Annotated in this window: 97 protein-coding genes, 1 tRNA gene, 10 pseudogenes and 3 CRISPR repeat arrays (2 of these 111 cut by a window edge); of the genes and pseudogenes, 60 read left to right on the top strand and 48 right to left on the bottom strand. The window is 70.2% G+C overall.

Annotated elements, in window-relative coordinates:
- The 4 genes in view from JOF41_RS04770 to JOF41_RS04755 are tightly spaced (at most 29 nt apart) and all read right to left on the bottom strand, a layout consistent with a single transcriptional unit that may run on beyond the window.
- Positions 1 to 5,639, bottom strand: the 5' end (the start) of a protein-coding gene (locus JOF41_RS04770; RefSeq protein WP_209616394.1) for a non-ribosomal peptide synthase/polyketide synthase. Its footprint begins 13,933 nt before the window's first position; 5,639 of the gene's 19,572 nt are visible here — the first part of the coding sequence; its start codon is at positions 5,637 to 5,639; its stop codon lies beyond the left edge, outside the window.
- A gap of 29 nt (positions 5,640 to 5,668) precedes the next feature.
- The gene (locus JOF41_RS04765) at positions 5,669 to 19,192 is read right to left on the bottom strand and encodes a non-ribosomal peptide synthetase (RefSeq protein WP_209616391.1); all 13,524 of its coding nucleotides are present in this window, start codon (positions 19,190 to 19,192) and stop codon (positions 5,669 to 5,671) included.
- A gap of 1 nt (position 19,193) precedes the next feature.
- Positions 19,194 to 19,445, bottom strand: coding sequence for an acyl carrier protein (locus JOF41_RS04760; RefSeq protein ID WP_189226197.1), 252 nt, complete (start codon positions 19,443 to 19,445; stop codon positions 19,194 to 19,196).
- Entirely contained in the window at positions 19,442 to 21,073 is a 1,632-nt protein-coding gene (locus JOF41_RS04755) for a fatty acyl-AMP ligase (RefSeq protein ID WP_209616388.1), read from the bottom strand. Before JOF41_RS04755 ends, JOF41_RS04760 begins: the two co-directional genes overlap by 4 nt.
- On the opposite strand from JOF41_RS04755, the gene JOF41_RS04750 reads away from it, so the two are divergent.
- The 7 genes and pseudogenes from JOF41_RS04750 to JOF41_RS38740 all read left to right on the top strand — a co-directional run bounded on the left by JOF41_RS04750 (position 21,062) and on the right by JOF41_RS38740 (position 27,717).
- A complete protein-coding gene (locus tag JOF41_RS04750) occupies positions 21,062 to 21,241 on the top strand; it encodes a hypothetical protein (protein ID WP_209616386.1) in 180 nt (59 codons plus the stop codon). The genes JOF41_RS04755 and JOF41_RS04750 overlap by 12 nt on opposite strands.
- Positions 21,242 to 21,359: 118 nt before the next feature.
- Entirely contained in the window at positions 21,360 to 22,925 is a 1,566-nt protein-coding gene (locus JOF41_RS04745; RefSeq protein WP_209616383.1) for a tryptophan halogenase family protein, read from the top strand.
- 6 nt (positions 22,926 to 22,931) lie between these two features.
- Positions 22,932 to 24,224 (top strand): cation:proton antiporter, encoded by a 1,293-nt coding sequence (locus tag JOF41_RS04740; protein ID WP_189226200.1) that lies wholly within the window; start codon positions 22,932 to 22,934, stop codon positions 24,222 to 24,224.
- Positions 24,221 to 24,706 (top strand): flavin reductase family protein, encoded by a 486-nt coding sequence (locus JOF41_RS04735; RefSeq protein WP_189226201.1) that lies wholly within the window; start codon positions 24,221 to 24,223, stop codon positions 24,704 to 24,706. Before JOF41_RS04740 ends, JOF41_RS04735 begins: the two co-directional genes overlap by 4 nt.
- A 179-nt stretch (positions 24,707 to 24,885) precedes the next feature.
- Positions 24,886 to 25,107 (top strand): annotated as a pseudogene (locus JOF41_RS36650) (transposase); the annotation flags it as partial.
- Between the two features lie 251 nt (positions 25,108 to 25,358).
- Entirely contained in the window at positions 25,359 to 26,666 is a 1,308-nt protein-coding gene (gene aspS / locus JOF41_RS04725) for an aspartate--tRNA(Asn) ligase (protein ID WP_209616378.1), read from the top strand.
- Positions 26,667 to 27,033: 367 nt separating this feature from the next.
- Positions 27,034 to 27,717 (top strand): DNA cytosine methyltransferase, encoded by a 684-nt coding sequence (locus JOF41_RS38740; protein WP_443705457.1) that lies wholly within the window; start codon positions 27,034 to 27,036, stop codon positions 27,715 to 27,717.
- 29 nt (positions 27,718 to 27,746) lie between these two features.
- Here JOF41_RS38740 and JOF41_RS04710 read toward each other — a convergent pair whose 3' ends face one another.
- The 3 genes and pseudogenes from JOF41_RS04710 to trpS form a co-directional block, all read right to left on the bottom strand.
- Complete coding sequence (locus JOF41_RS04710) at positions 27,747 to 28,277, bottom strand: integrase core domain-containing protein (RefSeq protein ID WP_307867231.1); 531 nt, start codon at positions 28,275 to 28,277, stop codon at positions 27,747 to 27,749.
- A gap of 44 nt (positions 28,278 to 28,321) precedes the next feature.
- Positions 28,322 to 28,504: pseudogene (locus tag JOF41_RS36640) on the bottom strand (chitinase); the annotation flags it as partial.
- Positions 28,505 to 28,532: 28 nt separating this feature from the next.
- The gene (gene trpS, locus JOF41_RS04705; protein WP_209616372.1) at positions 28,533 to 29,633 is read right to left on the bottom strand and encodes a tryptophan--tRNA ligase; all 1,101 of its coding nucleotides are present in this window, start codon (positions 29,631 to 29,633) and stop codon (positions 28,533 to 28,535) included.
- 646 nt (positions 29,634 to 30,279) lie between these two features.
- On the opposite strand from trpS, the gene JOF41_RS04700 reads away from it, so the two are divergent.
- From JOF41_RS04700 to JOF41_RS04675, 6 genes are read left to right on the top strand one after another with little or no spacing between them, the layout of a single operon-like run.
- Complete coding sequence (locus JOF41_RS04700; RefSeq protein ID WP_209616370.1) at positions 30,280 to 32,148, top strand: RiPP maturation radical SAM C-methyltransferase; 1,869 nt, start codon at positions 30,280 to 30,282, stop codon at positions 32,146 to 32,148.
- Complete coding sequence (locus JOF41_RS04695) at positions 32,145 to 32,873, top strand: DUF5825 family protein (protein ID WP_209616368.1); 729 nt, start codon at positions 32,145 to 32,147, stop codon at positions 32,871 to 32,873. Before JOF41_RS04700 ends, JOF41_RS04695 begins: the two co-directional genes overlap by 4 nt.
- Before the next feature lie 24 nt (positions 32,874 to 32,897).
- A complete protein-coding gene (locus JOF41_RS04690) occupies positions 32,898 to 33,587 on the top strand; it encodes an MPN domain-containing protein (RefSeq protein WP_209616366.1) in 690 nt (229 codons plus the stop codon).
- A 56-nt stretch (positions 33,588 to 33,643) separates the two neighbouring features.
- A complete protein-coding gene (locus JOF41_RS04685; protein WP_209616365.1) occupies positions 33,644 to 33,967 on the top strand; it encodes a MoaD/ThiS family protein in 324 nt (107 codons plus the stop codon).
- Positions 33,964 to 35,178, top strand: coding sequence for a cytochrome P450 family protein (locus JOF41_RS04680; protein WP_209616364.1), 1,215 nt, complete (start codon positions 33,964 to 33,966; stop codon positions 35,176 to 35,178). The genes JOF41_RS04685 and JOF41_RS04680 overlap by 4 nt, the downstream gene beginning before the upstream one ends.
- 55 nt (positions 35,179 to 35,233) lie before the next feature.
- Positions 35,234 to 36,187, top strand: coding sequence for a 2-dehydropantoate 2-reductase (locus JOF41_RS04675; protein WP_209616362.1), 954 nt, complete (start codon positions 35,234 to 35,236; stop codon positions 36,185 to 36,187).
- A gap of 21 nt (positions 36,188 to 36,208) precedes the next feature.
- On the opposite strand, the pseudogene JOF41_RS38525 reads toward JOF41_RS04675, so the two are convergent.
- The 3 genes and pseudogenes from JOF41_RS38525 to JOF41_RS04660 form a co-directional block, all read right to left on the bottom strand.
- Positions 36,209 to 36,448: pseudogene (locus JOF41_RS38525) on the bottom strand (DDE-type integrase/transposase/recombinase); the annotation flags it as partial.
- 885 nt (positions 36,449 to 37,333) lie between these two features.
- Complete coding sequence (locus JOF41_RS04665) at positions 37,334 to 38,755, bottom strand: MFS transporter (protein WP_209624023.1); 1,422 nt, start codon at positions 38,753 to 38,755, stop codon at positions 37,334 to 37,336.
- A 128-nt stretch (positions 38,756 to 38,883) separates the two neighbouring features.
- Positions 38,884 to 39,369, bottom strand: coding sequence for a DUF4396 domain-containing protein (locus JOF41_RS04660; RefSeq protein ID WP_189226208.1), 486 nt, complete (start codon positions 39,367 to 39,369; stop codon positions 38,884 to 38,886).
- A gap of 162 nt (positions 39,370 to 39,531) precedes the next feature.
- Between JOF41_RS04660 and JOF41_RS04655 the strand changes: the two genes are divergently transcribed.
- The 7 genes from JOF41_RS04655 (at position 39,532) to JOF41_RS04625 (ending at position 45,530) form a co-directional block, all read left to right on the top strand.
- Positions 39,532 to 39,909 (top strand): hypothetical protein, encoded by a 378-nt coding sequence (locus JOF41_RS04655; RefSeq protein ID WP_209616360.1) that lies wholly within the window; start codon positions 39,532 to 39,534, stop codon positions 39,907 to 39,909.
- 52 nt (positions 39,910 to 39,961) lie between these two features.
- Complete coding sequence (locus JOF41_RS04650) at positions 39,962 to 40,582, top strand: DUF305 domain-containing protein (protein ID WP_209616358.1); 621 nt, start codon at positions 39,962 to 39,964, stop codon at positions 40,580 to 40,582.
- 353 nt (positions 40,583 to 40,935) lie between these two features.
- Positions 40,936 to 41,217, top strand: a complete 282-nt coding sequence (locus JOF41_RS04645; RefSeq protein ID WP_189226211.1) for a metal-sensitive transcriptional regulator — start codon at positions 40,936 to 40,938, stop codon at positions 41,215 to 41,217.
- A 35-nt stretch (positions 41,218 to 41,252) separates the two neighbouring features.
- Positions 41,253 to 41,462 carry a heavy-metal-associated domain-containing protein gene (locus tag JOF41_RS04640; RefSeq protein WP_209616357.1) on the top strand — a complete coding sequence of 70 codons (210 nt, stop codon included), beginning with the start codon at positions 41,253 to 41,255 and terminating at the stop codon, positions 41,460 to 41,462.
- Positions 41,463 to 41,473: 11 nt separating this feature from the next.
- Positions 41,474 to 42,412, top strand: a complete 939-nt coding sequence (locus JOF41_RS04635) for a DUF8832 domain-containing protein (protein WP_209616355.1) — start codon at positions 41,474 to 41,476, stop codon at positions 42,410 to 42,412.
- Between the two features lie 31 nt (positions 42,413 to 42,443).
- Positions 42,444 to 44,684: a heavy metal translocating P-type ATPase gene (locus JOF41_RS04630; protein WP_209624022.1), complete on the top strand. Its 2,241-nt coding sequence runs from the start codon at positions 42,444 to 42,446 to the stop codon at positions 44,682 to 44,684.
- A gap of 57 nt (positions 44,685 to 44,741) precedes the next feature.
- Entirely contained in the window at positions 44,742 to 45,530 is a 789-nt protein-coding gene (locus JOF41_RS04625) for an alpha/beta fold hydrolase (protein ID WP_209616354.1), read from the top strand.
- Here the strand turns inward: JOF41_RS04625 and JOF41_RS04620 are convergent.
- From JOF41_RS04620 to JOF41_RS04600, 4 genes and pseudogenes are all read right to left on the bottom strand, one after another.
- Positions 45,527 to 45,733 (bottom strand): hypothetical protein, encoded by a 207-nt coding sequence (locus JOF41_RS04620; RefSeq protein ID WP_209616353.1) that lies wholly within the window; start codon positions 45,731 to 45,733, stop codon positions 45,527 to 45,529. The genes JOF41_RS04625 and JOF41_RS04620 overlap by 4 nt on opposite strands.
- A 260-nt stretch (positions 45,734 to 45,993) precedes the next feature.
- A pseudogene (locus tag JOF41_RS38520) lies at positions 45,994 to 46,831 on the bottom strand (IS5 family transposase).
- A 129-nt stretch (positions 46,832 to 46,960) separates the two neighbouring features.
- A complete protein-coding gene (locus JOF41_RS38120; protein WP_189226217.1) occupies positions 46,961 to 47,536 on the bottom strand; it encodes a TetR/AcrR family transcriptional regulator in 576 nt (191 codons plus the stop codon).
- Between the two features lie 19 nt (positions 47,537 to 47,555).
- Positions 47,556 to 48,962, bottom strand: a complete 1,407-nt coding sequence (locus tag JOF41_RS04600) for an MFS transporter (protein ID WP_209616351.1) — start codon at positions 48,960 to 48,962, stop codon at positions 47,556 to 47,558.
- Between the two features lie 137 nt (positions 48,963 to 49,099).
- On the opposite strand from JOF41_RS04600, the gene JOF41_RS04595 reads away from it, so the two are divergent.
- The 7 genes and pseudogenes from JOF41_RS04595 to JOF41_RS38510 all read left to right on the top strand — a co-directional run.
- Positions 49,100 to 49,462 carry a BlaI/MecI/CopY family transcriptional regulator gene (locus tag JOF41_RS04595; RefSeq protein WP_189226219.1) on the top strand — a complete coding sequence of 121 codons (363 nt, stop codon included), beginning with the start codon at positions 49,100 to 49,102 and terminating at the stop codon, positions 49,460 to 49,462.
- Positions 49,459 to 49,953 (top strand): hypothetical protein, encoded by a 495-nt coding sequence (locus tag JOF41_RS04590; protein WP_189226220.1) that lies wholly within the window; start codon positions 49,459 to 49,461, stop codon positions 49,951 to 49,953. Before JOF41_RS04595 ends, JOF41_RS04590 begins: the two co-directional genes overlap by 4 nt.
- A gap of 151 nt (positions 49,954 to 50,104) precedes the next feature.
- Complete coding sequence (locus tag JOF41_RS38775; protein ID WP_504739831.1) at positions 50,105 to 50,488, top strand: DUF8616 domain-containing protein; 384 nt, start codon at positions 50,105 to 50,107, stop codon at positions 50,486 to 50,488.
- 43 nt (positions 50,489 to 50,531) lie between these two features.
- Positions 50,532 to 50,894, top strand: a complete 363-nt coding sequence (locus JOF41_RS04585) for a hypothetical protein (protein ID WP_209616350.1) — start codon at positions 50,532 to 50,534, stop codon at positions 50,892 to 50,894.
- A 416-nt stretch (positions 50,895 to 51,310) separates the two neighbouring features.
- Positions 51,311 to 51,604 (top strand): transposase, encoded by a 294-nt coding sequence (locus JOF41_RS04580; RefSeq protein WP_209616349.1) that lies wholly within the window; start codon positions 51,311 to 51,313, stop codon positions 51,602 to 51,604.
- Positions 51,601 to 52,068 (top strand): IS3 family transposase, encoded by a 468-nt coding sequence (locus JOF41_RS38515; protein WP_209616348.1) that lies wholly within the window; start codon positions 51,601 to 51,603, stop codon positions 52,066 to 52,068. The genes JOF41_RS04580 and JOF41_RS38515 overlap by 4 nt, the downstream gene beginning before the upstream one ends.
- Positions 52,002 to 52,274: pseudogene (locus JOF41_RS38510) on the top strand (transposase); the annotation flags it as partial. The gene JOF41_RS38515 and the pseudogene JOF41_RS38510, both read left to right, overlap by 67 nt.
- A 511-nt stretch (positions 52,275 to 52,785) precedes the next feature.
- Here JOF41_RS38510 and JOF41_RS36625 read toward each other — a convergent pair.
- Both JOF41_RS36625 and JOF41_RS04565 read right to left on the bottom strand, forming a co-directional pair.
- On the bottom strand, positions 52,786 to 53,019 hold the full coding sequence (locus JOF41_RS36625; protein ID WP_244989507.1) for a hypothetical protein: 234 nt from the start codon (positions 53,017 to 53,019) through the stop codon (positions 52,786 to 52,788).
- A 211-nt stretch (positions 53,020 to 53,230) separates the two neighbouring features.
- Positions 53,231 to 54,325 (bottom strand): serine hydrolase domain-containing protein, encoded by a 1,095-nt coding sequence (locus JOF41_RS04565; protein ID WP_209616346.1) that lies wholly within the window; start codon positions 54,323 to 54,325, stop codon positions 53,231 to 53,233.
- Between the two features lie 516 nt (positions 54,326 to 54,841).
- Here JOF41_RS04565 and JOF41_RS38505 point away from each other — a divergent pair.
- The 3 genes and pseudogenes from JOF41_RS38505 to JOF41_RS04550 form a co-directional block, all read left to right on the top strand.
- Positions 54,842 to 54,997: pseudogene (locus tag JOF41_RS38505) on the top strand (transposase family protein); the annotation flags it as partial.
- 185 nt (positions 54,998 to 55,182) lie between these two features.
- Positions 55,183 to 55,467, top strand: coding sequence for a transposase family protein (locus JOF41_RS04555; RefSeq protein ID WP_209616345.1), 285 nt, complete (start codon positions 55,183 to 55,185; stop codon positions 55,465 to 55,467).
- A 43-nt stretch (positions 55,468 to 55,510) separates the two neighbouring features.
- Positions 55,511 to 57,044, top strand: a pseudogene (locus JOF41_RS04550) (ISL3 family transposase).
- A 699-nt stretch (positions 57,045 to 57,743) separates the two neighbouring features.
- Here JOF41_RS04550 and JOF41_RS04545 read toward each other — a convergent pair.
- Positions 57,744 to 59,618 (bottom strand): restriction endonuclease, encoded by a 1,875-nt coding sequence (locus JOF41_RS04545; RefSeq protein WP_209616342.1) that lies wholly within the window; start codon positions 59,616 to 59,618, stop codon positions 57,744 to 57,746.
- Between the two features lie 156 nt (positions 59,619 to 59,774).
- Between JOF41_RS04545 and JOF41_RS36620 the strand changes: the two genes are divergently transcribed.
- From JOF41_RS36620 to JOF41_RS04525, 3 genes are read left to right on the top strand one after another with little or no spacing between them, the layout of a single operon-like run.
- Entirely contained in the window at positions 59,775 to 60,851 is a 1,077-nt protein-coding gene (locus JOF41_RS36620; protein ID WP_189225976.1) for an integrase core domain-containing protein, read from the top strand.
- 54 nt (positions 60,852 to 60,905) lie between these two features.
- Positions 60,906 to 61,811, top strand: coding sequence for a hypothetical protein (locus JOF41_RS04530; protein WP_189225977.1), 906 nt, complete (start codon positions 60,906 to 60,908; stop codon positions 61,809 to 61,811).
- Complete coding sequence (locus JOF41_RS04525; RefSeq protein ID WP_189225978.1) at positions 61,808 to 62,779, top strand: phosphotransferase enzyme family protein; 972 nt, start codon at positions 61,808 to 61,810, stop codon at positions 62,777 to 62,779. Before JOF41_RS04530 ends, JOF41_RS04525 begins: the two co-directional genes overlap by 4 nt.
- Before the next feature lie 44 nt (positions 62,780 to 62,823).
- Here the strand turns inward: JOF41_RS04525 and JOF41_RS04520 are convergent, their stop codons facing one another.
- Entirely contained in the window at positions 62,824 to 63,564 is a 741-nt protein-coding gene (locus JOF41_RS04520) for a pentapeptide repeat-containing protein (RefSeq protein WP_209616339.1), read from the bottom strand.
- 598 nt (positions 63,565 to 64,162) lie between these two features.
- Between JOF41_RS04520 and JOF41_RS04515 the strand changes: the two genes are divergently transcribed.
- The 7 genes and pseudogenes from JOF41_RS04515 to JOF41_RS04485 all read left to right on the top strand — a co-directional run.
- Complete coding sequence (locus JOF41_RS04515) at positions 64,163 to 64,633, top strand: hypothetical protein (protein ID WP_209616337.1); 471 nt, start codon at positions 64,163 to 64,165, stop codon at positions 64,631 to 64,633.
- A gap of 435 nt (positions 64,634 to 65,068) precedes the next feature.
- A complete protein-coding gene (locus JOF41_RS04510; RefSeq protein WP_209616334.1) occupies positions 65,069 to 65,752 on the top strand; it encodes a trypsin-like serine protease in 684 nt (227 codons plus the stop codon).
- 150 nt (positions 65,753 to 65,902) lie between these two features.
- Positions 65,903 to 66,121: a hypothetical protein gene (locus JOF41_RS04505; RefSeq protein WP_209616331.1), complete on the top strand. Its 219-nt coding sequence runs from the start codon at positions 65,903 to 65,905 to the stop codon at positions 66,119 to 66,121.
- Positions 66,122 to 66,342: 221 nt separating this feature from the next.
- Positions 66,343 to 66,648 (top strand): hypothetical protein, encoded by a 306-nt coding sequence (locus JOF41_RS04500; RefSeq protein WP_209616329.1) that lies wholly within the window; start codon positions 66,343 to 66,345, stop codon positions 66,646 to 66,648.
- Positions 66,649 to 66,755: 107 nt separating this feature from the next.
- Positions 66,756 to 67,205 carry a helix-turn-helix domain-containing protein gene (locus tag JOF41_RS36615; RefSeq protein ID WP_307867229.1) on the top strand — a complete coding sequence of 150 codons (450 nt, stop codon included), beginning with the start codon at positions 66,756 to 66,758 and terminating at the stop codon, positions 67,203 to 67,205.
- 120 nt (positions 67,206 to 67,325) lie between these two features.
- Positions 67,326 to 67,853 (top strand): integrase core domain-containing protein, encoded by a 528-nt coding sequence (locus tag JOF41_RS04490; RefSeq protein ID WP_229796101.1) that lies wholly within the window; start codon positions 67,326 to 67,328, stop codon positions 67,851 to 67,853.
- Between the two features lie 29 nt (positions 67,854 to 67,882).
- Positions 67,883 to 68,117 (top strand): annotated as a pseudogene (locus JOF41_RS04485) (transposase); the annotation flags it as partial.
- A gap of 432 nt (positions 68,118 to 68,549) precedes the next feature.
- A CRISPR array of direct repeats spans positions 68,550 to 69,811; the repeat unit is 37 nt; unit sequence GTTGCGATCCCCACCAGCTCCGGAGGGCTGGTGCTGC.
- A gap of 148 nt (positions 69,812 to 69,959) precedes the next feature.
- Here JOF41_RS04485 and cas2 read toward each other — a convergent pair.
- On the bottom strand, positions 69,960 to 70,250 hold the full coding sequence (gene cas2 / locus JOF41_RS04480) for a CRISPR-associated endonuclease Cas2 (protein WP_189225982.1): 291 nt from the start codon (positions 70,248 to 70,250) through the stop codon (positions 69,960 to 69,962).
- Positions 70,250 to 71,266, bottom strand: a complete 1,017-nt coding sequence (gene cas1c / locus JOF41_RS04475) for a type I-C CRISPR-associated endonuclease Cas1c (protein ID WP_209616326.1) — start codon at positions 71,264 to 71,266, stop codon at positions 70,250 to 70,252. The genes cas2 and cas1c overlap by 1 nt, the downstream gene beginning before the upstream one ends.
- A gap of 268 nt (positions 71,267 to 71,534) precedes the next feature.
- Between cas1c and JOF41_RS04470 the strand changes: the two genes are divergently transcribed.
- A complete protein-coding gene (locus JOF41_RS04470) occupies positions 71,535 to 72,071 on the top strand; it encodes a winged helix-turn-helix domain-containing protein (RefSeq protein WP_189223275.1) in 537 nt (178 codons plus the stop codon).
- The gene (locus JOF41_RS36610; protein ID WP_209615493.1) at positions 72,068 to 72,589 is read left to right on the top strand and encodes a transposase; all 522 of its coding nucleotides are present in this window, start codon (positions 72,068 to 72,070) and stop codon (positions 72,587 to 72,589) included. The genes JOF41_RS04470 and JOF41_RS36610 overlap by 4 nt, the downstream gene beginning before the upstream one ends.
- A gap of 92 nt (positions 72,590 to 72,681) precedes the next feature.
- On the opposite strand, the pseudogene JOF41_RS36605 reads toward JOF41_RS36610, so the two are convergent.
- From JOF41_RS36605 to cas3, 5 genes and pseudogenes are all read right to left on the bottom strand, one after another.
- Positions 72,682 to 73,035: pseudogene (locus JOF41_RS36605) on the bottom strand (CRISPR-associated protein Cas4); the annotation flags it as partial.
- 11 nt (positions 73,036 to 73,046) lie between these two features.
- A complete protein-coding gene (cas7c, locus tag JOF41_RS04460; RefSeq protein WP_209616320.1) occupies positions 73,047 to 73,964 on the bottom strand; it encodes a type I-C CRISPR-associated protein Cas7/Csd2 in 918 nt (305 codons plus the stop codon).
- On the bottom strand, positions 73,961 to 75,751 hold the full coding sequence (gene cas8c, locus JOF41_RS04455) for a type I-C CRISPR-associated protein Cas8c/Csd1 (RefSeq protein ID WP_209616316.1): 1,791 nt from the start codon (positions 75,749 to 75,751) through the stop codon (positions 73,961 to 73,963). Before cas8c ends, cas7c begins: the two co-directional genes overlap by 4 nt.
- A complete protein-coding gene (cas5c, locus tag JOF41_RS04450; RefSeq protein WP_209616313.1) occupies positions 75,751 to 76,371 on the bottom strand; it encodes a type I-C CRISPR-associated protein Cas5c in 621 nt (206 codons plus the stop codon). Before cas5c ends, cas8c begins: the two co-directional genes overlap by 1 nt.
- Before the next feature lie 38 nt (positions 76,372 to 76,409).
- A complete protein-coding gene (cas3, locus tag JOF41_RS04445) occupies positions 76,410 to 78,605 on the bottom strand; it encodes a CRISPR-associated helicase Cas3' (protein WP_268248846.1) in 2,196 nt (731 codons plus the stop codon).
- Between the two features lie 322 nt (positions 78,606 to 78,927).
- Positions 78,928 to 80,121: a CRISPR direct-repeat array (repeat unit 38 nt; unit sequence GTTGCGATCCCCGCTGGGACGCGAGTCCCAGCGCTGCC).
- A gap of 409 nt (positions 80,122 to 80,530) precedes the next feature.
- Between cas3 and JOF41_RS04440 the strand changes: the two genes are divergently transcribed.
- Positions 80,531 to 80,881: a hypothetical protein gene (locus JOF41_RS04440; RefSeq protein WP_189225988.1), complete on the top strand. Its 351-nt coding sequence runs from the start codon at positions 80,531 to 80,533 to the stop codon at positions 80,879 to 80,881.
- On the opposite strand, the pseudogene JOF41_RS04435 reads toward JOF41_RS04440, so the two are convergent.
- The 8 genes and pseudogenes from JOF41_RS04435 to JOF41_RS04400 all read right to left on the bottom strand — a co-directional run.
- Positions 80,860 to 81,105, bottom strand: a pseudogene (locus JOF41_RS04435) (transposase family protein); the annotation flags it as partial. The gene JOF41_RS04440 and the pseudogene JOF41_RS04435 overlap by 22 nt on opposite strands.
- Positions 81,106 to 81,122: 17 nt before the next feature.
- The gene (locus JOF41_RS04430; RefSeq protein WP_189225989.1) at positions 81,123 to 82,031 is read right to left on the bottom strand and encodes an IS3 family transposase; all 909 of its coding nucleotides are present in this window, start codon (positions 82,029 to 82,031) and stop codon (positions 81,123 to 81,125) included.
- A 5-nt stretch (positions 82,032 to 82,036) separates the two neighbouring features.
- Positions 82,037 to 82,348, bottom strand: coding sequence for a transposase (locus tag JOF41_RS04425; protein ID WP_090053759.1), 312 nt, complete (start codon positions 82,346 to 82,348; stop codon positions 82,037 to 82,039).
- Between the two features lie 172 nt (positions 82,349 to 82,520).
- On the bottom strand, positions 82,521 to 82,871 hold the full coding sequence (locus JOF41_RS04420) for a hypothetical protein (RefSeq protein ID WP_306344696.1): 351 nt from the start codon (positions 82,869 to 82,871) through the stop codon (positions 82,521 to 82,523).
- Between the two features lie 136 nt (positions 82,872 to 83,007).
- Positions 83,008 to 83,613, bottom strand: a complete 606-nt coding sequence (locus JOF41_RS38770) for an HC3 family zinc finger protein (protein WP_209616308.1) — start codon at positions 83,611 to 83,613, stop codon at positions 83,008 to 83,010.
- An 83-nt stretch (positions 83,614 to 83,696) separates the two neighbouring features.
- The gene (locus JOF41_RS04410; protein WP_209616305.1) at positions 83,697 to 84,305 is read right to left on the bottom strand and encodes an AAA family ATPase; all 609 of its coding nucleotides are present in this window, start codon (positions 84,303 to 84,305) and stop codon (positions 83,697 to 83,699) included.
- An 11-nt stretch (positions 84,306 to 84,316) separates the two neighbouring features.
- The gene (locus JOF41_RS04405) at positions 84,317 to 85,009 is read right to left on the bottom strand and encodes a 3'-5' exonuclease (RefSeq protein ID WP_209616302.1); all 693 of its coding nucleotides are present in this window, start codon (positions 85,007 to 85,009) and stop codon (positions 84,317 to 84,319) included.
- Entirely contained in the window at positions 85,006 to 86,193 is a 1,188-nt protein-coding gene (locus tag JOF41_RS04400; protein WP_307867228.1) for a radical SAM protein, read from the bottom strand. Before JOF41_RS04400 ends, JOF41_RS04405 begins: the two co-directional genes overlap by 4 nt.
- A 130-nt stretch (positions 86,194 to 86,323) precedes the next feature.
- Between JOF41_RS04400 and JOF41_RS04395 the strand changes: the two genes are divergently transcribed.
- From JOF41_RS04395 to JOF41_RS04360, 9 genes are all read left to right on the top strand, one after another.
- A complete protein-coding gene (locus JOF41_RS04395; RefSeq protein ID WP_209616299.1) occupies positions 86,324 to 87,571 on the top strand; it encodes a helix-turn-helix domain-containing protein in 1,248 nt (415 codons plus the stop codon).
- Entirely contained in the window at positions 87,568 to 88,473 is a 906-nt protein-coding gene (gene ribD, locus JOF41_RS04390; RefSeq protein WP_209616296.1) for a bifunctional diaminohydroxyphosphoribosylaminopyrimidine deaminase/5-amino-6-(5-phosphoribosylamino)uracil reductase RibD, read from the top strand. Before JOF41_RS04395 ends, ribD begins: the two co-directional genes overlap by 4 nt.
- 10 nt (positions 88,474 to 88,483) lie before the next feature.
- Positions 88,484 to 89,173, top strand: a complete 690-nt coding sequence (locus JOF41_RS04385; protein WP_209616293.1) for an asparaginase domain-containing protein — start codon at positions 88,484 to 88,486, stop codon at positions 89,171 to 89,173.
- Entirely contained in the window at positions 89,127 to 89,645 is a 519-nt protein-coding gene (locus tag JOF41_RS38500; RefSeq protein WP_372448519.1) for a PPC domain-containing DNA-binding protein, read from the top strand. The genes JOF41_RS04385 and JOF41_RS38500 overlap by 47 nt, the downstream gene beginning before the upstream one ends.
- A gap of 142 nt (positions 89,646 to 89,787) precedes the next feature.
- Positions 89,788 to 90,510 carry a DddA-like double-stranded DNA deaminase toxin gene (locus tag JOF41_RS38115; RefSeq protein WP_209616290.1) on the top strand — a complete coding sequence of 241 codons (723 nt, stop codon included), beginning with the start codon at positions 89,788 to 89,790 and terminating at the stop codon, positions 90,508 to 90,510.
- A complete protein-coding gene (locus JOF41_RS04375) occupies positions 90,507 to 90,995 on the top strand; it encodes an Imm1 family immunity protein (protein WP_209616287.1) in 489 nt (162 codons plus the stop codon). The genes JOF41_RS38115 and JOF41_RS04375 overlap by 4 nt, the downstream gene beginning before the upstream one ends.
- A gap of 196 nt (positions 90,996 to 91,191) precedes the next feature.
- Entirely contained in the window at positions 91,192 to 91,605 is a 414-nt protein-coding gene (locus JOF41_RS04370) for a helix-turn-helix domain-containing protein (RefSeq protein WP_307867227.1), read from the top strand.
- A gap of 34 nt (positions 91,606 to 91,639) precedes the next feature.
- The gene (locus JOF41_RS04365; RefSeq protein WP_209616284.1) at positions 91,640 to 92,515 is read left to right on the top strand and encodes an NsdA family TPR-like regulatory protein; all 876 of its coding nucleotides are present in this window, start codon (positions 91,640 to 91,642) and stop codon (positions 92,513 to 92,515) included.
- Between the two features lie 10 nt (positions 92,516 to 92,525).
- Entirely contained in the window at positions 92,526 to 93,410 is an 885-nt protein-coding gene (locus JOF41_RS04360) for a phosphotransferase (protein WP_189225995.1), read from the top strand.
- A gap of 551 nt (positions 93,411 to 93,961) precedes the next feature.
- Positions 93,962 to 94,844: direct repeats of the CRISPR family, unit length 28 nt; unit sequence GGAACACCCCCGCGTGCGCGGGGTCGAG.
- A gap of 663 nt (positions 94,845 to 95,507) precedes the next feature.
- Here JOF41_RS04360 and JOF41_RS04355 read toward each other — a convergent pair.
- The 7 genes from JOF41_RS04355 to JOF41_RS04325 all read right to left on the bottom strand — a co-directional run bounded on the left by JOF41_RS04355 (position 95,508) and on the right by JOF41_RS04325 (position 101,498).
- Positions 95,508 to 95,581, bottom strand: a tRNA-Pro gene (locus JOF41_RS04355).
- Between the two features lie 140 nt (positions 95,582 to 95,721).
- Complete coding sequence (locus tag JOF41_RS04350) at positions 95,722 to 96,834, bottom strand: sensor histidine kinase (protein WP_307867226.1); 1,113 nt, start codon at positions 96,832 to 96,834, stop codon at positions 95,722 to 95,724.
- Positions 96,828 to 97,487 carry a response regulator gene (locus tag JOF41_RS04345; RefSeq protein ID WP_189225996.1) on the bottom strand — a complete coding sequence of 220 codons (660 nt, stop codon included), beginning with the start codon at positions 97,485 to 97,487 and terminating at the stop codon, positions 96,828 to 96,830. The genes JOF41_RS04350 and JOF41_RS04345 overlap by 7 nt, the downstream gene beginning before the upstream one ends.
- Positions 97,488 to 97,509: 22 nt before the next feature.
- On the bottom strand, positions 97,510 to 98,919 hold the full coding sequence (gene der, locus JOF41_RS04340) for a ribosome biogenesis GTPase Der (protein WP_209616281.1): 1,410 nt from the start codon (positions 98,917 to 98,919) through the stop codon (positions 97,510 to 97,512).
- Positions 98,916 to 99,569, bottom strand: a complete 654-nt coding sequence (locus JOF41_RS04335) for a lysophospholipid acyltransferase family protein (RefSeq protein WP_189225998.1) — start codon at positions 99,567 to 99,569, stop codon at positions 98,916 to 98,918. The genes der and JOF41_RS04335 overlap by 4 nt, the downstream gene beginning before the upstream one ends.
- Positions 99,566 to 100,300 (bottom strand): (d)CMP kinase, encoded by a 735-nt coding sequence (cmk, locus tag JOF41_RS04330; RefSeq protein WP_209616278.1) that lies wholly within the window; start codon positions 100,298 to 100,300, stop codon positions 99,566 to 99,568. Before cmk ends, JOF41_RS04335 begins: the two co-directional genes overlap by 4 nt.
- 85 nt (positions 100,301 to 100,385) lie before the next feature.
- The gene (locus JOF41_RS04325) at positions 100,386 to 101,498 is read right to left on the bottom strand and encodes a DUF1015 family protein (RefSeq protein ID WP_209616275.1); all 1,113 of its coding nucleotides are present in this window, start codon (positions 101,496 to 101,498) and stop codon (positions 100,386 to 100,388) included.
- A 19-nt stretch (positions 101,499 to 101,517) separates the two neighbouring features.
- Here JOF41_RS04325 and JOF41_RS04320 point away from each other — a divergent pair, with 19 nt between their 5' ends.
- From JOF41_RS04320 to JOF41_RS38110, 4 genes are all read left to right on the top strand, one after another.
- The gene (locus JOF41_RS04320; RefSeq protein WP_189226001.1) at positions 101,518 to 102,000 is read left to right on the top strand and encodes a cation:proton antiporter regulatory subunit; all 483 of its coding nucleotides are present in this window, start codon (positions 101,518 to 101,520) and stop codon (positions 101,998 to 102,000) included.
- Between the two features lie 5 nt (positions 102,001 to 102,005).
- A complete protein-coding gene (locus tag JOF41_RS04315) occupies positions 102,006 to 103,190 on the top strand; it encodes a cation:proton antiporter (RefSeq protein WP_189226002.1) in 1,185 nt (394 codons plus the stop codon).
- Positions 103,191 to 103,298: 108 nt separating this feature from the next.
- The gene (locus JOF41_RS04310) at positions 103,299 to 104,474 is read left to right on the top strand and encodes a S8 family serine peptidase (protein WP_189226003.1); all 1,176 of its coding nucleotides are present in this window, start codon (positions 103,299 to 103,301) and stop codon (positions 104,472 to 104,474) included.
- Positions 104,475 to 104,626: 152 nt separating this feature from the next.
- Positions 104,627 to 105,097 carry a DUF6319 family protein gene (locus JOF41_RS38110; protein ID WP_209616272.1) on the top strand — a complete coding sequence of 157 codons (471 nt, stop codon included), beginning with the start codon at positions 104,627 to 104,629 and terminating at the stop codon, positions 105,095 to 105,097.
- 157 nt (positions 105,098 to 105,254) lie between these two features.
- Here JOF41_RS38110 and JOF41_RS04300 read toward each other — a convergent pair whose 3' ends face one another.
- The gene (locus tag JOF41_RS04300; protein ID WP_209624016.1) at positions 105,255 to 106,211 is read right to left on the bottom strand and encodes a quinone oxidoreductase family protein; all 957 of its coding nucleotides are present in this window, start codon (positions 106,209 to 106,211) and stop codon (positions 105,255 to 105,257) included.
- A gap of 5 nt (positions 106,212 to 106,216) precedes the next feature.
- Entirely contained in the window at positions 106,217 to 107,014 is a 798-nt protein-coding gene (locus JOF41_RS04295) for an SDR family NAD(P)-dependent oxidoreductase (protein WP_209616270.1), read from the bottom strand.
- Positions 107,015 to 107,141: 127 nt separating this feature from the next.
- Here JOF41_RS04295 and fabG point away from each other — a divergent pair, with 127 nt between their 5' ends.
- The 4 genes from fabG to JOF41_RS04275 are packed head-to-tail and all read left to right on the top strand — an operon-like array spanning position 107,142 to position 109,656.
- A complete protein-coding gene (fabG, locus tag JOF41_RS04290; RefSeq protein WP_189226006.1) occupies positions 107,142 to 107,903 on the top strand; it encodes a 3-oxoacyl-ACP reductase FabG in 762 nt (253 codons plus the stop codon).
- Complete coding sequence (locus tag JOF41_RS04285; protein ID WP_372448469.1) at positions 107,903 to 108,379, top strand: MaoC family dehydratase; 477 nt, start codon at positions 107,903 to 107,905, stop codon at positions 108,377 to 108,379. The genes fabG and JOF41_RS04285 overlap by 1 nt, the downstream gene beginning before the upstream one ends.
- Positions 108,380 to 108,388: 9 nt before the next feature.
- Entirely contained in the window at positions 108,389 to 109,132 is a 744-nt protein-coding gene (locus JOF41_RS04280; protein WP_209616267.1) for a MerR family transcriptional regulator, read from the top strand.
- Between the two features lie 23 nt (positions 109,133 to 109,155).
- On the top strand, positions 109,156 to 109,656 hold the full coding sequence (locus JOF41_RS04275; protein ID WP_189226008.1) for a hypothetical protein: 501 nt from the start codon (positions 109,156 to 109,158) through the stop codon (positions 109,654 to 109,656).
- On the opposite strand, the gene JOF41_RS04270 is transcribed toward JOF41_RS04275, so the two are convergent.
- The 6 genes from JOF41_RS04270 to JOF41_RS04245 all read right to left on the bottom strand — a co-directional run.
- Positions 109,617 to 110,189, bottom strand: coding sequence for a TetR/AcrR family transcriptional regulator (locus JOF41_RS04270; protein WP_189226009.1), 573 nt, complete (start codon positions 110,187 to 110,189; stop codon positions 109,617 to 109,619). The genes JOF41_RS04275 and JOF41_RS04270 overlap by 40 nt on opposite strands.
- Positions 110,190 to 110,218: 29 nt before the next feature.
- The gene (locus JOF41_RS04265; RefSeq protein WP_189226010.1) at positions 110,219 to 110,980 is read right to left on the bottom strand and encodes a hypothetical protein; all 762 of its coding nucleotides are present in this window, start codon (positions 110,978 to 110,980) and stop codon (positions 110,219 to 110,221) included.
- Positions 110,967 to 112,433: a substrate-binding and vWA domain-containing protein gene (locus tag JOF41_RS04260; RefSeq protein ID WP_209616264.1), complete on the bottom strand. Its 1,467-nt coding sequence runs from the start codon at positions 112,431 to 112,433 to the stop codon at positions 110,967 to 110,969. Before JOF41_RS04260 ends, JOF41_RS04265 begins: the two co-directional genes overlap by 14 nt.
- Positions 112,430 to 113,611 carry a hypothetical protein gene (locus JOF41_RS04255; protein ID WP_307867225.1) on the bottom strand — a complete coding sequence of 394 codons (1,182 nt, stop codon included), beginning with the start codon at positions 113,609 to 113,611 and terminating at the stop codon, positions 112,430 to 112,432. Before JOF41_RS04255 ends, JOF41_RS04260 begins: the two co-directional genes overlap by 4 nt.
- Positions 113,612 to 113,686: 75 nt before the next feature.
- Positions 113,687 to 114,448 carry an SDR family NAD(P)-dependent oxidoreductase gene (locus tag JOF41_RS04250; RefSeq protein ID WP_189226012.1) on the bottom strand — a complete coding sequence of 254 codons (762 nt, stop codon included), beginning with the start codon at positions 114,446 to 114,448 and terminating at the stop codon, positions 113,687 to 113,689.
- Between the two features lie 28 nt (positions 114,449 to 114,476).
- Positions 114,477 to 115,343: the 3' portion of an acyl-CoA dehydrogenase family protein gene (locus JOF41_RS04245; RefSeq protein ID WP_189226013.1), read on the bottom strand. Its footprint extends 282 nt past the window's final position; only the last 867 of its 1,149 coding nucleotides appear in the window; its start codon lies beyond the right edge, outside the window; its stop codon occupies positions 114,477 to 114,479.

Genomic DNA, 115,343 nt, shown 5'->3' with positions numbered 1-115,343 from the left:
CCCAGCTCGATCCGGAAGCCGCGGATCTTGACCTGGTCGTCGGTGCGGCCGAGGAACTCCAGGTAGCCCTGAGGGCTCCAGCGCGCCAGGTCACCGGTGCGGTACAGGCGTCCCTCCGGCCCGGCCACGAAGCGCTGGGCGGTCAGGGAAGGACGGTTCAGGTAGGCGTCCGCGAGCTGGACTCCCGCGAGGTACAGCTCGCCGGGAACACCGGCGGGCACCGGGCGCAGGAAGCGGTCGAGCACGTGCACCCGCGTGTTCCAGACGGGCCGCCCGATCGGCACGACCGCGTCCTCACCATCGGGCCTGCACTCCCAGTACGTGACGTCGACCGAGGCCTCGGTCGGGCCGTACAGGTTGTGCAGACCGGCGGGCAGCAGCTCGGCGAACCGGCGGCGGGCCGAGTCGGGCAGCGCCTCACCACTGCAGATCACCCGACGCAGTCCGGTGCACCGAGCGGCCGACGGCTCCGCCAGGAACTCCTGCAGCATCGAAGGCACGAAGTGGACGGTGGTGATCCGTTCGCGCTGGATCAGCCCGGCCAGGTAGGCCGGGTCACGGTGCCCGTCCGGCTTGGCCACGACCAGCGTCGCGCCGGTGATGAGCGGCCAGAAGAACTCCCAGACGGACACGTCGAACCCGGCGGGCGTCTTCTGCAGCACCCGGTCGTCGGCGGTGAGCCCGTACTCGTGCTGCATCCACAGCAACCGGTTGACGATGCCCGCGTGCGGGATCACCGCACCCTTGGGTTTGCCGGTCGAACCGGACGTGTAGATCACGTACGCCGGATGCGCAGGCAGCAGTCCGGAGTCGAACGGGGCGGCGTCCTCGGCCGCGAGGTCGAGCTCACCGAGGAAGTCCTCGGTGAGCACCAGTGACGGCTGCGAGTCCGCCAGCACGTGGGCGATCCGCTCGGCCGGGTAGCCGGGATCGACCGGCACGTAGGCCGCGCCCGCCTTGTGCACGGCGAGCAGCGACACGACGAGGTCGAGCGAGCGCGGCAACGAGACGGCGACCAGCCCACCTGGCCCGGCACCGTGCCGGACGAGCACGCGGGCGAGCCGGGTGGCCCGTTCATCGAGTTCCGCGTAGGACAGCGACTCGTCCTCGAACACCAGCGCCTGAGCGTCCGGCGTCCGGCGCACCTGCTCGCTGAACAGTGCGGCCAGCGTGGTGGACGGCACGTCCACGCGGGTGTCGTTCCACTTGGCGAACCGGTCGGCGGGCAGCAGCACGTCGATCTCGCCGACCCGGCGGCCGGGTGCGGCGACGACGGTCTCCAGCACTCGCAGCAACCGGTCGGTGAGGTTGCGCGCAGTGGCAGGCTCGAACAGGTCGGTGCTGTACAGCAACGCGCCGCGCAGCCCCTCTTCCCGGTCGTTGAACGTGAAGAGCAGGTCGAACTTCGCCGCCGCCGCGCGCACCGGCTGCGGTACGACCTCCGCGCCGAACAACCCGCCGAGTTCGCCCGCGGTCAGCCCGAGGCCCGCGTTGTCGAACGTGAGCATCACCTGGAACAGCGGGTGCCTGCTGAGCGAGCGCTCCGGGTTCAGCACCTCGACGAGCCGTTCGAACGACACGTCCTGGTTCGCGTACGCCTCCAGGTCGGTGTCGCGCACCCGGCCCAGCAGCTCGGCGAACGCGGGATCACCGGAGAGGTCCGTGCGCAGCACCAGCGAGTTCACGAAGAACCCGACCAGGCCCTCGACGGCCTCGTCGACTCGACCCGCGACAGGCGTGCCGATCGGGATGTCCGTGCCACCGCCCATGCGGCACAACAGGACCGCCAGGGCGGCCTGCACGACCATGAACACGCTCGTCCCCGTGTCGCGGGCGAGCGCGGACAACGCGGCGTGCAGCTCGGCTGACACGTCGAACTCGACGCGGTCACCCCGGTAGGACGCCACCGCCCGTCGTGGCCGGTCGACAGGCAGGTCCAGCTGGGTGGGCAGTCCGGCCAGCTGATCGCGCCAGTAGCCGAGCTGGCGGGCCGCCGGGCTGTCCGCGTCGTCCTCGGCGCCGAGCACTTCCCGCTGCCACAGCGCGTAGTCCGCGTACTGCACGTCGAGCGACGGCAGCGTCCGGCCCGCGTAGAGCTCACCCAGTTCACGCAGCAGCAAGGAAACCGACCAGCCGTCGCCCGCGATGTGGTGCAGCAGCACCAGGACCACGGACTCGTCGCCGGTCTCGAACACGGTCACCCGCACCGGGCACTCCGCGGCCAGGTCGAACACGTACCCCGACGCTTCGGCGAGCCTGCTCGCGAGCTCGTCTTCCTCGCACTGCACCACTTCCAGCGCCGCGGTCGCGTCCGGGAGCACGACCTGCACGGGCTGGCCGGTGCCTTCCTCGTAGACGGTCCGCAGCACCTCGTGCCGCGCGACGACACCCGCGAGCGCCTGCCGCAGCCGTGCCACGTCGAGCCGCCCGGACACGCGCAGCGCCATCGGCAGGTTGTAGACGGCGTTCGGCTCCTCGAAGCGGTGCAGGAACCACAACCGCCGCTGCCCGGAGGACAACGGGACCTCGGCCGGCCTCCGCACGGGCACGACGCCCGCGCGGGCCTCGTCCGCACCGTCCAGGCAGGCCGCGAGTCCGGCAGGTGTGGGGTTGCCGAAGATCTGCTGGATGGACAGCTCGGCCTTGAGCGTCGACCGGATGCGCCCGGCGAGCCGCACGGCGAGCAGCGAATGCCCGCCCAGCAGGAAGAAGTCGTCGTCCACGCCGACCGCCGCGACCCCGAGCACCTCGGCGAAGAGGCCGCACAGGATCTCTTCGCGCGGGGTTCGCGCCGCACGGGAGCGGGCGGACGTCGCGCGTTCCGGTGCGGGCAGAGCCTTGCGGTCGAGCTTTCCGTTGACCGTCAACGGCAACGCGTCCAGCACGACGAACGCGGCCGGCACCATGTACGCGGGCAGCGCACCGGTGAGCCGGTCGCGCAACGCCGCCACGTCGACGTCCCCGACGACGTAGGCGACCAATCCCTCGTCGCCCGCGCTGATCTCCCGCAGCACCACGGCCGCGTCGGTGACCTCCGGCTGCGTGACGATCTTCGTCTCGATCTCGCCCAGCTCGATGCGGAACCCGCGGACCTTCACCTGGTGGTCGGACCGGCCGAGGTACTCGAGCCCGTCGGCCGTCCAGCGCGCCAGGTCGCCGGTGCGGTAGAGCCGGCCGGTGCCGAAGGGGTTCGCGACGAACCGGGCCGACGTGCGGCCCGGTTGGTTCAGATAGCCCTGGGCCAGACCGGAACCCGCGATGTACAGCTCACCCGTGACACCGGGTGCGACCAGCCGCAGGTTGTCGTCCAGGACGTATGCGGACAGGTCCGCGATCGGCCCGCCGATCATGCTGCGCGACACGGTGTCGTCCAGCGCCACGTAACTGACGTGCACGGTCGTCTCGGTGATGCCGTACATGTTGGACAGCAACGGGCCGTCCGGGTGCCGCGCGTACCAATCGGCCAGGCGGGCCGGATCGAGCGCCTCGCCGCCGAACACGACGTGCCGCAACGCGAGCTCGCGGCCGGGGTTCTCGGCATCGGCCTGCGCGAGCTGGTAGAACGCAGACGGCGTTTGGTTGAGGAACGTCACCCGCTGCTCGGCGAGCAGTGCGAGGAAGTCCTCCGGCGAACGGCTGACGTCGTGCGGCACCACGACGAGCTTGCCGCCGTGCAGCAGCGGTCCCCACAGCTCCCAGACCGAGAAGTCGAAGGCGTAGCTGTGGAACAACGTCCAGACGTCGGTCTCGGCGAACCCGAAGTGACGCTCGGTCGCCGTCATCAGCCGGACGACGTTCTCGTGCGTGACGACGACGCCCTTCGGCTCGCCGGTGGAACCCGAGGTGTAGATGACGTACGCGGGGTGCTGCGGCAGCAACGGGGCGGTCCGGTCCACGACATCGGTCGCGGGGTGGTGGATCAGCAGGTCCTCGTCGTCCAGGACGACCACGTCCGCAGGCAGGTCGGCGGGCAACCGCCCGGCCTGCGAGCGCACCGTCAGCAGCACGGTCGCGGATGCGTCGCCGAGCAGGAAGCGGATGCGGTCGACCGGCTGCACCGGGTCGATCGGCAGGTACGCGGCCCCGGACTTGAGCACGCCGAGCACTGCGGGGACGAGCTCGGGCCCACGCGGGAGCAGCAGTGCCACCACGGCTCCCGCCCGCAGACCGCGATCGATCAGGTGATGTGCCAACCGGTTCGACGTCTCGTTCAGCGCGGCGTACGACAGTTCCGCCCCACCGCAGACCACCGCGGTGGCGTCCGGTGTGCGGCTCGCCTGAGCCTGGAAGAGCTCGGGAATCGTGGCACCGAGGTCGGCGACATCACCGGTGCCCTCGCCACGCCGCTGGAGGCTCGCCAGCTCGGCGTCGCCGAGCAGCCGCACGGCACCGACAGGGACGTCGGCGGACTCCGGGACCAGCGCGAAGAGCCGCAGCACCTGGTCCGCCAGCGACTCGACGGTCGCGAGGTCCAGCGCGTCCGGCCGGTAGTCGAGGTGAAACCGCAGCGTGCGGCCCGGTCCGACGATGAACGTCAGCGGGTAGTGCGTCGCGTCGCCGCCGCGCGCCACGATGCCGGTGACGGCGAGCCCGCCCTCCACGACGGATCCACTCGACGGGTAGTTCTGGAACGCGCACAACGTGTCGAACAGCTCGCGGCCGCCCTGGCTGTCGTTGAGCCCGAGGTGCTGGTGCGGCAGGAGGGCGGACTGCTCCGCCTGCAGGCGCTTCAGCAGGCCGAGCAGCTCCTCGCGCGGGTTCAGCGAGACGCGCAGCGGTACGGTGTTGATGAACATGCCGACCATCGACTCGACGCCGTCGAGCTCCGGTGGCCTGCCGGACACCGTGATACCGGTGACGACGTCGTCGCGGCCGGTGAAGCCGCCGAGCACGAGACCCCAGATGCCCTGCACGACGGTGTTCAGCGTCAGCCCGTTCACACGCGCCCACCTCGTAAGGGCGCCTGTGTCCTCCTCGGATAGCTCGCGGTGCACCTGCTCGGGCAGCACCGCCTGCGTCGACACCCCAGGCGCGACGAGAGTGGGTTCGTCGACGTCGCCCAGCGCGTCCCGCCACGCCCTCAGCGCGGCCTCACGATCCTGACCGCCGAGCCAGCGCAGGTAGTCGCCGAACGGGCGGGCCCTCGGCAGTGCCGCCGTCTGCCCGCACAGCGCCAGGAACTCGCGCACCAACACGGGCAGCGACCAGCCGTCCACCACCACGTGGTGGAACGTCAGCACCAACCGGTAACCGTCCTCGACGCGGATCAGCAGGAACCGCAGCAGCGGCGGCGTGGCCAGGTCGAACCGGCGCCGCCGTTCGGCCTCGATCAGCGCCTCCGACTCCGCGGCCGACGCGGACACCTCCTGCCAGGCCAGCGGAACCGAGCGCACCACGAGCTGCGCCAGCTCACCGGACTTGCGCGGCCGGAAGCAGGCACGGAGGCTGTCGTGCCGCTCGACCAGCGCCTGCGCGGCCCTGCGCACCACCGGCACGTCGACGGGAGCGGAGAGGTCGATCACGACCTGGCCTGCGTAGAGGTCGGTGCCCTCACCAGTGAGCCGGTGGTGGAACAGCAGGCCTTCCTGCAGCGGCGAGAGCGGAAGGACGTCCTGGACCACTCGGGACTGTCGGCTCACCGGAACTCCGATCTGTGGTAGCGGGGAGATCACGTCAACGTCTCCCACTCGTTCTCGAGCTCTGCCTCGAAGTCATCGATCTGGTCGTCGATGGACTGCTCCGCACGGGCCACCAACTCGCCCAGCGCGCGCAGCCAGGAGTCCGCGAGCGCACGGACCTCCGCCTCGTCCAGCACCCCGGTCGCGTACGTCCAGGTGGCGACGAGTTCCGAGCCGTCACCGACGTGGCGAGCACCGGTGTTGATCTCCAGCACGTGCGTCAGCGGCATGGCCGGATCGTGCTCCGGTCCGGTGTCCACATCGGATACCGGCGACCAGTCGGCGTCCTCGGCGGGGAAGGACCGGCCCAGGTAGTTCAGGATGATCTGCGGTCGGGCCAGCGGTTCCAGCACAGCCCGCGTGTCCGCGTCGAGATGACGCAGCACGCCGAAGCCGATGCCGTGATCCGGATGTGCCCGCACCTGCTCCCCGACCAGGCCTACCTGCGTCACGGCGTCGGCGGCGAACTCCAGCCGCAACGGGTGCACCGTGGTGAACCAGCCGACCGTGCGCGAGAGATCCGCACCCGGCACGAGCTCCTCTTCCCGGCCGTGCCGCTCGACGTCCACCAGCACGGATCGCCCGGCCGCTTGGACCAGCGCAGCGAGCAGCAGCTCGTCCACGGCGGCCGCGAACGCCGTGGGCACCGCCGTGAGCAGCGCGTCGGTGAGGTGCTTGGGCAACGTCACCGTGACCTTGCCCGACTCGGCGCGCGTGTCGCCGTCCAGCGCACGTGACCCCAGCAGAGGTTCCGGCCTCAGCGTCTCGACCCACCTCGGCAACTCGGCCACGCGGTCCTGCGTGGCGAGGGCCTTCGCCCAGCCGCGCAGGGAGGTCGCGACCGGTGCGAGCCGCGGCGCCACGCCGGACTTGATCGCGTGCCAGGCCTCGGCGAGATCGGGCAGCAGCACACCCCACGACACCGCGTCCACCACCAGGTGGTGCAGCACCAGCAACAGTTGGTGCCGGTCCTCGAACCAGACGGCCTGCACCATCACGCCGGCCCGCGGATCGAGGCGCCGGCGTGCCGCAACGGCCTCGTCCCGGATGTCCGCACGGGACACTCGGCGCAGCTCTACCTGGGTGCCGGGTGCGTCGATGTGAAGGGACCAGCCGCCACCGGCGCCGGAACCGGCGGATCGCAGCGCAGCGGGCTCGCCTCCCCCATCACCCGCGACGTCCAGCCGCATCCGCAGCGCGTCGTGGTGGTCGACCAGCGCCTGCAACACCTGCCGCAACTGCTCCTCAGTGGCCTCGGCAGGCACCCGCAGCAGGTACGACTGGCTGAAGTGGCCGATCGGCCCGCCGCGTTCGGCGAACCTGTGCACGATCGGCAGCAGCGGCAGGTCCCCGGTGCCGGGTTCCTGCGCGATGGGCTGACGCGCGTCCTGCGCCACCAGTGCCAGCGCGGCGACGGTCTGCTGTTCGAACACGTCCCTGACGGTGAACCGCAGACCCGCGCGGCGGGCCCTGCTCACCAGCCCGATCGCCATGATGCTGTCGCCGCCGAGTGCGAAGAAGCCGTCGTCGACGCCCACCCGGCCGGTCCGCAGCACCTCCGCGAAGAGGGTGCAGAGCAACGCCTCGGTGTCGTCGCCTGCCTCGCGGAACCCGGCCCCGGTGAACTCCGGTGCAGGCAGCGCCGCGCGGTCCAGCTTCCCGTTCGCGGTCAGCGGCAACGCGTCCATGACCACGAACGCGGCCGGGATCAGGTGACCGGGCAACGTCTTCGCGAGCTTCGTCCGGCTCGGCAGGCCGCCCACGACGTAGGCGACGAGCCTGCCGTCACGCACGACCACGGCGGCCTGCTCGACCTGCTCGCGCAGCACCGACTCGATCTCGGCGGGCTCGATCCGGAACCCGCGCAGCTTCACCTGGTCGTCCGCGCGGCCGACGAACCGCAGCTGGCCGGTCGCGGTCGGGCGGACCAGGTCGCCCGTGCGGTACATGCGACCGTGCGGTGAGGCGACGAACCGTTGCGCGGTCAGCCCCGGCCTGCCGAGGTAGCCACGAGCCAGGGAGGGGCCTGACACGTACAGCTCACCGGTCACACCCGGTGGCACCGGGCGCAGGTGGCGATCGAGCACGTGCACGCCGACGTTCGCGATCGGCCTGCCGATCGGCGGGATCTCCTCGCCGGTCAGCGGGGCGCTCGTGACCACGTTGACGGTGGTCTCGGTCGGGCCGTACGCGTTGATCATCGTGCGGCCCGCCGACCAGCGCCGCGCCACGTCCTGCGAGACCGCCTCGCCGCCCACGACGAGCGTGGAGACGGGCAGTTCGGCGTCATCACCGAGTGCCGCCACCACCGACACCGGCAACTTCGCGTAGGTGATCCGGTTGCTCGCCACGAAGTCCGCGAGGTCGGTGCGGTCCGGCATCACCACCAGCGTCGCGCCGGTCGACCAGGCCGTCCACATCTCCAGCACCGACACGTCGAAGCTGAACGAGGCGAACTGCAGCACGCGGCCGCCGGCGTCCACGCCGTGCTCGGCGGCGAGCGTCAGCAGGCTGCCGAACCCGCGGTGGGTGACGACGACACCCTTGGGCCACCCGGTGGTGCCGGAGGTGTAGATGACGTACGCGGGCTGGTCAAGTCCTATGTGGACGCTAGGTGCACTGCCGGGCAGCGTGCTCACGTCCGGGATTTCCCGCAGCACGAGGGCCGGTTGCGCGTCGGCGATCATGAACTCGATCCGCTCGGCCGGGTACTCCGGGTCGAGCGGCAGATAGGCGGCGCCTGCCTTCAGCACACCGAGCATCGCGACGAACGCGTCCGCCGTGCGGCCGAACTCGAGCGCCACCAGCTGTTCCGCGCCGATGCCCTGACCGATCAGCCAGTGCGCCACTCGGTTCGCCCGTGCGTCCAGCTCGGTGTAGGTCAGGGTGACGTCACCGCACTCGACCGCCACCGCGTCCGGTGCCCGCAGCGAGAACAGGCCGGGCAGCGGCAGTCGCGGGACGTCCGCACGAGCCCGCTGCTGTGGGACTTCGGCCGCGGTGAAGGCGCTCACCGCCTCGTCCGGCTCGGCCACCAACCGATCGAGCAACTGCACGAACAGATCCACGACGGACTGCGCGGTGGTGTGCTCGAACAGATCGGTGCCGTAGACCAGCTCGCCGTCCAGGTCGTCCGCGCGAACGTTGAACGTCAGGTCGAACTTGGCCGTGCCCAGGTCGAGGTCGTACCGCGTCACGTCCAGCCCCGGCAGCCGCCGGACGGCCTCCATGGCGGTGCGCCGGTCAGCGCCGTCGACGTTCAGCATCACCTGGAAGAGCGGATGCCGCGACATCGACCGCTCCGGCGCCAGCGCGTCCACGAGGCGTTCGAACGGCACGTCCTGGTGCGCGAACGCGGCCAGGTCGGTCTCCCGCACCCGCGCCAGCAGTTCGCGGAACGACGGGTCGCCCGTCAGGTCGTTGCGCAGCACCAGGGAGTTCACGAAGAACCCGATCAAGTGCTCCACGGCCTCGTCGGTCCGGCCCGCGACCGGGGTGCCGATCGGCACGTCGGTGCCGCCGTCCAGTCGTGAGAGCAGCACGGCCAGCGCGGCCTGCAGAACCATGAACAGCGTGACGTCCTCGGCCTGAGCGAGGGCGGTGATCCGGTCCCGCACCCCGGCGGGCAGGACGAATTCCACCCGGCCGCCGCGGTAGGACGGCACGGCGGGACGCGTCCGGTCCGCGGGCAGGGACAGCTCGGCAGGCAGGCCGCGCAGCGCGTCCGCCCAGAACGTCAGCTGCCGCGAGACCAGGCTCGCCGGGTCGTCCTCGGAACCGAGCAGTTCGCGCTGCCACAGCGCGTAGTCCGCGTACTGCACCGGCAGCGGTCGCCACTGCGGCGCACCACCCGAACGGTACGCCGCGTACGCCTCGGTCAGCTCACCGGCGAGGACCGGCAGCGACCAGCCGTCAGCGGCGACGTGGTGCAGCAGGAGCAACAGCACGTGGCTGTCCGGCCCGGTGGTGAACACCGTGGCCCGCACCGGCGGTTCGGAGGTGATGTCGAACGCGTACCGGGCGGCGGCGACGAGCTCCGCGTCCAGCTGTTCACCGGTCACCTCCGCGACGTCGAGCACCGGTCGCACGGACGGCAGCACGACTTGGTGCGCGCCCCCATCGTCGGCGACGAGCACGGTGCGCAGCGTCTCGTGCCGCCACACGACGTCACTGAGCGCTAGTTCCAGCGCGGCCCGGTCGAGGTCACCGGACAACCGCAGCGCGGCGGCGATGTTGTAGCCTGGGTTCGGGCCGTGCAGCTCGTGCAGCACCCACAAACGTTGCTGAGAAGCGGACAACGGCACGCGATCCGGCCGTTGCCGCCGCACGATCGCTGCACGATCGGACGACTCGGACGGCAACACGTCGTACAGCGCACGGACGGTCGTGTGCTCGAACAGGCTGCGGATCGGCACCTCGACCCCGAACACCGAGCGCAGGCGGCTCACGAGCTTCGTCACGAGCAGCGAGTGCCCACCCAGCGCGAAGAAGTCGTCCTCGACGCCGACCGACGGCACCCCGAGCACCTCGGCGAAAACCCGGCACAGCACCGCTTCCCTGCTGTCACGCGGCTCCGCGGTGCCCACGTGGATCTCCGGCGCAGGCAGCGCCTTGCGGTCCAGCTTCCCGTTCCCGCTCAGCGGCAGCTCGTCCAGCACCACGAACGCCGACGGCACCATGTGGTCGGGCAGCACCTCGCGCAGCGACTCCCGCGCAGGCGGCGTGCCGACGACGTAGCCCACCAGCCGGTCGCCGTCCCGCAACACCACCGCGGCCTCGGTCACCCCCGGCGACCGCAGCAACGCCGACTCGATCTCGCCCAGCTCAACCCGCTGACCGCGGATCTTGACCTGGTCATCGGTGCGTCCCAGGTACTCCAGGTACCCGCCGGTGCTCCAGCGCGCGAGGTCACCGGTCCGGTACATCCGGCCACCGAAGGGCGATGCGACGAACCGCTCCGCGGTGAGCCCCGGCCGTCCGGCGTACCCTCGCGCGAGCTGCACACCCTCGAGGTAGAGCTCGCCCCGCACACCCGGCGGCACCGGGTGCAGGTGCCGGTCCAGCACGTGGACCCGCGTGTTCCACACCGGACGGCCGATCGGCACCGGCGCGAGTCCCGTGTCGGCGGTGCACGGCCAATAGGTGACGTCGACCGACGCTTCCGTCGGCCCGTAGAGGTTGTGCAGCCCCCGGCCCAGAACCCGGTCGAACTGCGCCCGCAGCTCACCGGACAGCGCCTCACCGCTGCAGATCACCCGGCGCAGCCCGGTGCAGGACGCGGCGGCCGGTTCGGCGAGGAACGCCTGCAACATCGACGGCACGAAGTGGACGGTTGTGATCCGCTCCCGCTTGATGATCTCGGCGAGGTACGCCGGGTCGCGGTGCCCGTCCGGCTTCGCGAGGACGAGCACGGCACCGGTGATCAGCGGCCAGAAGAACTCCCACACCGACACGTCGAACCCGGCGGGGGTCTTCTGCAGCACGCGGTCCACGCTCGTCAGGCAGTACTCGTGCTGCATCCACGCGAGCCGGTTCACGATGCCGGAGTGCGGCACGACCACGCCCTTGGGTCTGCCGGTCGAGCCGGACGTGTAGATCACGTAGGCCGCGTTGCCGGGCAGCACGTCGGACCGCACCGGCGAGTCGTCCTGCGCCAGCAGCTCGTCGCGCACGGCCGGGCTGTCGAGCATGAGCGCGCCGTCCATCGGCGCGGCCGAGGTCGTGACGACCAGCGCGGGCTTGGCGTCGGCGAGCACGAACGCGTTGCGGTCGGCCGGGTGGCCGGGGTCGATCGGCAGGTACGCCGCACCGGCCTTGTGCGTGGCGAGCAACGCGATGACCAGCTCGGGCGAGCGTGGCGCGGCGACCGCGACCACCGCGTCCGGCCCCGCTCCGCGCGCGACGAGCAGCCGGGCGAGCCGGTTCGCTCGCCGGTCCAGCTCCGCGTAGCTCAGCGTGGTGTCCTCGAACACCAGCGCAGGCGCGCGGGGCGTGCTGGCTACCTGAGCGGAGAACTGGTCGGCGAGCGTCGTCATGGCGACGCGGTGCGCGGTGGCGTTCCACGACTTCAGCAACCGCGTGCGCTCGCCGAGCGCGAGCACGTCCATCCGCGAGATCCGCACGTCCGGTGCGATGGCCTCCAGCACCCGCAGCAGCCGCTCGGTGAAGATCTGCGCGGTGAGCCGGTCGTAGAGATCGGTGCTGTACAGCAGGACTCCGCGCAGGCCGCCGTCCTGCTGCTCGCCGAAGCCGAAGAGCAGGTCGAACTTCGCCACGCCCGCATCGGTGACCTCGGGCCGGATCTTCGTGCCCAGTCGGTCGCTCAGCGCCGCCGCGGTGCCGTCCTGGTCGGAGTTGTCGAACGTCAGCATCACCTGGAACAGCGGGTGCCGCGACATCGAGCGCTCCGGTGCGACCACCTCGACCAGGCGCTCGAACGGGACGTCCTGGTGGGCGAACGCCGCCAGGTCGCCTTCCCTGACCCTGGCCACGAGCTCGCCGAACGTCGGATCGCCGGACAGATCGGTGCGCAGCACGAGCGAGTTCACGAAGAACCCGACCAGCCGCTCGACCCCTTCGTCGGTGCGACCGGCGACCGGCGTGCCGATCGGGACGTCCGTCCCGCCGCTCAACCGGCCGAGCAGCACCGCCAGCGCGGCCTGCACCACCATGAACTCGGTGGCGTCGAACGACCGCGCGAGCTCGGCGATCCGCGACCGCACCGAGGCGGGCACGCTGAACTCGAACCGGCCACCGCGGTACGACGACACCGCCGGGCGCGGCCGGTCAGCCGGGATCTCCAGCTCTACCGGGATTCCCCGCAACGCTTCCGCCCAGTACGCCACCTGACGCGAGGCGAGGCTCGCGGGGTCGTCCTCGGAGCCGAGCAGCTCCCGTTGCCACACGGCGTAGTCCGCGTACTGGGCGGGCAGCGGCGACCACTGCGGGGCCACGCCCGCCGAACGCGCGCTGTATGCCGTGGCGACGTCGTTCGCGAGCACCGGCAGGGAAGCGCCATCACCGGCGACGTGGTGCAGCACGAACAACAGCAGCTGCTCGCCCCCCAGGTCGAACAGGTGCGTGCGCAGCATGACGTCCGAGGTCAGGTCGAACGGCTCGGCGCAGGCCGCGGACACCAGTCGCGCGAGCTCGGCCTTCGCCGCCCGCACGACGGAGAACGGCACGTCCCGGCGATCGAGGATCACCTGGTGCGGGCCTTCCGCGTCCTCGCGCAGCACGGTGCGGAGCACCTCGTGCCGCTGCACGACGTCACGAACGGCCCACTCCAGCACGTCCGCGTTCAGCGTGCCGGACACCCGCAGGGCGAACGACATCGTGTAGGTGTCGCTCGGACCCTCCAGCCGGTCGAGGAACCAGAGCCGCTGCTGGGCGAAGGACAACGGCAACCGCTCCGGCCGCGCGAGCGAGCCGATGCGCGGCCGCGACGACCCGGCGCTCTCCCCTACCACGGCCGCGAGCCCGGCCACGGTCGGTGTCTTGAACAGCTGGCGGATCGTCAGCTCCACGCCGAACACCGTGCGGATCCGGGCCACCAGCGCGGTGCCGAGCAGCGAGTGCCCGCCGAGGTGGAAGAAGTTGTCGTCGACGCCCACTGATGTCAGGCCGAGCACCTCCGCGAACAGTCCGCAAAGGATCTCCTCGCGCGGGTCGCGAGGTCCGCGCCCCTCGGTGGCGGTCACCTCGGGCGCAGGCAGCGCGGCGCGCTTCACCTTGCCGGACAGGTCGACCGGCAGTTCGACGAGGAACACGAACGCGCCGGGCACCATGTGATCGGGCAGCACCCCGCCGAGGTGCTCGCGCAGCTGCGAGACCGCGGGCCGCGGTCCCTCCGCGACGACGTACGCGACGAGCCTGCGCTCACCTCGGTCCTCGCGCAGCACGACGACGCACTGCCGGACGTGGGGGTGCGCACCGAGCGCGGCCTCGACCTCGCCGAGCTCGATCCGGAACCCGCGCAGCTTCACCTGGTCGTCGGCGCGGCCGAGGTACTCCAGTTCCCCGGTGCGGTCCCAGCGCACGACGTCACCGGTGCGGTACAGCCTGCCCTCGGCGAACGGGTTGGCCACGAACCGTTCCGCGGTCAGCGCCGGGCGGCGGAGGTAACCGCGCGCCAGCCCGAGTCCCGCGAGGTACAGCTCGCCGGGAACCCCTTGCGGCACCGGCCTCAACCGTTCGTCGAGCACGTACACCCGTGTGTTGGCCGACGGCGTGCCGATCGTCACCCGGCCCTCCGGCCGCAGCCGGGACCAGGTCGCGTCGACAGTGTTCTCGGTGGGGCCGTAGGCGTTGAACATCGGGTGCGCCGCCGCCCAGCGCGCGACCAGGCCGGGGTTCGACGCCTCACCGGCGACGATCACCGCGAGGCCCGCCGGCACGTCGTCCGGTGACATCACCGCGAGTGCGGCGGGCGGGATGGTGGCGTGCGTGATGCGGCGCTCGCGGAGGAACCGGGCCAGCGGTTCGCCGGGTGCGCGCTCGTCCGCCGAGGGCACGACCAGCGTCGCGCCGGACAGCAACGCCATGCAGATCTCGGAGACCGACGCGTCGAACCCGATGGACGCGAACTGCAGCACCCGGCTGTCCGGCGTGACGCCGAACGCCTCGATCTGCGTGGCGGCGAGGCTCGACAGGCCGACGTGCGAGACGACGACGCCCTTCGGCTTGCCCGTCGAGCCGGATGTGTAGATCACGTACGCCGGGTGCCGCGGATCGTGCCGGATGATCTGGCCCGCAGTGGTCTCAGCGCTCTCCGCCAGCCACTCCGGCGTGATCGTCAACGCGGGTCCGGCGTCCTCGAGGATCGTGCGCACCCGGCCCGCCGGGGTGTCCGGGTCGATCGGCAGGTAGGCGGCACCGGTCTTGAGCACGCCCAGCACCGCGGCGATCAGGTCGGCCGACCGCGGCAACGAGAGCGCCACCACCGTCTCCGGCCCAGCGCCCGCGGCGGCCAGCCGACTGGCGATCCAGGCGGCACGCTCGTCGAGTTCAGCGTAGCTGAGCGACACGGCGCCGTGCTCGACGGCGATCCGTTCCGGACCGAGCCGGACCTGTTCGGCGAACAGGTCCGGCAGCGGTCGGACCCGCACGGCACGTGCCGTGTCGTTGCGCTCCTCGACCGTCAGCCTGCGTTCGGCAGGCAGCAGCACGTCGATGTCGCCGACGCGCCGTGAGGGGTCGGTGGTCACCGAACCGAGCACCTGGGCCAGGCGGTCCACGAGGAGCAGTGCGGTCTCCGGGTCGAACAGGTCGGTGCTGATCCGGATGCCGCCGTTCATGCCGGCGGGATCGCCGCCTGCGGTGAAGTTCTCGCCCAGATCGATGGACAGGTCGAACTCCGCGCCGCCGGGGTCGGCGTCCAGCAGCGAGACCTCGAGGCCGGGCAACGCGTTCAGCGCGTTGATGCCGTCCTGGCGGAACGTGTTCTGGTAGCTGAGCATCACCTGGAACAGGGGGTGCCTGGCGAGCGACCGGTCGGGCGCGAGCACCTCGACGAGCTGCTCGAACGGCACGTCCTGGTGCGCGTACGCGGCCAGGTTGGTCTCCTGCACCCGTGCCAGCAGCTCGCGGAACCGCGGGTTTCCCGACGTGTCGGTGCGCAGGACGATCGTGTTGACGAACACGCCGACCAGGTCTTCCACCACGTCGGCGGTGCGTCCCGCGATCGGCGATCCGATCGGGATGTCCGTGCCCGCCCCCATGCGGGTGAGCAGCACGGCCATCGCCGCCTGCAACACCATGAACACGCTGGTGTTCGTCTCCTTGGCGAGGGCGGTGACGGCACCGTGCAATGACGCGGGCAGTTCGAACTCGATGCGCCGGCCGCGGTGCGAGGCGACGGCGGGACGAGGCCGGTCGACGGGCAGGGCCAGCTCGTCCGGCACCCCCGCGAGCGCGGTCTTCCAGAACTCGATCTGCTTGCTGATCAGGCTGTCCGGGTCGCGGTCGGAACCGAGCGCCTCGCGCTGCCACAACGCGTAGTCCGCGTACTGCACCGGCAGTGGCGCCCAGCCCGGCTCCGCACCGGTGGACCTGGCCGCGTACGCCGTGCTGACGTCGCGCACGAGCCGGTCCATCGACCAGCCGTCACCGGCGATGTGGTGCACGACGAGCAGCAGCACGTGCTCGTTGTCACCGAGCGCGAACAGGAACGCGCGCAGCGGCGTGTCTGCGGTCAGGTCGTACGGCCTGCGCGCGGCCGTACGTGCCTCGTCCAGCACGGTGTCCTTCGTGGACTCGATGACCGGCAGCTCCGGTACGAACGGGTCCAGCACGACCTGGGTCAGGTCGGTACCGTCACGCAGCACCGTGCGCAGGGCCTCGTGCCGGGCGATGACGTCGGTCAGCGCGGCCCGCAGGGCCTCCCGGTCGAGCCGGCCGGAGATCCGCAGTGCGGCCGGGATGTTGTAGGTCGCACCGGTCTCGTCGAGCCGGTCGAGGATCCACCAGCGGTGCTGCGCGAACGACACGGGCAGCGGGTCCGGGCGCTCCCACGGTCCGGTGAGCCGCGGCACGGAACTGGACTCCTCGCCCAGCGCCTGCGCGAGCGCGGCCACGGTCGGCGTCGCGAACAGCTGCCGCAGCGGCAGTTCGACGTCCAAAGTGGACCTGATCCGGGTTATGAGCTGCGTCGCCAGCAGCGAGTGCCCGCCGAGCTGGAAGAAGTCGGCGTCCACGCCCACGGTCCGGACACCGAGCACCTCGGCGAAGAGCGCGCAGAGCACCTCTTCGCGCGGAGTGCTCGCCGCACGACCACCCGCCACCTCGAACCGCGGCGCGGGCAGGGCGCGCCGGTTCAGCTTTCCGTTGCGTGTCAACGGCAGCCCGTCCAGCGTGATCAGCGCCGACGGCACCATGTGCTCCGGCAGCCGAGCGGTGAGCCACTCGCGCAGATCGCCGGGTTCGCCGACGACGTACCCGACCAACCGCTGATCTCCCGGTCGATCCTCGCGGACGACCACCGCGGCGCTCAGCACGTCCGGGTGCGCGATCAGCGCGGCCTCGATCTCGCCGAGCTCGATCCGGAACCCGCGCAGCTTCACCTGGTCGTCCGCTCGCCCGGCGAACTCGACGACACCGGCCGCGGTCCAGCGCGCGAGGTCACCGGTGCGGTACATCCGCGCGCCCTCCGGGCCGAACGGGTCGGCGACGAACCGTTCGGACGTCAGACCAGGCCGCCGCCAGTACCCGCGGGCGAGCACAGCGCCGGAGACGTACAGCTCGCCCGTGACCCCGATGGGCGCGGGCTGCAGGCAGCCGTCGAGCACGTACGCCCGCGTGTTCCAGAACGGCTTGCCGATCGGCACCGGCCCGTCCGGCACCACGGCACCGGCAGGGAGGTGGAAGTCGAGGCAGTTGACCGTCGCCTCGGTCGGGCCGTAGGCGTTGCACACCACCACGTCCGGGTGCCGCTCGCGCCACCCGGCGAGTTTGTGCCCGGTCAGGGCCTCACCGCCGATCACCAGCATCCCACTCGGGGAAGCGTTGTCCGGCAACGACTCCAGCATCCCGAGGTGGCTCGGCGTGACCTTCATGAACGTCGGGTCGGCTCCGCGCACCCCGTCCTCGGTAAGCTCGGCGATGCGCACCGCACCACCGGATACCAGCGGCGTGTACAGCGCGGTGACCGTGAGGTCGAACGACAGCGGCGAGTGCAGCAGCGACGACCCGCCTGCGGCCGGGTAGACCTCGCGGGCCCGCACCAGGTAGTCGCCGAGCGATCGGTGCTCCACCACGACGCCCTTGGGCCTGCCCGTCGACCCGGACGTGTAGATCACGTACGCCGCGTCGCCGCGCAACGGGAAGGACAGCTCGGCCTCCGCCGGCTCGGTCATGCCCGCCAGCACGTCCGGCGTCACCACGAGAACGGGATCGGTGTCGTCGAGGACGTACCGCATCCGCTCGGCGGGCTCGCCAGGCTCGATCGGCAGGTACGCGGCACCGGACCGCAGCACGGCGAGCAGCGTCACCACGGCGTCGACCGATCGAGGCAGCACCACCGCGACGAACGTGCCGGGGCGGGCACCGCGTGCGACCAGCCGCCTGGCCAGGTCGTCCACGCGCTCGCCCAGCTCGCGGTAGGTCAGGTTGTCCTCGCCACAGGCCAGCGCGGTCGCGTCCGGCGTCGCCGCGATCTGCTCCGCCAGCAGCTCGGGCAGCGTCGTCCGGCGGACCTGGCGCGTGGTGTCGTTCCACTCGACCAGCAGCCGGTGCAGTTCGGCGGGGTCGAGCAGGCTGACCGCGCCGATGGGCGTGGTGGAGCAGGCGAGCACGCCGTCGAGGAAGCGCAGGAACCGGTCGCGGTGCGCGCGCACCTCGTCGCGGGTGTAGCGGCCGGGGTTGGCGTCGAAGTCGACCCGCAGGCCGCTCACGCCGTCCGAGGTCCCGTAGACGTGCGCGGAGAGGTCCTTGACCCGGCCCGTGGAGAGCTGCCGGGCGACGACCGCCTGGCCCGCGAAGTCGACGGTCTGATCGAATGTCACGAGGTTCACGACCGGTCCGGTGACCGGGCCGCCCAGTGCGGCCTGCAGCTCGTCACCGGAGTACCGCTGGTGCCGCACCGCCTCGGTGAGCTGTGCGGCGGTCTGCTCCACGAGCTGCTCGAACGTCGCAGCGGGCCGCACGACCAGCCGCACCGGCACCTCGTTGGCCAGCATCGCCGGTGTCCGCAGCGCGAGAGGGGAGGTCCGCGCGGACACGGGCAGGCCGAGGACGATGTCGGTGCGGCCGGTCATGCGGTGCAGATAGGCGGCCATCGCCGCCACGAACACAGTCGTCCACCGGGTGCGCGCCCCGGCAGCGACCTCGCGCATCAGCTCGGACCGCGGGTCGGACAACCAGGTCGTCAGCGTGAGGTCGCTGTGCCCAGGAGCGGCCTGCCGGTCGGAAAGAGTGACAGGATCGGCGTCGTGGGCGAACTGGTCGAGCCAGTAGGCGCGGTCGCGGTCGTACCGCTGGGACGCCCCGTACTTCTCCGCCTCTGCCGTTACGTCCGCGAGCGCGCCGAATCCAGCGGCGGGCACGTCCTCGCCGTCGGACAGCGCGGTGTAGACCTCGGCGATGCGACGGCAGTGCAGGGTCTGGCCCCAGCCGTCGAGCACGATGTGGTGGTACCGGAAGTAGAGCAGATACCGCTGTGCGTCGAGGCGGATCAGCGCGTGCGCGAACAGCGGCCCGGTGGCGAGGTCGACCGCGACCGAGAGATCGCCGCGCATCCACCGGCTGGCCGCGCTCTCCGGGTCCTCCGCGTCGCCGAGGTCCACGAACCGCAGCTCCGGGACGTCGGCGAGCGGCACCTGGCGCACCCCGCCGGTGTCCTCGACGAACCGCACGCGCATCGACTCCGTGTCATCGACGGCGCGCGCCACCGCCCTGGCGAGCAGCGACGGCGACACCGGCCCGTCGAGTTCGAAGCAGACACCGCAGTTGTACAGCGGGCTCTCCGGCGCCTTCTGCTGAGCCAGCCACACCCCCAGCTGCGCATCGGTCAGGTTCATCTCAGCCTGCGCTCTCGTCAGCAGTCCGGCTCAGCTCACCGGTGAGGAAGGTGGCCAGCTCGTCGATGGTCGGGTGGTCCCAGGTGACGGCGGGGTCCACGACCAGGCCCCACTCGTCCTCGATCGCGGCGGCCAGACCCATCGCGTGCACCGAGTCCAGGCCGTACTCGGCGAGCAGCACGTCCGAGCGCACCACCGGGTGTCCCAAGTGGACCGACACCTGGTCGGTCAGCCACTGCTTGACGTCGCTCATGCCTGGTACTCCGCATCCAGATCCGACTGGAGGAACAGCTCGCGCATCTGCGAGCGCATGACCTTGCCGCTGGTGGTGCGCCGGACTCCGCCGCGGCGCAGCAGCGCGAGCCCGCCCACCTGCACGCCGAACTCGCGCGCGACCGTCTGCTTCATCCGCTGAGCGAGGTCGCGCAACGCCGCCTCGTCCTGGCGGCCTTGGACCTCGTGGGTGACGACGAGTTCGGTGTCGACCGTGAAGACCGCGCCGACGTTGCCCAGCTCGGGGTGCTGCGCGCGCAGCTCGTGCTCGATGTCCTGCGGGTAGAGGTTGCGCCCGCGGACGATCATCATGTCCTTGAGCCGCCCGGTGATGTAGAGGTCACCCTCGTGCACCGTGCCGAGGTCACCGGTGCGCAGGAAACCCTGGTCACCACAAGCCGTCTCGGCCAGGAAGGTCCGCGCTGTCGCCTCGGGCTTGCGCCAGTAGCCGCGTGCCACGTTGGGTCCGCGCAGCCAGATCTCGCCGACCTTGCCGTCCGGCAGGACTTCACGCGTTCCGGGGTCGACGACGCGCACGTCGCTCAGCGGCGCGGCGCCGTTGCCTGCCAGCGCACGTCCGGTGGAAGACGGCACGAAGTCGTTGTGCGCCAAACGTTCCGGATCGATCACCGTGGTCTTCGGCGGCCGTGATCCGGTACCGGAGACGAACACCGTCGACTCGGCCAGGCCGTAGCACGGACACGCCGTCTCCTGCCGGAAACCCGCGGCCGCGAACCGTTCGGCGAACGCGGTGATCGTGGCGACGTGCACCGGCTCCGAGCCGTTCACCGCGTAGCGCCAGCGGGACAGGTCGAGCCCGGCGATCTGCTCGTCGGTGACCCGGCGGCAACACAGGTCGTACCCGAAGTTCGGCGCGGCGGACCAGCCGATGTCGTACCGGTCGATCATGGCGAGCCACTGGTGCGGTCGCTTGAGGAACGTCGTGGCGCTCATCAGGACGCAGGTCGTGCCGAGGAAGAGAGCGGGCAGAGTCTGCGCCATCAGGCCCATGTCGTGGTAGTGCGGTGCCCAGCCGCCGAACCGGGTGTCCGCGGGGATCTCCAGCGCGGTGATCATCGTGTGCGCGTTGACGAGCAGGTTCCCGTGCGTCACCACGACGCCCTTGGGGTCGCCGGTGGAGCCGGAGGTGTACTGCAGCAACGCGATCGTGTCGTGGTCCGCACGCGGCGCGGTCCACCGGGACGCGTCACCGAAGTGGTCCTCGTCGGTCGTGAGCACCGGCAGGTGGCCGATGCCTTCGGCGTGCGCCCACTCCCGGACGGTGCCTGCGTTCGCGGTGTCGGTGAGCACGACCGACACGTCCGCGTCCGCGGCGATCCCGCGCACCCTGCGGCGTTCGTGCGGGTAACGGCCGGGCAACGGCGCAGGCACCGCGACCACACCCGCGTAGAGGCAGCCGAGGAAGGCGACGATGAACTCGACCGGCGGGTACAGCAGCAACGCGCGGGACCCCGGCGGGAAGAGCTCGCCCAGGCGGGCCGCGATCGCCCGCGCCTCGGTGTCCACCTCGGCCCAGGACAGCCGCCGGATGGCCGCGAGGTCCTCGCCGACCCAGATCAGCGCATCCTGCTCCGGATGCCCGTCCACGTGTTCTCGCAACAACTCGACGGCATTGGCGCGACGCGTCAGATCAATCATCATCCACCGATTCCCCTCATCGCCCGACCGAAAGCGACGATCGCAGTGACGAAACTGGCAGTCAAGCAATCAAAGGGGCTCTCACCTGCCCATACGCCGACTGAACAGGATGATTAGGCCCAGCCGAAATGTGGCTGGGAGACGTCATTTCGCGACCGCTTAAGAGCATGGCCGACGCAATTGCGGAGACCTAGGCTCAGCTCGCCACACGTCGGGAGAAAATTAGGGAGCCGGTATGCGCAACCGAAAAGTCGTCATCGTCGGAGGCGGCACCGCGGGGTGGATGACCGCGTCCTACCTCAGGACCGCGTTCGGTGCGGGCGTCGACATCACGCTGATCGAGTCGGACAAGGTCAACACCGTCGGTGTGGGCGAGGCGACGTTCAGCGACATCCGGCACTTCTTCCAGTTCCTCGGACTGGAAGAGCAGGACTGGATGCCCGCCTGCAACGCCACGTACAAGTTAGCCGTGAGATTCGAGAACTGGCGCCGCCCAGGGCACCACTTCTACCACCCCTTCGAGCAGATGCGGTCGGTCAACGGGTTCCCGCTCGCCGACTGGTGGCTGCGGAACGGCCCGACGGACCGCTTCGACCGTGACTGCTTCGTCATGGCGGCCCTGTGCGACGAGGAGCGCAACCCGCGTCACCTCGACGGCAGGCTCATCGGCCAGGGCTTCTCCGAGGACGCGGAGGAGTTCGCCGGCCTCACGATGTCCGAGCACCAGGGCAAGACGCAGTTCCCGTACGCGTACCACTTCGAGGCGGCGCTGCTCGCCAAGTTCCTCACGAAGTTCGCGGTCGACCGCGGGGTGAGGCACCTCGTCGGCAACGTCGAGGACGTCGTGCTGAACCAGCAGGGCGACATCGACCACGTGCTCACCGCCGAGCACGGCGCGTTGCACGGCGACCTGTTCATCGACTGCACCGGCTTCCGCGGCCTGCTCATCAACAAGGCTCTGGAGGAGCCGTTCATCTCCTACTCCGACGTGCTGCCCAACGACAGCGCCGTGGCCCTGCAGGTGCCGCAGGACATGGAGAAGCGCGGCATCCGTCCGTGCACCACGGCGACCGCGCAGGACGCGGGCTGGATCTGGACGATCCCGCTGTACGGCCGCATCGGCACCGGCTACGTCTACGCGCGCGACTACCTCGAGCCGGAGCAGGCGGAGCGGGTGCTGCGCGAGTTCGTCGGCCCGGCCGCCGCCGAGGTCGAGGCCAACCACATCCGGATGCGCATCGGCCGCACCCGCAACGCGTGGACCCGCAACTGCGTCGCGATCGGCCTGTCCAGCGGCTTCGTCGAGCCGCTGGAGTCGACCGGCATCTTCTTCATCCATCACGCCATCGAGCAGCTCGTGAAGTACTTCCCCGGCCCTGGCTGGGAGCCGACGATGCGCACGATGTTCAACGACGCCATCCGGCACGTCATGGACGGCGTCCGCGAGTTCCTCTGCCTGCACTACCTCGCCGCGGCCCGCGACGACACGCAGTACTGGAAGGACACGAACACCCGCCGACTGCCCGACGGCCTCGCCGAGCGGCTGGAGCGCTGGCAGGTCCAGCTGCCCGACAGCGAGAACGTCTTCCCGTACTACCACGGCCTTCCGCCGTACTCGTACATGTGCATCCTGCTCGGCATGGGCGGCATCGCCCTCAAGCCATCCGCCGCCCTGGCACTCGCCGACGACACCGCCGCGCTCAAGGAGTTCCAGTACATCCGTGACCGCGGCAGTGAGCTCATCGAGGCGCTCCCCACCCAGTACGACTACTTCACGCGCATGCGTCCGGGCGCACGGTAGGCCGTCATGGCGACGACTGCGCGCACCGATTCCCTGCGGGGTACGGCCACGATCGCGCTCGGACTCGGAGCCGTCGCCCTGCTCGTCTGGGCGCTCGGCGGTGACTCCGGCTCCACCGTGGACACCACGGGCAAGTTCATGATCACGGTGACGCTGGTGCTGCTGATGAGCCAGCTGTGCGGCCGGGCCGTGCGGTTGCTCCGGCAGCCGCCCGTGGTGGGCGAGGTGCTCGGGGGCCTGCTGCTCGGCCCGTCCGTGCTCGGCCTGCTCGCACCTTCCTTGCAGGAGTGGCTCTTCCCCGCACCGGTGAAGTCGGCGGTGCAGCTCACCGCTCAGCTCGGGCTGGTGGCGTTCATCTTCCTGCTGGGCTGGGAACAGGACGTGCGCAACCTGCGCTCGTCCGGACGGGCCGCCACCGTCGTCGCGGCGACCTGCCTGGTGATCCCGTTCGGCTCGGGGCTGCTGATCGGCGTGCCGCTGATGCCCGCGCTGCCGACCGCGTTCTTCCTCGCGCTGGCACTGAGCATCACCGCGCTACCGGTGCTGGCCCGCATCCTGCAGGACGTGGGGATGGCCGAGACACGGCTCGGCCGGATCGCGGTCAGCGCCGCGGTGCTCGACGACGCGGCCTGCTGGGCCGTGCTGGCGGCCATCCTGCCGTTCGCCGGCCAGCACTCCCGCTCGCCGTTGCTCACCCTGGCCGCCGGTGTCGCCCTGGTGGCGGTGCTGGTGTTCCTGGCCCGGCCACTGCTGGACGTCCTGCTGCGCACGGCATCCCAGTCGGCGGTGCTGACCGTCGCGGTCGCGGGCGCGCTGGGCACAGCGGCGATCACCGAGATGATGGGCTTGCACTCGATCCTGGGCGCGTTCCTGTTCGGGCTGGTGATGCCACGCCGTTCGGTGGACCAGGAGGCGACCACCCAGCGCATCAAGGGGTTCACGGTCGCAGTGCTGCTGCCGTTGTTCTTCGCCTACATCGGCATGAACACGTCGCTGCAGTCGATCTCCGGCCAGTGGGGCCTGCTCCTGCTGGTGCTCTTCGTCGCGGTCGCTTCGAAGTTCATCGGCGGTGCGCTGGGCGCACGGCTGGCCGGCCTCGACCGGCGCGAGGCCGGCGTCCTCGGCGTCCTGATGAACTGCCGCGGCATCACCGAGCTCGTGGTCGCGAACCTCGGGCTCGGCCTCGGCCTGATCGACGGGACGATGTTCGCGATCCTCGTGGTGGTCGCGTTGCTGACCACAGTCCTGACCACGCCCGCCCTGGGTCTCCTGAACAAACGGCAGGAGGTGTTCGCATGACCCAGCTCGTCGACACCGTCGACCAACGGCAGTTGCGCACCGCGCTCGGCCACTTCGCAACCGGCGTCGCCGTGGTGACGACGCTCGTGGACGGCGCCCCCATCGGCATGACGGTGAACTCGCTGTGCTCGGTGTCGCTGGCGCCACCGATGCTGTTGTTCTGCGTGGGACACCGATCCCAGCTGCACCCCCTGTTCGCGTCGGCGTCACACTTCGGCGTGCACGTGCTTTCCGCACGCCAGGAGGAGGTGTGCGAGCAGTTCGCCCGGCCCGGTCGTTCACGGTTCGGCGACCTGGAGTGGCAACCGGGACTCACCGGCGCTCCCCTCCTGCCGAACTCGTTGGTGACACTGGAATGTGCGGCGGAGCGCGTGATCCCGGCCGGGGACCACGACATCGTGCTGATGTCCGTGCAGCACCTGCACCCCCTGTGCGGCGACAGCCCGTTGCTGTTCTTCGCCGGCGCTGTGCGCGACCTCTGAGCAGGACTTCGGTGCTCGCCGAAGATGCGGGGCCAGCGCCTCACCGATGCGGGCAAACTGGACGCGTGGGCGTCGACACGGCGTCCGGCGCGTTCTTGGCCATGGGCGCGCCGGTGATCCGTCCCGACGGCGTACTCCGGAGAATCAGGTCGAGATTCGTCTCGACCTGATTCTCCGTCGCGAAACCCACCGAGTGGATCGCGGCGGCCCGCGCCGCCGATCTGCCGCGCCTGCGCAGTCTCACCAACGGTCTCGAAATCGATCGGTCCGCTGTGGACGCCGCCGTCACGCTGCCCTACCACAACGGCCGCACCGAAGGCGTCAACAGCCGCACCAAGAGGACCATGAGGCAGATGCACGGACGCATCAGGGTCGACCTCCTCCGCCGCCGCGTCCTCCTGCCCTGGCGGATACCCAGCGTCACCACCGACTACGGGCCAGAGCCGCTCGTTTTACAGTCCCTCACGCGGTCGAGCGCGGCATCAGCCTGTTCAAGCAGCACCGAGCGGTGGCCACGCGATACGACAAGCTCGTCGTCCGCCACCGGGCCACCATCGACATCGCCGCCATCAATATCTGGCTACGCCACCTTTGAAACACGACCTAGGCTCGATCAGTCACCAGGCCAGGACACGACTGACAAGGATGTGCCATGCCCAGGACGCTCGTGAAGGATCTTGCCGCGCACATCGGTGAGCGGGTGACCGTCTACGGGTGGATCAACACCGCCCGCCTCCAGCGGAAGATGCAGTTCATCGTGCTCCGCGACCACACCGGCATGGTCCAAGTCACCAACAAGCGCACGGAGCCCCCGTCGGACGTCGAAGAAGCGCTGGAGTCCACCTCCATCGAATCGGCGGTCAAGATCAGCGGAACGGTCCTGGCGAACCCGGTCGTCAAGCTGGGCGGCCTGGAACTGGTCCCGGATTCGGTCGAAGTGGTGAACGCTGCGGTCGCCCCGCTGCCGATCAACGAGCAGACCGGCATCGACCAGCGGCTGGAATGGCGCTTCCTGGACCTGCGCAACCCGGCGCGGCACCTCATCTTCGACGTGCAGACCACGGTCGAGGAGGCCATGCGCGAATTCGCCTACGGCGAGGGCGCCACCGAGCTGCACACGCCGAAGTTCATGGGCACCGCGTCCGAGTCGGGCGCCGAGGTCTTCAAGGTCAAGTACTTCGACCGGTTCGCCTACCTGGCGCAGTCGCCGCAGTTATACAAGCAGATGGCGGTGTCCGGCGGGATCGACAAGGTCTTCGAGATCGGCCCGGTGTTCCGAGCCGAGCCGTCGTTCACCTCGCGGCACGCGACCGAGTTCATCAGCATCGACGTCGAGCTCGCCTGGATCGACGGCGTCGAGGACGTGATGAGCTTCGAGGAGCGGATGCTGGCGCGCGTGCTGGCCGCGGTCGCCGAGAAGCACGGCGACGCCATCCGCGAGCTGCTGGGCGTCGAGGTCGTGGTGCCGGAGCTGCCGTTCCCGCGGATCGCCATGCGCGAGGCCATCGAGCTGCTCACCGCGCAGGGCTGGAAGCCGGAGAAGAACAAAGGCGACCTCGACCCCGAGGGCGAGCGCTCCCTCTCCGCCCTGGTCCGCGAGCGCCACGGCCACGAGTTCGTGTTCATCACGGACTTCCCGGCCAGCGTGCGGCCGTTCTACCACATGCGGCACGCCGACGACCCCACCCTGACCCACAGCTTCGACCTCCTCTGGAAGGGCATCGAGATCACCACCGGTGCCCAGCGCGAGCACCGCTACGACGTGCTGGTCAAGCAGGCCGAGGAGAAGGGCGTGGACACCGGACCACTCGCCTCGTACCTGACCTCGTTCCGGTACGGCACCCCGCCGCACGGCGGCCTGGGTGCGGGCCTGAGCCGCATCCTGATGGTCATGCTCGGCCTGGACAGCATCCGCGAGTCGACCTTCCTGTTCCGCGGGCCGACCCGGTTGGAGCCGTAGGACGACGGCCGGTCCTGGCCGGGCGCCCGGCCAGGACCGGCCCTCACGCCCGCACCAGCTCGACGGCCAGGGCCCGCTCGACCGAGCATGATCGTGAGGCGTGGCGCTACGACTGCTGTACCCGGTCTTCGTCCGGGTCGTCGGCTCACGACATCGTGCTATACACCGCCGCCGTCGCCCTCGGACAACTCGTCGCCGGGGAACTGCTCCCCTCGTCTAGAGCCGAAGACACCCTCTACGCAGCCGCCACCCACATGATCAGCGGCGAGTGCGGGTGCACTGACCGCGAAGTGCGCCGCGTCATCAGCCGGGGCATCCAGGCCGGCCACGACAAGCCCCGCACCGCCCCGACGCGACGGGGTGCGGCGTGAACGTGTTGGAGCTGTTCGCCGGGATCGGCGGCCTGTCGCTGGGCCCGGAGCGCGCCGGGATGCGCGTGGTCGGGCAAGTCGAGATCGATCCGTTCTGTCGCGCCGTACTCGCCAAGCACTGGCCGGAGGTCGACCGCCATGACGATGTCCGCACCGCTGTTCGATGGCGGCGCTCCAAGCCCCGACCGCGGGTCCACCTCGTCGCCGGTCGATTCCCCTGCCAACCCGTCAGTGACGCAGGCCTTGAGCGCGGCACCGAGGACCCCCGATGGCTCTGGCCCGCGTTCCTCGCCGTCGTCCTCGCTCTTCGACCCGACTGGGTTTCTCTGTACTTGTCGAGCTCGGTCGTAGATCGAGGGTCAGGCTTTGCGAACGCGGGTCGCGCGGAAGCGGAAGCTGTCCTGCTGGGCTGCTTCGTAGTCGAACTCGACCTGGTCGCCGGCTTCCAGGGCGCGGAAGCCGTCCATTTCGATCGCGCTGAAGTGGACCTACGCGTCGCAGCCCGCCGGCAGGTCGGGCGAGGCGATCGCTCCCCATCCCTTCTCGGGTTTGAAAAACTTGACGGTGCCGTGTGCCATGTCGGCAGCATGGCGGACACCTGCCGGCGGGGCAATCGAGTTCGGGTGCCTGGTGGGCGTGGCGTGGCTGGCCGTCGGGAAGGCAGCGCGTGCGGAGTGTGAGGTTGTCCCCGAAGACCGGACACCGGATTTCATGCCACGAGGGCCAGACCTCGACGACAACCGACGCGGACCTCCTGCGGGGTGCGATAGTCGAGTGTCGAATGTAGACGGTCGTGGTTGTAGTAGCCCAGGTAAGCGAAAACGCCGCGTCGGGCGTCGTCGCGGGTGTCCCGGACGGTGGTGCCGATCTCGGTCTTGAGTGTGGCGAAGAACGACTCCGCGACCGCGTTGTCGAAGCACGACCCGGTCCGCCCCACCGACGTCCGGATGCAGTGCCCGGCAAGCGCCGGAGCGGAACAGCCCGGAGGTGTATCGCGATCGGCGTGAAAAACCGCATTACCGCTGATCAGGCCGCGTTCAACGGCGAAGCTGAGGGCGTCTCGGGCCAGTTCGGCGCGCATGTGGTCGGCCATCGCGTGCCCGATGACCTCGCGGTTGTGCAGGTCGATCACCGTGACCGGGTAGAGCCACCCCTCCGGCGTGGGCAGGCACGTGATGTCACCGACCAGCCGCCGGCCCGGCGCCGGCGCGGTGAAGTCCCGACCGGTCAGGTTCGGCACCGGTGCTGTGACGGCATCGTGCCTGGTCAATGACCTGCGTCGCCTGCGGGTGAGACCGACGACCCCGCGACCGGACGGGTGGGCAGGCCCGGCACCTGCCTGTCGTACGGCACCCGGATCGTGATCCCCTGCATGACCAACCCGTGGTCCAGGCAATCGGTCTATGCCATGACGCCCTGGGCGGTGCCGGCTGAGTACGAATCGCCCGAACAGCCGTACACGTTGCCGAGGCGAAGCGGGCGCACCGGACCCGCGTCAGCTCCCGTAGTCGGTGTGCATCAGGCGCTTGACGTCGGCGAGGGTCGCGTCGGCGATCTCCGCGGCCCGCTCGTTGCCCGCAGCCAGGATCCGGCGTAGCTGGGCGCGGTCGTTGATCAGCTCGGCCCGCTGCTTGCGGATGTCCCGGAAGCGCTCGTTGACGGCTTCGGTGACCAGCCGCTTGAGCGCGGCCGCGCCGCCCGCGCCGACTTCCTCGGCCACCGCCTCCGGCTGCCGCTCCAGGCACAGCGCGGCGAGCAGGACCAGGTTCGACACGTCGGGCCGGCTCACCGGGTCGTAGGTGATGTGCCGCTCGGCATCGGTCTTGGCGCGCGACAGCAGGCGCGCGGTCTCGTCCGCGGTCGCGCTGAGCGCGATGGCGTTGTTGCGGCTCTTGCTCATCTTCTGGCCGTCGGTGCCCAGCAGCACGGGCGCCTCGCTGAGCAGGGCCGCAGGCTCGGGAAAGTAGCGGCGCTTCGGGCTGTAGCGGCGGTTGAACCGGCGGGCGATGACCCGCGCGACCTCCAGGTGCGGGAGCTGGTCCTTGCCGACCGGCACCACGGTTCCCTTGCAGAACAGGATGTCCGCTGCCTGGTGCACGGGGTAGGTGAACATCAGGCCGGACATGGCGGCCTGCCCGGCGGCGGCGGTCTCGTCCTTGACCGTCGGGTTGCGGTTGAGCTCCGCAACGCTGACCATGCTCAGGAACGGCAGGAACAGCTGGTTGAGCCCGCTGATCTGGGAGTGCGCGAAGATGGTGGTGTGCTCCGGGTCGATGCCTACGGAGAGGTAGTCAGCCAGCAACGCGTCCACGTCCTCCGGCAGTGACCGCGGGCTGTCCCGGTCGGTGATGGTCTGGTAGTCCGCGACCAGTACGAACATCTGCACCCCGAGGTCCTGGAGGCGGACCCGGTTGCGCAGCGTCCCGAAGTAGTGCCCGAGGTGCAGCGGACCGGTCGGCCGGTCACCGGTCAGCATCCGGTGCGCCGTCGGGTCGGTGCGCAGCTCCTCCTCCAGCCGGGCGCTGCGGGCCTCGGCGTCGGCGAAGGATCGGTCGGTCAGCTCGCCGTCCACGGCATTGTTCTCGGGGTGATCCATGTCGCTGGAGTCTACGGGGGACGTCGATCGCGGCTCGCAGGCGGCACGCGGGTCGGGCCGAGGTCTTCGCGCAATCGATTCGTTCGACGGAATCGCAGGCGCGCACTGCGGACACTTCGGACTTCCCGGTCAGCGCGGGCCGATGGGGGTCAGCCCGGACTCATGATTCCAGAAAACGTGGAATCTTTCCCCGAACGTCGCAGTCGACGCTTTCTCGATCTTCTTCGGGGGCGTTCGAGATGGAATTGCTACGGTGCGGCACCAGTCATTGGTCCAGAATGGTGAATATGCACCTCGTGATCATCGGGGAGTCGTCGCCGACCGTGGCCCGCCCGTTGTCGTCCTGAGCCGAATGAGTGCAGTTGGCCGAGTTGTGTCGATTTCCGTTGGATGTTTCTGTACGGTGGCGAACGCATCGGTATTGACCAGGTGCTCGCCACACCAGACTGCGAACGCATTGGATCGTGACGACAAGGGGAATCGACCGTGCGCATCGCCGAGGGATTCCAACCCCCGCTGGCGCACCTTCGCCCAATCCAGTAATGAGGGGTTGGTCCCGCGTGGTTCGCCGCAGTCGAGGCGGCGTCGGCGGTCAACCGACCGCGCCCGCCTCCCGCCACCGACAGACATCCTAGGCAGGCATGCTGTGAAAATCCTGATGATCGCTATGCCGTGGCAAGGGCTCGACACTCCCTCCAGCGCTCTGGGAGTCCTCGGACCGTGTATCCGCGAGAATGCCCCGGGCTGGACCGCCGATGAATTGTACGCCAACCTCCGATGGGCCGAGCACCTCATGCGCGAGAGCCGCGGGTCCATCACGGCGGAGGATTACCAGAACGTGGCGGGCCAGGTCTTCCACGGTGTCGGCGACTGGGTGTTCACCCCGGCCCTGTACGACGTCGACGGCTACCGCGCCGAGGAGTTCGCCGAGTTCCTGAGGCGGCGCTCCCTGGACCCCGCGGTCCCGGTCCGGATGCAGGGGCACGCCAGGGCGTTCGTCCGCGACCTGGCCGCCGAGATCGCCGCCGACCCTCCCGACGTGGTCGGGTTCACCAGCACCTTCATGCAGAACGTGCCCTCGCTGGCGCTGGCCAAGGAGCTGAAGCGGGTCGCGCCGGGCATCCTGACGGTGCTCGGCGGCAGCAACTGCGACGGGCCGCAGGGGGCCGCCCTGCACCGGAACTTCGCGCAGCTCGACTTCGTGGTCAGCGGTGAAGGTGAGCGGGCGCTGCCCGCCCTGCTGGACCGCGTCGCCCGCGGCGCGGGCTTCGCCGACGTCCCGGGGCTGAGCTGGCGGGACGGCGACCGGGTGGTGGCGAACCCGCCGAGCAAGGCGGCGCTGCCGTTCGGCGCGGTGCCCGCGCCCGATTACGACGGTTACTTCCGCGCGCTCGGCGCTTCCGACGTCCGGCACCAAGTCAGACCGATGACGGTGCTGGAGACCTCCCGCGGTTGTTGGTGGGGGGAACGCCACCAGTGCACTTTCTGCGGCCTGAACGGGTCGAACATCAACTTCCGCAGCAAGGCCCCGGCACGCATCGCGCACGAGGTCCGAGGTCTCGCCGAGCGGTACCGGGTCCTCGACCTGATCATGGTGGACAACATCCTCGACATGAAGTACCTCGACACCGCCATGCCGGAGTTGGCCGCGCTCGACTGCGACCTGAGGATCCATTACGAGATCAAGTCCAACATGACGAGAGAGCAGTTGTCCAGGCTCAAAGAAGCCAATGTGCTGTTCGTCCAACCGGGTATCGAGAGCCTCAGCAGCCATGTGCTCCGACTCATGGACAAAGGGGTCAGCGGCGCACACAACGTGCGCATGCTGCGAGACGCGGAGGATCTTGGCCTCAACGTGACCTGGAACATCCTCTACGGTTTTCCCGGTGAGACCGAGGAGGATTACCGCAAACTCCTCTGCCGGGCCTCCGCCCTGGAACACTTGCAACCGCCGACCGGGGCGTGGCGAATAGCGTTGGAGCGGTTCAGCCCTTACTTTGAAGACCCCAGCCTGGGATTCATGTTCCGTCACCCCGCCGACATCTACGACTTCATCTACCAGATTCCACGCGATGAACTGCACGACCTCGTCTACCTCTTCGACACGAACGACGCGGGGATCGTCGGTCCCATCGAGGACGAGCTAAAGCTCGCTGTCGACGAATGGGCCGAGGCGTACAAGAGCAGCACCCTGGCCTACTGGGTCGACGACCGCGGCCGCGTGGTCGTGGAGGATTCCCGAGCCAGCTGGCCGGAGGAGGTGATCGAGCTGGACGACGTCCAGAGCAACGTGTACCTCGGCATGTTCCAGGGCGCGGGCCGCGAGGGCGTGCGCCGACGGCTGGCCGAGCGCGGGCACGCGGTCAACGAGGACCGGCTCGACGGGTTGCTCCGCTACTTCGTCGACCGCGGCCTGGTCTTCGAGGACGAGGGCCGCTACGTGAGCCTGGCCCTCCAGGTTGACCCGTACCGGCGCAAGCTGGTCGACGGCCGAGAGGTGGCGGCGTCGCGATGAGCGCGGCGATCGACATCGGCGAACTCCGGGCGCGTTCCGCGGGCGGCCCGGCCGGTGGGCGGCCCGCGTCCGCGACGCTGACCCTCGGGCCCGACTGGTCGGGGCTCCCCGCCGTGACCGAGCTGGCGGCGCTGCTGTCCCGAGTGCCGGTCTCCGAGGTGCGGCTGACGGCCCCCGTCGACTTCTCGACCCTGCCTGGGCACGTGATCTCACGGGCCGTCGCGCTGATCCGCGAGTGCTCCTCGATCGGCGCCAGGGTCACCTGGTCGCTGGCACTGAGCCCGGAGCGGCTCGACGTGGTCCGGCAGCTCGACCACCTGCCCGCCCCCGCAGGGATCGCGGTGCACGGGCGCGGGGGCGGGGCCGGACGTGTCCGCGAGTGGCGCTCCTCGGCTGCCTTCGGCCTCTTCTACTTCCGCCGGGGACCTGGGTTCCTGTCTGTGCTCGACCGGCGGTCCGGGCCCACCGACCGGACCGTCCTGGTCGACCGGACAGCGATCGAGGTCTTCTCCCGCGGCCTGGCGGGGTGTGCGTGGGACGAGGTGACCCAGGACTCGGCCCACGCCGCCGCGGTGCGCGAGCTGGTCGACCGCGGCTTGGTCCTGCGGGTCGGGGACCACTGCGTGACGCTGCCGATCCACATGCGTTCGTGGCCCATCGGCACGGTCCTGCTGGGCGGGACCCTGGCCTCGGCGGGGTCCAAGGACGCACCGGAAAGACTCTGAACGAGCGATCGGAGACGTCGACCGATGACCGACACGATGAACGGCGGGCGCACGCGCGCCACCGGCGCGGCGACGTCCGCCGCGCTGCCCGACGTCGTCAACTTCGAGCTCGAACCCGCCAGGCGCTTCGCAGAGGACGCCGCGCGGCAGTACCGGATGTGCCTGGACAGCCGGGGGGACGACGGGGTGCCCACACACCGGCCACGCGCGTCGGCCCTGCTGTTCGGGCAGGTCTGCGGCGCGGAGATCACGATCGGCGGCGTCGAATTCGTGCCGAACATCCGCAGCAGCGACGAGACGGTCGTGGCCGAGTTCGAGGCGGAGATCGTCCCGAGGTTCGGCGAGGCGTACCGGAACCCCGAGCGCGGGTTCTGGTGCGACGAGCGAGAGGTGCTGCGGGCCGTCATGCGCCAAGCCGACAACGGCCTGGAGCTGTTGGGGTCGGTGCACTCCCACCCGGACTGGCACCGGATCGGCCCACCGCACGAGCGCCGCCTGCGGTTGAGCGAGAACCCCACGCAGATGGACGACTACCTCTTCCGCCGGCTCCGCTGGCCCGTGAACGTGATCTGGTACGTGAGCGGGGGGGACGCCGGCGCGACCCACCGCGTGGCCGGCTGGCGCCCCGGCCCGGAGCGGTGCGAGCAGCTCGATGTGCGGCTGCCGCGGGCGATCGCCGACGAGTTCGCCCTCGCGCCGCCGATCTCCCGGTGACGGCCGCCACGCCGACCGGGCGGAACCCGAGTGACCTTGCTGAGGAGGCAGAGAACATGCCCGACGACTCGCGCGGCGTGGTGACCGTCAAGCTCCCCGCCGCCTTCCACGCGCTGACCGGCGGGCGACGGCAGGTGCCGGTCGAGGGTGGCACGGTCCGCGAGGTGCTCTCCGACCTCGACCGGACCTGCCCCGGCGTGCTAGCGCGGCTGGTGGACGAGCAGGGCGCCGTGAAGCGCTACGTCAACGTCTACCGCAACGACCACGACATCCGCGGCCTCGACGGCCTGGAGACCGAGGTCGGGCACCAGGACGTCATCTGGATCCTGCCGGCGATCGCGGGCGGCAGCGGCCCGAGTGCGGCTGGGGAGGTGCGATGACGGACGTGCTGCCCCCCGAGTTCTTCACCAGTCCCGGCCGTTCACCGCACGCGGCGAACGCGGCGCTGAGGGCGAAGTGCCCGGTCCACCAGCTCGACTACCCGCCCGGCACGCACGCGTACGCCGTCCTGAGCCACGACGTCGTCGAGCAGGCCCTGGGCGACCCGCGCCTGTCCAAGGAGGTCGAGAACCTCCCCGCGCCGTATCGGGACAAGGCGCAAGAGTCCAGCCTCCTCATGGTCCGCAACCTCGGCTTCGCGGACCCGCCCGCACACACCCGGCTGCGCAGGCCCATCAGCCGGGCCTTCCTGCCCGCCCGGATCTCCGAGCTCCGACCGCGCATCCAGGACATCGCGGACGACCTCATCGACGCTTTTCCCTCCTCCGGCGAGGTCGAGCTGCTCGACGCCTACGCCCTGCCCCTACCGCTCATCGTGATCTGCGAGTACCTGGGCATACCGACCGAGGACCGACCGCTGTTCCAGAAGTGGGGCTACGTCCTCAGCCAGGACCCGTTCCACACTCCCGAGGCGGAGCTGAAGGCGGCCACGGACGAGTTCGTCGACTACTTCACCGAGCTGGCCCAGCGGCGACGCACGGACCTGCGCGACGACCTGATGAGCGAACTCGTCCGGGCCCGCGACGAGGGCGTGTTCAGCGAGCGAGAAATGCTGTCGACCACCCTCCTGCTGATCATCGCCGGGCACAAGACGGTCGCCAACATGATCGGCAACGGGACGGCACTGCTGCTCACCCACCCCGAGCAGCTCGACCTGCTCCGCGCTCGCCCGGAGTTGGTCCCCTCGGCGGTCGAGGAGATCCTGCGCTACGAGGGGTCCGCGTCCTGGGCGTCGCTGCGGGTCGCGGCCGACGACTTGGAACTGGGCGGCGTGCAGATCCCCAGGGGCAGCTTCGTGCACCTGTCGCTGTCCAGCGCGGGGCACGACCCCGAGGCGTACGACGACCCGGAGCGCTTCGACGTCACCCGCTCGCCGAACCGCCACCTCGGGTTCGGCCACGGGGCCCACTTCTGCCTGGGCGCCCCGCTGGGCAGGCTCCAGGGCGAGATCGCCTTCACCACGCTGCTGCGCCGGCTGCCGGACCTCGAACTCGCGGTGCCCCCGGAGAAGATCGCCTGGCTCTCCGACAGCTCGCTCAGCCGCGGCCTGGAGGCCCTGCCCCTGCGCGTGGGGAGGCGGTTGCCCCGATGACGGCATCTCCGAGCGGTGCGGTGCGAGAGGTGGCGGGCCCGGGAAGCGGGGAACGATGACCGGGGGACCGAGGGTCGCCGTGGTGGGCGTGGGCGGGGTGGGCGGCTACCTCGGCGGCCTGCTCGCCGCCGCGGGGCACGACGTGCGCTTCCTGGCGCGCGGCGACGTCCTCGCCGCGCTCCGACGGGACGGGCTGCGCGTCACCAACGGCTCGACTGGGTGGTCCGTGCCCCCGGTGCGGGCGTCGGACGACCCGCGTGACCTCGGCGAGGTCGACTTCGTCCTGCTCTGCGTCAAGACGCCGCAGCTACCTGCGGCCGTCGACGCGCTGGGCCCGGTGATCGGTCCGGGCACCGTCGTGGTCACGGTCCAGAACGGGGTGGAGGCGCCCGACCGGGTCGCCGCCGCAATCGGCCGTGAACGCGTGCTCCCCGGCGTGGTCCGGGTCGTCGCCACGGCGGTCGGGCCCGGCCAGGTGCGGCACGTGGGCGGCCCCGCCGTGCTCGGCTTCGCGGAGTGGGACGGCGGCGGGTCCGAGCGGGTGGCGCGGCTCCGCTCGGCGCTCCGCGACGCCGGGGTGACCGCGACGGAGCCGGATGACATCTGGGCCGAACTGTGGCTGAAGTTCCTCCTGGTGGCACCGATCGGCAGCCTGGGCGCGGCCACCGGGGCGACCGTCGGCGAACTCCGATCGCGACCGGGCACCAGGCAGCTGCTGGTGGCGGGTATGCGGGAGGTCTTCGAAACCGGGGTCGCGCTGGGGATCGCGCTGCCCGACGACGCGGTGACCACCGCGACCGCGCTCATGGACCGACAGCACCCCGACGTCACCACCTCGCTCCAGCAGGACATCGTCGCGGGACGACCGTCCGAACTGGATTCCTGGGCGGGAGCCGTCGTCCGCCTCGCCGGCCGGGCGGGCCGGAGCGCGCCGGTCCACGAGACGCTCCACGAGCTGCTGTCCCTGCACGTCGACCGCACGGTGGGGGCTCGCGCGCGGACAACGTGACCCCTCTCCGGCGAGGGTGGCGAGCTGCGCGGAGGTGTACCGGCAGCCGCGGTCGGCGTGGAAGATCACGCCGGGTTCGGGGCGGCGGTGGCGCACGGCGTTGTCCGGGGCCTGGGCGACCAGGCCGGTGCGCAGACAGTCGGCGGCGGCCCAGCCGACCACTCGGCGTGCGGCGATGTCGATCACTGTGGCCAGGTGGAGCCGGCCTTCCTGGGTGTGGATGCGGGTGGTGTCCCCGCACCACCGGGTGTCGACATCCATGGCGGCGCAGGATGAAGCCTCGCCGGATCAGATCCGCGGGCACGGTCGCGGTCGCGGCGGGATCGGCGACGGTGGTGGTGATGGTGGTGCGCCACCGCTTGGGGGCGCGTCCCGCGCGTCCCGCTTCGCGCCGGAGCCGGGCGACGCGCTTGCGCGAATGCCGACGACCTCGTGCCCGCAGCTCGGCGTGCACCCCGGCCGCGCCACAGGTGCCCCCGCGACTCGTCGTGGATCGCGACGACCTCCGCAGTCAACTCGGCGTCCTGTCGTGCACAGGCGGTGGACGCGGCGGTGCGGCGGGCGTAGCAGGCGGACCGGGAGACCTTCGGCAGCGTACACGCCCGATGGACGTTGCCGCCGCCCGCTCGCTCCGCCTCGATGAACGGATACACGTTCACCGGATCTGCTTCGCGAGGAAAGCCGTGGCGCGCTTGAGGATCTCCACGTCCTCGGTCAGACGGCGGTTCTCCCGCCGCAGCCTCGCGGGCTCCTCCCGCTCGTCGGTGATCAACCCGTCGCTCCGGGTGCCAGCGTCACGCTCGGCCTGCACCACTCACTGCCGCACCGCGGTCTCGGTCAGATCGAAGTCCGTGGCGACCTGACCGACCGGTCACCCCCCGGCACAACTCCACGATCTGCGCCTTCTGCCCATGGGCTCCACGATGGGACATCCCTCCGGAGACCCGCGTCCCCCTGATCTCGGATGTCCGTCAAAACGGGACAAGCCCATCCGCTCCCTCCTGCCTATCCACTTGACTCGGTGTCCGCTGCTCGGGGTGAACCTCACCTGCCGGAGCGAGAGCGGGAATGCGCATCGGGAGCTCCTTGGGGTAACAGGTGACCGCTCGCCCTGCCGCGGGCGAGCGGTCACCGAGGAGGGGCCGGTCAGGCGTTCACCGGTTCGCGCTCGGCATCCGCGGCGATTGCACGACGACCGCGCAGGGTGCCACTCGCGATGAGCGCGCCGACGACGGCGATGCCGGCGGCACCGATGAACGCGGCGGACACGCCGGTTGTCAGGGCTTCGACGTCCCCGAGCTGACCGGCGCCGTAGGAGGCCGCCAGCGCGGTCATCGCCGCCAGGCCGAGGGCGGACCCGATCTGGTAGCTGGTGTTGACGATGCCCGAGGCGAGGCCGCCTTCCTCCGGGCGTGCGCTGGAGATCGCGGTGCCCAGCGACGGGACGAACGCCAGGGCCATGCCGGTCGCCGCCACGAGCGATGCGGGCAGCACGTCCACCCAGTAGTTGCCGTCCGGACGCACCAGCGCGAGCCAGCCGAGACCGGCGGCGAGCAGGACGAGGCCGCTCACCACCATGGCCTTGACGCCGAACCGCGCGGTGAGGCGGGGTGCGACGACGACCATCAGCAGCATGATCGCGGTGGTCATCGGCAGCAGCGCCGAGCCGCTGGCGAAGGCCCCGAAACCGAGCACCTGCTGCAGGTAGAGGTTCAGGAAGAACCACATCGGGATCCACGCACCGCCGAGCAGCAGCTGCGCGATGTTGGCCGCGCCGAGCTGCGGAGTGCGGAAGATGCCCAGCCGCACGAGTGGCGCCTTCCGCTTGGCCTGGACCAGCAGGAACGCTCCGAGCAGCACCACGGCGACGATGGTCTCGACCGAGGCCCATCCAGCCTCGGGCGCGCGCACGACGGCGTAGACCGCCACCGCCAGACCGGCTGTCACGGTGATCGCGCCGAGCAGGTCGATGGAACCGCGCTGGGCGACGCCCACCGGCATCAGCGTCGGGATGACGGCCAGCGCGAGCACCGCGATCGGAACGCTGATGTAGAAGACCCACGGCCAGCTCAGGTACTCGGTGATCACGCCGCCGAGGAATACCCCCGCGGTACCACCGGCGGGAGCCGCTGCGCCGTAGATCGCGAGTGCCTTGCCGAGCTGGGCGGGTTCGCTGCCGAACAGCATCATCAGCAGCGTCAGCGCCGAGGGAGCGATCAGCGCCGCTCCTGCACCCTGCACCGCGCGACCGAGCAGCTCGACCCAGATCTCCCCCGCCGCACCGGCCACGACAGAGCCCACGAGGAGGACGAGCCACCCGGTGGCGAACATGCGGCGGGCACCGAGCATGTCGGAGAGCCTGCCACCGAGCAGCAGCAGGCCGCCGAAGGCGACGACGTAGGCGTTGAAGACCCAGGACAGGTTCTCCTGGGAGAAGCCGAGATCCGCCTGGATTCGCGGCAGGGCCACCCCGATGATCGAGGTGTCCATGATGACCATGAACTGAGCCGCGGCGATGAGGGTGAGCCCCCACCACCTGCGCCGGGCCGACTGATCCACACTAGACATATTGATACTCAATACCGGTAAGGGGTATGGGCAGGACAGATGTGCGCCATGTCCGCGAATGCGCTTACCCCGGCAAAATCAAGATCGAGGAGGGAGGTGACCGCGAAGCTCTCACGGCCACCTGCCACTCAGTGCTGGTGGTGACCTTCGTGGCCGCCACCGTGGTACTGGTGCACCACCGCGTGTCCCTTGCCCCGCGAGATCAGCCAGCGGTTGACGGGGACCGTCACGACGAACGCCACGGCGAGCGCGAAGACGAGGCTGCCCCAGAACAGCCAGCTCGCCAGTCCCGCCTCCATCGCACCGGGCACGAGCAGCATCACCCCGTTGTCGACGATTTCCATGACGGCGATCGACACGGTGTCGGCGGCGAGGGCCACACCGATCGCGGCGCGCAGCGGCAGGCCCGACTTGACCACGGGGCGGATGGTGAGCGCGTAGCCGAAGACGAAGGCCAGGGCGACCGCGAGCACGATGGTCGACAGGTCGGACCAGCCGAGCGCGGTACCGATCACCATGCCGAGCACCTCACCGATGGCACAGCCGGTGAGGCAGTGCAACGTCGCCGAAACGGCCAACCTCGTCAGACTCTGCTGTGCGCTGCCGTGCTCCATGACTTTCCCCTTCGAGTCGGGTACTCCTAGGGGGTATCTCGGTGAGCAGGTTACGACCATACCCCCCAGGGGTGTCAACACCGATCTGCACGCTCAGGGTGGGCCACGCGGAGCGGAGACTCGCAAACGTCGGCGATGGGATCTACTAGGTACGATAGTGGAATGAGTGAGAGCATGCAGCGAACAGCGGCCCAGTGGGCCCTGCCCTGCCTGCTCTTCCTCGGCATGATCGGCATGCACCACGTCAACGTGGACATCGAGATGCCAGCCGGGCACGTGGCCATGACTTCCACAACGAGCCCTCATGGTCACGCACCGGACAAACCAGGCCCCTCGCCCGCGCACGAGGTGCTGCACCTGTGCATGGCGATCCTCGGCACCGCGGTCTCGCTACTGCTGCTCGGCTGGCTGCTGCTGCGCGTGATGCGCCCCGACCAGAGCAGGGTCCCCATCAGACCGGGCCTGCTCCGCGCACCGCAGCGATCCCCTCCGCTGGGCGGCCGCACGCTCCTGGACTCCTTGTGCGTACTGAGGTTGTGATCAGCACCCCTTCCACAGTCGGTCACACCCACGGCACGGAGAGTTGCACACGATGCGGAAGTCCCTGATCGGTTTCGGTGTCGCCGGCGTTGCTGCGGCCACAGTCCTCGCAGGCTGCGGCGGCAACGACATGGCGAGCATGCAGCACGAGACGACCACCACGTCGCCGCCCGCCGCTTCGGCTCAGCAGGACGGGCACAACGAGCAGGACGTCAAGTTCGCGCAGGACATGATCGGCCACCACCAGCGGGCACTGGACATGGCGGCGATGGTGCCGGGCAAGAGCACGAACCGCGAGGTCACCGACCTCGGCAAGCGGATCGCGGCGGCACAGGAGCCCGAGATCAAGAAGATGACCGAGTGGCTGGCGAAGTGGGGCGCCGCTCCCTCGACGTCGACGCCGGACACGGACCACGGTGCAGGTCACGGCACTGGCCACGGTTCGATGCCGGGGATGATGACGGCCGAGGAGATGGCCAAGCTCAACGGTGCCACCGGTGCGGATTTCGACCGCATGTGGCTGGAGATGATGATCAAGCACCACCAAGGCGCGCTCGCCATGGCCAAGACGGAGCAGGGCGAGGGTGCCAGCACCGAGGCCAAGGAGCTCGCCGAGGAGATCGTCAAGGCCCAGCAGGCCGAGATCACCGAGATGCGAGGCTTGCTGAAGTAGAGCTGCCCCGGTGGTGAAACGCCGGACGGAGGATTCGACGCTCCGTCCGGCGTTCTTCTCCCCGCAGCGGGGAACCACGGCGAGGCAACTGGCCGGCAGGGGGATACCAGCCGGTTTCTACTATATCCGATAGTAGAATGCACAGCAGTTCGCACACTCGACATGCGACCAACACCTTTCACGCACCGCGTTCGACCGGACACCAAGAGCGACACCGCGCACATACCCCCTACCTGTATCGCTGAACCTCTTGCACACCTATACCCCCCACGGGTATAAATGAGGCAAGCGCCCGCCGTTCCCCCGGTCCTCCTCGACCGGCCGCGCGGCGGACCGATCGACAGGAGCGGTAGATGCACGGCTACACCGACAACAAGGACGACCACCTGCGACGCTTGCGGCGCATCGAGGGTCAGGTGCGCGGGCTGGCACGGATGGTCGAGAACGACGAGTACTGCATCGACGTCCTCACCCAGATCTCCGCCGCCACCAGGGCGTTGCAGTCGGTTTCGCTCAACCTGCTCGACGAGCACCTCAAGCACTGCGTGAGCCAGGCGGTGGCCGAGGGTGGCACGACCGCGGACGACAAGATCGCCGAGGCCAGCAACGCCATCGCCCGCCTGGTCCGCTCCTGATTCCGACGTTTCCAACCACATCTGAGGAGCACCCGATGTCCGAGTCCGTCTTCACCGTCAGCGGCATGACCTGCGGGCACTGCGTCAGCTCGGTGACCGAGGAGATCAGCCGGATCGACGGCGTGCAGAACGTGGCCGTCGAGCTCGACAGCGGCAAGGTCACCATCACCAGCGCCCTGCCGGTCGCCGAGGACGACGTTCGGGCCGCCGTCACCGAGGCCGGCTACACGCTGGTCGACAGCTGAAGGAGAGCCGGATGAACACCGCCACGAAGGTGGCCGCCTACGCGGGTGTGCTGGCGATCGTCTTCGGCGGCGCGTGGGCTGCCGGCGCCGCCGCCGGACCGTTCGGCGAGGAGATCAGGCCGAACGCGGTGGAGCACGGCGCCGAGCAGCCCGCCTCCGGCGGGACCAACGCCGTGAGCAAGTTCCCGCCAGGACTTTCGGCCGCGGAGAACGGGTACGTGCTCGACCTGGCGCAGAACACCCTGCCGACGCAGACGCAGCAGACCTTCAGTTTCAAGATCGAGGAGGTCGGCGGCGGCACCGTGACCGAGTTCGAGGTGGAGCACGAGAAGAAGCTCCACCTGGTGCTGGTGCGCCGCGACGGCTCGGGCTTCCAGCACGTGCACCCGGAGATGGCCGCGGACGGCACCTGGTCGGTCCCGCTCTCCTTCCCCGCTGCCGGGAGCTACCGCGTTTTCGCGGACTTCAAGCCGACGAACGGTGCGAAGACCACCTTGGGAGCGGAGGTCCAGGTTGCCGGCGGCTACGAACCGCAGCAGTTCGCTGAGGACGCCCGTGAGTCCGCCGTGGACGGCTACGTCGTCCGGTTGAGCGGCGAGCTCAAGGCCGGCGGCAGGTCCACCGTGACAGCCACGGTCACCAAGGACGGCAAGCCGGTCACCGACCTGCAGCCCTACCTCGGCGCGAACGGCCACCTGGTCGCGTTGCGCGCGGCCGACCTCGCCTACCTGCACGTGCACCCGGAGGACGGCCCCGACGCCGGTCCGGACGTGAAGTTCGCGGTCGAGGTGCCGACCGCAGGCCGGTACCGGTTGTTCCTGGACTTCCAGCACGGCGGCGAGGTTCGCACCGCGAGCTTCACCCTCAGCACCAGCGGCACCGCACCCGCGCCCGCACCCACGACCGCCTCGCCCACGCACGCCGACGACCACGGTGGTCACGGTGGCTGAGCACGACACCATCGAAGAGGAGGCGCGTTCCATGAGCTCACCGGCAAGTGAGATCGAACTGTCCATCGGCGGCATGACCTGCGCCTCCTGCGCCGCGCGGATCGAGCGCAAGCTGAACAAGCTCGACGGCGTCCAGGCCACCGTCAACTACGCCACGGAGAAGGCGCGGGTCAGCTTCCCGGACTCGCTGACCGCCGAGGACCTCGTGAAGGTCGTCGAGAACACCGGGTACACCGCCGAGCTCCCCGCTTCCCCGAAGGCCGACGAGCAAGGTGAGGAAGCGGACCCGACCCTGCCCCTGCGGCAGCGGCTGATCATTTCCATCCTCCTGAGCGTGCCGGTGATCGCCATGGCGATGATCCCGGCACTGCAGTTCGAGTACTGGCAGTGGCTGTCCTTGACGCTCGCCGCCCCGGTGGTCGTGTGGGCCGCGTGGCCGTTCCACCAGGCCGCCTGGACCAACCTGCGGCACGGTGTGGCCACGATGGACACGCTGATCTCCCTCGGCGTGGGGGCGGCGTTCCTGTGGTCGCTGTACGCGCTGTTCCTCGGCACGGCGGGCGTCCCGGGCATGACGCACGGCTTCGACCTGACCGTCCAGCGCATGTCGGGTGCGGGCAACATCTACCTCGAGGTCGCGGCGGGCGTCACGACGTTCATCCTCGCCGGCCGGTACTTCGAGGCGCGGTCCAAGCGTCGCGCCGGTGCGGCTCTGCGTGCACTGCTCGAGCTCGGGGCCAAGGACGTCGCCGTGCTGCGCGACGGCCGCGAGGTCCGCATCGGCGTGGACGAGCTGCGGGCCGGCGACCGGTTCGTCGTCCGTCCCGGCGAGAAGATCGCCACCGACGGCGTGGTGGAAGAGGGCAGCTCCGCCGTCGACATGAGCATGATCACCGGCGAGTCGGTGCCGGTCGAGGTCACCACCGGTGACGGCGTGGTCGGTGCCACGGTCAACGCGGGCGGGCGGCTCGTGGTGCGGGCCACGCGGGTCGGCGCGGACACCCAGCTCGCGCAGATGGCCAAGCTCGTCGAGGACGCGCAGAACGGCAAGGCCGAGGCGCAGCGCCTGGCCGACCGGATCTCCGCGGTGTTCGTCCCGATCGTCATCGCGCTGTCCGTCGGCACGCTGGCGTTCTGGCTGGGCGCGGGCACGGGCGCCTCGGCGGCCTTCACCGCCGCCGTCGCGGTGCTGATCATCGCCTGCCCGTGCGCACTCGGCCTGGCCACGCCCACCGCGTTGCTGGTGGGCACCGGTCGCGGCGCACAGCTGGGCATCCTGATCAAGGGCCCGGAAGTGCTGGAGTCGACCCGGCGCGTCGACACGGTCGTGCTCGACAAGACCGGCACGGTCACCACCGGCCAGATGAGCCTGGCCGAGGTACACGCCGCCGACGGTGTGGACGAGGAGCAGCTGCTGCGCCTGGCCGGTGCTCTGGAGCACGCCTCCGAGCACCCGATCGCCAGGGCCATCGCCGCCGCGGCCGCCGAGCGGGTCGGCGACCTGCCCGAGGTGGAGGGCTTCCAGAACCTGGAAGGCCTCGGCGTGCGGGGCGTCGTCGGCGAGCACGCCGTCCTGGTGGGCCGGGCCCGCCTGCTCGACGAGTGGAGCGTCCGGCTCGGCGAGGACCTCGCGACCGCCAGGAAAAAGGCCGAGGAGAAGGGCCGCACGGCCGTCCTGGTGGCGTGGGACGGGGAAGCCCGCGGCGTTCTCGTCGTCGCCGACACGGTCAAGCCCACCTCGGCCGAGGCGATCGCGGGACTGCGCCTGCTCGGTCTGCGCCCGGTGCTGCTCACCGGGGACAACGAGGCCGTGGCGAGGTCGGTGGCAGCCGAGGTCGGCATCGACGAGGTCGTGGCCGAGGTGCTGCCGAAGGACAAGGTCGACGTGGTCAAGCGCCTGCAGGGCGAAGGGCGGGTCGTCGCGATGGTCGGCGACGGCGTGAACGACGCTGCCGCGCTCGCCCAGGCCGACCTCGGGCTCGCGATGGGCACCGGCACGGACGTGGCCATCGAGGCCAGCGACCTCACGCTGGTGCGCGGTGACCTGCGGGCCGCTGTCGACGCGATCCGGCTGGCGCGCCGGACGCTCGGCACGATCAAGGGCAACCTGTTCTGGGCCTTCGCCTACAACGTGGCCGCCCTGCCCTTGGCCGCGCTCGGCCTGCTCAACCCGATGATCGCCGGAGCCGCGATGGCGTTCTCCTCGGTGTTCGTCGTGAGCAACAGCTTGCGCCTGCGGGGCTTCCGCAGCGCCAACAAGGACACCGTCTGATCCCGTGGTCCGGCTCGCACCCGCGAGCCGGACCACGTCCACGCTGAGGGGGCAGTGGTGCAGGACAGGTACGTCACGAGGGCCGGTGCGAAGATCGCGTACGAGATCACCGGGTCCGGTCCCGTTCTCGGCTACGCCCACGGCGTGTTCCTCAGCCGCGCGGCTGTGCGCAGGCTTCATCTGCTCGACTTCGACGCCCTGGCTGCCGGTCGTCGGCTGCTGACCTACGACCAGCGCGGCCACGGCCACTCGACGGGCCGGCCGATCGCCGACGACTACCGCTTCGAGAACTTCACCCTCGACCTGCTCGCGTTGCTGGACGAGCTGGACGTGGACGAGCCGATCGACTTCATGGGCTCCTCGCTGGGCTGCGACGTCGCACTGCGCGCCGCCATCACCGCCCCCGACCGCTTCCGCCGCCTCGTCCTGATAATCCCCCCGGTTGCCTGGGAGGAAGGGCCCGGTCAAGCGCGGCGGTGGTACACCGACAGCGCCGAGGCGATCGAGTCCAGCGGCCCGGCGCGGTGGAGGCGGGAATGGGCACAGCAGCCGCCGCTGCCGATCTTCGCCGACTACCCGGCGTTCACCCTGGCGCCGGACATCCCCGACGAGCTGCTCGCCCCGATCCTGCGCGGTATCGGCGAGTCGGACCTGCCCGCACAGGACGCGATCGCGGCACTGTCCCAACCGGCGCTGATCCTCACCTGGGACACCGACCCGTTGCACCCCGTCTCCACCGCGCAACGACTCCACGAACTGCTCGCGGACTCCACGCTGCACGTGTCGAGCACGGTCGCCGACGTGCAGACCTGGTCCCACCGCATCACGGAGTTTCTGGTCCGCTAGGACGCGGGTTCCGCGTCGAGGTCCTCGTCCTCGCGCTTCGCCGGGTCGAGCACGTTGCTCGCGAGCTCAGCAGGCACCGCGACCCCGCCAGGGCCGCCCGCGGCAACCCACGCGACGACCTGCCCTGTGACCTCGTCGCTCAGCAGACCGCCAAACAACACCGGCCTCACGCCGTCCGCACGCGCGGACAACGACGGCCGCACCACCAGGACGTTGGAGAAGTCGCCGAGTCAAGGCAGTCAGCGATCTGCACCCGCTCCTCCCCCACCGCCTCGCGCAACGCGCGCAGCTGACCTTCGTGGTCGAAGCCGGTGTGCTTCTTCTCGGTACCGCAACAACAACCGCGGCACGCGGTCAGCCTGCTCAAGTCGCTCGCGTGCTCGAATGCTACCTGTCGGCCACCTGCACGAGTCGGTGCCTGGTATTGAATTCGCACGAAACAAGATCGTATTAAGACGACATCTCACGTGGTCTGTCCCGTGAGTCGTTTGAAGCAGGTCAGGGCTGCGGCGGGGGTGAGGAGGCCGCAGTAGTTGTCAGCGCGCCGTTCGTAGCGGATGGTCAGACGGCGATAGCCGGTCAGCCACGAGATGGTGCGTTCGACGACCCAGCGGTGGCGGCCCAGCGGTGGCGGCCCAGCCGCTGGGAGGAGTCGACGCCCTCGCGGGCGATGCGCGGGACGATGCCGCGATGGCGTAACCATCGGCGGAGATCGTCGATGTCGTAGGCCTTGTCGGCGTGCAGCTTCGCGGGCCGAAAACCGGCGCGGCCCGCGGCGGGAGCGGATGCGCGGGATGGCCATCAGCATGGGCTTCCAGCGCCTGGTTGTCGTGCGGGTTCGCGGCCGAGACCCCGACCGCCAACGGCAGTCCGGCGCGGTCGGACACGATGTGGATCTTCGAGCCCGGCCTGCCCCGGTCGACCGCGTTCGGCCCGGTCATGTCGCCCTTTTTCGCCCCGAGGCCGGCGTCGAAGTGGCCGCGCGAGCCGTGCGAGATGGCCGCGAACGCTTCGAGGACCGCTTCGAGACGTCGGACCGGCCCGCTCGCGCCGTCCCGAACGGCCGTCAGGTGTGCGAGGTGGTGCGCGATGCGCTCACCGCGCCAGGCGCGGAGGATCGCTTCGACGTCGGGGAAGTACTTGTAGAGCGTGGCGCGCCCGATGCCTGCCTGCTCGGCGATCCGCGACATCGTCACGTTCAGGAGGCCGCGTTCCGCCACCAGCGCCGCGGTCGTGGCCGGGATCGCCCGCCGCACCTCGAGCCGGTGCGCCTCGATCGTCTCGTCCCACAGCTTCGGCACGGCCACATCCGACAGCGGACGTCACGCCCCTGCGGTCACCGACCCTCGTGCTGCACGCCTCCGGCGCGCTCGTGGTGCTGGTCGTCGCGCTGGTCCTCGCGGTCTACAAACCTCGGGGCGTCACCGGACTCAGGATCTGAGCGCGGGCAGCAGGGTGGCTTCGAGCACGTCTGCCGCCTCCTCCGCCTTGAGTTGCCCCGAGTTCACGTCCTCGGCCGCTGCGTGCAGCAAGCTGTAGACGGTGGTGACGAGCCAGCTGATCGGCAGGTCGGCCCGGATCACCCCCTCCTGCTGCCCACGTGCGAGGAGCCCCTCGACGTGGTCGACGACCTCGCGGTGGCGTTGACGCAGCTGAACCGAGCCGAGTTCGCGCTGGGCGAGGTCGAACAGCTTGCGGTGCTGGTCGAGCACGTGCCACGACGTCCGCAACAGCCGCCGGAGCGCTTCCACGGCGGAGCCCTTGGCCAACTCGGCTTCCGCGATGATCACGCCCGCCTCGGCGATGGTCCGGTCCAGCACCGCCTCCAGCAGCACCTCGCGGGACGCGAAGTGGGCGTAGAGCGTGACTCTGCCGACGCCGGCCGCGCGCGCGATCGCCGCCATGCTCGACTGCGGCTCCTCGGTAAAGACCGCCAGAGCCGCGTCGAGGATGGCGGCGATGTTGCGTTCGGCGTCGGCGCGGCGCCGGGTCTGCGTGGTGGCCACGACCGAAGCCTACGGCCGATCAGTGCGCGAACACCGGACCGTCCGTCGCTGGCGGGCGCCCCGCGGGCACGAGCAGCGTCGCGCCGACCGCGATGACGGCAGCGGCGACCGCCGTCGCGGTGAAGGCCGCGGCGAAGCCTCCGACGGCATCTCCGCCGCCCTGCAAGCCCAGGGCCGCGATGGTCGACACGACCGCGATGCCGAGGGTGGCGCCCAACTCGTGCCCGGTGTTGATCAGGCCGGAGGTCGTCCCGGCGTCATTCGGTCCGGCGTGCGCCATCGCGGTGGTCGTCGCCGTGACGAACGTGGCACCCAGGCCGAGTCCGGAGACCACAAAGCCGGGGAGGACTGCGAACACCGCATTTCCCGAGTCCGGCACCTGTGCCAGCAGCACCGCACCCACTGCGGCCAGGCCGAAGCCGGCGGCGACGACGGGTCGTCCACCGAACCGGCTCACGGCACGAACGCCAACGTGGGTGCCGATTCCGATCACCAATGCCACCGGCAGGAAGATCAGGCCCGTCTCGAGCGCGTCGAGCCGCAGGACGTGCTGCAGGTACTGGGAGTTCAAGAAGAAGTTCGCCAGCAACAGACCGGACGCGGCCAACATGACCAGGTTGCCTGCCACAACGGGACGCCGGGTCAGCAGCTCCAGCCGGACCAGCGGCTCGGCGACCTTGCGCTCGACGACGACGAACATCACGAGCAGAACGAGGCCCGCCACCAGGACGTAGGGCGTGCTCCCACCACTCCAACCGGTGTCACCCGCGCGCACCAGCGCGTAGATCAGCGCACCGACCGCCAGCACCGCGATCAAGGCGCCCGGAACGTCGACCTTGCCCCGAGACCGTTCGCCTCGGCCGGCGGGCACGAGCCGAGGCAGCACGGCGGCCACGAAAACCCCGACCGGCACGTTGATGAAGAACACCCACTCCCAGCCGGGGCCCGCCGCGAACAGGCCGCCCAGCAGGACACCGACCGCCGCACCCGCTCCGGCGATCGCGGCCCACACGCCGAGCGCGCGATTCCGGTCCGGCCCGTGGAAGGTCGTGGTGATGATCGACATCGCCGCGGGCGACAGCATCGCCGCACCCACACCCTGCACGGCGCGCGCCGCGACCAGGGCCGTGGCGCTCTCGGCCAGCCCGGAAGCGAGTGACGCGACCGTGAACACCGCCAGACCGGCCAGGAACACGCCCCGTCTGCTGATCGCGTCGGACAGCCGGCCGCCGAGCAGCATCAACCCGCCGAAGCAGAGCGTGTACGCGGTGACCACCCAGGTCAGCGCCTCGCGGTCCAGATCGAGCTCAGTCGCGATCACCGGCAGCGCGACGTTCACGACCGTCACATCCAAGATCACCATGAACTGGGCGAGGCACAGCAACACCAGCACCCACCAGTTCGCCCGCACGACCGTCTGACTCATGCTCACCCCTCAACTTGAACACCTCTGTTCGACTTAAGTTACGTCATGCGCGACCACAAGTCGAACAGTTATGTTCAACTTAGGATGCCGCCTCGGTGGGCAGGCATACTTCTCGTTCTGCTGGAAGGACGTGAGTGATGCACGGGCTTGGTGAGCTCGAAGCCGCAGTGATGGACGTGCTGTGGCACGACGGTGGACCACTCAAGGTGCGCCAGGTGCTGGAACGGCTCGACACCGGCAAGAAGCTCGCCTACACGACCGTCCTCACCGTGCTGGACAACCTGCACCGCAAGAACTGGGTGACGCGCGAGTTCGAGGGCAACGCCTACCGGTACCAGCCCAGGGTCAGCCGCGCCGAAGCCGCCGCGAACGCCCTGCGCGAGGTGCTCATCGCCTCCGGCGACCCGGAAGCGGCGCTGCTCCACTTCGCGCAGTCCGCTACCGAGGAGGAGTCTGCGGTGCTGCGTCGAGCGCTGCGCAGGAAGGCCTCGGGGCGATGACGGTCGCACTGGCGCTGCTGCTCGGGTCCACCGTGATGGGCTGGCTCGCGCCGCGCGTGCTGTGTCGGCTCAACGACCCCCTGGTCGCCTTGGTCGCGTGGATCACCTCGGTCATCGCCGTCGTGGCCACCTCGACCACCGCAGTGGTACTGCTCGTGGTGCCCGAGCACGGCCTCGGCGTCCTCGACTCCCTGCACCACTGCTGGGACGCGGTGCAGCACGGCACCACACCCATGATCGAAGTGGTCAGCGGCCTGACCGGCGGCGCACTGCTGGCCGCGCTCCTCGTTCGCCTGGCGGTCATCGGCGCCCGCAGCGCACGACGCCGTGCCCGCGTCCGCGAGGACCACCTCTCGGTGCTCCGCCTGGCCGGACGCAAGCAGGCCGGTCCACATCCGACCCTGTGGCTCGACCACGACCGCCCTCTTGCCTTCACCTCGCAGGCAAGCCCGGCGTCGTTGTCGCCACCGAAGGCCTGCACCACCACCTGACCCCCGACGAGGTCGAAGCCGTACTGCACCGCGAGCGAGCCCACCTCAACGGCCGTCACCACCTGCTGGTCGCCGCCGCGGACGCCGTCGCCACCGCACTGCCCGTACTACGACAACTACCTCGCCAACGACCAGGGCATCGTCTACCGCGATGACCGGATGTCGATCGGCGATGACCCGGAGACCCAGCGGGTGCGCGACAACGTCCGCAACGAGGGACACCACGACGTGGTCGTGCACGGCTCGTCCGACGGCTGGCCGGCCCCAGGGCACGGGCACCCCCCCGGAGCAGATCGTCGAGGCGATCAGGAACAACCCGCACCGCGATCCCAACCAGCCAATTCGGTTGTTGGCCTGTCACAGCGGCAACGACGTGGGCGGGGCTCAGCACGTGGCGGACCGGCTCGGCGTGCCGGTCATGGCCCCGGTGGACGCGGTCGGTGTCGCCCTCAGGCCCGACTCCATCGCCAGGGTGCGCGGACACGAACCGGGCGAGGGCCGGCGCTGGTTCCTGCCGAACTACAGTGGGAGTTGACCGAGCGCAATGGATGATGGATTTCGTGGCTGAGCTTCGCCCTGTGGGCATCTACGCCGAGTCCTACGCCCGGCCCAGGCCGGATCTGCCTTCGGTCCGGCAGCATCCGCTGGAGATCGCCGACCGCGCACGAGTCGTCGACTACATGCGGGCGGTCACGCCGGCATTCGACGTGCTCGACGTGACCGTGGACCTGGTCGACGGCACCACGAAGATCAGGAGTGGCTCGTCGTTGGTGACCGACGGGGTGTGGGTTTGGCGCACCGACTCGATTCGGCACCTCGCCGCACACGGTCTGCCGATCGACCCTGATTTCCTCGAACACGTCCGTGCCCGCGACTACCGGACGCCCAAGGACGTCGAGGTCACCGACGAGCTCGAGGACGCCCTTCTGCGCTACTACTGACCCTGTGGGCCCGTGGGGTTGCCAGAACTCCGCACTCGGACGTTGGGCTGCGGTGATCGCCCATCATGTGCCGTGGGGGCATGATCGTGGAACGTGGCACTATGACTGCTATACCTGATCCTCGTTCGACTCGGTGACTGGCTGGTGCTCCTCGGACGGTCCACCGCGGCCAAGGACGTCGAATTGCCGGTGCTGCGGCACGAGGTCGCCGTATCGCGCCGCACCAACCCCCGCCCCCGGTTGGGGTGGGCCGATCGCGCGGTTCTCACCGCGGTGGTCCGACGCTGTGCCTGCCGATAACGTCATCCACGCAGGTAGAGGGCACACCAAGCCCAAGACCTTGGAGCGCTCTGATGTTGTCCCCTTGAAGCGGACGCCTTGATCCCAGACAGCGGTCCGGGAGAAGGATGCCCTCCGTGTCAGGCAAGTCGAAGTACCCCGAGCAGTTCCGCAGGGACGCCGTCGAGCCGGCCCGCTCCTCGGACCGGCCGTTGCGGCAGGTCGCCCGCGAACTGGGCGTGAACCACGAGACGCTGCGCAACTGGGTCCGCACCGCCGAACAGACCCAGGCCGCTGCGCCGGTGGGCGGCGTGTCGGCCGATGAGCGCCAAGAGCTGCGGGAACTGCGCAAGCGGGTGGCCGAACTGGAGTTGGAGAAGGACATCCTGCGCGAGGCCGCCGCCTATTTTGCGCAGGAGATGGGTCGTTGACCCGCAGCTACCGGTTCATCTCCGCCCATCGCGCCGTCTTCGGCGTCACCCGGCTGTGCAGGGTCCTGGGCGTTCGGCGCCCCGGCTTCTACGAATGGCTCGCCGCCGCCCCGACCAGGACACAGCGGGCGAAGGCGGACGAGCGCCTGGCCGCCGAGATCGCCGAAATCGCCGAGGTCCACGCGGGTCGCCGGGGCGCCTACGGGCGTCCGCGGATCGTCGTCGCGCTACGCCGCCGGGGCCGTCGGGTGAACCACAAACGGGTCGGGCGGGTCATGCGCGAGCGCGAGGTCGTCGGGCTCACCCGCAGACGGCGCAGGTCGCTGACCAGGCCCGACGCGGTTGCGGCCCCGATGCCGGGCCTGATCGGCCGGAACTTCACCGCCCTGCGCCGGGAAGGCGGTTGGTCGGGGACATCACCTACCTGCCCACGCCGGAGGGGTGGCTCTACCCGGTCACGGTGATCGACCTGCACAACCGCGAGGTCATCGGGCACGCGATGGCCGACCACATGCGCGCCGAGCTGGTCCGAGACGCCCTCGACCTCGCCGTCCGACGCGGCCTGATCAGCGATGACGCGATTTTTCACGCCGATCGCGGGACTCAATACACCTCCGGACTGTTCCGCTCCGCCCTCGCCGGTCACTGCATCCGCCCGTCGGTGGGGCGGACCGGGTCGTGCTTCGACAACGCGGTCGCGGAATCGTTCTTCGCCACACTCAAGACCGAGATCGGCACCACCGTCCGGACACCCGCGACGACGCCCGACGCGACGTCTTCTCCTACCTCGGCTACTACAACCACGACCGTCTACATTCGACACTCGACTGCCGCACCCCGCACGAAGTCCGTATCGGCTATGGTCAATGTCTCATCCTCGTGGCATGAAATCCGGCGCCCGGTGCTCGGGGACAACCTCAGTCCAGGGCCAGCTGGCGCCATACCACGACCTGTTCATCGACGGTGGCTTGCTGACCCGGTGAGGATCAGCAAGCCAGGTGCGGATCGTCAGGTCGAGGCGCACGGCAACCAGCCCGCACGCAGGGAAGCGCTGCAACCGGCAAGCCGTCCGCTGTGGTCGCTGACGCTCGTCGCGTACACCGCAGCCCGGTGCCCCGGTACCGTGCTCGAAGGCCGCAGTGACCGGCAGCGCCTTGGATGCGGCCGGATGCGGGCGGGACTCAGGGGGCCGCGATTGCGTTCACCCGGGTACCTCGTGCAGCGAACCCTTTCGCGGCGACCAGTGCCAGCGCGCTCACCGCACTCTTCGTCGCGACGCGAAGTTCGGCGTACGGCGGATGGGGCACCGAGCCGGCGGTGGCGACCTCGATGATCGAGGCCGGTCCAAGATCGCCTTGCCGGCAGACAATCCGCTTCAGGGCTTCTGGCGCGACGTCGCCCTCGGCACAAGTCACCCGTTGTTCACCTCGTGCATCGTGGCCTAGGGTCATGGCCCGAACCCCGAAATCATGCGTCACCACGCCGCCGCTGCCCGGCTGTGGAGCTCCACAGCCGGGTAGCGGCGGCGCTGAGTGGGTTCTACGATCGACATGCTGTTCACGCGGACAGGGGCGTACGGGCGCGAGCCGCCACGGCTCGACCGCCTCCGGGTCGTCCGATGCAGGTTCAGCTGGTGTGGGATCGAGTCACGGTGTGCGGAACCGGTCGATTGAGCATCCGGCAGGTGAGTGCCGTGTCGGCGTCGGATACGACCTGGGTGTAGCGGGCTTCGCCTTGAGGTGTCGCGGTGATGCCAGGCGTGGCGGTGACATCGGCGACGGCGGTGCGTTTGCCATCCTCGGTGGCGGTGGCCCTGGTGTGATGGCCTCGGGTGGTGCCGCCGTGGGCCCAGACGGTGCCGCATACCGTGTCGAGGCGGAACAGGCCTAGGCCGTAGCCGCCCGGAACGCCGACTTCCTCCGGGAGTGGGACTGTGGTCTTCATCTGGGTCAACGCCGCCGGTGAGAACAACCTGCCACGCAGCAGCGCGGACAGGAAGCGGGACACCTCGTCAGGGGTAGAGATAATTGCGCCGCCGGCACCGGCCCAACCGCCCAGCGGCCGATCGGACACGTCCACGTAGGTGGGAGCGGGATCGCCGAACGAGACGGAATAGCCGCGGGCATATCCGGGGCCGGTGTTCTTCGCGTACGGGTCGGGATAGTAGGTGTGCCTGAGGCCGAGAGGCACGGCGATGTTCCGGCGTACCAGGTCTGGCATGGTCTGACCGGTTACCCGCCGCAGCAGCATGCCGAGCAGGACGTAATTGGTGTTCGAGTAGTTCCACCCCTGGCCGGGTGGGAAGACGGGCCCATGGGCGAATGCGATGTCGAGCAGCTCCTGCTCGGTCGCGACGTGATAGGGGTCCTGTTCCATCCGGACGAAGTAGCCAGGGTCTGCGATGTACTGGAACAAGCCGCTGGTGTGGTTGAGCAGCATCCGGACCGTGATCTCGCCGCCGCCGGGCACGACGCCTGGCAGGTAGCGATCGATGGAAGCGTCGAGGTCGACTCGGCCGCGGTCGACCTGTTGCAGCACGAGCGTTGCGGTGAATGCCTTGGTGACGCTACCGATCTCAAATTGATCGCGGCCCGTCATCGGTCGTCCGGTGGCCCGGTCCGCCACCCCCGCGGCGGTGACGGTCATGCGTCGGCCGTCGTCAACTCGTGCGGCATATCCGGGCACCCCGCTGTCCAGCACCTGGCTGGCGACGTCGCGCATGGTGGGATCAGAAGACGGCTCGGCGGCGGCTGCGAGGGACGGGCCTGCACTGACAAGTGCGGCAGCTACGGTCAGCGCGAGGGCAGCGCGTCCTAAGCCAGGGAGAGTCGCCGCCTTCGTGGCGCGGGGCGTGAGAACAGCGGGCATGGCATCCGTTCCTTCGTGGCAAGGGTGGGTGGCGGTGGGGCACCGAGATCGCCACTTCCGGCGACGTCCGGCCTCCCTCATGGAGACCCACACGATTTGGCCTGTGTACTACGGACTCTTAGTCGGTACTTCAGGCGGAATAGTTCCAATCGATGCACGCCGACCTGAGTCGTTGATCGTTATTCATAGCGTCTGAGCTGGGCTGATAGCGCAACAGCCCTGTCCGGGTAGGGTCGGTTTCCTTCCACAGAAACGATCCACCACGAGGCAGGGCTGTTGCGCTACCAGTCTACGACCGGGCTCGACCATGATCAGATCCGGGAGTTGGTCGCCCGTGTCCACCAGCTCGTCCACTCCCGCCAACCGCCGGTGGGGCGGCCGCCGTTGCTGGGCCTGTACCGGCAGGTGCAGTTGACCCTGGTGCTGCTGCGTCAGAACCTGTCCCAGACCGTGGCCGCGGACTGGTTCGGGGCCGGCCAGCCCACCGTCTCCCGCGTCTTCCGGCGCATCACACCCCTGATCGAGCAGGCGCTGTGCCTGCACACTCCACCCCTGCCCGCAGCGCTGACCGGACGGGTGGTGCTGGTGGACAGCCGCGCTGATCCCGACCGGCAACCGGGCCGGGCACAAGCAGAACTACAACGGCAAGCGCCACAAGGCCAATCTGGGCGTGCAGGTACTGGCCACCCTCGACAGCCGTCCTGCTCGACGTGGCCGCCCCGGTGGCGGGACGCACCCACGACCGACTGGCCTTCACCGAAGCCGGCTACGACACCCTGCCGGCCGACACCCCGACCATCGGCGACCTGGGCTACCAGGGCACCCCGGCCATCCGACCCCGCCGCAAACGCCCCGGACACAAGACCCACACCCCCGAAGACGAGGTGTGGAACACCGGCATCAAACAGATCCGCTGGGCCGTCGAACAGGCCATATCCCACTTGAAGAACTGGAAGATCCTCAGGGTGTGTCAAACGAGCGGCTCTGACCCGTAGTCGGTGGTGACGTCGAGTAACCATCCGTGATCATGATCTTGTGATGGATGTCGGTTCCCTTGTGGGGACGGTGTTTTCCGGGCTGTCGGCGCTCGTCGTCCAGGACGTGGCGGACGGTGGCGGCATGGTGGTGGTCACGGCCCGTACCCGGGACGCGGCCGTGCCGTGTCCGGTGTGCGGGACCGCGACGGCGAAGGTGCACGGCTACCACCATCGGACGCTCAAGGACGTGCCGGTCGACAGCCGTCAGGTGGTCGTGCACCTGCGCGTGCGGCGGCTGGTCTGCGCGGCTCGGGGTTGCCCGCGGCAGACCTTCCGGGAACAGGTTTCCGGCCTGGTGGAGCGCCACCAACGTCGCACGGTGCGGCTCGTGCGGCAGACATCCCAGGTGGCGCGGGAGTTGTGCGGTAGGGCGGCCGCGCGGTTGGCCGGACTGTTGGCCGTGCCGGTGTCCCGCAGCACCGCGTTGCGCCACCTGTGGCGCCTGCCGCTGCCAGAACTGGTGGTTCCGCGGGTGATCGGCGTGGACGACTTCGCCCTGCGCCGCCGCCACCGCTACGCCACGATCGTCATCGACGCCGAGACCGGTCGCCGTGTCGCGGTCCTGCCCGGCCGCGACGCCGCCACCCTGGAATCGTGGCTGCGCGGGCATTCCGGTGCCTGGGGTCGTGTGCCGCGACGGCTCGGCCACCTACGCCGAAGCGATTCGCCGTGCCCTGCCCGGCGCGGTGCAAGTCAGCGATCGATGGCATTTGTGGCGGAATCTCTGCGACAAAGTCCTGGTGGAGGTCCGTGCGCACGCCGGATGTTGGGCCACGGTCAACCCGTCCCGCCCCGGCGGGGTTCACGAGCAGACCGTCCGCGAACGTTGGAACAAGGTCCACGAGCTGCTCGATCAAGGCGTCGGCCTGCTCGACTGCGCACGGCGCCTGGGCGTGGCCCTGAACACCGTCAAACGCTACGTCCGCATGCCCGAACCCCACACTCTGCGTATCGCCCCGACCTACCGCCCGACGCTGGTCGACCCCTATCGCGAGCATCTACGCGCCCGCCGCGCCGCCGATCCCGCGGTCCCGGTCACCGGCCTGCTCGCCGAGATCCGGGAGCTGGGTTATACCGGCAGCGCCAACCTGTTGGTCCGCTATCTCAACCAGGGGCGTGCCGAGGGTGAGCGCCCAGTCACCACCTCCCGCCACGCCAGCAGCCTCCTGCTCACCAGACCCGAGAATCTGCGTCCGAAGGACACGGAGTTGCTGGAGAAGATCTCCGCGGCCTGCCCGGAGATGACCGCACTCGCCGACCTGGTGCGCGGCTTCGCCGCCCTGCTGACACCGGCCGCGGGCAACGACGCGAAACTCAGCGAGTGGATCGCGGAGGCCCGCACCGCGAATCTGCCGCACCTGCGCAGTTTCACCAACGGCCTCGAGATCGACCGGTCTGCTGTGGACGCCGCCCTTACCTTGCCCTATCACAACGGCCGCACCGAAGGCGTCAACACCAGCACCAAAAGGATCATGAGACAGATGCACGGACGCGCCGGATTCGACCTCCTCCGCCACCGCATCCTCCTACCCTGACAGACACACAGCGTCACCACCGACTACGGGTCAGAGCCGCTCGTGTTTTACAGTCCCGAAACAGGTTTAGCGGCACCTAGAACGGCTCTGTTGAGCGTAGTTCGGCGCAGGCGGAACCCGTTGCGGCACAACGAATTCTCCTCCTCCTGCTCCTCCTTGTCGACTCCCTTGACAAGGATCAAGTGGTCCTCGGTGGAGCGCGGCGACGACGCGGGTGTGCGTCAGAGTCCCGTGTGCGGCACATACGGCACTCACTCAGCCCTACGGCCCTGTGTTCTGCCGCTCGCGTCCACGTGGCGCTCCCTTCAAGCGGCTCACAGGAAGACATTTCATTACGCGCAGGTTCGTTCTCCTGGGCAGGGCTACACGCAGACGGTTCCGGACTTGACCAGCGGTTTCCAGCGGCATGTTGGTGATCGAGGGCAACTTTCAGGTCGACGCCCCCGGTGGTGACGGTTGATGGCCCGATCGCGTCCGACTCGACGGTGGTGGCCAGGGAGTACAGCGCCGTAGTTCGATCCGTCACAATGATCATGGGAACGGTCGTCGGGCTGCGCGAGGCGCTGATGTTGTACCGGGAGCTGGACGACCCCTCCGAGGAAGCCACTGTGCTGCACCACCTCGGTGACGTGCCCGCGGCATGCGGGTAGTTGGGGAAGCGCGGGAGCAGTGGGCTCGGGCGCTTGAGCTGTACGAGGTTCAGGGACGTACGAGCGAGGCGGAAGCGGTGCGCCGCAATCTCCGAAAACGACGCAGGTCCAGCACCGTCCAGGTGAGGAAAGCCAGGAACGGCACGGTGAAGACGAGCAGTCCGGCAATCGTCTGGCCGATGCCAGGCCACCCGCCGGTCGCCGCGATGATGATCGCCACGATCTCGAACAGGCCCAGCACGGACGTCACCAGCCATAAGACGACGCGACCGAACCACTTCGAGGTGGTCGCCGCCTGCCCTTTGAGCATCGACGTGCGCAGCTCGGTCAGGGTCAACGCGCCGCGCAGTACCGCGCGCTTGCCGACAGGCTCGCGCAACCACTGCTGGCGGAACTGCGCGTCGTACGGCACGGCCTGTCGTCGAACCGCGCTGTGCCAGGCCTCGCGCATACCGTTGCCGAATCCGGCGACGTAGGCGGGCGACGGAGCGAAGTGCGCTTCCGCGGTGCGGTCGGGCGCGGCGAGTGAGCCGAGTTTGCGCGCCACCTGCGGCAGCCACGGCAGGAGTTCGGTGCCCGCGGGTGCCTCGCGGGTGACGAGCTGCCGCCAGGTCTCTCGGAAGGGTTCCAGCCACCGCGCGATGTCGAAGTGCACCGTGGCCGCCGCGTCCAGTGCGAACAACGGAAGATCACCCGCGATCGACTGGCCGTCGCGATACCCCTGCTGTTCCTCGATCGCACGCGAATCCTGGGGTGCGGCCGGCGCCGGCAGCGGCATCACGAGTTGTGCCACCGGAACGGGGGCTGCTTCCGCCGGGCGTGGCGCAGGAACCTGTTTCACCTCGTGCAGCCACGCCTTGGTGGCGGTGACGCGCACGACCGTGATCCGGTCGCCGCTGTCCTGAACCGCGAGATACAGGGACTTCGCCTTGTTCCCCGCGGCCACGCCGACGATCACACCATCGACGTGCGCAAGGTCCACGCTGCGCCCCGTGCCGAGGTCCGCGACGCGCAGGGTGGTGTCGTCGACGTGGGCGACTTCGTTGGGGGACAACGCGACCGGTGCGGTCGCGACGAGGTCGGCCGGCTGGACGGGTCGGAGCTGCCCGTTGCGGTAGAGGCCGGTGCCAACCCCGCGTTGCACGAGGATCGCGTCGCCCTGCTCGACGGCACGCCCGTGGCAGCCGTGCACAGGCACCGCCCAGGACACCGCTCGGCTGGTGAAATCGACCTTCAGCACGCCGTCGTCGGTAGTGAGCAGCATCGAGTCCGTCCCGGTCAGGGTGAGGCCCGCAGTCCGCGACCGGACGCCGCCGAGTACGACCTCGGTGCGCACGTGGTCGGCCAAGGGAGCGCAGACCGAGACGGCGGCAGGCGGGAAGCTCAGCTGTGGCACCGGGACGTCGTTGCGCAGCAGGGTGCCGAGCAGGGTGTAGGCCTGCCCCTGGTACGACGCGACGTCGGTGAGGAGGTCGATCATCTCCGTCGGTGGCACGAGGCCAAACAGCATCGCCTCCCAGTGCTCCTGGTCGAGCAGCAGCACGTCCAGCTGGCGGCCCTTGTCGACCCCGGTGAGTGCGCCGGGGGTGTAGCCGGACATGGAGAGAAACACGCCTGTCACGTTCCGCATGCGCTGGTCCAGGCGGCGCTGGAGCTTGGCGATGGGGTCGATCGGGGTCCGCTTGTCCACCCACTTGGCCTCCAGGATGAACCGCTGGTTGCCGACGCCGAAGGTCACGTCGATCTCACCGGCGTCGCCCTGCTGGTCCGGCTTGGCGGTGAGCCCGAAGCAGGTGAACAGGTCGGCGATCAGGCCGTTAAACTGCTGGCCCCGCCGTTGGGGTGTCATGTGGGGGCGGTCGCGGAGCTCGAGGTACGCATCTATCACTTCGCGCCATTTGACCGGGTCCCGCAGCACTCCCATGCCCATCTCATCGCTACATACGGTTACATCTGTTACCGCAGGGGACAACCGCGGATCGCACCCGGCTCATCGCCCTGTGGGGTGCCAAAACTCTGCACTGAGGCACTGAGCTGCGGTGATCGCGTAGAAGTAGCTGTAGGAGCATGATCGTGGGGCGTGGCGCTACGACTGCTGTACCTGATCTTCGCCCGGCACATCGGCCAGCTGATTCTGCTCGGCCGATCGACGGCGGCCAAGGACGTGGAGCTGCTGGTACTGCGGCACGAGGTCGCCGTACTGCGCCGGACCAACCCCCGCCCGCGGTTGGACTGGGCCGACCGCGCGGTGCTCGCCGCGTTGATCCGACACCTACCCGACTGGTTACGGCAACACCGGTTGGTGACACCGGGGACCATCCTGCGGTGGCACCGACGTCTGGTCGCGCGGAAGTGGACCTACCCCAACCGCACCGGCCGACCGCCGATCGACGACACCGTCGCGGCGCTGATCGAACGGATGTCACAGGAGAACGCCGGGTGGGGCTACCGCCGAATCCAAGGCGAGCTACTCAAGCTCGGCCACCGCGTAGCCGCCTCAACCGTGCGCCGCGTGCTCAAGCGCCTGCGGGTACCGCCTGCACCCCAGCGTGACACCGACACCTCCTGGCGACAGTTCCTTCGCGCCCAGGCGGCCGGCCTGTTGGCCTGTGACTTCTTCCACGTCGACTGCGCCGTCACCCTCAAGCGCGTGTACGTGTTCTTCGTGATGGAAGTCGCCACCCGCTACGTCCACATCCTCGGCACCACCACCAACCCCGACGGGACATGGACCACGCAACAAGCACGCAACCTGCTCATGGATCTCGACGGCCGAGCCGACAGCTTCCGGTTCCTCATTCGCGACCGGGCCAGCCAGTTCACCGCCTCGTTCGACGCGGTCTTCTCCGGCGCGGGCATCCAGGTCGTGAAGATCCCACCACGGTCTCCACGAGCCAACGCCCACGCCGAACGATTCGTCGGCACCATCAGACGCGAGGCGACCGACCGACTGCTCATCCTCAACGAACACCACCTGCGAGCGGTACTCGACCGCTACGTATGCCACTACAACCACCGCCGACCCCACCAAGCACTGCAACTCGCGCCACCACGACCAGACCAGCCGATCGCTGAACCGGGCCGCACCTCGACCTCGATACGCCGCCGAGCAGTCCTCGGTGGCCTCATCAACGAGTACGAACCCACAGCCGCCTAACCGCAGCTCAGTCCCGTACGGCCGACTTCTGGCACCCCACAGGCCGGTGACTTCGTGCACCGGCCGGCCACCGTGTGGTTCCGGCCCCTGGCCGGCCTGTGGCAGCAGATGCGCTCGGTGCTGGAGGCGGGCACCCATCCCCGCCAGACCAAGGACCTGTACCTGCTGGGCGGTATGACCAGCGTGGTGCTCGCGCACGGCTGTCACGTCGTGGGCAGCCGCGACCAGGGGCTGGTGCTCGCCCGGACCGCCGAGACGCTGGCCTCGGCGATCGGGCATCCCGAGCTGCAGGCGTGGGCGCTGGGCACCAGGGCGCTGATCATCGACTCGCTGGAGCAGAAATCGCCCATCGACGCGCGGCCGCTGGACCTGGTGGAGCAGGCCCTGGCGTTGGCAGGCCGGTCGTCGGGAACCGCCCTGGTGCGCCTGCGGACCTATCAGGCCCGGTTCGCCGCGCACGCCGGTGCCGTCGAGGTCGCCCGGCAGGCCCAGGCCAGGGCCATGCAGGTGCGCGATGCCGTGGGAGCCGGTGGCAGTGATCTCGACGCGGTCGGGGGCATCCTGCACTTCGAGCCCGCCAAGCAGTCCGCTCTCGACGCGGGCATCCATATCCTGTGCCGCGCCCCCCGGCTCGCCGAGCGCGCCGCCACCGCGGCGATCACGGCCTACGAAAACGGCCCCGAGCACGAACGATCCCGTGGGGATCTGGCCATCGCCCAGCTGGACCTGGCCACCGCCCAGGCCGCCTGCGGCCGGGTCGACGCCGCGGTGGACTCGGTCAGACCGGTGCTGGCCCTGGACGAGGCGGACCTGATCGCACCGCTGGTCCCGTCGCTGAGACGACTGGCCGCTCAGCTGGGCCACCCTCGACTGCGGGGACGCTGCGCGGTGGAGTTGCGCGACGAGATCGCCGAGCACAGCGGTGTCCGGGCGCTGCCCGCGGGCACAATCCCTGTGTGAGCGACCACGGTGTGACCGACCACGATCCCGCGCGGCCCGGACCCGGCTCGGGCCGTCGGTGCGCACCCCCGGCCCCGGACCGGGTCGCCTCCCCCGACCACGACGAGGTCGTCCGCGCCGCGTGCGCCGCGGCCGACTTGGACGCCACCGGCGCGCACGTGGTCCACGACTACGCCACCACCGTGGCCGTGCTGCCCGTCGAGCACGCCGTGGCCCGCATCGCCGTCGGCGACCAGCTGGCGGCCGCGCGCACCGTGCTCGCGGTGACCCGCTGGCTGGCCGAGCGGGGATACCCGCTGGCGCTGCCCCTGGCCGGGACCGACGCCGTGCTGGTGTCCGGGCGCACGGTGACGTTCTGGCGCTACTACCTCCAGCTCGACCACCCGCCGCTGGACTCGGCCGTGCTGGGCGAGCTGGTGCGCCGGCTGCACCAGGTGCGGGAGTGCCCGATCCGGCTGCCCCGCTGGCGTGCCCTGGACTCGTTGGAACGCGGGGTCGCCGACCCGCAGACCTCCAGCGTGCTCTCCGCCGAGGACCGGACATGGCTGCTGCAGCGCATCCCGCGGCTGCGCGACGAACTCGACGCCATCACCTGGCCACTGGGCACCGGGCTCATCCACGGCGACGCCTGGGCGGGCAACCTGCTGTGGGATCCCGCCTCCTCGACCGCCCTGCTGGGCGACTGGGACTCCGTGGCATGGGGTCCCCGCGAGGTCGACCTGGCACCCTCCTGGCACGCGGCACGGCGCTACCGCAGCGAACCCGACTGGGCGCTGCGCTTCGCCGACCGCTACGGCTACGACCTGGCCATCTCACCCGGATTCGGGTTGCTGATGCAGATGCGCGACCTGGTCCAGATCAGCGGCCCGCTGCGCCACGCCCGGCACTCGCCCGAACACGCCCGCGCCCTGCGACAGCGCCTCGACGGCTCCCGCGCCGGCGACAGCGGACGCTGGCACCAGTTCTGAGACGCCATCCCGGTACCCGTTCCCCTGGCGCGTCCCAGCGGCTGTCACCACCACTGACCTCGGGTGTCCTGGTCGATCGTGACGTTGGTGATGTCGGTCTGTTCGTCATGGCGCGCGTCCCTGAGGTCCGCGCCGTTGAGATTCGCGCGCCGAAGGTCCGCGCCGCCGAGGTCCGCCCTGTGGAGGTTCGCGCCGTGAAGACCTGCGCCGTCGAGGACCGCGAAGCTGAGATGCGCCCTGTGGAGGTCCGCCCTGTAGAAGTCCGCCCTGTAGAGGTTCGCGCCGTTGAGGATCGTGCCGCGGAGGAGTGCGCCGCTGAAGTCCGCGCGGTGGAGGTCCGCGCCGCGGAGGAGTGCGCCGCCGAGGTCCGCGCGGTGGAGATCCGCGCCGGCCAGGCAGGTGCCGTGCAGGTCGATGCGGGCCGCCCGGTCGTGGGTGCTGTCGCGTCGGCCCAGGACGGTGAGCGCGGCTTGGATGTCGGGGGCGACGGCTTGCCGGGGGCAGGCGTCGGCGGGCGGTGTGGTACCTGTGGGGGTAGGGACGGGTTGTGGTGTCGTGGTGCGGATGAACGCGGAGAGGACCTCGACGAAGGTCGGCTGGTCGCGGGACGAGTCACGGGCCAGGCGTTCCAGCGCGTAGATGGCGCCCAGGCGGGCCTGCAGATGGTCGGCCCCGGCGCGGTCGAGTTGATCAACGGCCTTAGTGAACCGGTCGGTCAACTGCCCTTGCTCGGCCACCGCGACCTGCGTGCGAGTGGCCTCCAACGACCGGCCGGTGAAGTACACGCCCGCAGCGGAGGCCAGGGCGGCCAGCAGTGCCGCGATCGCGGTCCAGTTCCACGACCCGCGCCGCCCTCCCCGCCATCGCCGACGACGGGGAGCAGGGCGCAGACCGCCGGGGCGGACGATGCGCGGAGGCATTCCTGCGGGCCGGGGACGCCGGGGCGAGGGCGCGCGGTGGGGACTCACGCGGTCAAGATTGGCACCTGCCGACGCCCGTCGGTCCCGACACCACCCGAGGAGCCTCCGACGCGACGGCAATCCACCACGCCCCGGCAAGGGGCGCGCATCGTAGCGGCCGTGTGGCCGGTGAACGCCCGGTTCGCCTGATCACCACTCGTCCGAGTGATGATCTGGTCGCGTCGCGACCGGATCACCGGTCACGCGACGCCTGGGGGGAACACCGGTCGACCGGGTGATCGACCGGGCAGACGATCTGGTCACCGCACCGTGATCCCGGTTGGCTACAGGTGCCCGTGGCCCACCGCACACGCACCCCTGCGGCGTGACCCGGTGAGCCGTCGGGCCTCACGCCGTCCGGGCACGTGATCGTCGCGATCCACGCCCTGGCCGGTTCCACCCGCTCGGGAGCCAGGAGACCTTCTTGTCCAGATACACGCTGCGGGCGCTGCGGGCGCTGACCGCCGTGCTCGTCGCTGTGGCGCTGCTGCCGGGCAGCGCCACCACGGCCGCCGCGCGGTCCGACGTGCCGCCCACCGACGTTGCGCCCTCCGACGTGCCGCCCACCGGCGAGTTCGACGCCAACGTGGTCGGCGGGCGTCCGGCCACCCGCTACTACCCCGGTCTGTCGGCGTTGGAGTACTGTCCGACGTGCAGCCCACCGTCGTTGGCGCCATCCCCCCCCCCCTCCACCCCTGACGTGCCGACCACGTTGGCGTCGAACTCGCGGTGGCTGGCACGTCGGACTGGGCGCAACGTCGGTGGGCGGCACGTCGGACCGCGCTGGCGGCCGTGGTGGCGCTGCCGGCAGCAGAGTCGCCACAGCGACGTGCACGGGCGTGTCTGGGCCCGCAGCGCCCGCAGCGTGTATCTGGACAAGAGGTCTCCCTGGTAATTCACGAGCTAAGGGTAGAGGAACGGCCAGCGGGAGGGAATAGGTCGGCTTGATCACGTAAAGCCACCGGACGGCGGGTGAGTGCCCGACGGTCCTCTCGGGTGGTCTTCTTCACTGTTCATCACGCCCCGCTAGGGTGCGTTCTTGTTGGCAGCCCAGTTTGTCGGTGCTTAGCGGCATGCAGGGCCGACTGGCGCGACGGGTCAGTGCCGAACGGACGGGTCAGCAGCCTGTGTAGGGCCAGACCTCGACCCAACCGCCCCGCGACGACCACACGACCTGCACCGCCACTCTGATCGACACCGAGGGGACCGGCTGGGCCCAGTGGGGCCTGACCGCGGCCCACTGCGTGACCAACCCGCCCTCCGGGACGCGGACCTCCGACGCGCCGACGGACGGTCAGGAGCTCCCCACGGGCCGCCGCTGGTGGTGCCGGTGCAGGACAAGAACTTCCAGCTGCGCACCGGGGCGCTGGACCGCACCCAGGTGCCCGCGCTGGAGATCGCCGCGTTCGTCATCCCGCCCTGGTGGCAGTGGATCCCCGACACCGCCGAGCCGATCGAGACCGCCCCCGGCGCCGACCTGGCCCTGCTGCGGCTGGCCGCGCCGGTGCGGGTACCCGCGGCCACGCTGGCCTCCACCGAACCCCGACCCGGATCGACGCTGACGGTGGTGGGCTGGGGCCGGACGTCCAACGGCTCGGCCGCCACGCCCACCACCGCCTCCCAACTGACGACCGCGGCGCTGCCGCCGGAACGCTGCGCCGCCGCGGTGATCACCCGCCACGACGTGTGCACCGGCAACCCCGGCGACCAGGAGAAGCAGTTCGGGGCCTGCAACGGCGACTCCGGTGGCCCGCTCTACGGCAGGTCCGGCGACCGGTGGGTGCTGACCGCCCTGGTCAGCCGCGCCAGCACCCCGACGTGCGGCATCAGCCCCGACGCGAACACCGGCATCGCCTACTACCGCCCGTGGATCGAGGCGGTGGTGCACGGCACGGTGCGCACCGACCTGCCGCTGACCCCCGCCCAGGGCGGACCGATCCCGCACCCGCGTATCGGGTTCACCACCACCGACCCGGTGGAGCTGCCCGACCGCGTCGCCCAGTCCACCTCCTGACCCCGGCGTGGACCGCCCCGGTCGGCCGTGCTCGCCCCGCAAGGGGGGCACGCGGACCAGGGCGGTCCACGCCCGGCCCGACGCGACACCGCCCGCACAGGACCTGCACCACGGCCCCTCGGCGGCCCTGGACGACCACGGAGACCACAAGTGCGCGAAACCCTGCTCGCGGCCTACAACGGGCTCTCACCGGCCGCACAGCGGCTGGTGCGCCTGCTCGACGCGCTGCCGGTGGACCACCTCAGCGAGGCGGACATCATCTGCCTCGCCGCGCCACCACCGCAGCACGCCCCCGACGCCCCACCTGCCCCGTCCCACCTGCCCCGTCCGCTTCGGCGGCGCGCCGCACAACGTGGACGCGGGCCCTGATCGACGAACTCGTCGCGGCCGGCCTGCTGCAGGCCCGGCCGCCGCACTCCGGCGCCGATCCGCACCCGGACAGCGCCCCGGGGCAGTCCCGCGGGCCGGGACAGTACGGCACGGACCGGTCGACGCGGTGGTGGACGATCCCGCCGCCGGCCCGCGACCTCGCCCACGACCGCGCCGCAGCCGAGGACGACCCGGCTGCGCAGCGGCAGGCCCTGCTGCGGATGGTGGACCTGCGGGTGTGGCCGGCGGTGCTGGCCGCCGGGCTGTGCCTGACCCTGCACCAGCACCGCGGCCGCTACCCCGTGCCGGTCCCCGAGCCGGCCGTGCCGACCGAGGGCCAGGCACGGCGGTGGCTGCTCGATCACACCGGCACCGTCGCGGCCTACGCGCGGCGCCTGTACGCGCTCGGGTACTTCGAGCGGGCCTGGCACCTGGTCAACGGGCTGTGGCCCGTGTGGCTGCTGCGCAAGGACTACGCGCTGCGCTTGGAGCTGGATTTGCTGGCCTGGCACTGTGCCTGCCGATAACCTCATCCATGCAGGTAGAGGACGTACGAAGCCCAAGGGGAGTCGAGCGTTCGCGAGCACGGCTGCCATGCGCTGTGACGTCGGCCGGCACGGCATGATGACCGGCTGTGCTGCTCCGACTGGCCTACCTCGGCGTGACCAACGCCTTCGCGTTGCTGCGCCTGCTGCCCATGAGGGACCGGGACAAGGACACGGAAATCCTGGCGCTGCGCCACCAAATCATGGTCCTGCAACGCCAACTCGGAGACGCCCGTCCACGGTTCTCCCCCGCCGACCGGGCATTCCTCGCCGCCCTGCTGCACCGACTCCCGACGCAAACGCTTCATCGACTCCGACTACTGGTACGCCCGGAGACAGTCCTGCGCTGGCACCGAGACCTCATCGACCGTCGCCACGCAGCCAGATCCCGCCCCAAGCGGCCCGGCCGACCACGAACCATCCGCTCCATCCGACTCCTGGTACTGCGCCTGGCACAGGAAAACCCCGCCTGGGGCTACCGCCGCATCCACGGCGAACTCCTCGTCCTCGGCATCAAGATCGGCGCCTCCACGGTGTAGCAGATACTCCAGGACGCCGAGATCGGTCCGGCCCCCGAGCACACCTCGACGACCTGGTCCACCTTCCTCCGCTCGCAGGCCGAGGCGCTCCTGGCCTGCGACTTCTTCGAGACCCGCACGTTGAACGGAACCCGCCTGTACGTGCTCGCGGTCATCGAACACGCCAGCCGCCGGATCCGCGTCCTCGGCGCCACCGCACACCCCACCGCATCCTGGGTCACCCAAGCCGCCAGGAACCTCGCCATGGACCTCGACGACGCAGACAGCTCCGTGCGGTTCCTGATCCGCGACCGGGACGGCAAGTTCCCGGCACTGTTCGACGCCATCCTCGCCGACGCGGGCATCCAGGTCGTCCTCAGCGGAGTCCGGATCCCGCGGATGAACGCGATCATGGAGCGCTGGATCCACAACTGCCGACGGGAACTGCTCGACCGAACACTGATCTGGAACCAACAGCACCTGCTCCACGTGCTGCGCGAGTACGAGCGCTTCTACAACACCCACCGGCCCCACCAAGGCATCGCCAACGCCCGACCACTACAACCACTGCCACAGCCAGCCCCCGATCAGGCACCCCTCACCCACCTCGACATCCGCCGACGGCAACGACTGGGCGGCATCCTCAACGAGTACCACCACGCAGCCTGACCAGCACGGACGACATTTTCGGCAAGCACAGGGTGATCTGCTCGACCAACGCCATCGAGAGCGTCAACGCCCGCATCCGCCGCGCGGTCAAAGCCCGAGGCCACTTCCGCAGGCGAACAGGCCGCGCTCAAGTGCGTCTACCTGGCCGTGATGAGCCTGGACCCGACCGGCACCGGCCGCAAACGCTGGATGATCCGCTGGAAGCCCGCGCTCAACGCCTTCGAGATCGCCTTCGACGGCCGCCTGGCCGCCGGACGCAAGTAACCCTCTTTAACCCGAGTTACACCGCTCGTTTGACCCCGTCCTGGGCGCCCGGCGCCCGGCGGAACCCATCTCAGTTGCGATCCCGCTGGGACGCGAGTCCCAGCGCTGCCGTGATCTCCCCGGCCGAGCAGATCGCGCTCATGCAGTTGCGATCCCGCTGGGACGCAAGTCCCAGCGCTGTCCGAGAGTGGCCCCGGCGACGAGGCCAGCCCCGGTGAGTTGCAATCCTCGCTGGAACGCGAGTCCCAGCGCTGCCGGTGCCCCCGGCCAGCACCATCACGATCTGCTGGTTGCGATCCCGCTGGGACACGAGTCCCAGCGCTGCCCTGACGGGTTCCGGGTGCTGGTGCTGGACTGCGAGTTGCGATCCCGCTGGGACGCGAGTCCCAGCGCTGCTTCCATGACGCACGAACCACCGTCGCTGACGGCGCTGTTGCGATCCCCACCAGCTCCGGAGGGCTGGTGCTGCCAGCGACGGCCAGATGGGCAGCCTGTTCGGCGCGCTGTTGCGATCCCCCACCAGCTCCGGAGGGCTGGTGCTGCTTTCCAGCCACCGCCACAGCGCGCCACCGACCATGTTGCGATCCCCACCAGCTCCGGAGGGCTGGTGCTGCCGTAGAGCAGTTCGTCGTACTCTCGGCGCCCCGCGTTGCGATCCCCACCAGCTCCGGAGGGCTGGTGCTGCTTCGACCACGTGGAGGACGGCGGACGCGAGGCCTGGGTTGCGATCCCCACCAGCTCCGGAGGGCTGGTGCTGTCCCCAGCACCAAGCTGGTGACGCCGGAGACCATCGCGTTGCGATCCCCACCAGCTCCGGAGGGCTGGTGCTGCGCGGGACCACCATGGACGCCACTCCCGACAGCAGGGTTGCGATCCCCACCAGCTCCCGAGGGCTGGTGCTGCCCCGCTTGGGGCTGTCGTCGCACCAGTGGCGCTCGTTGCGATCCCCACCAGCTCCGGAGGGCTGGTGCTGCCCGAGTCCAGCTCTACACCGCCGCACCGCCGCGCCGTTGCGATCCCCACCAGCTCCGGAGGGCTGGTGCTGCTTGACGTGCGGGTTGTCCGACAGCTTCGAGGGGATGTTGCGATCCCCACCAGCTCCGGAGGGCTGGTGCTGCGACTCATGAGGTGCCGCGCGTCCACCGGAGTAGTCCGTTGCGATCCCCACCAGCTCCGGAGGGCTGGTGCTGCCAGGCAGGAGGGCACGCCGATGGTTGAGGCCCTGCGGTTGCGATCCCCACCAGCTCCGGAGGGCTGGTGCTGCCCTGCTGCCCATCGACGTCATCACCGCCATCAGCGTTGCGATCCCCACCAGCTCCGGAGGGCTGGTGCTGCGATCGGCATCCGGGCCGTTCACGTGCCGGACCTCGGTTGCGATCCCCACCAGCTCCGGAGGGCTGGTGCTGCTTGCGCGACCAGATCAGCCGGTTGCAGGCCGAGGTGTTGCGATCCCCACCAGCTCCGGAGGGCTGGTGCTGCAGTCGTGGTCTCCGGCCGTGTCGAGTTGACCCACAGTTGCGATCCCCACCAGCTCCGGAGGGCTGGTGCTGCGAGACGACCAGGGGGTAGCGGGAGTCCAGGATCGGGTTGCGATCCCCACCAGCTCCGGAGGGCTGGTGCTGCCATCATGAGCTGCATCTCCAGTCAGCTCCGCGAGGTTGCGATCCCCACCAGCTCCGGAGGGCTGGTGCTGCGCTGCCTGAGCAGCGATGACGCTTTTGGAAGCTGCCATGAACACTCTCACTTCCCACTGAATGAGATGACACGCCGTGATGAAGTTCGAGACCTGGCGGCGTGTCGGAACACGCTTGGGGTTCCGAAGTCGGAGGGCTGTGGCTGTCATCAGATGATCAGCGGGTCGTGGTGTGCTGCGTCGATGGCTGCTCCGAGGTGTTTGGCGGTGTGGAAGGTGCCGCGGTCGAGGTGGTAGATGCGTACCGAGTCGAGGGTGGGGTCGATGGTGGCTTGGAGGTGTGCTTCGAGGTGCAGTCTCTGGGGTGGGGTGCAGACGACTTCGAAGACCGATTTCTGGACTCTGTGGCCGATGCCTTCGCAGATTTTGGCGACGCGGCGCAGTCGTCGTTCGCCTTCGGGTGTGGTGGTGTCGACGTCGTAGGTGATGAGCAGTTCCATCAGGTGAGCGTCCAGGGTTGGTAGGTGTCGGTTGTTCCGCGCAGGTGGCGGGCGAGCAGGCGTGCTTGGACGAGTGGGATGAGGGCTGCGGGGATGTCGCGTCCGAGGGTGGCGTGTGGCCAGGTTCGCTCGCGGGCTTTGCTCCAGTGTTCGAGGAAGGTCTTGCGTCCGTCTTCGGTGAGTTGGACGGCGCCGCCGGGCAGGGTTTGGGTGTGTCGGTCGGTGATCTGTCCGCGGTTGAGCAGGGTGAGCACGAGGCGGTCGACCAGCAGTGGTCGCAGTTCTTCCATGAGGTCGAGTGCGAGTGCCGGTTTGCCTGGCCGGATGCCGTGGAGGTAGCCGATGAAGGGGTCGAGTCCGACTTGTTCGAGGGCGCCGTGGACGGCGACGCGGAGCATGCCGTAGCCGAAGGACAGCAGGCAGTTGACAGGGTCGGTGGGTGGTCTGCGGGTTCGGCCGGTGGCCACGCCGGGTGTGAGTTGGTCGAGTGCTTGGAAGTAGGTGCGTGCGGCTTGGCCTTCGACGCCCAAGACTTGGGACAGGGTGGTGGCTTCGGCGAGTTGGGTGAGGGCTTGGGCGTGGTCGTGGGCTGTGTCGCGCAGGCGTTGTTGTCTGGTGGCAGTGGTGTCGCGGGCGGCTCGGAGTAGCAGTTGCCGGTAGTTGTGCAGCTTGCCCGCGACGAAGCTCTTGGCGAGGTGGAGGCGTGGTTCGGGGTTGTCGTGGGTGCGGACTTGGGCGAGCCGGAGGTGGGGGTTGCCGGTGTGGGGTCCGCTGGTGCGGGCGAGGAATCGGCCGTTTCTGGTGATCCAGGTGATGGAGCGGCCGTCGGCGGCGCAGCGGTGGAGGAGATCCTCGGTCAGGGAGACGCCGTTCCAGGCGACGATGTGGTCCAGGCGTACCAGGGGCAGGAGGCGACGTCCCGGCTTGTCGGGGTGTGCGATGCGCAGGGCGTCGCCGTCGAGGTGCAGGCTGGTGCCGGGAGTGGTGGCGAACAGGGTGCGCAGGAGTTCAGTCAAGCCAGTCTCCGTCGGGGCGTGGGGTGAACAGGTCGGCGCCTGCGGGTGTGGCGGCGTCGGGCAGGCAGCCGGGCCGTAGTGAGCAGCGATGGCATCGCTTGTCGTTGACCGGCGGCGGGAGAACGCCGTCCTCGAGTAGTGCGCGGACCGCTTGGGCGGTGCGGTCGACCTTGTCGACCATGGCGTCGTCGACGACTGAGGTTTGTTTTTGGGGTTGATGTGGCTGGTTGCGGTCGCGGAATGGCCGTCGGTGTGTTAAGCCGGGACGATGAGGCTGGGTGGTGGTCTGACCGGCCCGGAGCGTCAGGAGCGTGAACAGGTCCGGCTCAGGGCGGCGGACCTGTTCGACCAGGGGATGTCCCAGGCCGATATCGCCCGCCTGCTGGGCGTGAGCCCGCAGGCGGTGTCGCAGTGGCGCAAACACTTCACCGAACACGGTGTCGACGGGCTGCTCTCGGCAGGCCCGTCGGGTGCGCGGTGCTACCTCGACGACGAGCAGATCCGCACGGTGCTGCGGGAACTGGACAAGGGCCCGGCCGCGCACGGCTGGGCCGACCAGCGCTGGACCCTGGCCCGCATCGGCCGGGTGATCACCGAGACCACCGGCGTGGTCTATGCCGCCCCCGACGGCATCTGGCGCCTGCTGCGCCGCATCGGCTGGTCCTGGCAGATGCCCCGCACCCGCGCCCTGGAACGCAACGAGGAGGTGATCACCGCCTGGCGCACCGAGGTGTGGCCGCGGGTAAAACATCCGCGGGCCAGACAGCGTGGATCTGCTTCCAGGACGAAGCGGGCGCCTCGATGACCCCACCCACCCGACGCACCTGGTCCCCGGTGGGCCGCACCCCCGAACTGCGCATCGCCGGACGACATCGCAACGGCATCAGCCTGGCCGGCATCTGCTGCTACCACCCCGACCGGGCACCGGTACTGCTCTACGCCACCCGCGAGCACAGCTTCACCAACACCACCTTCCCCGCCCTGCTCACCCGACTGCACCGCCGCCTCAACGCCCCCATCGTGCTGATCTGGGACAACCTCTCGGCACACCTGTCGGGCAAGACCCTGCAATACACCAAGGACAACACCGCCTGGCTGACCGTGGTCCAACTGCCCGCCTACGCCCCCGACCTCAACCCCACCGAAGGCGTCTGGGCACACCTGAAAAACACCAGCCTGGCCAACCTGGCCGCCCGCAGTCTCCCCGAACTCACCCACGCCGCCCGCCGCGGACTACGCCACATCCAACGCCACCCCGCCCTGCTCGCCGGCTTCCTCACCCACACCGGCCTCACCCTCGACCCCACCCCATCAACCCCATAATCAAACCCCGGGAGTACGTCGTGGCGGCGCCGGTCCCGCCCGGAGAAGACGGCTCCGTACGGGACCGGTGCTTGAAACATCTCGCGCAGGCAGATGACCTGCGCGGCGACTTGCAGGTCGGCCGGGCCGCCGGGGTGGTAGCGGCCTGATTTGTGTTCGACGGGTGTGGGTCCGTCGTCGGTGAACTGGACGGTGTCGCAGACGCCGTGCACGCCGATCGTGTCGCTCCACACCGGTAGTGAGTGCCAGATCTTGCGGCCTCGGCGGTCATTTCGTGTTCCGGTGTTGTCGACTGCGGCGTGGGCGAGGTCGCCGCGGACGGTGTCGATGTTGGATTCGAAGTAGCCGTCGAGGTGGATCAGCGCCGCCTGCCTCGGGCAGTAGGCGTAGTGCTCGAGTGCGGAGATCGGGATGCTGGTCGCGGTGTCGATCGGTCGGTCGTGCACGGCGTTCCGCCTCAGGCGATGAGCTTGGTGAGGGTGACGCCGTGGGGCAGGTCGTTGTCGTCGACGGAGACGACGTAGTCGCTGAACGCGCGGGGCGGGGCGGCGGGCGTGGTGGGCTCGTCGGGTGAGAGGGGCTTGGCCGGCAGGGCGGTGACGCGTTCGGTGAGGCGGTGGGCGGGGGCGGCGCCGAAGGCGTCGGGGTGGGTGAAGACGCAGAGGCCGCGCGGGGTGAGGGTGCCGCGGGTGGCGGAGCGGTCGTGATCGAACATCATTTCCAGGGTGCGGTAGAGCAGTTCGAGGTCCTTGGCGTCCACGCCGGTCTTGGTGGCGCGGGTGGCGGAGTAGTAGAGCTCAACGCGGTAGAGCCCGTAGGGAACGGTCCACTTGCCGCCCATCTCGGTGGTCTCACCCTTGTCGATGTCTTCCTGCTTGGTCTGGGTGACGCGGGTGATGGCGTGGTCGGCGGGGACGATCGGGTCGATGCTGCGGGCCATGCCGACCTGCAGCGGGCCGCGGACCTGGCCGAGGGCTCCGGTCTTGCCGACCGAGAGCACGGCGCCGAACAGGCGGATGTCGACGTAGCGATCGCACAGCCAGGCGCGGGCTTGGTCGGCCTGCTCCGGGCTGATCTTGCTCTTGCTGTCGAGCTTGAGGCCGTTGGCCTGATAGGAGGCTTCCAGGCGTGGGTTGAGGGCGTGTCCTGCCTGGACGAAGATGCCGTAGCGGGGATCGTCGCCCGCCGCCAGGGCAAGGGTGTCGCGAATCTTGCGCTTGAGGGCGACGTCGGTGACCAGGCCCTGTCCGGTTTCGTCGTCGGTGCGGGGGCGGTTGCCGGCGTCGGGATCGCCGTTGGGGTTGCCGTCGGTGACGTCGAACAGGAAGACCATGTCGTGGCGGACAGTGGGGTCGAGGTGGGGCTGGGTGGTCATGCGGAGATCTCCTGGGCTGCGTCGGGGGTGGTCTGGTCGGGGGTGGTGCCGGTGGCGCGTTCCTCGGCGCGGCGGCGCAGGGTGTTGAACCGGTGGGCGCGTTGGTGGTGGTAGCCGAGCAGGAACAGGGCCTGCTGGGCGGGGGTGGCGTGGCTGGGGATGCCGGTGCCGGCGTCGAGCAGGCCGAACAGTTCGTCGAGATCGCGTCGGTGGTTGACGCCGGTGCCGCGGCGGGTGCCGCGGAACTTGCGCAGCCAGGCGTCGGCGAGTTTGCGGCCGGAGATGAGGGCGGAGCGCGGGTTGGTCACCGCTCCGGCGAAGAAGCGGTTGGCGTAGGTGGTGTTGAGCTTGCCTTCGAAGGCGTCGTGCTGGATGGCGTCCAACGCGGCGAACAGCCGCCCGGCCACATAGGCGGGCTCGGTGTTGGTCGGGTCGAGTCCGGGCATGGGTTTCTCCGGGGTGTGGGGCGAGCGCATCAGCGCCAGGTGGATCAGTGCCGCGCGTGGGGTGTCCAGGCGCCCGTCGGTGCGGACCCGGTTGAGCAGGTGGGTCAGCAGGGAGGGTGGGAGGGGGATCTTGCGCATCGCGGCATGGAGCAGGTCGCGCTGCACGCCGTCGGGGCGGTCGGCGCCCTTGGCGCCGAGGAAGGCGTAGCGCTTCTCGGTGCGCAGCCATCTGCCGGTGACGCGGACGAGGCGTTCCAGGCTCTGGTGGTCGGGTTCGTCGGGGTGCAGGGTCACCATCTCCAGGTCGGTGAACCATGCCGCGACGTTGTCCTCGATCGTCGTCAGCGGCATCTCCAGCCAGTCGCGGACCATGACGCGGGCGACGTTGCCCCCGACGGTCAGGGCGCAGAACTTGGTCTTGTCGATCTCGGGAGCTCTGTTGCCCGTGCGCACGGAGCGGATCAGGTCGGCCACCTGTTGCGGGTCGGCGTCGAGGATCAGCCTCATGGGGTTGCGTTCGACGGGTTTGGTGACCCACCAGGCCAGGCGGCTGTCCTGGCCGCCGAAGGATGCGGTGTCGGGTGAGTCCAGGACGCGGACCAGGCCGGCGGACAACCTTTCGCCGCAGGTGATGCAGATCGGGGAGCAGGCCAGCTGCGTGGTCAGGTCGTAGCCGAAGACGCGTTCGTTGATGCTGACCAGTGCCGCGTCGTTGGAGGCTCCGGGAACCAGTCGGGCGGGGACCTTGCCCGGCAGGGTGTCCAGCAGTGGAGCAGTCCTGCCGCACACCAGACACAAGCCTTCGCGGCCGCCGCCTTTACGGCGGGCGACTTCGGCGGCCCAGAACGACGCGACCGAGGGGGCCAGGTAGGCGGGGGTGCCGTCGACGGTGATCAGGACCCGTTGTTTGGACGCCACGGCCGGGTCCGGCGTCAGGTCCGCCGATGCGCCAGAGGTGTAGAAGGCGGCGACGGCGCGGGCGATGGGGTCGTCGCGGCCCTCCGGGCTGTCGGCCCAGCGTCGGGTCAGGTCGACGAACGCCTCGTGGCACTGCCTGACGCGGTGCGGTTTGCTGTCGGCGTCGGCCCAGCCCAGCACGTACTGGACGTCATCGGCGGCGAGGTTGGGGGCCACGCCGACGGTGCGGACCACCGCGGGCACGGTGTGCTCGGCACCGCGTGGTCGTCCGGCCGCATCCGGTGCGACCAGCGATTCCAGTCCTCGACCAGCCAGGGCTCCGTCGGCGGTGAGGCGCAGTTCCAGGTCGAAACGCAACGCGCGGTGGAACGGCTTGGCCGACGGGTCCTGGGCTGCGTGGTCGACCAGTCGTTTGACCAGCATCAGGCGGCCCCGGTGGCGGGGATGCCCTGTTCGGACACCCTCAGTACACCGTTGACCAGTTCCGCGTCGAACCAGGTGAACGACGGTGGCGTGGTCGAGTGGTCCACCGAGTGCAGCATCAGCCCGAGCTTCTCGGTGATCGGCTGGGCGGGCCGGTCGTCGGGATCGCCGAAGAACGCGCTGAACTCACGGACGCCCAGGTAGGGCTGGGAGAAGCAGCTGCCGCGGGTGACGCGGCGGCGGAACTGGTCCCGGTAGGCGGCCTCGGGCTTGTCCGAGTTCTTGTCGGGCACGGCGTGGGCGTGGATGCGGTAGGCGACGTCGCGCAGGCACACGGCGTTGCGCTGCACCCGGTTGGCCACCGTGTCGACGCGGCGACGCCCGGAGACCGCCTCGGCCAGCGATGCCAGGTCGGTGGTCTCGTTGCGACGCTGCGTGAACTGCTTGATCTCCGCCAGCACCTCGATGGCCACCACGTCCCACCGGAACTGCGGCTTCCAGTAGATCGACTCCAGTACCCCGACCGCCGCCGACGGCGTCATCACCGGGTAGGAGACCCGCTCGACCTTCAGCTCAGGGCGCGTGAACAGCGCCGCCTCCCCCCACACCTGCACGACCACCGGCGACGCACCCGACGCCGACCGACGCAGTCCAAGATTCACCACACCGTGTCCTCTCCGATCGCTTCCTCGTCCACCCCGACACGGGCGTCATAGCCGCCCTTCCACTCCCACAGGTCGCCCTGCCCGGCGATCACCGGCTCGCACAACGCCCGCACGTGCGGCGCCTCGGCCACCGAGCGAGGCAGCGACACCATGTGGCCGCGCAGCTCTCGCAACACCTGCCCCAGCGACCCGGTACCGGCCCGCAACTGGTTGATCATGGCGGTGACCTGTGCCTGTGGGTCGTAATCGGCCACGATCACCGTCACCGGGTCCTCGTCGATCATCCGGAAGGCCAACCGGCGGTCGCGCGGCGAGCCGGCGCCGTCGCGTTCCGGCCCGTCGGCCACGGCCGGGAAGTTCAAATCCGCACGGTGTTTCTGGATCACGTTGCCGTGTTCGGCCTCGTCAAGGTTCAACCCGGTGTAGAGCGAGCGGTAGTACCGGTCCAGCAGCACCGGGTCGTCCGGATCCCGCCCTGGCCCGAAGATCGCCAGAGTTTTGTCCACACCTGCCCGGTAGAACCGCGGCACCGGCGCGTCGGAGGCGTCGAACACCACCACCCGCCCCGGTCCGGGCAACCGGCCCTCCCGGTTGGCCCGCCCCGCCGCCTGCTGCAACGACTCCGCCGGCGCCAGCGCGCGGAACACCACGGGGAAGTCCACGTCAACCCCGGCCTCGATCAGCTGGGTCGACACGACCAACACCGGCTCGTCGGCGCCCAGCAACGCGCGGATCCGCTCCAGGGTCGCCTCGCGGTGCAGCGGGCACATCCGCGTCGACAGGTGCACCACCTCGACCCGCGCCCGCTCGGCGACCATCCGGAACAACCGGCGGGCCTGGCCCACGGTGTTGACGATCGCCAGCGCCTGCCTGTGCCCCGCGATCCGGTCGGCGATCTGCTCCAGCGTCGGTTTCGGGTCGACCTGCCACTCGTAGCGCACCCGCTTGAGTTTGGTGAACAGCTCCACCGGTGCCTGCACCAACGGCTTGATGTCCAGCGACTTCCACACCCTCAGGTGCTCGAAGCTGGGCTGGGTCGCCGAAGCCAACAGGACCGTGGTCCCGAAGTGCGTGGACAGCACCCGCAACGCGTCCAGGATCGGCACCAGCAACGGCACCGGCAACGCCTGCACCTCGTCCAGCACCACCACCGCGTTGGACAGGCGGTGCAGCTTGCGCGACCGGGCCGGCCTGCGCCCGAACAGCGAGTCGAACAACTGCACCGTCGTGGTCATCACGAACGGGGAGTCCCAGTTCTCCGCCGCCAGCCGCAAGCGTCGGTCGTCCAACTCGGCGTTCGAGTGGTGCTCCAACACCACCTCGTCACCGAGCAGATCCCGGTAGACCCCCGCGTTCTGCTCGGTGATCGTCGTGAACGGCACCGCCACGACCACCCTCGCCTTGCCATGCTTTGCGGCGTGGTGCAGCGCGAATCCCGCCGCGGTCATCGTCTTGCCCGACCCCGTAGGTGCCGGAAGCCGATAGATCCCCGGCTCCTGCAGCGCCAGTCGCACCACGTCCTCGTACAACGCCGCGCGCACGACATCCACCTCGGATGGGCTGACTTCCGTGCCGCGCCTGTCCAGAAGGGCACGGCGGTTGACCTCGAACCGACGGACCAACTCGTCCATGTCCGCAGGTGCAGCCAGGCGCGGCGCTGTCAACCCTTCGGCATGAGCGGCGGTGTCGAGGTGGTCGGCGTCGACCAATGCCGAGAAGACCAAGCGGATACCCATCTCGCCCACCAGCGGGAACTCCGACCACCCTGCGGGCATCAACTCCGGCCCCGTCGTCAACGTCCTGGCCTCGGGCACTTCCGCGAAGAACCGCTCCAGCGTCTCGGTGTCCTGCGGCTCCGGGGACAACTCGACCAGTGACTGCGGCCGACCCAGTCCGCCGTGATGGCCCAACACGGCCATTGCCGCCGCGAGCGCCCGATCACGCACCAGCAACGCGCCAACACGCTTGTGATCGATGCCCACCCGCGCACCCGTCAACGCCACCCGCGCCAACTTGTCCTGCCAGTCGATTGCGCACTTGCCTGCGTCATGGACAAGCCCCAGGCTCCACGCCAACTCCCCCGCACCAAACGGTTCCGCAAAAACACGGGCCAATCGCGCCGTCAAACGGACATGATCGGCCAGCCCATGCCACTGACCGGTTACACCACTGGGACTGTGCGCCCACACCACGAAAACCTTTCACATCGTCGTCCCCCGACGAACGACGCGAGGCTAGAGACCTCCACCGACAAAAACCGATCCCCGGCTCCCCGAAGGCGTCTGAGAACACCCGAATGGAGCAGTGTTCGCCGGAGGTGGCTACTCACCACCATCTCCGGCGAACAGGCGCTCACCGCTGCCACGGCCAGACAGACAGAACAAGTTGCAACCCCGCCCCAGTGGCGGGGGCGGCCAAGGCCCTGGAAACAGGCTTCTTTTATGTCGAATCCGGACACGGTAAGCGAGTAGGTCTCAAATTGGTGTCGGCGAGGTCGCGCGTGGCAGCGCGGTTGCGCCCCCCGCTGGGACGCGAGTCCCAGCGCTGCATATTCTTCAGTTCTTCGCCGATCCGCCTGCCCATGTTGCGATCCCCGCTGGGACGCGAGTCCCAGCGCTGCCCGCCAGCCGGGCCTCCTCGACGATCCCCGCGGCGTTGCGATCCCCGCTGGGACGCGAGTCCCAGCGCTGCCACCGGGATGGGCACACCCAGCGAGCGCACCACGCTGTTGCGATCCCCACTGGGACGCGAGTCCCAGCGCTGCCGGTCTACACCTACCAAATCGGCGACCTGGCCACGTTGCGATCCTCGCTGGGACGCGAGTCCCAGCGCTGCTTCCATCTCGGCGAAGCTCTGGAGGACGTTGGCGATGTTGCGATCCCCGCTGGGACGCGAGTCCCAGCGCTGCCAGCGGCACCGGCTACTGCTACGGCGCCTACGCGGTGTTGCGATCCCCGCTGGGACGCGAGTCCCAGCGCTGCCATTCGCCGAGCACGGGGGCCGGTCCCCAGCCGTTGTTGCGATCCCCGCTGGGACGCGAGTCCCAGCGCTGCCGCGAGCCGTCGGCGCACCGGACGGGGTGGCGGTGGTTGCGATCCCCGCTGGGACGCGAGTCCCAGCGCTGCCTGCGCCCGGGTGTAGACGTGGATCGGCTCGCCGTAGTTGCGATCCCCGCTGGGACGCGAGTCCCAGCGCTGCCGCACGAGACAAGCCGGACTCGCAGCCCACCCACTCGTTGCGATCCCCGCTGGGACGCGAGTCCCAGCGCTGCTCGTCATGCGCGCCGCACGGGTTCTGCAGGCAGCCCGGTTGCGATCCCCGCTGGGACGCGAGTCCCAGCGCTGCCGATCCGGCTCGGCGCCAACCCCGCCCAGGTGGTGTTGCGATCCCCGCTGGGACGCGAGTCCCAGCGCTGCCGCAACCGGGAGGTGCCGGGTTGGGTCCAGTCGTTGTTGCGATCCCCGCTGGGACGCGAGTCCCAGCGCTGCGTTCCTGCTGGCCGATGAGGTGCCCGCGGAGGACCTGTTGCGATCCCCGCTGGGACGCGAGTCCCAGCGCTGCGATCGGTCAGCTGCTGCTGTCCGGCCCGGCTGTCGTTGCGATCCCCGCTGGGACGCGAGTCCCAGCGCTGCGGCCGGGGTGCGCGAGGCGGTCGCGGCATGACCGTGTTGCGATCCCCGCTGGGACGCGAGTCCCAGCGCTGCGCTGCCTGACCAGGCACAATCCCATACTCACCAACCACAGAACCACCCGACATCCCAAAATCCGAGACGACACGCGAGCCGCAGCTTCAGAACCTCCCGGCGTGTCGTGACACGCTCCAGGTTCCCAACCAGCCGCACAGCCATCTCCATGAGCAACCCAGTTTACGAAACCCAGGGCAGGCCAGAATATGGAAGCGCTCCGGGGCGCCAGCGATCCCACCACGACCGGAGTGCTCCCTTCGGCCTTCTAGTCGCCGGAGCCCACGAGCACCGCCATCACGGGTTGTCCGGCATCGATGGGTCCTCTGGGCATCTCAGCACAAGGCAACCGACGCATTAGGATCGGTTATCCAATTGCTGCCGCAGAGTATGCACCGCTTCCTGCCATCCCGTGTGTCCACGCTGTAGCCGTGGACATGGCGAAGTCGGATGTCCGCCACCTCGTCTCCAGGGGCTCCGATACGCCAACCAGGGCTCGGATAGTCGAGTTGGCCACCGCGATGGCCAGCGACAAGCGGCGTCGCCCCGCAGTGCTCAAGCGCGGAGAGTCCAGCCAATACATCCGCGTCGCCCTGGCCGAACAAGGCGCGTCCACCCTGCACGTTCTGGCCGTGAGCAGCATCCCCGAGGTCATTCGGCATGACGTGTTCACCGACAAGCCGGTGGTGGTGCTGGTACCGGAAGGCGTGGTGCGCGCATCGCAGGACCTGGTCGAACGGATCCGAACAGTGAACCTTTTTCATCCTGCGGTGGTCCCGTAGTTCTGTAGGGCGTGGATGGCCTTGGCCAGGCGGCCAGCACGGTAAGGACAGCAGCGGAGTTTGCGCAGGACGCGCCAGGTCTTGAGTTGGGCGTTGGCGCGTTCACCCGGTCCGCGCAGGCGGGCGTGGGCGCGGTTGGCCTCTTTCTGGGACTGCGGCTCGTGCTTGCCTTTGTACGGGGTGATGACGTAGTCGCCTGTCTCGTCGTAGCTGAGGTTCCCCCGATAACTCGGAGGGTTGATTACCTGGCTCCGGTTGGGGACGCGGGGATGATAGATGGCTCGAGTTGATCGGCGTGCCAGGTGGCCTCGTACTCGTCGGGGCTGAGCCAGCCGAGCTCTTTCTGGATGCGCTGGGTGTTGTACCAGGCGTCGATGTAGCTGAAGATCGCGTTCTCGGCCTTGTCGCGGGTGCGCCACGAGTTCCGGTACACGAGCTCGATCTTCAGCGTGGAGAAGAAGTTCTCCATCAGCGCGTTGTCGTAGGAGTCGCCGACCGAGCCCATCGAGGGCAGGATTCCGTTGTCCTCCAAGCGTTGCGCGAAGCGGATCGAGGTGTAGGTCGAGCCTCGGTCGCTGTGGTGGATCAGCTGCCCGTCACGGACCTCGCGGGACCAGATCGCGTACTCCAGCGCGCCGAGCACGAGGCTGGTGTCGCAGCGGTCGCTGGTCTTCCAGCCCACGATCCGGTTGGAGAAGGCATCACGGACAGCTGCCAGCCAGAAGACGCCTTCGCCGGTGGGGATGCGGGTGGCGTCGGCCACCCACAGCCGGTCCGGGGCCGGGGCGGTGAAATCCCGGTTGACCAGATCCGGCGCCGGCGCCACTGGTGGATCACGGCGGGTCGAGGGTGTTCGCCACTTCTTGCGCAGGAACGCGCCCTGCAGCTCGTGGCCGCGCATCAGCCGCTCGACCCGCTTGCGCGACACCCGGATCTCGCGGCGGCGCAGGGTGGCGTGCACCCGCGGGCTGCCGTAGGTGCCGCCGGAGGTGGTGTGGATGTCCACGATCTCGGCGACCAGTTCCTCGTCCTGGCGCTGGCGCGGTGACGGGTCTGTCTGGCGCTGGACCCAGCCGTAGTAGGTGGAGGAGGCGATACCAAGGACCCGGAGGATGGGCTCGACCCCGAAGCGGCCGCGAAGCTGCTGCACGAGCTTCACGACCGTCGCCGGGTCGGGTCGAGTTCCGAGGCGAAAAAAGCGCTCGCGGCCTTGAGGATCTCGTTGGCACGCTTAAGTTCCGCGTTCTCCCGCCGCAACCGGCGCAGCTCCTCCGACTCGCTGGTCGTCGGCCGGTCGTCGCGCTCGCCGCGGTCGGCCTCGTCCTGCCGGATCCAGTTACGCAGTGCTTCGTGATGCACCCCGAGCTGCTCGGCCAGCCGCCGGATCACCGGCTTGGGATCCGACTCCCGGTACAGCCGGACCGCTCGAGCCCTCAGCTCATCGGGGTACTTCTTCGGTGCTGCCACGGACGACTCCCTTCAGATCCTATCGGACCATGCTTGAAGTCTCCGAGCTACCGGGGGAACCTCAAAGCGGCGGCATTGACCGCGATCAGTCAAACCTGATGCAGCCGGACCGCACGGGCTCGGCTCGTCCGGGCACTTCGTCGAGGACGCCCACGAACGACCCCTTCTAGGGCTATCGGGCCGTGTCCGACAATCTGCGAGTGGCTGTTCGAGGTCGCCCGTCGGGTGGTGTCGCTGTTCCGGATGAGTGTGGCACGACTTGGAACAAGGTCTCGAAGGTTGAGGTGGGCAGCGCGGCCAGGGCGCCGCCGATGAACGCCGCGCCTGGTTGCAGGGAACCGTCCAGCACTCTGCTGACGGTGGACCGGTTGATGCCCATCGCTTTGGCCAGCGCGTACTCGGAGTGCAGACCTGCGTCGGCCATGGCGGCCAGGAAGTCCGAGCGGCGCAGCCGGATAGTGAACCTCCGGCGGTCGCTGCCGCCGTGGTGATCCGGTCGGGGTGTGTCGTTGAAGCGGCTCATGATGTGTGCCCTGTTCGCACCACAACCCTCATGGACGGCGGTGGTTGTGCCATTGGCCGCGGCGGTGGCCGGGGGACGTCGTCGGCGCGGGGTACCGGTGTGGGATACCCTGCGCCGACGCGGCGGTTGGTCGGCCTCAGCGGGTCGGGGTTGCGGTGTTGTCGGGGAGCCAGACCAATCGCGGGGCGGTGTCGCCGTCGTCGAAGTGGCGCAGTGCTCCCTGTGGGGTGTCGGTGTGGATCTGGAAGGTGCTGTCGGTGGCGACGGCGTAGGCGTGGTCGGGGAAGGCCAGTCCCCAGGCGGCGATCGTGTCGTTCTCGGTGTCGGTGTCGTAGGTGGCGATGGCGAACAGCCTGGGCGCGGTGTCCTGGGCGAGTCGGGTCAGTGCCCGCGTCAGGTTCTGGTCCGGGTCGTGGGTCGGCTCGGTCATGAGGGTGCGCCTTTCGTTAGGGGAAACGCGGGGTGTCGGGGTGGTCGGTTGTCGTGGCGCGGGTGCCCCCTGCGGGGCTTGCGTGGATGTGTTGCCGTGCGGTCGGGGGTAGGGCGGGATGCCTTCGTGTCGACGCCAGTGCAGATCGCAGTCCGGACAGGTCGGCCAGCACCAGTCGGTCTTGGGCGGTGCGTGGCGGGGGACGATGAGCGGTAGCGCGCACAACGTCTGGCCCGTGTCACCGGGCAGCAGGTCGGTGCTGATGGCGTGGCGTCGTCCGGTGTGGGGCAGCCAGCGGAAGTCCCGTCCCATTGCGACACTCCAGGATGCGGGCGGAGGTGGTGCTCGCTGTGGTGCCGGAGGTCGGCAGCGCGTCCTCCGATGGGGTTGCCGGTTCAGGATTCGACCACCGTGGTGGGATCGCTCAGGTGTGCGGTGGCGAACTGGACGGCGGTGCGCAGCGCGTGGTCGTGGCCGTCGGCGGGCAAGTTCTCGTGTGCCAGGCCGAACTCGTGCAGAACCCGGTCGATGTGCTGCCCGGCCAGGTGCCTGAACCGCTGGTCGCTGCTGCGCGTCTTGTCCTGCCCTAACGGGATGCCCGGTTCCAGGGTGGTGTGGAAGAGCAGGTCGTAGTGCACGCTGTGCCGCCGCACCAACATCTCCAGCAGTGCGCAAGCCTGGGGGTCGAGGGGTTCGTCGCGGTAGGCCAGTGCCGCTCGGTAGTAGCCCAACGCGTCGGGGACCGCCCGGTCGACCAGCACGACATCGGCATGCGACCAGGCTTCCAACTCCTCGCTGATGCCGCGGGTGACAAACCACAACGTGGAAGCCCAGGTGTGGTTGTCCAGGATCGGCAACCCCATCCGCTGGGCCTGCTCACCCAGATCGGCCACCGTCGCCACCTGCACCTGACCGCGGCGCAGCTCGTGGGCCAGCCGCGCCAGGAAGGTGCTCTTGCCCGTGGAGTGGGTGCCCACCACACCGATCACGACTGGCTTCTCCACCCCGGCCACGCTCACCACAGCCCCGCCTCCGGCGGCCGGAATTCCGCTGGCGCGGCCACCCGCACCAACTCCTCCCAGGACAGCCCGCCGTCACGCACGAGCCTGCACAGCAGCAGCCAGGCACACCAGGCGTCGAACCCGGCCCGGTGCGCACGCCGCTCGCGCGGACCGCTGGTGTCCAGACCGGCGTGCCGCACCAGTGCGCCCAGCCCGTAGGCGGGAAGACCCGGCCAGAGATGACGGGCCAGGGTGAGGGTGTCCAGCACCATCGGCGGCCGCCACGTGGGCAGATGCGCGCGCAGGACGCGGTAGTCACCGGCGGCGGCATGGGCCACCATGGCGCGACCGGTCACCAGCGGCTCGACCTCGCGCGCCACCCCGCACCACAACGGTCTGCCTGCGAGCTCGTCGTCGGTGATGCCGTGGACGCGCCGGGCCATCGCGGTCACCGGTGTCGTGGGCCGCACCAACCACGACCGCACCCGCGCCCCGCCCAAGGGACCCTCGTCCACCGCACCCTCGTCCACGGGGCCCTCGTCCACGGCGCCCTCGTCCACGAGGTCCTCGTCCCGGCTGTCGGGGCTGGCATCGACGGTGAGCACCGCGATTTCCACGATTTCCGGCGGCTGGGCACCGTTGCCCTCCAGGTCGACCACGGCCAGCGGGTGCCCGGCCAGCGCTGCAGGCGGCGACGGGGGCGTCATGCGCTCTCTCCTGTTCGTGCGGGCGGTGTGGGCCATTCCAGGTCGGCGCGGCCGTGACGGCGCGGCAGGTGGGGCCGGGTCACGTCGTGCACCTGGAACCCCAGGCCGTGCTGCATCAGGTACCGGCGCTGCTCGTCCAACCCGGCCACCACCGCCGCCCGGTCGGTGACCTCCACCAACGCCCCACCCAACCGGGTGGCCATCCCCTGCACGACAACGGGATGCGGCCTGCTCCACCCTGCGGCGCAGCGCGCCTGCTGAGCAGCAGGGCAGATGTCGCATAGCTCGCGGATGCCGAAGTGTCCGTTGTAGTCGGCCACACCGTGGGCGTAGGCCACGCCGCAGGAGGTCTTGCGGAACAACGGCCCGCCACCCTCGTACCGCCCGGCGGCGGCCAGGATGCGTCGCTCCAGCGTCTCCGGAAAGACCTTGCGCCGCGCCACCTCGCCGTACGGCTCGGGCAGGCCGTGGGAGCGGTAGTAGTCGCGGATGCGGTCCCGGTAGAACAAGCCGGTGAACACCGTGGCGTGCGCGTGCACGCCCAGCCGCAGCGCCCGGTCGAGGTGGGCGTCGCTGTCGTTGAGACCCGGCACGATCGGCCGCCAGTACAACACCACCCGATACCGATCGGCGTGCTCGAACGCCGTCTTCAGCGACGCGGCGGCGATGGCGGAGTCCACCGGCTCGATCCGCGTGTCCTCGATACCCGAATAGGTGATCAACAACGTCACTTTCAGGGTCCGCAGCGCGTTCAACACCGCGCAGTCCTCCGGTGTTACCCGCCACCGGGTGATCACCAGCACGTGATTGGTCAAACCACGCTCGTCCAGCATCCGCAGCACCCGCATCAGGTGCGGCTTCACCGCAGGCAGCATCGGATCCGTCGCCCGGTTGAGCAACTGCACCGGTGTGAGGTGCGGCCGGAAGAACCTGTGGGACACCAGCGCATCTACCGCCTCCTCGTCGCTGGTCAGCGCGCGGGGCACCTTCATGTCGAAGTTGCCGAACAGGTGCCGCACGCAGTACCCGCAATCCAACGGACACCCGACAATCCAGTTCAGGCTCAACCCCGACTTGCGGTACTCCACCACCTCCCGCAACTCCGGCCGCAACCCCGCCCGCCCGTCCTCGTCGAGCAGTCGCACACCCGATCGGGGGTGTGCTCCGACATTGTCGGTGTTCACCGGCCACTCCTCTCGGCCTGCTGAAATCCGTACGGATGTATTTCGGTCAGACCGTGTACGATCGGCAGACAAGAAAACCAGTCGGACACGCCATTTGCCCCTATTTGCCCCTGGCGCAAGCGGAGGCGACATGACCGAAGACGAGCGCTCCTGCGAACCTCAGCCCGCAGGTGTCCGACTCGCGCACGAGATCCGTCGTCTACGCCAGGAGGCAGGGCTCAGCCAGCCGCAACTGGCCCGGAAGATCGGCTACACCAGGCAATACGTGTCACTCGCGGAGCGCTTGGACCACAATCTCCCCTCAGCGGAACTGGTCCGGGCGCTCGATCGGGCACTCGACGCGGACAATCACCTCGTCGCACTACGCGAACAAGGCAAGCGCGAGCAACAATCCCTGCATCGGCAAGGCCTGCAGAAGAAGAGGACGGGACAGAACAGCAGCCACGACGCTGAGTTGCCCTTGCTGAGTGGCTTGGCCCCTGCGGACATCCCGGATCTTGTCGATCATCTGCGCGAGCAGTGGCACCTGCTGGTCAAGACCGACAACCTGTTCGGGCCGCGTTTCGCACTGGGGTCGGTCCACGAGCACCTGCGGTTGCTGGCAGGACTGGCTCGATCGGCTCGGGGTGCGGCACGCCGCGAGATAGTGCGCTTGGCCGCGCAGTACGCCGAGTCGGCCGCGTGGCTGCACGAAGACGCCGGTGAACCGTCGGCCGCCCACCACTGGACCGGGCGGGCGATGGAGTGGTCACACGAAGCCGACGACCGGTTGATGCTGGCCTGGACGTTGTTCCGGCGCAGTCAGCAGGCCACCGCGGGCAACGACCCCGCCGGGACCCTCGGCATGGCCGAGGCGGCTCACCGCGACGGCCCCGCACTGCCGGCACCCATGCGGGCGGCCATCACCCAACAGCAGGCACATGGTCATGCCCTGGACGGGGACGCGCTCACCGCGCAGAAAACGTTGGATCAGGCGCACGCGTGGGCGGCAGCGGACACGCAAGGTGAGGCACGCAGCGGCCACGGGTCGTTCTGCACCGCGAGCTACATCGAGCTGCAACGTGCGCACTGTTGGCTGCGGCTCGGACAGCCCCGCAAAGCCGTCGACTTGTACGAGGCGGTCCTACCCAGCCTGCCTGTGGTCTACCGGCGGGATCGGGGCAGTGCGCTGAGCCGCTTCGCCATGGCCTCCACGGCAGTCGGCGAACCCGAGCGCGCCGCCCACCTGGCCGACGAAGCGCTGGACATCGCCCACAGTTCCGGCTCGGTGCGGACCAAGCACGAACTGCGAGGCCTCGCCGCCGCACTGGCCCCTTACGACTCGGTAGCGGCGGTGGCGGACTTCCGCGCCAAGATGGCGTTGGACGCAGGCCTGTGACCACGGCATCGCAGATCGAGACCAGCGCCATGCGGCGGGCGATCGTGCTCTCGGCGTTCGGCCTGGGCACCACCAGCCCCAACCCGCCGGTGGGCTGCGTCATCCTCGACCGCGACGGCCACGTCGTCGGCGAGGGCTACCACCAACGCAAAGGCGAGGCGCACGCCGAAGTTCACGCCCTGACCGCGGCGGGTGACCACGCCCGAGGCGGCACGGCGGTGGTCACCCTGGAACCGTGCAACCACCACGGCCGCACACCCCCATGCCGCCAAGCCCTCCTGGACGCGGGCATCACCCGCACGGTCATCGGGTTGCTCGATCCCACCTCCCGCGAGGAGGGCGGCGCGGCCCGGCTGCGGGCCGCCGGTGTCGAGGTCGAGGTCGGTGTCCTCGCCGAGGCCGTCCGGCAGGTGCTGCACCCGTGGTTGCACGCGCTGACCACCAAGCGCCCCCACGTGACCTGGCTGTACGAAGTCGACGCACACGGACGGATCACCTCACCAGGCGAACTCCTCGTCCAGCGGCACCGGACGGGCGTGGACGCCGTCGTGGACGTGCACGACCGGATCACCGAAGGCAGGCCGGATGCCCACGGCCCCACAGCGTTCACCCTGTCCGCGGCCACCATGACCGGGAATCCCAACGACGTACTGGCCACTCTTCACGACGGTGGGACCCGTTCGGTGCTGGTTGCCTGCCATCCTGATGCGGCGCGGCGGCTGTTGGCTGCGGGCCTGGTCGACCGGATCGTGTGCTACGCGGTTCCCGCCGCTGCTTCCGGGGTGGGCGCGCCAGGGTCAACGTTGTTGCCCGAGGGGTTCGACATCGCCGCGGTCGACGCGGCTCAGGGATGGGTGCAGGTCGATGCGACGCCATCACCGTCCAGGCCCCAGTACTCGTAGGAGAACCGTCGTGTCTGCTGCGTCGGGATCTGTTTCCCCGGCTCACGTGGTCGTCATCGGCATGGGCGGTACCCGCAGCCTGGGTTGCCTGGTGGTGTTCGCCGACGAGATCTGCGCCGCCTACCGCATCCGCAAAACCCACACCACCAGCGGCTCCACCTTCCAATCGGCCAACGCGGCCCCGCTGGGCTACCTCGTCGAAGGCCACCCGCACATCCTCAACCGGCCGCCCGAGCGCCCACCGCGGCCCGCCCTCGGCACCGACACACCAGCCGAGATTCGGGTCGGACTGGTCACCGCGACCCTCGGCGATGACGGACAGCTGCTGCACGGCCTGGCCGACCACCTCGACGGACTGGTCGTGGCCGCCTTCGGCGTCGGCCACGTTCCCACCGCCTGGGTGACACCCCTGCAGCACCTCGCCGCACGGATCCCGGTCGTGCTCGCCTCCCGCACCGGCTCAGGCCCGGTGCTGGCCCGGACCTACGCCTTCCCCGGCTCCGAACGCGACCTGCTGGACCGAGGACTCATCCGGGCGGGCTTCCTCGACCCGCTCAAAGCCCGCATCCTGCTCCACCGACTGCTCACCGCGGGCGCCGACACCACCACCATCGCCACGACCTTCCGCACCGCCAGCGGATACGGCGCGCCCGCTGGCACAGTCGACGACCGACCCGCCCCGACGATCGCGACCCGATGAGGAGCCCGTCATCCGCAGCCACGAACTGACCCTCGGCCGCAGTTTCGGCGTCGCCTTCGACCACGGCGAGGACTTCTTCACCGCCCTGACCCACTTCTGCACACAACATCGGGTCCGCCACGCCTACATCCCCGGCTTCATCGCCAGCTTCAGCGAAGTCGACATCGTCGGCACCTGCGAAAGGCTGGACAACCCCGAGGCGCCGGTCTGGTCGAAGGTCCACCTCACCAACGTCGAAGCCTTCGGCGGCGGCACCCTCGCCTACGACGAGACCACCGACCAGGTCCACCCCCACATCCACGTCGCGGTCGGTCTCAAGGAACACAGCGCCACCGGCTACACCAGCCACCTGCTGCGAGCACAGGTCCAGTTCCTCACCGAGATGCTCGTCATCGAGGTCGCCAGCCCAGCACTGCTGCGCCGCCGCAACCCCGACCTCTACGACGTCCCGCAACTGCACTTCGGCCAGTAGCAAAGCTGGACGAGCATGCCTCGGCAGGGCGTGTCGGGAGTCGGCCTTCCCGGCGGAGCGGAGCCCTTGTAGAGCGGAATCCTTGTGTCGTGAGCGGGTTCCGACGGTCCGACTGCCACGATGCCCCTGGAGGAGGGGTGCGGTGGCAAGCGTGCGGGAGGTTGCCCGGCAGGTCCAGCAGGCCAGGGACAAGACCGGCGAGTGCGCCGCGGCGGTGCGGCAGGCTGGGGAGCTGGCACACGATGCCCTGGAGGTGCTCCACGGTGCCTGCCAGGGTGCGGTGGCGCTGGAGGATCAGGCAGCGCAGGTGGTCCAGCAGTGGACAGGGGTGGTTGACGGCGTTGAGGCACTCGCCCGGCGACTGGCCGATCTCGACGCCCGACTGCAGGGCCTGCTGGACCGGTTGCTCGGAGACGGCGGCGCGTCCCGCCCGACGTCGAGTCCTTCCCGATCGGCGACGCCGGCTTCCGACACACCAGGTGCGGAACGGGTGGCCTGGCAGCGCCGGGACTTGCCGGACTACATCACCTCCGGGCGCTACGAGGACGAGGCGGGGCAGCCGGTGCTGGTGCAGAGCGGCAAAGGACCGGAATCGCCGCAGATCGCCCGGTACCTGTTCGAGGCGGGCATCCTGCCCAGGCCGGGGATGCCGTTCGTGGCGATGCACGTGGAGCCGAAGGTGGCCTGGAGGATGCGCACCAGCGGCCGGGCCAGAGTCGAACTCGTGATCAACAACAAGGTCTGCCAAGGTGATCTGTCCTGCCGCAAGCTGGTCGAGGACATCCTGCACGAAGGGCAGACCCTGGTGGTGCACGATCCCACCGAGGACCGGCCACTGGTGTTCGAGGGAAGGAGTCCGCGGTGAGTGCGGCGTTGAACATCTGGTACTACCGCGACGACGGCGGCGCCGGGGACCAACCGCAGGTCGTCACCACGCCGGAGGCGTTGGACCAGGTGTTGGACTACATCCTGGACCATCCCCAGCCGCATCCGCCGGTGATCACCGTGCGCGACCGGCCCCGCTTGTTGGACGGCCGCTATCCCGACCACGAGGTCAAGGTCGACGCCGACCGCCGCGCCGGTGTCGGGGCGATGCTGTGCAGCGGCCCCGCCGACTTCGCACCCGACACCGACACCTCCGGCGATCACGGCGGCGGCTGGATCACCCTGGACCGTACCGACCGGCTCCCCGAGGACACGCCCGCCCTGTACATGGACAAGGCGACCCGGACGCGGTTCCCCGCCAACGCCCTGGTGCCGCTGCCCCTGTGGAGGCAAGCCCTGCACGAGCTGCTGAAGACCGGCACACGCCCGACCTGCGTGCAGTGGCAGGACACCGACGTCTTCTGAACCACATTCCCCATCCGCCGTATGCCCACCGAGGACAACACGCCGACGGACCACTCGACCGAGGAAAGACTTGCCGCGATTCACCGAAACGCGTGCACACCGATTCCACCTGATCCGCCTACGATAGCGGAGCAACGCAAACCACTGACATACGATATTTGCCCCCTATTTGCCCCCTAGCGCAGGCGGAGGCGACGTGATCGAAGACGAGCAGGACCAGGAACACGAGCCGGCCGGTGTTCGGCTGGCCCGAGAGATCCGCCGCCTCCGCGACCAGGCAGGACTCAGCCAGCCACAACTGGCCAAGAGGATCGGTTACACCAGGCAGTACGTCTCGCTGGCCGAGCGTGCCGACCACAACCTGCCCTCCGCCGAGATCGTCAAGGCCCTCGACGACGCACTCGGTGCCAGCGGAACTTTGATTGCGCTACGGGACCAGGGCAAACGCGAGCAAAAGCAGTTGCGCCGGAAATCGGCGGCCAAGCAAGCCCACGGGCAACCGACATCATTCATGTCTACAGGACAAGGACCGAACGTACCTGTGGTCGCGGAGTTCGACGGGAACCAACTGCTTGATGGCCTGAGGCTCGACTCGCCGCCCCGGCGGTGAGTCGGGCGGGGCCGAGGTCGAGCAGGTCAAGCTGATGACCGGTGCGCTGGCGGCCAGCGAGAACCTCTACGGCGGCGGTATGGCGGGCGAGGCCGGTATGACCCACCTGCGGTGGGCGTGCCGAATGGTGGAGGCGCAGTCAGATTCGGCGATCACACCGTCGTTGTTCGAGGCCGTCGGGAACCTGGCCGAGGTGGTGGCGTTCTCGGCCTTCGACGTCGGTGACCACCCGGTTGCGGCGCGGTGCTTCCGGATCGCCTTGTGGTGTGCCGAGCAGGGTGGTTCGTGGGAGTTGCGGGCGGCCACTCTGACCGACATGGCCCGCCACGCCCTCTATCTGGGTGACCTGGACGAGGCCCTGTCGCTGGTCGAGTTCGCCCAGGTCCGTGGCGACCGGCTGACGGCCACGGCGAGGGCCGTGACCGCAGTGGTCCGCGCCAGGGTACTGGCCATGCTGGGCCGTCACGACGAGGCCGCGGCGGAGGTGGGCCGCGCCGACGCGCACTTCGCCGAGCGCCAGGCGGCCACCGATCCGCCCTGGCTCCTCTACTACGACGAAGCCGAGCACGCGGGCAGCAGCGCCCGAGCGTTGCTGCCCGTCGCTGTGGCCCGCACACGGCCGGGGGAGGCCGCCGAACGCCTGGGCGCGGCGATCCGCCTGCACAGCGATGCCTATCCGCGATCGCGGGCATTCTCCACGACGCGGCTGGCCACCTTGCACATGATCGCGGGCGATCCACATGAAGCCGCAGTACTCGGGCAGCGGGCGGTCACGGACGCCGCGAGGTTGCAGTCCCGGCGGATGAGCCAGGAGCTGCACACCTTGATGCGTGCCAGCCAACGGCACCTGTCGATCCCCGAGGTGGCCGATCTGTCACGTTCCCTGGCAGCGGCCGCTGCCGATGTCTGAGGCGCCCGGCATGCCGGTCATCCACCCCGCATACGAGATTCTCGCCAGGGCAGGCGCCCAAGCGGGTGTGCCGACAGCCGGAGCGGAACTGATCCGCGACGGCGTCAACGTCCTCTACCACCTGCCCGGTGGGATCGTCGCCCGCATCGGCCCGGCAGGCTCCTACGACACCGCCGCCCACCTGCTTCGCATCTCGCGCTGGCTGGCCACCACCGACGTGCCGGCCGTCCGCGTCCTAAACGGTGTACCCCAGCCCACCATGGTCGGCAATCGGCCCGTCACCTGGTGGATACGACTTCCCGACCACCGACACGCCAGCCCCGCCGAACTCGGAGCGACCCTCAGGCGAATCCACGCACTGACCGCACCGGACTGGCCGCCACTGCCCCCGCTCGACCCCTTCAACGGACTGGACGAGGCCATCGCCACGGCCACCACGATCACCGACCGCGACCGCACCTGGCTCACGAACCTCCAGGCCGGACTACGCCGCGAATACGCGGAGCTGCGATCCGAACTGTCCCGGCACGTCATCCACGGCGACGCCTGGCAAGGCAACCTCGCCGTCCCCGAGGACGGCACCCCCGTGCTACTCGACCTCGACCACGTCGGACTCGGCCCCCGCGAATGGGACCTGATCCCCCTGGCCGTCGACCACACCGACTTCGCCCGCATCACCCCCGCGCAGTACGACGCGTTCGTCAACGCCTACGGCGGCTACGACGTGACCACCTGGCCCGGCTACCGCACACTGGCCACCACCACAGAACTCCGCTGGACCGCCTTCATCCTCGGCAAAGCCAACACCGACCCCCACGCGGCGAACGAAGCCAACCACCGCCTGGCCTGTCTACAAGGCGACATAAAGCGCCCCTGGCAGTGGACCCCCTTCTGACTGAAAGCGCAGAGTCGAGCCTCCACTTGCTGATCGATCACGACCTCGTAGAAGGCATCCGCGAGGACCATGATGACAGCGCCGATGCCAGGTCCGTCGCTGAAGAAGTAGTCGGCCATGGTGTTGTGGGCCTCCCGGTTGTCGATGACCGCCTCAGTGACTGCCACCTGGAAATCCTGCGATTCCACGAACTGCTTCTTCGGGTTGACCTGGCCTGGTTGGTCAGGATGGTGGCCGGGGCCGCCGAACAGAACACACCCGCGTGCGCGGGGTCGAGGCCCGGCAGCCAGCAACCAAACCGTGCAGGCCGGAATACCCCCGCGTACACGGGGTCGCGCTGTCGATCGTCAGCGACCGGCCGCCCTTATCGGGAACACCCCCGCGTACGCGGGGTCGAGGCAACAGCGGCCGCAGGCATCCCGCTCAGCACCGGAACACCCCCGCGTGCGCGGAGTCGAGGTTGGCCCCGAGGCTGACGTGGCTGCCACCGGCGGAACACCCCGCGTCCGCGGGGTCGAGTAGGTCTCCGTGGGGATGGTGTCGGCGTCGGCCGGAACACCCCCGCGTGCGCGAGGTCGAGACCGGCGGCACGGTGGTCGACCTCGAACTCGTCGGAACACCCCCGCGTGCGCGGGGCCGAGGCCGCCTTCCACGGGCCTTCGGTCTCGTGCGCCGGAACACCCCCGCGTGCGCGGGGTCGAGCGCCGGAACTCGCGCGGCCACACCCCCAACACCGGAACACCCCCGCGTGCGCGGGGTCGAGTGCCCGGTCGCCGTGCGCGTCACGACGCGACGCGGAACACCCCCGCGTGCGCGGGGTCGAGGAGGAATACGGCGGGTTCTTCCGCACACTCGGAGGAACACCCCCGCGTGCGCGGGGTCGAGGCTGAACGACCTGATAGCGAGTCTGGGATACAGGGAACACCCCCGCGTGCGTGGGGTCGAGATCCGGGCGCGCTTGCGGTGGATCAGGCTGGTCGGAACACCCCCGCGTGCGCGGGGTCGAGGTGGTAGGCGTCGACGTGCACCAGCAGTCCGCGGGAACACCCCCGCGTGCGCGGGGTCGAGCGGGTGATCCGTCCCCAGATGGGCACAGTGGCCGGAACACCCCCGCGTGCGCGGGGTCGAGTTGCCGAACACGGGGTGCCTCCACCGGCCGGTGGGAACACCCCCGCGTGCGCGGGGTCGAGGCGATGCGGGATCGGGCGCTGGTCTGGCACAGCGGAACACCCCCGCGTGCGCGGGGTCGAGCCGTTGGGGTCATCGTGCGGTACGGCCTCGACGGGAACACCCCCGCGTGCGCGGGGTCGAGCCTCGCCGCCCCCAGCAAGCCCGCGGCGAAAGCTGAACACCCCCGCGTGCGCGGGGTCGAGTACGGCTGGGACCACCACATCGCCCGTGTCGCGTGAACACCCCCGCGTGCGCGGGGTCGAGGCTTGATGACCAGGAACTCTATCAACCAGAACAGCGTTTCTCATTCACTCCGTTTCTGCACCCGCCAGCCAACCCGATCACACATCCACACACCTCCGCCCACCAGTCCGACACCCCGTCCAACGTCACCAACCCGACCCCCTCACACCCGAGCACGACCACCGACTCCGAACCGACCACCCCGACAACCACCGTCTCTTCACGACACCACACGCCATCCGGCAACCCCACAGGACCACTCATCATCACCGCAACGACCTCACCGACCGGCCATGACGCGACCAACACCGACACCGCAGAAGGAATGTCATCGGGACGCCCAACGGCCCGCTACGCGCAACCGGAGCCCGTTCCCGCCCTTACCCGACGCCAGGCCGCCTTCCGCAACACACCGACGCCGATCCGCAACACTTGACGAATCCCGCAGCCGGTCACCACCACCGGGTGACGTTTGACGTCGGTTGGCGACATTCACCCGTTCGAGGCGACCCCATTTGGTCCTGGTCAAAGATCCGGAGCCACCCGCTCCCGATTTCGCTCCTAAACAGCGTTCACCAAGATCGAAAAGTTACCGTTCCGTGACCACGCAAAGATCGACATCAGCGCACGAAAAAGCCCGCTGACCTGGGCAAACATCCCAGGTCAGCGGGCTTCTTTCGACCGTCGGGACGACAGGATTTGAACCTGCGACCCCTTGACCCCCAGTCAAGTGCGCTACCAAACTGCGCCACGTCCCGGCCACATCCCCGTCTCCGGGGGTGCGCGCATAGCTTAGCGCATCCCGCGAAGATCCCCCGACACCGGGGTCCCTCATCGCCCCTACCTGCGAAAACAGCGAAAATCAGCCACCACCGGCCTCCGCCGGCCGGACCTCCCGCTACGCGCTGGCCTGACCACGACGGGCACCGCGTGAGCCCGCGCCTTCCTCGCCGTCTTCCGACGAGCTGATCGGCAAGGTTGCCTCCACCGCGAACCCATCGCCGGAGGGGCCGCACCGCAGGGTGCCACCCGCCAGCCGCACCCGCTCGGCCAGGCCGTGCAGTCCGATGCCGTCGCCTTTCGGTTCGGCGGCTGCTGCCGTGGGTGGTCCGTTCACGACGCTGATCCGCAGCGTCCCGTCCCGCTGGGACAGTCGCACGTGGACCTCGGCTCCTGGTGCGTGCTTGGTCACGTTGGTCAGGGCTTCCTGCACGACGCGGAAGGCGGCCCTGCCCACTGCGGGCGGGATGGGGCCGCTCTGGTCGTCCAGGGTCACCTTCACGCCGGCGGCGCGGGCGCGTTCGACCAGGGTGGGGATGCCGTCGTGGTTTCGCGGCGGCTCGGCGTGGAGCAGGGCCAGGGCTGCTCTCATCTCGTTCAGCGCTTCCTTGGCCGACGTTCTCAGCCGCAGTGCCGCCGCGCGGGTCTCGGGTTCGTCCGTGGTGGCGGCCAGGGCGGCTGATTCGACGGCGATCAGGGTGGCGTGGTGGCCGACGGCGTCGTGGATCTCGCGGGCGATGCGGGCTCGTTCGGCTGCTCGGGCGCTGTGCTCCCTGGCCGCCAGTTCGGCCGCGCGGGCCCGCTGCGCTTCGGCCAGGGTGGTGGTCAGCTCCTGGCGGGTGGTGATCAGGGCGCCCAGGGCGGTGGGGGCGCCGGAGACGAAGAGGGTGAAGGCGTAGGTGAGGAGGGTTCTGCTGGGCGGCAGGGATTCGTTGATCACGACCAGGGTGGCCGGGGTCAGCGTCGTCACCGCCACCCATGCCGCCATGCTGCGCACGCCTGAGGTGCGGCCGATGTGGTAGAGGGCTACCACGGTCGCGGGCCAGCCCAGGCCGCCGAGCAGGGCCGGGAGGCAGGCCAGGAGGGACAGCCAGGGGCGGCGGTGGCGCAGCGGAAGCGCGATGCACGCGAAGAGGGCGGCGGGCAGGGACCACTCGTACGGGGCGGTGCCCGCCATCAGCGCCATCGCGGCGGGCACCGTGACGGCCAGCACTTCCCCGAGGATCACCACGTGCCGCCCACCCGGTGGGCGACCAGGGCGGCTTGGACGCGGTTGTCCACGCCCAGCTTCATCAGCACCGTGGAGACGTAGCTCTTCACGGTCGCCTCGCTCAGGCCCAGTTCGGCGGCGATCACGGCGTTGGGGTGGCCGTCGGCGACCAGGGCGAGGACTTGGCGTTCGCGGGTGCTCAGGCTGTCCAGCTGGGTGTTGGACTTGAGCCTGCCGCCGCGCAGCTTGGGCAGCAGGCGGGCGGTGATCCGCGGGTCCAGGACGGCTCCGCCCGCGGCCAGGTCGACGACCGCGCGGATGAGGGCCTCGGGTTCGGCGTCCTTGAGCAGGAAGCCCTGGGCGCCCAGGTCCAGCGCGGTGGCCACGTAGTCGTCCAGGTCGAACGTGGTCAGCACCGCCACGGCGGGCGGGTCGGGTCTGCTCAGCAGGGTGCGCAGCGCCGTGAGGCCGTCCACTCCCGGCATCTGCACGTCGACCAGCGCCACGTCGGGGCTGGTGGCCCGCACGGCGTCGAGCAGGGCGGCCCCGTCGGCGGCCTCGGCGACCACCTGGACCCGCCCGTCGGCTTCCAGCAGCACCCGCAGCCCCCGGCGGAGCAGCGGTTCGTCGTCCGCGAGGACCAATCGCACCGGCACGACGCCAGGCAACCGCATCAGGCCTGCCGGAGCAACCGGGTCACTTCTTCTGGCGCTTCTCCCGCACCCGGACCGAGATGCGCACGGGGCTGCCCTGGAAGCCGAACTCCTCGCGCAGCTTGCGCTCCACGAAGCGGCGGTACCCGGCTTCCAGGAACCCGGTGGTGAACAGCACGAACGTGGGCGGTCGGGTGGCGGCCTGGGTGGCGAACAGGACCTTGGGCTGCTTGCCGCCGCGCACCGGCGGCGGGGTGGCGGCGATCAGGTCGGACAGCCACGAGTTCAGCCGACCGGTGGGGACGCGGGTGTCCCACGAGTTCAGCGCGGTGCGCAGGGCGGGTGCCAGCTTGTGCACGGCGCGGCCGGTCAGCGCGGAGATGTTGACCCGCTCCGCCCACGGCACCCGGACCAGGCCCCGCTCCAGCTCGCGCACCATGGCGTGCCTGCGGTCCTCGTCCACCAGGTCCCACTTGTTCAGCGCCAGCACGCACGCGCGCCCGGACTCCACGACCATGGTCAGCACCCGCAGGTCCTGCTCGCTGATCGGCTCGGCCGCGTCCAGCAGCACGATGGCCACCTCGGCGGACTCGATGGCGGCCTTGGTGCGCAGCGAGGCGTAGTACTCGGCGCCGCTGGCGAAGTTGACCCGCTTGCGCAGTCCGGCGGTGTCGACGAACCGCCACACCTCGCCGTCCAGCTCGACCAGCGAGTCGACCGGGTCCACGGTGGTGCCCGCGACCGAGTCGACGACCGCGCGGTCTTCGCCGGTGAGCCGGTTGAGCAGGCTGGACTTGCCCACGTTGGGCCTGCCGACCAGGGCGACCCGGCGGGGGCCGCCGGTTGCGGCGCCGAAGGTGTCGCGCGGGGTCTCGGGCAGCGCTTCGAGGATCTTGTCGAGCATGTCGCCGGAGCCGCGGCCGTGCAGGCCGCTGACCGGGATCGGCTCGCCGAGGCCCAGCGACCACAGCGAGGCCACTTCGGCCATCAGCCGCTCGTCGTCGACCTTGTTGGCCACCAGCAGCACCGGGCGCTTGGAGCGGCGCAGGACCTTGACGGCGGCTTCCTCGGTGGTGGTCGCGCCGACGGTGGCGTCGACCACGAACAGGATCGCGTCCGCGGTGTTCATGGCCAGTTCGGCTTGCGCGGCGACGGCGGCCATCATGCCGGTGGCGTCGGGTTCCCAGCCGCCGGTGTCGACCACGGTGAACTTGCGCCCGTTCCACAGCGCGTCGTAGGCCACCCGGTCCCTGGTCACGCCCGGCACGTCCTGCACGACCGCCTCGCGGCGGCCGATGATCCGGTTGACCAGCGTCGACTTGCCCACGTTCGGCCTGCCGACCACGGCCAGCACCGGTTGCGGCGGTGCGCCGCCCTCGTCACCGCCGAACGAATCGTCGTCGAATTCCGACCACTCGGACTCGTCGGTCCACGTGCCGTCCAAGTCCGTCATCGTGCTTCTCCACTCGCGCTTCGCTTGTCGTCGAGCTCGGCCACCAGCGTGGCCAAGCGGTCGCGGACCTGCTCGGTGGCCGCCGCCAGCGCCTGCCTGCCCCGGCCGGGCGGCAGCGCGAACGGCTCGCCAATCAGCACGTCCACCACGGGTCGGAACCGCCTGCGCGATCCCGGTGGTCGCAGGGTGCCCCGGCAGGCCACGGGCAGCACCACCGCGTCGGCCGACAGCGCCAGCCAGGCCGCGCCCTGCTGGGCGCTGGCCACGTCGCCGGAGCCGCGGGTCCCCTCGGGGAACACGCCGACCACGCCGCCCGCCCTGAGCACCTTCTGCGCCGCCAGCAGCGGCGCCCGGTCCACCTCGCCGCGCCGCACGGCCAGCTGGCCGATCCGGCGCAGGAACCAGCCCGCGGGGCCGCGGAACATCTCCTGCTTGATCAGGAACACCACCCGGCGGGGCAGTTCGCCGAACAGCAGCGGGCCGTCCACCATCGAGCTGTGGTTGGCCACGACCACCACCGGGCCGGTCGCGGGCATCCGCTCGCGGCCGCGCACCCGCACCCGGAACGGCAGTTGGAAGGGTACTCGCGCGATCCACCGGCCGAGGTCGACCAGCCGGGGCACGGCTCCTTCGGGGAGCTGGTCGGTCACCCGCCCACCCGTCCGGTCGGCTGCGCGGCCACCCGCAGCCCGCGCTCCTCGACCAGCTCCAGCAGGGCGGCCAGGGTGGCGGGCAGGTCCAGCGAGGTGGTGTCCAGCTCCACGGCGTCCTCGGCCGGGCGCAGCGGGGAGACCGCGCGGGTCGAGTCGTAGTCGTCGCGGCGGCGCACGTCGGCCAGGGTCTGGTCCAGGCTGGCCGCGCGGCCGGACGCGGCGTCCTGCCGGGATCGCCGCTGGGCACGTGCGTGGGCGTCCGCGGTCAGGTAGACCTTCAACTCGGCGCTGGGGGCGACGGCGGTGCCGATGTCGCGGCCCTCGACCACGATGCCGCCCACCTGCTCCAGCGCCTCGGCGATGATCCGGCGCTGCTCGGCGACCAGCAGTTCGCGCACCTCCGGCACGGCCGACACCGGTGACACGGCCGTGGTCACCTCGGGGCCGCGGATCTCCGCGCCGACGTCGGCGCCGTCCAGCGTGGTGGTCGAGGCCTCCGGGTCGGTGGTCTGCACCAGGTCGGCGGTGGCCGCGACCGCGGCGACGCGCTCGGCGTCGGCGGGGTCGACACCCGCGCGCAGCACGGCCAGCGCCACCGCCCGGTACATCGCGCCGGTGTCCAGGTAGCGGGCGCCCAGTGCCGCCGCCAGCTTGCGCGCGACGGAGGACTTGCCGGTGCCGGAGGGCCCGTCCAGGGCCACCACGCCACGCAGCTCACCGTGTCCCACCGGGTTTCCTCCTCCAAGCCGCCGAATGGCTCCATTGTGCCGGGTGCGGCCGGTCACAACCGAACCGGCCGGTGGTAGGGGCGGATCAGCGGCCGAGGTCGGCCAGCAGCAGGCCGCTGCGCGGCTTGGGGGTGAAGTAGGTGCTCTTGCGGGGCATCCGGCCGCCCTCGGCGTGCACGGCCAGCACGTCGGCCAGCGGCACGGGGGCGATGAGCAGCACCGCGTCGGCATCGGGCTGGTCCTCGTCGGTGACCGGGCGGACCTGTCGGCTCTCCGGGTCCAGTCCCAGCGCCCGCTCCAGCAGCACGCGCTCGACGGCCACGTGGTCGGCGCCCCGGCCCGGCAGCTCCACCTGCAGCGCCGCGCCGCCCGCCCTGGCGATCACGACGCCGCGCGACGGGCGGTGCGCGGCGTCGACCTCGGTCACCCGCAGGCCCACCGCGCGCCATGCGCGGGCGAGGTCGGGCAGTGCCAGCCCGGTTCCGGTCAGCGCCCGGTGGATCGGGCCGACGCGCAGCGCCGGTCCGGCGGTGACCAGGGCGAGCAGGCCGTCCAGCCCGGCCGCGGCGGCCGCGGCGACGCGGTGGTTGCCGTCGGCGACCATCAGCGGGTGCGCGCCCGCCGCGGCCAGCAGGGCGTCCTGCCTGGCTCCGGGACCGACCAGCCACAGCCGGTGCCTGCGCCCGCCGCTGTCGACCACGCTCGCCGCGGGCTCGTCGTCGATCTCCGCGACCAGTTCGGTCAGCTCGACCCGCTCGGCCACCGGCACCAGCATGGCGGCGCTGGTCGCGCAGCCCAGGTCGGAGAGCACGCGCGCCCGTTCGGCGACCACCTCGGGGTAGACCTCCTCGGTGTGCCCGACGGCTGTCGGGTCCACCACGCACAGCAGCCCGTGCGCGGTGCCGTCCGGTCCGTCCACGCGGTAGGGCGCGACCACGTCGGTGACCCGGCGGTAGGCGGTGTGGCGCAGCACCGCCAGTTCGTCGCGGGCGTGGGGCAGGGCGTCCACCAGGCTCAACCCGCGCGCCAGCGCCTGCGGGGTGCGGTGCGGGTGCTGCACGGCGAGCAGGGTGCGCGTCCGCGCGCGGGCCAGTGCCGCGATCACCCGCTCCGGTTCGGCGAACTCGTCGACGTCCGGTCCGGGCACTTGGTCCCGAACCACCCAACCTACGCGAACCGGACGCACGAGTTCCACCACGGAAGCTACGATCGCACGCATGAACGTCGAGGTAACGCCCTTGCCAGGGATAGGAACCCGTCAGGACTTCATGATCCGCGCGGGGCGGCGGCTGGGAGTGATCACCTACCGCGACGGCCGTTTCGAGCTGATCGTGTCCAAGGAGGGGGACGCGGACGCCTGCTCGGCGTCCATCCCGCTCTCCCCCGCCGAGGCGGGCACGCTGGCGGGCCTGCTGGGCGCGCCGCAGCTGGTGGCCCACCTGGAGGAGCAGAACCGCGACGTGGCGGGCGTCACCACCCGCCAGTTCCCGATCGTGCCCGGCTCGCACTACGACGGCCGCACGCTGGGCGAGACCGAGCTGCGGACCCGCACCGGCGCGTCGATCGTGGCCGTGCTCCGGGCGGGCACGGTGCACCCGTCGCCGCGGCCGGACTTCGTGTTCGCGGGCGGTGACCTGGTCGTCGTGGTGGGTACCGCCGACGGTCTGCGGGAGAGCGCCGATCTCCTGGGTGGTGGCTGACCCCTTTGCACACAACAGCGATCGCACTGGTCCAACTGGGGGCGGTCTTCTTCGGCCTGGGCTTGCTCGGCAAGCTGGCGTGGCGCATCGGCGTCTCCCCCATCCCGCTCTACCTCATCGGGGGCCTGGCCTTCGGGCACGGCGGCCTGATCCCGCTGGCGGGCATCGAGGAGTTCGCGCACCTCGCCAGCGAGATCGGCGTCATCCTGCTGCTGCTCCTGCTCGGCCTGGAGTACTCCGCGGCCGAGCTGATGACCGGCCTGAAGCGGTCCTGGACCGCCGGGCTGGTCGACATCGTGCTCAACGCCACCCCCGGCGCCGTGGTGGCGCTGATGCTGGGCTGGGGCCCGGTCGGGGCGCTGGCCATGGCGGGGGTCACCTACATCTCCTCCTCGGGGATCATCGCCAAGGTCCTGGGCGACCTGGGCAGGCTCGGCAACCGGGAGACCCCGGTGGTGCTGTCCGTGCTGGTCTTCGAGGACCTGGCGATGGCGGTGTACCTGCCGATCCTGACCGCGCTGCTGGCGGGCGTGAGCTTCCTGGGCGGGCTGAGCGCGGTGGGCATCTCGCTGGCCGCGATCACCGTCGTGCTGGTCGTGGCCCTGCGGTTCGGCCGCTACGTCTCGGCGGTGGTGGACAGCCCGGACCCCGAGGTGTTCCTGCTCAAGGTGCTCGGCTCGGCGCTGCTGGTGGCGGGCGTGGCCTCGCAGCTGCAGGTCTCCGCGGCGGTGGGCGCGTTCCTGCTGGGCATCGCGATCTCCGGGTCCACCGCAGAGAACGCCACCCGGATGCTGGAGCCGCTGCGCGACCTGTTCGCGGCGATGTTCTTCGTGGTGTTCGGCCTGAACACCGATCCGGCGTCGATCCCGCCGGTGCTGGTGCCCGCGGTGGCGCTGGCGGTGGTGACCACGGCGACGAAGGTGGCCACCGGGTGGTGGGCCGCGCGGCGGCAGGGCGTGGGCCGGATGGGGCGCGCCCGCGCGGGCGCGGCGCTGGTGGCGCGGGGCGAGTTCTCCATCGTCATCGCCAGCCTCACCGTGGCCTCCGGCGCGGTCGACGGCAGGCTGGCGGCGCTGGCCACGGCGTACGTGCTGCTGATGGCGGTGCTGGGTCCGGTCGCGGCGCGGGTGGTCGAGCCCCTGGCCACCATGTTCACCCGAAAGCGTGGTAGCGAGGTCGCGGCGGTCTGATCGGGGTATCTGGCTCCCTTCAGGGACCTCAGTCTTGGCAAGCGGACCGCGTCCCGGCGGCGCGGTCCGCGTCACCACTGACTGCCGCCACACCCCGAAGGGGTCGTCATGTCGCAACCAACGGGCGCCGAGACCACCGGCCGCTACCTCGTCCTGATGGACGACAACTCCACCGCCGCGGGCGCTCGCGAGCTGAACCGGGTCGCCGGGATCAACGCGGCCAGCACGGCCGACTCCGCCACCAGCGAGGAGCTGGCCGCCGCCGACGGCGTCATCTTCCAGGACCTGGGCATCGCCGTGGTCGACGCGGTGCCCGAGCAGGTCAGCCTGCTGGCCCGCGCCGCCGAGGCTCCCGGCCCGATCGCGGTGGTCGAGCCGGAGCGGGTCGTGCGGGCCTACGCGGTGACCGCCGAGCAGGCCGCCGCGGCGGTCGACGAGAGCGTGTTCACCTGGGGCCTGCAGGCGGTGGGCGCGAACCTGAGCACCGCCACCGGCAAGGGCGTGCGGGTCGCCGTGCTGGACACCGGCTTCACCCCGGCGCACGGCGACTACGCGGGCCGCACCGTGCTGACCAACTCGTTCGTCGCGGGCGAGTCGGTCGACGACGCGCACGGGCACGGCACGCACTGCGTGGGCAGCGCGTGCGGACCGCGCAAGCCCTCCCTCGGCGGGCCCGGCTACGGCGTGGCCCACGAGGCCGACATCTACGCGGGCAAGGTGCTCAGCAACGCGGGCACCGGCACGGACGGCGGCATCCTGGCGGGTATCGCGTGGGCGGTGGCCAACAACTGCGCGGTGATCTCCATGTCGCTGGGCGCGGCCGTGCGGCCGGGCACCCCGTACTCGCAGATCTTCGAGCAGGCCGCCGAGCGCGCGCTGGCCAGGGGCACCCTCATCATCGCCGCCTCGGGCAACGAGAGCGCCCGCCCCGGCGTCGTCGCGCCGGTCGGGCACCCGGCCAACTGCCCGTCGATCCTGTCCGTGGGCGCCATCGACGTGCACCGCGCGATCGCCGAGTTCTCCTGCGGCACGGTGGACACCGTCGGCCAGGTGGACCTGGTCGGCCCCGGTGTCGACGTGCACTCCTCGTGGAACAAGGACCCGTGGCACCGCAGGCTGCGCGGCACCAGCATGGCCACCCCGCACGTCGCGGGGGTGGCGGCGCTGATCTCCCAGAAGTACAACGCGCGCGGCTGGGAGCTGTGGGCGCGGCTGATGCAGTCCGGTCGTCGCCTGGGGCTGCCCTCCACCGATGTGGGTGCGGGTCTGGTGCAGGCTCCCTGACGCGGGGGCGGGCGTCCCGCCACCGGTTCTCGATCGCGCTACCCCTACGCTGTGCGGGGCGTTCGACCCATTTTCGAACAAGTGTTCTAAGATCACGCCGGGTCGAGCCGGACGCGCAGAGAGGAAACGAGAACGTGCAGGCGGACACGCTCGTGGAACAGGAAGACAAGGTGGGCGCCGAGGCGTCCGCCGCACCCGTGCGGCAGGCTCCCGAGGCGGGGGCCGCGGCCGAGGTCGCGGACAAGGCCGCCGAGGCGCCCGCGGCGACTCCCGCCCCGGCCCCCGCACCGGTCGCCGCACCGGTCGCCGAGGAGCCCAAGCCCGCGAAGCGGGTGAAGAGCACGGCGAAGAAGACCCGCACGGTCGAGCTGACGCTCACCGTCACCGGCACCGCCGACGGCGAGTGGCAGGCCGACCTGGTGCACGGCACCAAGCGGGTCGTCTCGGGCCTGAGCATCTCGGCGGCCGCCGTGTCGCGCGCGGCCAAGGAGCTGCACGACGACATCGCCGGGGGCATCGACGAGGTCATCGAGACCGCCCGCGCCCAGCACCGCACCCGCATGGAGGAGCTGGAGGCCGAGCTGGCCAAGGTCAAGCAGGCGCTGGCCGAGCTCAGCGACTGACCAGCGGTCCTCGTTCCACAGCGGCGAGGCAGGCCCACGGCCTGCCTCGCCGCTTCCGCGCAACAGCCGCCCCGGTCACGCGAGCCCGAACAGCCCCGGCGCCAGCCTGGCGACCACCGCGCGAGGCCGCGCCGGAGGCGCGGCAATTCAGCACAGCTCAGCCCTTGGGGTCGAGGACCAGCTTGCCGGTGGTGCGGCGCGACCGCAGGTCCTCGTGCGCCCGGCGCACCTCGGACAGGCCGTACTCGCCGCCGGGCACCGCGCGCAGCTCGCCCGCCAGCACCAGGTCGAACAGCTCCGCCATGGCGCGGTGCACGACCCGACCAGGCAGCCGGAACGCGTGCGGCAGCCACATCCCCACGACGGCGGTGGAGTGCGACAGCAGTTTGGCGGGCTCCACCGGGGTGGGCTTCTCCCGGCTGGCCATGCCGTAGAAGGCGAGCCTGCCGAACGGGGCCAGCGCCGCGATGCTCTGGTCGGTCACCGCGCCGCCGGTCATGTCCAGGACCACGTCCACCTTGCGGCCGCCGTTGGCTTCGCGCAGCGCCGCTGTCATGTCCTCGGTGGTGGAGTCGATCGCGATGTCCGCGCCCAGCTCCAAGGCCAGCGCGCGCTTGTCGGCGGAGCTGGCGGTGGCGATGACCCGCCCGGCGCCCCACTTCTTGGCCAGCTGCACGGCCAGTGATCCGACACCGCCCGCGGCGGCGTGCACGACGACGCTGTCGCCCGGTTCCAAGTGGACGCTCCGGCGCAGCAGCAGCCACGCCGTGGAGCCCTGCACGACCATGCTCAGCGCGGTGAGGTCGTCCACGCCCTCGGGCACGTCGAAGGCGGTGGCCTCGGGGACCACGGCCTTCTCGGCGTAGCCGCCGGAGGAGGTCAGCCCGACCACGCGGCGCCCTTCGGGGGTGCGGCCGACGACTTCGCCGCCGGGCACCAGCGGCAGTTCCATCTTCGCCAGGTAGGAGTTCTCGGCCTGGTGTGTATCGGCGTAGTTCAGGCCCGCGCGGCTGACCTCCACCAGCAGTTCGCCCGGACCGGGCACCGGGTCGGGCAGTTCGACCTCGGTGAGGACCTCGGGCCCGCCGAACTCGGTGATCTGGATGGCGCGCACGGGTCTCACGCCTCCTGGTCTGTGGTGAGCCGGTCGCTCCGCACGGCTACGCGCTCGCCGTCGGCGGTGCGCGGGCCGGGCGGGGTGCCGAAGGCGAACGGCTCGCTGGGGCGTCCTGATTGGACGAACCAGCACTCGCCGCCCTTGCCGCGGCGCAGCACGGCGAGGAAGGCGTCCACCACCTCGCGCACGTCCATGACGGGCATCCCCGCCGCTTGGATGGTGTCCTTGAAGCCGGTGATGATGGCGGTTTCGGCGAAGGACGGGCAGACCGCGTTGACGGTGACGCCGTCCGCGGAGAGCACCGGGCCCAGCGCGCGCACGAGTCCGACGACGGCGGCCTTGTTGGCGCCGTAGACCGGGTCCAGCGGCATCGCCACCAGACCGGCCATGCTGGCGGTGGCGATGATGTGCCCGCCGCCGCGCTTCTTCAGGGCGGGCAGTGCGGCGTTCACGCCGTAGACGACGCCGTCGAGGTTGACGCCCATGACGGTGCGGTAGCGCTCGGGGTCGAAGTCCTCGCCCAGGCCGAAGCCCGTGGCGATGCCCGCGTTGAGCACCGCGATGTCCAGTCCGCCGAACTGCCGCTCGGCCAAGCCGACGGCGGCCTGGTTGCTCTCGGGGTCGCGGACGTCGCAGTGGGTGAACACCCCGTCCACCTCGTCGGCGACCGCTTTGCCGCGCTCCTGGTCGACATCGGCCACGACCACGCGCGCACCCAGTTCGGCCAGTGCCCGCGCGACGCCCGCGCCGATGCCGTTCGCCCCGCCGGTGATCAGCGCGACCTTGCCGTCGAATTCCAAGACCCCTCCTCGTCGATTACATTCCGACCAGTCGGTATGGTCCTGGCGGGACGACTCTGGCGTCAAGCCTAGTCGGGCCGGTACGTTTCTAAGCGCTTGCTTAGCCTGTGGACCGAGGAGGACAGACGTGGCCGAGACCGACGCTCGGGTGGCGATCGTGACCGGTGCCGCGCGCGGCATCGGCGCCGCCGTCGCCACGCGGCTGGCGCAGGACGGCTTCGCCGTGGCGCTGCTCGACCTCACCGAGGACAGCTGCGCCGAGGCGGTGGAGAAGATCACCGCCGCGGGCGGTCGGGCCGTGGCCGTCGGGGTGGACGTCAGCGACAGCGCCTCGGTCGAGTCGGCCGTGCAGCGCGTGGCCGACGAACTGGGCCCGCCGGTCGTGCTGGTCAACAACGCGGGCATCCTGCGCGACAACCTGCTGTTCAAGATGACCGACGACGACTGGGACGCGGTCATGAACGTGCACCTGCGGGGCTCGTTCCTGATGAGCCGGGCGGTGCAGAGGTTCCAGACCAAGGCGGGCTGGGGGCGCATCGTCAACCTGTCCAGCACCTCGGCGCTGGGCAACCGCGGTCAGGCCAACTACTCGGCGGCCAAGGCGGGGCTGCAGGGCTTCACCAAGACGCTGGCCATCGAGCTGGGCAAGTTCGGCATCACGGTCAACGCCATCGCGCCGGGCTTCATCGCCACCGACATGACCGCGGCCACCGCGGCGCGGATCGGCGTGGACTTCGAGGACTTCAAGAAGGGCGCGGCGGCGACCATCCCGGTGGGCCGGGTCGGCGTGCCCGAGGACATCGCGCACACCGCCTCGTTCCTGGTCAGCGACGGGGCCGGGTTCGTGTCCGGACAGGTGGTCTACGTGGCGGGCGGGCCGAAGGACTGATGGCGTTGCGGACTTTCGCGAACCTCGACGAGTTCGCCGCCGCCAAGGGGACGCACCTGGGGTACGGCGAGTGGCACGAGGTCACCCAGGAGGAGATCAACCTCTTCGCCGACGCCACGGGCGACCACCAGTGGATCCACGTGGACCTGGAGAAGGCCGCGAAGGGCCCGTTCGGGGCCCCGGTCGCGCACGGTTACCTGACGCTGTCGCTGATCCCGCTGCTGGTGCGCGACATCTACCAGGTCCAAGGGTTGTCGATGGGGGTGAACTACGGGCTGAACAAGGTCCGGTTCCCCAACCCCGTGGTGGTGGGCTCCCGCGTGCGGGCAGGGGCGGAACTGGTGGAGGTCACCGACCTGCCGCCGGGCAAGCAGGCGGTGGTCAAGGTGACCGTGGAGATCGAGGGCGCGGCCAAGCCGGGCTGCGTGGCCGAGACCGTGGTGCTGCTGGTGCCCCGACAGGCGTCCGGGAGTTAGCCTGCGGGTGTGCTGAGCATCGGTGAGCTGGCCGGGCTGGCGGGCACCACGGTGCGCGCCGTCCGGCACTACCACGCCGAGGGTCTGCTGGAGGAGCCCGAGCGCGACCAGTGGGGCCACCGCCGCTACAGCGCCGCCGACCTGGTGCGGCTGCTGCGCATCCGACGGCTGCGGGAGCTGGGCCTGCCGCTGGACCGCATTCCGCAGGCGCTGACCGGCGACCTGCCCGGTCTGCTCGACGCCTTCGACGCCGAACTCGCGGCGCAGCAGGAGGAGATCGCCGAGCGCAGGCGCCGGATCGCCGAGCTCAAGCAGTCCACTTCGGACCTGGTGGTGCCGCAGGCCGTCGAGGAGGCGCACCGCCGGTTCGCCGAGGCGGGCGTGCGCGAGGCCCTGCTGGCCGGGGAGCGCCAGGCCGTGCTGATGATGCTCGCCCTGGCCCCGGAAGCGCTGGGGGAACTGGAGCGCCTGTGCCGCCGGGTGCTCGACGACCCGGACGCGTTCCAGGTGTGGCTGGAGGCCGTGCTCGCCTTCCAGGACCTCGACGCCCGAGCGGACCAGGCCGACGTGGACGCGCTGGCCGACCGGTTCGCCGCCATGCTGCCCAGGCCCGCGGCCACCGGCACGGGCACCGGCGCGGGCACCGGCGCGGGCACGGCCGCCGACAAGCTGCTCGCCGACCTGCTGCGCTCCTACACCACCGCGCAGCAGCGGGTGATGGCCGCCATCGGCGAACGGCTTGCCCTGACGTAGCGTCAGGCCTCCACCCTGCCCGCATGGAACGAAGGATGTGGGCAGCGCTGCGGGCCGGGATCACCGGGAAGCGGGACGTGCCGCCCGGAACCACCGCCGTGCCCTACGACGACGACCGCGCGGTGCTGCTGTGCATGGTGGTGCTGTCCATCGTGGAGATCATCGCGGTCGACGTGCTCCTGCCCTGGCTCGCCGCCCGCGTCGTGCTCCTGGTGCTCGGCCTCTACGGCCTGGTGTGGATCACCGCCCTCTACCTCTCCCTGAGCACCCACCCGCACCTGGTCGGGCCGCGGGAGCTGCGGCTGCGCCACGGGTTCCTCAAGGACACCGCCGTCGCGCTGGCGGAGGTGGCGGCCGTGCGGCGGGAGGTCGACAGCAACGACGGCGCGGCGCTGCGGATCGGACCCGCCACCTCGAACGTCGTGGTCGAGCTGACCGACGGGCGGCGCGTCCGGTTCCACGCCAACAACCCGGACGCCGCCGTTCAGGCCGTGCGCAAAGAGCTGAGCAACAGGTCCGCGTAGTGCCGCCCGATCTGCTTGGCCGACAGCGCCCCCTCGGCGCTGTACCACTGCCCGAGGTGGTGCACCGAGCCGAAGAAGTAGTGCGTCACCAGGTCGGCGGGCACGTCGGCGCGGAACACGCCGGTGGCCTGCCCCTCCTCCACCAGCGAGCGGAACCGCTCGTGGTAGCGCCTGCGCTCGGCCCGCACCTCGCGCTGCTTGGCCTCGGGCAGGTGATCCGCGGCGTTGAAGTACACCCTGGCCTGGTCGAAGTTCTCCACGCTGGTCACCACCACGTCCAGCGCCGCGGCGTGCAGGCGCTCGGCGACCGGGGCACCGCCCTGGGCGAACCGCTCCAGCCGCTCGGTCTGCATCCGCAGCAGGCTGCCGTAGATCTCCAGCAGCAGGTCGTCCTTGGAGCCGAAGTAGTGGTACATGGCGCCCTTGGTGACGCCCGCCAGGTCCACGACCTCCTGCACCGCGACCCGGTCGTAGCCCTTGGCGGCGAACAACCGCGTCGCGGCCTCGACCAGCCGCTCCGGAACCGATGCCATGCCACCAGGATCGCAGATCGGGCAGGCGCTCACTGGAACACCGCGATCGGCCGGATCACCAGCTCCCCGTCGCGCGCCTTCCACGACTGCACCTTGCCCAGGCACCGGGCGTTGAACACGCCGTCGGGCACCACGTCGTCGCGCAGCCCGGCGCTCTGGCACTCCACCCGCACCTGCGGGCCCTCCTCCGGGTCGTCCGGGTCGCCGAACGGCGCCAGCAGCACCGTGGTGCCGCTGCCCTCCTCCGCCACCCGGAACACGCCCCGCACCGACACGTAGGTGTCGATCCGCCTCAGCCGGGCGGTCCTGGCGCTCTCCTCGCCCAGCGCCCGCACCAGCGCGGGCGTGCCGCGGACCGTGCGGTCGCGCAGGTCGACGTGCACCACGCCGTCGCCGGACTCCAGCGCGTCGAGCAGCAGGCCGACCACGGCGATCGGCTCGTAGTTCTCGATGTAGGTCTTGACCACCTCGCGGCCGGACGCGCGGGCCCCCTCCAGGCCCATGTCCAGCCCCTTGAGGGCGATCTTGCCGTCCTTGGTGACGCCGACGCGGTCGACGACCTCCTTGGCCATCGCGTCGCCGTACCCGCCGACCTGGTACAGATCCATGACGGCCTTCTCGTCGAGGTAGAGGGTCAGCCCCGGCACCTCGGCCCTCGGCGCGTAGCGGTGCCGGGCGCGCCAGGCCAGCACGAGCACCACCGCGGCGACGACCAGCGCCAGCGCGGTGGTCAGCCACACCGCCGCCCAGGGCCACCACACCGACCACCACAGGCCCCTATCGACAGCCACGGATCTCCTTCACCGCTTCCAGCAGCGACCCGGTCGCCGCGTCCACCACGCGCCCACCGGTCGCCTTGGCCACCCGGTCCAGCTCGACCGGGTCGGCCTCGCCGAACCGGATCGCGTAGGTGCGCGCGGGCGGGTCGGGCAGGGCGCGCAGGAACTCCTCAGCGCTGATGCCCGCGTTGTTCTCGCCGTCGGTCATCAGCACCACCGCGCCGCCCTCGGCCAGCCGGTGGCCGCGGTCCAGGGCGGACCAGATCGCGGTGCCGTCGACCAGGTCGTCGGCGGCCAGCACGTCGCGCAGCGCGTCCAGGTCGGCCTGGCCCCGCACGGTGACCGTGTGCTCCTGGAGCACCCGCCCGGCGAAGCGGACCACGGTGATGGTCTCCCCCACGGCGAACCGGTCGAACCCTCCCCCGCCGCCGAGCGTGGCGAACGCCTCCCGCAGTCCGGCGATGCGCGCGCCCGCCATGGAGGTGGAGTAGTCCAGCACGAACACCACCCGCCCGCGTTCGCCTGCCGCCGCGCGGTCGTAGGCGGCCAACAGGGTGTCCAGGACCTCCTGTCGGTCGGGGAAGTAGAGCGCGTTGCCGATCGGCTCGCTCAGCCGCGGCGGGCGCGGCAGGTCCGGTTCGACCGGCCTGCGCCCGCGTTCCATCAGCAGCCGCTGTCCCCGCTCGCCGCGCAGCCAGTCCACCACCCGGTCGTAGGCATCGCGCCGCTCGGGCTTGAGCAGCATCAGCGGGTAGTCCGACAAGACGATCCCGTCACGTGGGTAAGCGATTTCCAGGGGCTCGCGCAGTTTGCCGGAGTCGTTGAGGGACAACAGGACCGACTCGTAGCCGATGAGCGCGTCCACGTCGTCCTGGGTGCGCACGTACTCGTCGGCGGCGGCCGTGGACGTGGGCGCGCTGAAAGCCCGGCCGGTGAGGAACCCTCCCAGCTTGTCGCACGTGACGTCCTGGGGCCGCAGCGCCGATCCGGTGGCCGCTGCCGCGGTCGCCACTCCGACGAGCGCGTCCAGCCCGCTGGCGGCCCGGTGCGGGTCGGCCATGCCGAACCGCAGCTCGCCCGCCGCCGCCCGGTCAGCCACCTCGGCCCACGTGCCGCCGCGCACCCGGTCCGCCACGCCCTTCTTGACACCGATCACCAGCGGGGAGGCCATCGTGCTGGTGGACAGCGGCGGCCGGGCGCCCCTGAGCTTGAGGTAGCGGTCCGACGACAGCCAGGCCAGGTCGTGCCCGGCACCGCCGGAGGCCAGCGCGGCGGTGGCTTCCAGCGTGTTGCGGTGCTCCAGCACCAGTTCGACACCGGTGTCGCGACGCAGCCGCTCCAGCACCGGCCCCAGGTCCGCCAGTTCGGGGGAGGCCAGCACGGTCAGCCTGGCCGGTGGGGGCGCTTCCGCCGAGCAGCTCGCCGCCAGCAGCGCCGCCAGCAGGACCGCCGCCAGGCGCTTCACGGGCAGTCCCCGACTCGTTCGATCATCTTCTCCAGCAGCGGCAGGGAGGGCAGGAACGTCTCCGTGTCGCCGACACCGGTGCTCGGCACGTCGATGCCCAGTGCTTTCAGGAACCCCGTCAGCTGGCCCTGGGACAGCGAACCGTCCGGCTCGAAGACGCGGAAACCCAGCTCCAACGCGCGTTTGCGCAGTCCGGGGTGGTTGGTGATCATCTCACCGAGCCGGTCGCCCGCCGGGGTCAGCGCGATCAGCTCGGGCACGGTCTGCACCTGCGCCTCGGGGTAGAGCAGGACGCGGTTGCGGTCGATCTCGCCGGTCTGCTGCTTGAGCCGGATCTGGTGGGCCAGGTACTGGTGCTCGTAGATCACCGCGACCGGCGCGAGCCCCTTGCCCTCGGGGGCGAGGTACTGCTTGGACATGTCGTCACCGGGCAGGCCCTGGCTGGTCAGCAGCGGCTTGATCCGGTCGGCCAGCGCCAGCGCGGACTCCTCGTCCTGCGGGATCTGGTTGCCGTTCTCCACGAACGCGATCAACCCCAGGTAGGTGGCCGCCGAGTTGGCCGAGCAGATGTCCGAGGTCTGCGCCAGCACCCTGTTGCCGTTGTTCAACCCGTGCGAGAGCTCGTTCCAGGTCTGGCCTTCCTTGATGTGCTCGACCAGCGAGGTCATCGGCAGGTTGTAGTAGAGCGACTTGTCCGGCTCGCCCTGCTCCACGGCTTGCAGCGCTTCGGCGTAGTCGCGGTAGGTCGCCAGCACGATCGGGCTGAAGAACGGCTTGTGCACCTTGGCGTACTTCGACTCCCGCTGCCGCTGGTTGCGGATCAGCAGGGCGGCGGGCTGCCCCGACGGGAACACGAAGTCGTAGCTGTCGATGTCGTTGGTGGCGATCGACCGCGACCCGGCCCTGGTGATGTGCACCTGCACCCCTTGGGCCATCAGGAGGCGGCGCACCACGTCGTCGGTGAAGAACTCCGACTTCGAGGCGAGCTTGCCGGTGATCACCAGCACCTGCTTGAACGGCAGCGCGACGGTGCCGCTGACGAACAGCGCGATCGCGCCGACCAGTGCCACCGCCGCGCTGATGCCGAACGGCAGCAGGTAGCGCTTGCGCCGCAGCACCGGTCTCGGCGGCGCGAGAACGGTCAGAGCTGGTTCCTCGAACGTGCGACTCGCGGCCACGAACTCCCCCGTGCGACGGCGACGCCCCCTTGCACAGGGTAGATCGATCGCCCCGCACAGCGGGTTACAGCTCGGTCACCCGCCCAGCGTGACGCCGCCGTCGACCACGAAGGTCGCGCCGGTGACGTACCCGCCCGCCGGGGAGGCCAGGAAGACCACCGCGGCGGCCAGCTCCTCGGGGTCGCCCACGCGCCCCATCGGCATCCGGGAGATGTGCGACTCCAGGTAGCCGTCGGGGTACTGGTCGGTCATCTCGGAGGCGAAGTAGCCCGGCGCGATCGCGTTGACCCGGATGCCCTTGCGACCGGTCCACTGCTGGGCCAGGTCGCGGGTCAGCCCCAGCAGGCCCGCCTTGGACGCCGAGTAGGCCGCCTGCGGCAGGCCGCCGGAGACCAGGCCCAGGACGCTGGAGACGTTGATGATGGACCCGCCGCCGGTCATCACCGCGGCGGCGGCCTGGGCCATCCAGTACGCGCCGTGGAGGTTGACGTCGAGCACGCCGCGGAACTGCTCGGGCGTCTCCTTGCTCGCGGGCACGGCCGAGGCCACGCCCGCGTTGTTGACCAGCACGCCGACCTGGCCGAACTCGGCCGCGGCCTGAGCGATTCCGCGGCAGTCCTCGGGCCGCGCCACATCGGCCCGCACGACCAGCGCGCGCCTGCCCGCCTCCCGCACCAGCTCGGCGGTGCCCTCCAGCCGCTCGACCCGGCGCGCCGCCAGCACCACGTCGGCGCCCGCCTCGGCCAGGCCCTTGGCGAAGGCCACGCCCAAACCGGAGGAGGCGCCGGTGACGATGGCCACCCGGCCGTCCAGGCGGAACTTGTCCAGGATCGACATCAGTTGAACCTCTCGCGGGAAGAGACGACTACAGGCCCAGGTCGCGGCCGATGAGTTCCTTCATGATCTCGTTGGAGCCCGCCCAGATCCGGGTCACGCGGGCGTCCATCCACGCGCGCGCCACGCGGTACTCGGTCATGTAGCCGTAGCCGCCGTGCAGCTGCACGCAGGCGTCGATGACCTCGTTCTGCACGTCGGCGCTCCAGTACTTGGCCTTGGCGGCGTCCACCGCGCTCAGCTCGCCCCTGGTGTGCGCCAGGGTGCACTGGTCCACGAACGCCTGCGTCACGTCGACCTTGGTGACCAGCTCGGCGAGCACGAACTTGTTGTGCTGGAAGGACCCGATCGCCTGGCCGAACGCCTTGCGCTCCTTGGCGTAGGCGATGGTCTCGACCAGGATCTGCTTGGCGTGCGCCAGGTTGGAGATCGCGCCGCCCAGCCGCTCCTGCGGCAGCCGCTCCATCATGTGCACGAAGCCGCGGTCGACCTCGCCGATGACGTTGTCGGCGGGCAGCCGGACGTTGTCGAAGAACAGCTCGGCGGTGTCGGACTCGGGCTGGCCCACCTTGTCCAGCTTGCGACCGCGCTCGAAGCCCTTCATGCCGGTCTCGACGGCGAACAGGGTGATGCCCTTGGCGGGCTTGGCGTCCGGGTTGGTGCGGGCCGCCACGACGACCATGTCCGCGGAGTAGCCGTTGGTGATGAAGGTCTTGGAGCCGTTGAGGACCCAGTCCGAGCCGTCGCGCACGGCGGTGCTGCGCAGCGCCGCCAGGTCGGAACCGCCGGAGGGCTCGGTCATGCCGATGCCGGTGGTCAGCTCGCCGGAGCAGAACCGGGGCAGCCAGCGCTGCTTCTGCTCCTCGGTGCACAGGTCGACCAGGTAGGGGGCGACCAC

It is taken from the genome of Saccharothrix coeruleofusca (genome assembly GCF_017876325.1).
Lineage (GTDB): Bacteria > Actinomycetota > Actinomycetes > Mycobacteriales > Pseudonocardiaceae > Actinosynnema > Actinosynnema coeruleofuscum.
Note: the sequence above shows the minus strand (reverse complement) of the source record. Positions and strands in the feature narration are given on the sequence as shown.

Bases quoted from the DNA above. Each gene is read 5' to 3' on its own strand.
- JOF41_RS04765 (WP_209616391.1), bottom strand. From the start codon at position 19,192: ATGAACCTGACCGATGCGCAGCTGGGGGTGTGGCTGGCTCAGCAGAAG.
- JOF41_RS04760 (WP_189226197.1), bottom strand. From the start codon at position 19,445: ATGAGCGACGTCAAGCAGTGGCTGACCGACCAGGTGTCGGTCCACTTG.
- JOF41_RS04750 (WP_209616386.1), top strand. From the start codon at position 21,062: ATGCCCGTCCACGTGTTCTCGCAACAACTCGACGGCATTGGCGCGACG.
- JOF41_RS04745 (WP_209616383.1), top strand. From the start codon at position 21,360: ATGCGCAACCGAAAAGTCGTCATCGTCGGAGGCGGCACCGCGGGGTGG.
- JOF41_RS04740 (WP_189226200.1), top strand. From the start codon at position 22,932: ATGGCGACGACTGCGCGCACCGATTCCCTGCGGGGTACGGCCACGATC.
- JOF41_RS04735 (WP_189226201.1), top strand. From the start codon at position 24,221: ATGACCCAGCTCGTCGACACCGTCGACCAACGGCAGTTGCGCACCGCG.
- aspS (WP_209616378.1), top strand. From the start codon at position 25,359: ATGCCCAGGACGCTCGTGAAGGATCTTGCCGCGCACATCGGTGAGCGG.
- trpS (WP_209616372.1), bottom strand. From the start codon at position 29,633: ATGGATCACCCCGAGAACAATGCCGTGGACGGCGAGCTGACCGACCGA.
- JOF41_RS04695 (WP_209616368.1), top strand. From the start codon at position 32,145: ATGAGCGCGGCGATCGACATCGGCGAACTCCGGGCGCGTTCCGCGGGC.
- JOF41_RS04690 (WP_209616366.1), top strand. From the start codon at position 32,898: ATGACCGACACGATGAACGGCGGGCGCACGCGCGCCACCGGCGCGGCG.
- JOF41_RS04685 (WP_209616365.1), top strand. From the start codon at position 33,644: ATGCCCGACGACTCGCGCGGCGTGGTGACCGTCAAGCTCCCCGCCGCC.
- JOF41_RS04680 (WP_209616364.1), top strand. From the start codon at position 33,964: ATGACGGACGTGCTGCCCCCCGAGTTCTTCACCAGTCCCGGCCGTTCA.
- JOF41_RS04675 (WP_209616362.1), top strand. From the start codon at position 35,234: ATGACCGGGGGACCGAGGGTCGCCGTGGTGGGCGTGGGCGGGGTGGGC.
- JOF41_RS04665 (WP_209624023.1), bottom strand. From the start codon at position 38,755: ATGTCTAGTGTGGATCAGTCGGCCCGGCGCAGGTGGTGGGGGCTCACC.
- JOF41_RS04660 (WP_189226208.1), bottom strand. From the start codon at position 39,369: ATGGAGCACGGCAGCGCACAGCAGAGTCTGACGAGGTTGGCCGTTTCG.
- JOF41_RS04655 (WP_209616360.1), top strand. From the start codon at position 39,532: ATGAGTGAGAGCATGCAGCGAACAGCGGCCCAGTGGGCCCTGCCCTGC.
- JOF41_RS04650 (WP_209616358.1), top strand. From the start codon at position 39,962: ATGCGGAAGTCCCTGATCGGTTTCGGTGTCGCCGGCGTTGCTGCGGCC.
- JOF41_RS04645 (WP_189226211.1), top strand. From the start codon at position 40,936: ATGCACGGCTACACCGACAACAAGGACGACCACCTGCGACGCTTGCGG.
- JOF41_RS04640 (WP_209616357.1), top strand. From the start codon at position 41,253: ATGTCCGAGTCCGTCTTCACCGTCAGCGGCATGACCTGCGGGCACTGC.
- JOF41_RS04635 (WP_209616355.1), top strand. From the start codon at position 41,474: ATGAACACCGCCACGAAGGTGGCCGCCTACGCGGGTGTGCTGGCGATC.
- JOF41_RS04630 (WP_209624022.1), top strand. From the start codon at position 42,444: ATGAGCTCACCGGCAAGTGAGATCGAACTGTCCATCGGCGGCATGACC.
- JOF41_RS04600 (WP_209616351.1), bottom strand. From the start codon at position 48,962: ATGAGTCAGACGGTCGTGCGGGCGAACTGGTGGGTGCTGGTGTTGCTG.
- JOF41_RS04595 (WP_189226219.1), top strand. From the start codon at position 49,100: ATGCACGGGCTTGGTGAGCTCGAAGCCGCAGTGATGGACGTGCTGTGG.
- JOF41_RS04590 (WP_189226220.1), top strand. From the start codon at position 49,459: ATGACGGTCGCACTGGCGCTGCTGCTCGGGTCCACCGTGATGGGCTGG.
- JOF41_RS38775 (WP_504739831.1), top strand. From the start codon at position 50,105: ATGACCGGATGTCGATCGGCGATGACCCGGAGACCCAGCGGGTGCGCG.
- JOF41_RS04565 (WP_209616346.1), bottom strand. From the start codon at position 54,325: ATGCGCGACGTCGCCAGCCAGGTGCTGGACAGCGGGGTGCCCGGATAT.
- JOF41_RS04545 (WP_209616342.1), bottom strand. From the start codon at position 59,618: ATGGGAGTGCTGCGGGACCCGGTCAAATGGCGCGAAGTGATAGATGCG.
- JOF41_RS04500 (WP_209616329.1), top strand. From the start codon at position 66,343: ATGGTGGACCTGCGGGTGTGGCCGGCGGTGCTGGCCGCCGGGCTGTGC.
- cas2 (WP_189225982.1), bottom strand. From the start codon at position 70,250: ATGGAACTGCTCATCACCTACGACGTCGACACCACCACACCCGAAGGC.
- JOF41_RS04470 (WP_189223275.1), top strand. From the start codon at position 71,535: ATGAGGCTGGGTGGTGGTCTGACCGGCCCGGAGCGTCAGGAGCGTGAA.
- JOF41_RS36610 (WP_209615493.1), top strand. From the start codon at position 72,068: ATGACCCCACCCACCCGACGCACCTGGTCCCCGGTGGGCCGCACCCCC.
- cas7c (WP_209616320.1), bottom strand. From the start codon at position 73,964: ATGACCACCCAGCCCCACCTCGACCCCACTGTCCGCCACGACATGGTC.
- cas8c (WP_209616316.1), bottom strand. From the start codon at position 75,751: ATGCTGGTCAAACGACTGGTCGACCACGCAGCCCAGGACCCGTCGGCC.
- JOF41_RS04420 (WP_306344696.1), bottom strand. From the start codon at position 82,871: ATGAGCCGCTTCAACGACACACCCCGACCGGATCACCACGGCGGCAGC.
- JOF41_RS38770 (WP_209616308.1), bottom strand. From the start codon at position 83,613: ATGGGACGGGACTTCCGCTGGCTGCCCCACACCGGACGACGCCACGCC.
- JOF41_RS04405 (WP_209616302.1), bottom strand. From the start codon at position 85,009: ATGACGCCCCCGTCGCCGCCTGCAGCGCTGGCCGGGCACCCGCTGGCC.
- JOF41_RS04395 (WP_209616299.1), top strand. From the start codon at position 86,324: ATGACCGAAGACGAGCGCTCCTGCGAACCTCAGCCCGCAGGTGTCCGA.
- JOF41_RS04365 (WP_209616284.1), top strand. From the start codon at position 91,640: ATGACCGGTGCGCTGGCGGCCAGCGAGAACCTCTACGGCGGCGGTATG.
- JOF41_RS04360 (WP_189225995.1), top strand. From the start codon at position 92,526: ATGCCGGTCATCCACCCCGCATACGAGATTCTCGCCAGGGCAGGCGCC.
- JOF41_RS04345 (WP_189225996.1), bottom strand. From the start codon at position 97,487: ATGCGGTTGCCTGGCGTCGTGCCGGTGCGATTGGTCCTCGCGGACGAC.
- der (WP_209616281.1), bottom strand. From the start codon at position 98,919: ATGACGGACTTGGACGGCACGTGGACCGACGAGTCCGAGTGGTCGGAA.
- JOF41_RS04320 (WP_189226001.1), top strand. From the start codon at position 101,518: ATGAACGTCGAGGTAACGCCCTTGCCAGGGATAGGAACCCGTCAGGAC.
- JOF41_RS04310 (WP_189226003.1), top strand. From the start codon at position 103,299: ATGTCGCAACCAACGGGCGCCGAGACCACCGGCCGCTACCTCGTCCTG.
- JOF41_RS04285 (WP_372448469.1), top strand. From the start codon at position 107,903: ATGGCGTTGCGGACTTTCGCGAACCTCGACGAGTTCGCCGCCGCCAAG.
- JOF41_RS04275 (WP_189226008.1), top strand. From the start codon at position 109,156: ATGGAACGAAGGATGTGGGCAGCGCTGCGGGCCGGGATCACCGGGAAG.
- JOF41_RS04270 (WP_189226009.1), bottom strand. From the start codon at position 110,189: ATGGCATCGGTTCCGGAGCGGCTGGTCGAGGCCGCGACGCGGTTGTTC.
- JOF41_RS04250 (WP_189226012.1), bottom strand. From the start codon at position 114,448: ATGTCGATCCTGGACAAGTTCCGCCTGGACGGCCGGGTGGCCATCGTC.